101 protein-coding genes and 2 tRNA genes (2 of these 103 cut by a window edge) are annotated in these 114,271 nt (G+C 70.6%); 53 read left to right on the forward strand and 50 right to left on the reverse strand.

What is annotated here, in order from left to right; translation table 11 throughout:
* Both OG417_RS43545 and mtnA read right to left on the reverse strand, forming a co-directional pair.
* Positions 1-433, reverse strand: the start of a protein-coding gene (locus OG417_RS43545; RefSeq protein WP_329242152.1) for a S1C family serine protease. It extends 1,211 nt beyond the left edge of the window; 433 of the gene's 1,644 nt are visible here — the first part of the coding sequence; the start codon lies at positions 431-433; the stop codon falls past the left edge of the window.
* Between the two features lie 179 nt (positions 434-612).
* Entirely contained in the window at positions 613-1,629 is a 1,017-nt protein-coding gene (gene mtnA / locus OG417_RS43550; protein WP_329242155.1) for an S-methyl-5-thioribose-1-phosphate isomerase, read from the reverse strand.
* Positions 1,630-2,192: 563 nt separating this feature from the next.
* Here mtnA and OG417_RS43555 point away from each other — a divergent pair.
* Positions 2,193-3,143, forward strand: a complete 951-nt coding sequence (locus tag OG417_RS43555; RefSeq protein WP_329242158.1) for a DMT family transporter — start codon at positions 2,193-2,195, stop codon at positions 3,141-3,143.
* A gap of 69 nt (positions 3,144-3,212) precedes the next feature.
* Entirely contained in the window at positions 3,213-3,749 is a 537-nt protein-coding gene (locus tag OG417_RS43560; protein ID WP_329242161.1) for a helix-turn-helix domain-containing protein, read from the forward strand.
* Between the two features lie 24 nt (positions 3,750-3,773).
* Here OG417_RS43560 and OG417_RS43565 read toward each other — a convergent pair whose 3' ends face one another.
* The 4 genes from OG417_RS43565 to OG417_RS43580 all read right to left on the reverse strand — a co-directional run bounded on the left by OG417_RS43565 (position 3,774) and on the right by OG417_RS43580 (position 8,582).
* Complete coding sequence (locus OG417_RS43565; protein WP_329242164.1) at positions 3,774-4,265, reverse strand: YbaK/EbsC family protein; 492 nt, start codon at positions 4,263-4,265, stop codon at positions 3,774-3,776.
* Positions 4,266-4,339: 74 nt separating this feature from the next.
* Positions 4,340-6,217: a fluorothreonine transaldolase gene (locus OG417_RS43570; protein ID WP_329242167.1), complete on the reverse strand. Its 1,878-nt coding sequence runs from the start codon at positions 6,215-6,217 to the stop codon at positions 4,340-4,342.
* Between the two features lie 179 nt (positions 6,218-6,396).
* Positions 6,397-7,878, reverse strand: coding sequence for a sensor histidine kinase (locus tag OG417_RS43575; protein ID WP_329242170.1), 1,482 nt, complete (start codon positions 7,876-7,878; stop codon positions 6,397-6,399).
* Positions 7,878-8,582, reverse strand: a complete 705-nt coding sequence (locus OG417_RS43580) for a response regulator transcription factor (RefSeq protein ID WP_329242173.1) — start codon at positions 8,580-8,582, stop codon at positions 7,878-7,880. Before OG417_RS43580 ends, OG417_RS43575 begins: the two co-directional genes overlap by 1 nt.
* A gap of 259 nt (positions 8,583-8,841) precedes the next feature.
* On the opposite strand from OG417_RS43580, the gene OG417_RS43585 reads away from it, so the two are divergent.
* Positions 8,842-9,636 (forward strand): phosphatase PAP2 family protein, encoded by a 795-nt coding sequence (locus OG417_RS43585; RefSeq protein ID WP_329242178.1) that lies wholly within the window; start codon positions 8,842-8,844, stop codon positions 9,634-9,636.
* On the opposite strand, the gene OG417_RS43590 is transcribed toward OG417_RS43585, so the two are convergent.
* Positions 9,587-9,859, reverse strand: coding sequence for a hypothetical protein (locus OG417_RS43590; protein WP_329242181.1), 273 nt, complete (start codon positions 9,857-9,859; stop codon positions 9,587-9,589). The genes OG417_RS43585 and OG417_RS43590 overlap by 50 nt on opposite strands.
* Positions 9,856-10,722 carry a mycothiol conjugate amidase Mca gene (mca, locus tag OG417_RS43595; RefSeq protein ID WP_329263013.1) on the reverse strand — a complete coding sequence of 289 codons (867 nt, stop codon included), beginning with the start codon at positions 10,720-10,722 and terminating at the stop codon, positions 9,856-9,858. Before mca ends, OG417_RS43590 begins: the two co-directional genes overlap by 4 nt.
* A gap of 156 nt (positions 10,723-10,878) precedes the next feature.
* Between mca and OG417_RS43600 the strand changes: the two genes are divergently transcribed.
* Both OG417_RS43600 and greA read left to right on the forward strand, forming a co-directional pair.
* Positions 10,879-11,244, forward strand: coding sequence for a DUF4307 domain-containing protein (locus tag OG417_RS43600; RefSeq protein ID WP_329242186.1), 366 nt, complete (start codon positions 10,879-10,881; stop codon positions 11,242-11,244).
* A 133-nt stretch (positions 11,245-11,377) separates the two neighbouring features.
* Complete coding sequence (gene greA, locus OG417_RS43605) at positions 11,378-11,878, forward strand: transcription elongation factor GreA (RefSeq protein WP_329242189.1); 501 nt, start codon at positions 11,378-11,380, stop codon at positions 11,876-11,878.
* Between the two features lie 40 nt (positions 11,879-11,918).
* Here the strand turns inward: greA and OG417_RS43610 are convergent, their stop codons facing one another.
* The gene (locus OG417_RS43610) at positions 11,919-12,386 is read right to left on the reverse strand and encodes an Lrp/AsnC family transcriptional regulator (RefSeq protein ID WP_329242192.1); all 468 of its coding nucleotides are present in this window, start codon (positions 12,384-12,386) and stop codon (positions 11,919-11,921) included.
* Positions 12,387-12,544: 158 nt separating this feature from the next.
* Between OG417_RS43610 and hppD the strand changes: the two genes are divergently transcribed.
* From hppD to OG417_RS43630, 4 genes are all read left to right on the forward strand, one after another.
* Positions 12,545-13,687, forward strand: coding sequence for a 4-hydroxyphenylpyruvate dioxygenase (hppD, locus tag OG417_RS43615; RefSeq protein ID WP_329242195.1), 1,143 nt, complete (start codon positions 12,545-12,547; stop codon positions 13,685-13,687).
* Positions 13,688-13,811: 124 nt separating this feature from the next.
* Positions 13,812-15,224, forward strand: a complete 1,413-nt coding sequence (locus OG417_RS43620) for a M1 family metallopeptidase (RefSeq protein ID WP_329242198.1) — start codon at positions 13,812-13,814, stop codon at positions 15,222-15,224.
* 103 nt (positions 15,225-15,327) lie between these two features.
* On the forward strand, positions 15,328-16,755 hold the full coding sequence (locus tag OG417_RS43625; RefSeq protein WP_329242201.1) for a M1 family metallopeptidase: 1,428 nt from the start codon (positions 15,328-15,330) through the stop codon (positions 16,753-16,755).
* A gap of 167 nt (positions 16,756-16,922) precedes the next feature.
* On the forward strand, positions 16,923-17,120 hold the full coding sequence (locus OG417_RS43630; protein ID WP_425550869.1) for a hypothetical protein: 198 nt from the start codon (positions 16,923-16,925) through the stop codon (positions 17,118-17,120).
* A gap of 11 nt (positions 17,121-17,131) precedes the next feature.
* Here the strand turns inward: OG417_RS43630 and OG417_RS43635 are convergent, their stop codons facing one another.
* Complete coding sequence (locus tag OG417_RS43635; RefSeq protein WP_329242207.1) at positions 17,132-18,301, reverse strand: MFS transporter; 1,170 nt, start codon at positions 18,299-18,301, stop codon at positions 17,132-17,134.
* Positions 18,302-18,405: 104 nt separating this feature from the next.
* On the opposite strand from OG417_RS43635, the gene OG417_RS43640 reads away from it, so the two are divergent.
* From OG417_RS43640 to OG417_RS43650, 3 genes are all read left to right on the forward strand, one after another.
* Positions 18,406-18,894, forward strand: a complete 489-nt coding sequence (locus OG417_RS43640; RefSeq protein ID WP_329242211.1) for an Lrp/AsnC family transcriptional regulator — start codon at positions 18,406-18,408, stop codon at positions 18,892-18,894.
* 67 nt (positions 18,895-18,961) lie between these two features.
* Positions 18,962-19,771, forward strand: coding sequence for a hypothetical protein (locus tag OG417_RS43645; protein WP_329242214.1), 810 nt, complete (start codon positions 18,962-18,964; stop codon positions 19,769-19,771).
* Positions 19,772-19,918: 147 nt separating this feature from the next.
* Positions 19,919-20,701 (forward strand): DUF899 domain-containing protein, encoded by a 783-nt coding sequence (locus OG417_RS43650; RefSeq protein ID WP_329242217.1) that lies wholly within the window; start codon positions 19,919-19,921, stop codon positions 20,699-20,701.
* 40 nt (positions 20,702-20,741) lie between these two features.
* On the opposite strand, the gene ilvA is transcribed toward OG417_RS43650, so the two are convergent.
* The 4 genes from ilvA to OG417_RS43670 form a co-directional block, all read right to left on the reverse strand.
* On the reverse strand, positions 20,742-21,953 hold the full coding sequence (ilvA, locus tag OG417_RS43655) for a threonine ammonia-lyase (protein ID WP_329242220.1): 1,212 nt from the start codon (positions 21,951-21,953) through the stop codon (positions 20,742-20,744).
* Positions 21,954-22,018: 65 nt separating this feature from the next.
* Complete coding sequence (locus OG417_RS43660; RefSeq protein ID WP_329242223.1) at positions 22,019-23,848, reverse strand: stealth family protein; 1,830 nt, start codon at positions 23,846-23,848, stop codon at positions 22,019-22,021.
* A 186-nt stretch (positions 23,849-24,034) separates the two neighbouring features.
* Positions 24,035-24,982, reverse strand: a complete 948-nt coding sequence (locus OG417_RS43665) for an ROK family protein (RefSeq protein WP_329242225.1) — start codon at positions 24,980-24,982, stop codon at positions 24,035-24,037.
* 75 nt (positions 24,983-25,057) lie between these two features.
* Positions 25,058-26,251, reverse strand: a complete 1,194-nt coding sequence (locus OG417_RS43670) for an FIST signal transduction protein (RefSeq protein ID WP_329263016.1) — start codon at positions 26,249-26,251, stop codon at positions 25,058-25,060.
* 359 nt (positions 26,252-26,610) lie between these two features.
* On the opposite strand from OG417_RS43670, the gene OG417_RS43675 reads away from it, so the two are divergent.
* From OG417_RS43675 to OG417_RS43685, 3 genes are read left to right on the forward strand one after another with little or no spacing between them, the layout of a single operon-like run.
* Complete coding sequence (locus tag OG417_RS43675; protein WP_442875612.1) at positions 26,611-27,933, forward strand: sigma 54-interacting transcriptional regulator; 1,323 nt, start codon at positions 26,611-26,613, stop codon at positions 27,931-27,933.
* Between the two features lie 27 nt (positions 27,934-27,960).
* Positions 27,961-29,928: a hypothetical protein gene (locus tag OG417_RS43680; protein ID WP_329242231.1), complete on the forward strand. Its 1,968-nt coding sequence runs from the start codon at positions 27,961-27,963 to the stop codon at positions 29,926-29,928.
* A gap of 43 nt (positions 29,929-29,971) precedes the next feature.
* Positions 29,972-30,562, forward strand: coding sequence for a TetR/AcrR family transcriptional regulator (locus OG417_RS43685; protein WP_329242234.1), 591 nt, complete (start codon positions 29,972-29,974; stop codon positions 30,560-30,562).
* Between the two features lie 29 nt (positions 30,563-30,591).
* On the opposite strand, the gene OG417_RS43690 is transcribed toward OG417_RS43685, so the two are convergent.
* Positions 30,592-31,644: a YncE family protein gene (locus OG417_RS43690; protein WP_329242237.1), complete on the reverse strand. Its 1,053-nt coding sequence runs from the start codon at positions 31,642-31,644 to the stop codon at positions 30,592-30,594.
* 19 nt (positions 31,645-31,663) lie between these two features.
* Positions 31,664-32,560 (reverse strand): SDR family oxidoreductase, encoded by an 897-nt coding sequence (locus OG417_RS43695; RefSeq protein WP_329242240.1) that lies wholly within the window; start codon positions 32,558-32,560, stop codon positions 31,664-31,666.
* 259 nt (positions 32,561-32,819) lie between these two features.
* Here OG417_RS43695 and OG417_RS43700 point away from each other — a divergent pair, with 259 nt between their 5' ends.
* The 3 genes from OG417_RS43700 (at position 32,820) to OG417_RS43710 (ending at position 35,390) form a co-directional block, all read left to right on the forward strand.
* On the forward strand, positions 32,820-33,989 hold the full coding sequence (locus OG417_RS43700) for a methyltransferase domain-containing protein (RefSeq protein WP_329242243.1): 1,170 nt from the start codon (positions 32,820-32,822) through the stop codon (positions 33,987-33,989).
* A gap of 224 nt (positions 33,990-34,213) precedes the next feature.
* Entirely contained in the window at positions 34,214-34,804 is a 591-nt protein-coding gene (locus OG417_RS43705; protein WP_329242245.1) for a hypothetical protein, read from the forward strand.
* Positions 34,805-34,844: 40 nt separating this feature from the next.
* Complete coding sequence (locus OG417_RS43710) at positions 34,845-35,390, forward strand: AAA family ATPase (RefSeq protein WP_329242248.1); 546 nt, start codon at positions 34,845-34,847, stop codon at positions 35,388-35,390.
* Positions 35,391-35,493: 103 nt separating this feature from the next.
* Here the strand turns inward: OG417_RS43710 and OG417_RS43715 are convergent, their stop codons facing one another.
* Entirely contained in the window at positions 35,494-36,648 is a 1,155-nt protein-coding gene (locus OG417_RS43715) for a cystathionine gamma-synthase (RefSeq protein ID WP_329242251.1), read from the reverse strand.
* A 177-nt stretch (positions 36,649-36,825) separates the two neighbouring features.
* Here OG417_RS43715 and OG417_RS43720 point away from each other — a divergent pair, with 177 nt between their 5' ends.
* On the forward strand, positions 36,826-38,982 hold the full coding sequence (locus OG417_RS43720) for an MMPL family transporter (protein WP_329242253.1): 2,157 nt from the start codon (positions 36,826-36,828) through the stop codon (positions 38,980-38,982).
* A gap of 250 nt (positions 38,983-39,232) precedes the next feature.
* On the opposite strand, the gene OG417_RS43725 is transcribed toward OG417_RS43720, so the two are convergent.
* On the reverse strand, positions 39,233-39,859 hold the full coding sequence (locus OG417_RS43725; protein WP_329242256.1) for a TetR/AcrR family transcriptional regulator: 627 nt from the start codon (positions 39,857-39,859) through the stop codon (positions 39,233-39,235).
* A 124-nt stretch (positions 39,860-39,983) separates the two neighbouring features.
* Here OG417_RS43725 and OG417_RS43730 point away from each other — a divergent pair, with 124 nt between their 5' ends.
* Positions 39,984-40,886 carry an LLM class F420-dependent oxidoreductase gene (locus OG417_RS43730; RefSeq protein WP_329242259.1) on the forward strand — a complete coding sequence of 301 codons (903 nt, stop codon included), beginning with the start codon at positions 39,984-39,986 and terminating at the stop codon, positions 40,884-40,886.
* 9 nt (positions 40,887-40,895) lie between these two features.
* On the opposite strand, the gene OG417_RS43735 is transcribed toward OG417_RS43730, so the two are convergent.
* Entirely contained in the window at positions 40,896-42,266 is a 1,371-nt protein-coding gene (locus OG417_RS43735; protein ID WP_329242262.1) for a cystathionine beta-synthase, read from the reverse strand.
* A 133-nt stretch (positions 42,267-42,399) separates the two neighbouring features.
* Between OG417_RS43735 and OG417_RS43740 the strand changes: the two genes are divergently transcribed.
* From OG417_RS43740 to OG417_RS43755, 4 genes are all read left to right on the forward strand, one after another.
* Complete coding sequence (locus tag OG417_RS43740) at positions 42,400-43,749, forward strand: outer membrane protein assembly factor BamB family protein (protein ID WP_329242265.1); 1,350 nt, start codon at positions 42,400-42,402, stop codon at positions 43,747-43,749.
* Positions 43,750-43,871: 122 nt separating this feature from the next.
* Entirely contained in the window at positions 43,872-45,092 is a 1,221-nt protein-coding gene (locus tag OG417_RS43745; RefSeq protein ID WP_329242268.1) for an acetyl-CoA C-acetyltransferase, read from the forward strand.
* 233 nt (positions 45,093-45,325) lie between these two features.
* Positions 45,326-45,553 carry a DUF4287 domain-containing protein gene (locus OG417_RS43750; protein ID WP_329242271.1) on the forward strand — a complete coding sequence of 76 codons (228 nt, stop codon included), beginning with the start codon at positions 45,326-45,328 and terminating at the stop codon, positions 45,551-45,553.
* 9 nt (positions 45,554-45,562) lie between these two features.
* Positions 45,563-45,973 (forward strand): PPOX class F420-dependent oxidoreductase, encoded by a 411-nt coding sequence (locus OG417_RS43755; protein WP_329242273.1) that lies wholly within the window; start codon positions 45,563-45,565, stop codon positions 45,971-45,973.
* 176 nt (positions 45,974-46,149) lie between these two features.
* On the opposite strand, the gene OG417_RS43760 is transcribed toward OG417_RS43755, so the two are convergent.
* Both OG417_RS43760 and OG417_RS43765 read right to left on the reverse strand, forming a co-directional pair.
* A tRNA-Leu gene (locus OG417_RS43760) sits at positions 46,150-46,224 on the reverse strand.
* A 97-nt stretch (positions 46,225-46,321) separates the two neighbouring features.
* On the reverse strand, positions 46,322-47,650 hold the full coding sequence (locus tag OG417_RS43765; RefSeq protein WP_329242276.1) for an NAD(P)/FAD-dependent oxidoreductase: 1,329 nt from the start codon (positions 47,648-47,650) through the stop codon (positions 46,322-46,324).
* 305 nt (positions 47,651-47,955) lie between these two features.
* Here OG417_RS43765 and OG417_RS43770 point away from each other — a divergent pair, with 305 nt between their 5' ends.
* Complete coding sequence (locus OG417_RS43770) at positions 47,956-48,087, forward strand: hypothetical protein (RefSeq protein ID WP_329242277.1); 132 nt, start codon at positions 47,956-47,958, stop codon at positions 48,085-48,087.
* A gap of 36 nt (positions 48,088-48,123) precedes the next feature.
* On the opposite strand, the gene OG417_RS43775 is transcribed toward OG417_RS43770, so the two are convergent.
* The 5 genes from OG417_RS43775 to eno all read right to left on the reverse strand — a co-directional run bounded on the left by OG417_RS43775 (position 48,124) and on the right by eno (position 52,471).
* A complete protein-coding gene (locus OG417_RS43775) occupies positions 48,124-48,960 on the reverse strand; it encodes a uracil-DNA glycosylase (protein ID WP_329242280.1) in 837 nt (278 codons plus the stop codon).
* A gap of 6 nt (positions 48,961-48,966) precedes the next feature.
* A complete protein-coding gene (locus OG417_RS43780; RefSeq protein WP_329242283.1) occupies positions 48,967-50,016 on the reverse strand; it encodes a Ppx/GppA phosphatase family protein in 1,050 nt (349 codons plus the stop codon).
* The gene (locus OG417_RS43785; protein ID WP_329242286.1) at positions 50,013-50,612 is read right to left on the reverse strand and encodes a DUF501 domain-containing protein; all 600 of its coding nucleotides are present in this window, start codon (positions 50,610-50,612) and stop codon (positions 50,013-50,015) included. Before OG417_RS43785 ends, OG417_RS43780 begins: the two co-directional genes overlap by 4 nt.
* A gap of 140 nt (positions 50,613-50,752) precedes the next feature.
* Complete coding sequence (locus tag OG417_RS43790; protein ID WP_329242289.1) at positions 50,753-51,184, reverse strand: FtsB family cell division protein; 432 nt, start codon at positions 51,182-51,184, stop codon at positions 50,753-50,755.
* A gap of 6 nt (positions 51,185-51,190) precedes the next feature.
* Positions 51,191-52,471 (reverse strand): phosphopyruvate hydratase, encoded by a 1,281-nt coding sequence (gene eno, locus OG417_RS43795; RefSeq protein ID WP_329242292.1) that lies wholly within the window; start codon positions 52,469-52,471, stop codon positions 51,191-51,193.
* 249 nt (positions 52,472-52,720) lie between these two features.
* Here eno and OG417_RS43800 point away from each other — a divergent pair, with 249 nt between their 5' ends.
* The 3 genes from OG417_RS43800 to OG417_RS43810 are packed head-to-tail and all read left to right on the forward strand — an operon-like array spanning position 52,721 to position 55,435.
* Entirely contained in the window at positions 52,721-53,755 is a 1,035-nt protein-coding gene (locus OG417_RS43800; protein ID WP_329242295.1) for an ABC transporter substrate-binding protein, read from the forward strand.
* Complete coding sequence (locus tag OG417_RS43805) at positions 53,752-54,555, forward strand: ABC transporter ATP-binding protein (RefSeq protein WP_329242298.1); 804 nt, start codon at positions 53,752-53,754, stop codon at positions 54,553-54,555. The genes OG417_RS43800 and OG417_RS43805 overlap by 4 nt, the downstream gene beginning before the upstream one ends.
* Positions 54,545-55,435: an ABC transporter permease gene (locus OG417_RS43810; RefSeq protein WP_329242301.1), complete on the forward strand. Its 891-nt coding sequence runs from the start codon at positions 54,545-54,547 to the stop codon at positions 55,433-55,435. Before OG417_RS43805 ends, OG417_RS43810 begins: the two co-directional genes overlap by 11 nt.
* Before the next feature lie 5 nt (positions 55,436-55,440).
* Here the strand turns inward: OG417_RS43810 and OG417_RS43815 are convergent, their stop codons facing one another.
* Complete coding sequence (locus OG417_RS43815; protein ID WP_329242305.1) at positions 55,441-57,849, reverse strand: transglycosylase domain-containing protein; 2,409 nt, start codon at positions 57,847-57,849, stop codon at positions 55,441-55,443.
* A 149-nt stretch (positions 57,850-57,998) separates the two neighbouring features.
* On the reverse strand, positions 57,999-60,209 hold the full coding sequence (locus tag OG417_RS43820; RefSeq protein WP_329242308.1) for a transglycosylase domain-containing protein: 2,211 nt from the start codon (positions 60,207-60,209) through the stop codon (positions 57,999-58,001).
* A 109-nt stretch (positions 60,210-60,318) separates the two neighbouring features.
* Between OG417_RS43820 and OG417_RS43825 the strand changes: the two genes are divergently transcribed.
* Complete coding sequence (locus OG417_RS43825; protein WP_329242310.1) at positions 60,319-60,879, forward strand: GNAT family N-acetyltransferase; 561 nt, start codon at positions 60,319-60,321, stop codon at positions 60,877-60,879.
* Positions 60,880-60,896: 17 nt separating this feature from the next.
* On the opposite strand, the gene OG417_RS43830 is transcribed toward OG417_RS43825, so the two are convergent.
* Genes OG417_RS43830 through mfd form a run of 3 tightly spaced genes read right to left on the reverse strand, consistent with a single transcriptional unit; the run spans position 60,897 to position 66,150 of the window.
* A complete protein-coding gene (locus OG417_RS43830) occupies positions 60,897-61,835 on the reverse strand; it encodes a MazG family protein (protein WP_329242312.1) in 939 nt (312 codons plus the stop codon).
* Complete coding sequence (locus tag OG417_RS43835) at positions 61,823-62,545, reverse strand: hypothetical protein (RefSeq protein ID WP_329242315.1); 723 nt, start codon at positions 62,543-62,545, stop codon at positions 61,823-61,825. Before OG417_RS43835 ends, OG417_RS43830 begins: the two co-directional genes overlap by 13 nt.
* Before the next feature lie 38 nt (positions 62,546-62,583).
* Complete coding sequence (gene mfd, locus OG417_RS43840) at positions 62,584-66,150, reverse strand: transcription-repair coupling factor (protein ID WP_329242317.1); 3,567 nt, start codon at positions 66,148-66,150, stop codon at positions 62,584-62,586.
* A 263-nt stretch (positions 66,151-66,413) separates the two neighbouring features.
* Between mfd and OG417_RS43845 the strand changes: the two genes are divergently transcribed.
* The 4 genes from OG417_RS43845 (at position 66,414) to OG417_RS43860 (ending at position 71,075) form a co-directional block, all read left to right on the forward strand.
* On the forward strand, positions 66,414-67,037 hold the full coding sequence (locus tag OG417_RS43845; RefSeq protein WP_329242320.1) for a class I SAM-dependent methyltransferase: 624 nt from the start codon (positions 66,414-66,416) through the stop codon (positions 67,035-67,037).
* A 61-nt stretch (positions 67,038-67,098) separates the two neighbouring features.
* Entirely contained in the window at positions 67,099-68,619 is a 1,521-nt protein-coding gene (gene cysC, locus OG417_RS43850) for an adenylyl-sulfate kinase (RefSeq protein ID WP_329242323.1), read from the forward strand.
* Between the two features lie 87 nt (positions 68,620-68,706).
* On the forward strand, positions 68,707-69,648 hold the full coding sequence (locus OG417_RS43855; protein WP_329242325.1) for a sulfite exporter TauE/SafE family protein: 942 nt from the start codon (positions 68,707-68,709) through the stop codon (positions 69,646-69,648).
* Positions 69,649-69,815: 167 nt separating this feature from the next.
* Positions 69,816-71,075 (forward strand): hypothetical protein, encoded by a 1,260-nt coding sequence (locus OG417_RS43860; protein WP_329242328.1) that lies wholly within the window; start codon positions 69,816-69,818, stop codon positions 71,073-71,075.
* 77 nt (positions 71,076-71,152) lie between these two features.
* On the opposite strand, the gene OG417_RS43865 is transcribed toward OG417_RS43860, so the two are convergent.
* The 3 genes from OG417_RS43865 to OG417_RS43875 all read right to left on the reverse strand — a co-directional run bounded on the left by OG417_RS43865 (position 71,153) and on the right by OG417_RS43875 (position 75,791).
* On the reverse strand, positions 71,153-72,214 hold the full coding sequence (locus OG417_RS43865; protein ID WP_329242330.1) for a CU044_5270 family protein: 1,062 nt from the start codon (positions 72,212-72,214) through the stop codon (positions 71,153-71,155).
* Positions 72,211-72,789, reverse strand: coding sequence for an RNA polymerase sigma factor (locus OG417_RS43870; RefSeq protein ID WP_329242333.1), 579 nt, complete (start codon positions 72,787-72,789; stop codon positions 72,211-72,213). Before OG417_RS43870 ends, OG417_RS43865 begins: the two co-directional genes overlap by 4 nt.
* Positions 72,790-72,998: 209 nt before the next feature.
* Positions 72,999-75,791, reverse strand: a complete 2,793-nt coding sequence (locus OG417_RS43875) for a PKD domain-containing protein (RefSeq protein ID WP_329242337.1) — start codon at positions 75,789-75,791, stop codon at positions 72,999-73,001.
* Positions 75,792-75,988: 197 nt separating this feature from the next.
* Between OG417_RS43875 and OG417_RS43880 the strand changes: the two genes are divergently transcribed.
* The 6 genes from OG417_RS43880 to OG417_RS43905 all read left to right on the forward strand — a co-directional run bounded on the left by OG417_RS43880 (position 75,989) and on the right by OG417_RS43905 (position 82,854).
* The gene (locus tag OG417_RS43880; RefSeq protein WP_329242341.1) at positions 75,989-77,065 is read left to right on the forward strand and encodes a hypothetical protein; all 1,077 of its coding nucleotides are present in this window, start codon (positions 75,989-75,991) and stop codon (positions 77,063-77,065) included.
* Positions 77,066-77,126: 61 nt separating this feature from the next.
* Entirely contained in the window at positions 77,127-78,470 is a 1,344-nt protein-coding gene (locus OG417_RS43885; protein WP_329242344.1) for a hypothetical protein, read from the forward strand.
* Positions 78,467-79,597 carry a hypothetical protein gene (locus OG417_RS43890; protein WP_329242347.1) on the forward strand — a complete coding sequence of 377 codons (1,131 nt, stop codon included), beginning with the start codon at positions 78,467-78,469 and terminating at the stop codon, positions 79,595-79,597. The genes OG417_RS43885 and OG417_RS43890 overlap by 4 nt, the downstream gene beginning before the upstream one ends.
* Complete coding sequence (locus OG417_RS43895) at positions 79,594-80,436, forward strand: sulfotransferase domain-containing protein (RefSeq protein WP_329242350.1); 843 nt, start codon at positions 79,594-79,596, stop codon at positions 80,434-80,436. The genes OG417_RS43890 and OG417_RS43895 overlap by 4 nt, the downstream gene beginning before the upstream one ends.
* Positions 80,424-81,881 carry a hypothetical protein gene (locus tag OG417_RS43900; protein WP_329242352.1) on the forward strand — a complete coding sequence of 486 codons (1,458 nt, stop codon included), beginning with the start codon at positions 80,424-80,426 and terminating at the stop codon, positions 81,879-81,881. The genes OG417_RS43895 and OG417_RS43900 overlap by 13 nt, the downstream gene beginning before the upstream one ends.
* A gap of 55 nt (positions 81,882-81,936) precedes the next feature.
* Positions 81,937-82,854 (forward strand): glycosyltransferase family 2 protein, encoded by a 918-nt coding sequence (locus tag OG417_RS43905; protein ID WP_329242355.1) that lies wholly within the window; start codon positions 81,937-81,939, stop codon positions 82,852-82,854.
* Positions 82,855-82,870: 16 nt separating this feature from the next.
* On the opposite strand, the gene OG417_RS43910 is transcribed toward OG417_RS43905, so the two are convergent.
* Both OG417_RS43910 and pssD read right to left on the reverse strand, forming a co-directional pair.
* On the reverse strand, positions 82,871-83,374 hold the full coding sequence (locus tag OG417_RS43910) for a glycosyltransferase (RefSeq protein ID WP_329242358.1): 504 nt from the start codon (positions 83,372-83,374) through the stop codon (positions 82,871-82,873).
* A complete protein-coding gene (gene pssD / locus OG417_RS43915; protein WP_329242361.1) occupies positions 83,371-83,844 on the reverse strand; it encodes a PssD/Cps14F family polysaccharide biosynthesis glycosyltransferase in 474 nt (157 codons plus the stop codon). Before pssD ends, OG417_RS43910 begins: the two co-directional genes overlap by 4 nt.
* Positions 83,845-83,996: 152 nt before the next feature.
* On the opposite strand from pssD, the gene OG417_RS43920 reads away from it, so the two are divergent.
* From OG417_RS43920 to OG417_RS43930, 3 genes are all read left to right on the forward strand, one after another.
* Positions 83,997-85,727 carry a hypothetical protein gene (locus OG417_RS43920; protein WP_329242364.1) on the forward strand — a complete coding sequence of 577 codons (1,731 nt, stop codon included), beginning with the start codon at positions 83,997-83,999 and terminating at the stop codon, positions 85,725-85,727.
* Between the two features lie 28 nt (positions 85,728-85,755).
* The gene (locus tag OG417_RS43925; RefSeq protein ID WP_329242367.1) at positions 85,756-87,267 is read left to right on the forward strand and encodes an oligosaccharide flippase family protein; all 1,512 of its coding nucleotides are present in this window, start codon (positions 85,756-85,758) and stop codon (positions 87,265-87,267) included.
* Positions 87,268-87,330: 63 nt separating this feature from the next.
* Positions 87,331-88,452 carry a hypothetical protein gene (locus tag OG417_RS43930; RefSeq protein WP_329242370.1) on the forward strand — a complete coding sequence of 374 codons (1,122 nt, stop codon included), beginning with the start codon at positions 87,331-87,333 and terminating at the stop codon, positions 88,450-88,452.
* On the opposite strand, the gene OG417_RS43935 is transcribed toward OG417_RS43930, so the two are convergent.
* Positions 88,416-89,387 carry a sulfotransferase domain-containing protein gene (locus OG417_RS43935; RefSeq protein ID WP_329242372.1) on the reverse strand — a complete coding sequence of 324 codons (972 nt, stop codon included), beginning with the start codon at positions 89,385-89,387 and terminating at the stop codon, positions 88,416-88,418. The two genes, OG417_RS43930 and OG417_RS43935, sit on opposite strands and share 37 nt — an antisense overlap.
* A 168-nt stretch (positions 89,388-89,555) precedes the next feature.
* On the opposite strand from OG417_RS43935, the gene OG417_RS43940 reads away from it, so the two are divergent.
* Positions 89,556-90,254 (forward strand): hypothetical protein, encoded by a 699-nt coding sequence (locus OG417_RS43940; protein WP_329242375.1) that lies wholly within the window; start codon positions 89,556-89,558, stop codon positions 90,252-90,254.
* A gap of 209 nt (positions 90,255-90,463) precedes the next feature.
* On the forward strand, positions 90,464-91,666 hold the full coding sequence (locus OG417_RS43945; RefSeq protein WP_329242378.1) for an epoxide hydrolase family protein: 1,203 nt from the start codon (positions 90,464-90,466) through the stop codon (positions 91,664-91,666).
* A gap of 26 nt (positions 91,667-91,692) precedes the next feature.
* Here OG417_RS43945 and OG417_RS43950 read toward each other — a convergent pair whose 3' ends face one another.
* The gene (locus tag OG417_RS43950; protein WP_329242381.1) at positions 91,693-92,667 is read right to left on the reverse strand and encodes an ArsR/SmtB family transcription factor; all 975 of its coding nucleotides are present in this window, start codon (positions 92,665-92,667) and stop codon (positions 91,693-91,695) included.
* Between the two features lie 56 nt (positions 92,668-92,723).
* On the opposite strand from OG417_RS43950, the gene OG417_RS43955 reads away from it, so the two are divergent.
* Entirely contained in the window at positions 92,724-94,052 is a 1,329-nt protein-coding gene (locus tag OG417_RS43955; protein ID WP_329242384.1) for an MFS transporter, read from the forward strand.
* Positions 94,027-94,488 (forward strand): PPOX class F420-dependent oxidoreductase, encoded by a 462-nt coding sequence (locus OG417_RS43960; RefSeq protein ID WP_329242387.1) that lies wholly within the window; start codon positions 94,027-94,029, stop codon positions 94,486-94,488. Before OG417_RS43955 ends, OG417_RS43960 begins: the two co-directional genes overlap by 26 nt.
* Before the next feature lie 203 nt (positions 94,489-94,691).
* Here OG417_RS43960 and OG417_RS43965 read toward each other — a convergent pair whose 3' ends face one another.
* From OG417_RS43965 to OG417_RS44005, 9 genes are all read right to left on the reverse strand, one after another.
* The gene (locus OG417_RS43965; protein ID WP_329242390.1) at positions 94,692-95,960 is read right to left on the reverse strand and encodes a sulfate adenylyltransferase subunit 1; all 1,269 of its coding nucleotides are present in this window, start codon (positions 95,958-95,960) and stop codon (positions 94,692-94,694) included.
* Positions 95,961-96,698: 738 nt separating this feature from the next.
* On the reverse strand, positions 96,699-97,628 hold the full coding sequence (gene cysD / locus OG417_RS43970) for a sulfate adenylyltransferase subunit CysD (protein WP_329242393.1): 930 nt from the start codon (positions 97,626-97,628) through the stop codon (positions 96,699-96,701).
* Positions 97,629-97,654: 26 nt separating this feature from the next.
* Positions 97,655-98,422, reverse strand: a complete 768-nt coding sequence (locus OG417_RS43975; RefSeq protein WP_329242395.1) for an inositol monophosphatase family protein — start codon at positions 98,420-98,422, stop codon at positions 97,655-97,657.
* Between the two features lie 15 nt (positions 98,423-98,437).
* Positions 98,438-99,916 carry a sugar transferase gene (locus OG417_RS43980; RefSeq protein WP_329242397.1) on the reverse strand — a complete coding sequence of 493 codons (1,479 nt, stop codon included), beginning with the start codon at positions 99,914-99,916 and terminating at the stop codon, positions 98,438-98,440.
* A 162-nt stretch (positions 99,917-100,078) separates the two neighbouring features.
* Positions 100,079-100,660 (reverse strand): aminoacyl-tRNA hydrolase, encoded by a 582-nt coding sequence (pth, locus tag OG417_RS43985; RefSeq protein ID WP_329242400.1) that lies wholly within the window; start codon positions 100,658-100,660, stop codon positions 100,079-100,081.
* A 69-nt stretch (positions 100,661-100,729) separates the two neighbouring features.
* Positions 100,730-101,371 (reverse strand): 50S ribosomal protein L25/general stress protein Ctc, encoded by a 642-nt coding sequence (locus OG417_RS43990; RefSeq protein WP_329242403.1) that lies wholly within the window; start codon positions 101,369-101,371, stop codon positions 100,730-100,732.
* Between the two features lie 162 nt (positions 101,372-101,533).
* Positions 101,534-102,514, reverse strand: coding sequence for a ribose-phosphate diphosphokinase (locus tag OG417_RS43995; protein ID WP_329242405.1), 981 nt, complete (start codon positions 102,512-102,514; stop codon positions 101,534-101,536).
* Between the two features lie 4 nt (positions 102,515-102,518).
* Positions 102,519-103,964, reverse strand: coding sequence for a bifunctional UDP-N-acetylglucosamine diphosphorylase/glucosamine-1-phosphate N-acetyltransferase GlmU (glmU, locus tag OG417_RS44000; RefSeq protein ID WP_329242407.1), 1,446 nt, complete (start codon positions 103,962-103,964; stop codon positions 102,519-102,521).
* Positions 103,965-104,159: 195 nt separating this feature from the next.
* Positions 104,160-105,302, reverse strand: coding sequence for a hypothetical protein (locus OG417_RS44005; protein ID WP_329242409.1), 1,143 nt, complete (start codon positions 105,300-105,302; stop codon positions 104,160-104,162).
* A gap of 347 nt (positions 105,303-105,649) precedes the next feature.
* On the opposite strand from OG417_RS44005, the gene OG417_RS44010 reads away from it, so the two are divergent.
* Positions 105,650-106,723 (forward strand): radical SAM/SPASM domain-containing protein, encoded by a 1,074-nt coding sequence (locus OG417_RS44010; RefSeq protein WP_329242412.1) that lies wholly within the window; start codon positions 105,650-105,652, stop codon positions 106,721-106,723.
* A 64-nt stretch (positions 106,724-106,787) separates the two neighbouring features.
* On the forward strand, positions 106,788-107,687 hold the full coding sequence (locus OG417_RS44015) for a mevalonate kinase family protein (RefSeq protein ID WP_329242414.1): 900 nt from the start codon (positions 106,788-106,790) through the stop codon (positions 107,685-107,687).
* A 16-nt stretch (positions 107,688-107,703) separates the two neighbouring features.
* Here the strand turns inward: OG417_RS44015 and OG417_RS44020 are convergent.
* A tRNA-Gln gene (locus OG417_RS44020) sits at positions 107,704-107,775 on the reverse strand.
* 242 nt (positions 107,776-108,017) lie between these two features.
* On the opposite strand from OG417_RS44020, the gene OG417_RS44025 reads away from it, so the two are divergent.
* The 3 genes from OG417_RS44025 (at position 108,018) to OG417_RS44035 (ending at position 110,273) form a co-directional block, all read left to right on the forward strand.
* Positions 108,018-108,971, forward strand: coding sequence for an acyl-CoA desaturase (locus OG417_RS44025; protein ID WP_329242419.1), 954 nt, complete (start codon positions 108,018-108,020; stop codon positions 108,969-108,971).
* Between the two features lie 191 nt (positions 108,972-109,162).
* Entirely contained in the window at positions 109,163-109,909 is a 747-nt protein-coding gene (locus tag OG417_RS44030; protein WP_329242421.1) for a TetR/AcrR family transcriptional regulator, read from the forward strand.
* 70 nt (positions 109,910-109,979) lie between these two features.
* Complete coding sequence (locus OG417_RS44035; protein ID WP_329242424.1) at positions 109,980-110,273, forward strand: hypothetical protein; 294 nt, start codon at positions 109,980-109,982, stop codon at positions 110,271-110,273.
* Here OG417_RS44035 and OG417_RS44040 read toward each other — a convergent pair.
* Together OG417_RS44040 and OG417_RS44045 are read right to left on the reverse strand one after the other, a co-directional pair.
* Positions 110,190-110,618, reverse strand: coding sequence for a glyoxalase (locus tag OG417_RS44040; protein WP_329242426.1), 429 nt, complete (start codon positions 110,616-110,618; stop codon positions 110,190-110,192). The two genes, OG417_RS44035 and OG417_RS44040, sit on opposite strands and share 84 nt — an antisense overlap.
* On the reverse strand, positions 110,615-111,457 hold the full coding sequence (locus OG417_RS44045) for a trans-aconitate 2-methyltransferase (protein WP_329242429.1): 843 nt from the start codon (positions 111,455-111,457) through the stop codon (positions 110,615-110,617). Before OG417_RS44045 ends, OG417_RS44040 begins: the two co-directional genes overlap by 4 nt.
* A 57-nt stretch (positions 111,458-111,514) precedes the next feature.
* Here OG417_RS44045 and OG417_RS44050 point away from each other — a divergent pair, with 57 nt between their 5' ends.
* Positions 111,515-112,015 (forward strand): MarR family winged helix-turn-helix transcriptional regulator, encoded by a 501-nt coding sequence (locus OG417_RS44050; protein WP_329242431.1) that lies wholly within the window; start codon positions 111,515-111,517, stop codon positions 112,013-112,015.
* 151 nt (positions 112,016-112,166) lie between these two features.
* Positions 112,167-114,271: the 5' portion of a hypothetical protein gene (locus OG417_RS44055; RefSeq protein ID WP_329242433.1), read on the forward strand. The gene runs 481 nt beyond the window's last position; 2,105 of the gene's 2,586 nt are visible here — the first part of the coding sequence; it begins with the start codon at positions 112,167-112,169; its stop codon lies beyond the right edge, outside the window.

Below are 114,271 nucleotides of genomic sequence, written 5' to 3' on the forward strand. Positions count from 1 at the left end.
CGCCGAACGCCGCCTGACCGTAGGGCCGGTCGTGCGGCCCCGGCACCTGCTGCCCGGGTACCTGCTGTCCCGGCATCTGCTGGCCCGGCATCTGCTGTCCCGGCACCTGCTGTCCGTAGGCCTGCTCGCCGTAGCCCGGCTGACCGTACGCCTGCTGATGACCGTATTCCTGCCGGCCGTACGCCTGCTGACCGGGCTCTTGCCGACCGGGCTCCTGCTGGTCGGAACCGCCGGGCTGCGCCTGCGGCGCGGGCGCCGGTCGGGTCTCATCGTCGGCCGGCGTCCGCGGGGCCGGAGGCGGTGGCCACGCCTGCACGTACGTCGCCTGGTCCGACGCGGCCGGGGAGGTGCCGGTCTCCCGTTCGGACTCCAGTGGCGCCTCATCGCGCGGCTCTTCCTCGTGGCCGCCCGTCGGCTGCTCGTGGGTCTCCATCGCTCACTCCCCAAGATCCCTCATTTGGTGATACTCAGAGAATCGCGCGCCGGGCTGGAGTCACGCTGAGACGCGCCTGAAGGTTGCCGCAATAAAGCCTGTGTTAAGGCGCAGGGATATGCGGCGGCGCGCGGAGCCGAGCAGGGGACGGCGGCCCCCGGACGTGGTCCGGTCGCCGCTCACCGTGTGCCGGTTCCGGCGCTGATCGGCGCATCGGCCGTGATGACGCGCCGTTCGGTGACGATGGCCGTGACCAACCGCGCCGGGGTGACGTCGAAGGCGAGGTTCAGTGCCTGTGTGCCCTCTCTCGCCACCGGTGCACCGGCCAGGTGGGTCACCTCCTGCCCGGAGCGCGACTCGATGGGGATGGCCGCGCCGGTCGGCACCGACACGTCGATGGTCGATTCCGGCGCGGCGACGACGAAGGGCAGCCCGGCCTCGTGCGCCGCGAGGGCGAGACCGTAAGTTCCGACCTTGTTGACCACGTCGCCGTTCGCCGCGATCCGGTCGGCGCCTACGACGACGGCGTCGGCCCAGCCCTGGGCGATCACGAAGGGCCCGGCGCCGTCGCACACGACGCGGTGCTCGATTCCGAGCTCGGCGAGCTCCCAGCAGGTGAGACGGCTGCCTTGGAGCAGTGGCCTCGTCTCGTCCACGATGACGTGGTCCAGACGGCCGCGCTCGTGCAGGGACCGAATGATCCCCAGCCCGGTCCCCCATTCGACACACGCGAGGGCTCCGGTGTTGCAGTGGGTGTGGATCCGCAGCGGCCCGGAACCGGATCCGGATAAGTGGTGCGCACCGCGCTCGCCGATCTCGCGATTGGCCGCGGTGATCCGGCCCACTTCCGCCAACGCGGCCTCTTCGGTGGCGGCCGGTCCGGCGGCGACGAACGGGCGGACCGCGTCGACGCCGCCCGCGAGGTTGACCGCGGTGGGCCGGGCCTCGCGGATGCGGCCGATCTCCTGGTCGAGTCGCTCGGCCGACCAGCCCTCCCGTTCGGCCTGGTACGCCGCGAGTGCCACCCCGAGCGCACCGGCCGCGCCGAGCAGAGGAGCGCCGCGTATGACGAGGCGCCTGATCGCGCTGACCAGCTCGGTGACACTGGTGATGGCGAGGTGTCGGACGTCGAACGGGAGCACCGTCTGGTCGAGAGCGTGGATGCGGTGGGCTCGCCATTCAAGTGGACGGTCCATGATCTTTTCTTCTCCTCTTACCGGGACAAGGCGGAGCTTCGATTTCCGAGCCTGCGGACGAAGGTCCGATCCAGCCGATAACCGGCGATCTCCGATGTGATTCCGGGCAGCAGGATCAACGCCGTTAACGGCTTTTTTCGCTGGTCAGAAAGCGGTTATCGGGTACCGGTCGCTCTTTGGCGCCATTTCTGCCAGCCTTTATTTCTCCGACTCGGGAATTTGCCGACTTCTGCGGTGAAACTAATTAGCGCAGATCACTCCGGGCAATGTCGAATTCGTAGGAAAATGTCACTCTCCGTTAGGTGTAGTGGATCGGACGAAGGTTGTAAGTGCCGCGGCGCCACGGCGTTCGGTCCCGGTGGTCGCCGGACTCGACCGGGCCGCGCCGAACCACCGCGTCGACCTGCGGCCCGGCGGCCATCTCGGCAGGCCACGGGCGAGCACGTCCGCCGGCAGGCCGCGGTGAGCCACCCGGCCGGCACGGCGGAACGGCGGAAGACGACGGCGGGGAGAGGCGGGCGGCACGCTTGTACGGCGGAAGCGCGTTTACTATATTGAACGATGTGATCACTAGAGTAAGCAGCAGGGGCCACCTGGTCGACGACGTCTCGCTACTCTTGGTAGCGATCATCTGGGGGTCGAGTTATGTCGTCATGCAGGTCGTCGGCGAGCACACGCCGGCCGCCGCCTTCCTGATGTTACGTTTCGTGTGCGCACTACCTGCCATTGCACTGCTCGCCTTGAAAACCCTTAGGGAGCTGACCTGGAACGAGGTGCTCACGGGCACCTTCTTCGGCACGCTGCTGTACGGAATTCTCATCCAGGAGACCGTAGGGGTGCGGTACACCTCGGCCGCGAACGCGGGATTCCTCATCACCGTATCGGTCGTTCTGATCCCCGCGCTCGAACGCGTGATCAGCGGGCGAAAACAGCTCCTGATCGTGTACGCGGCGACGGCGAGCGCCCTGATCGGCTGCGGGTTGCTCCTGCTCTCCGACGGGTTTCGCCCGCACTCGGGCGACTTCATCATTCTCGGCGCCGCCATGGTCAGAGCGACGCAGATCACGCTGTTCGGCCGGCAGACGGCGGGCCGGCGGCAGTCGCTGGTCAACCTGACGCTGATCGAGTTCGTCGTGGTGGCGCTCCTCGCGGGTCTCACCGCGGTCGTGAGCGGCGAACCTCTCGTCTCCACGATCACGTCGACGCGCCCCTCGGCCTGGCTGCTGATCGCCTACCTGGGCGTCATGGGCACCTCTTTCGCCTTTTTCGTCCAGCTGAGGTCCGCCCGTGCTTCGAGCTCCACACGGGTCGGTCTGATCCTCAGTACCGAGCCGGTCTTCTCCGCGCTGTTCGCCGTCGCGGTCGCGAAAGACACCCTCACCCCGCTGCAGGTCATCGGCGGCACACTGATCGTCGTCTCCGCTGCGGTAGGCCGGATGTACGAGGGGCGCGAGCGGCCGGCGACGGAATCACCGCAGCCGTCGCGCGAAGCACACGAATCGGCACACGCCTAGCATGTGCGTATGCATTCTCGGTCGCCCGGCCAGCCGTGGACTCCAGTTTCACCGACGTCTCCGGGAGAGATGGGGCGCATGGTCGGCGCCCAGGTCAGGCGACTGCGGCTACTCCGCAAGATGTCGGTCTCGGCGCTGGCCCGCGAATCGGGGGTGAGCAAGGCCACCCTTTCGAACATCGAGGCGGGGCAGGGCAACCCGACCATCGAAACGATCGCCGCGATCGCCGTCGCGCTTCGGCTCCCGTTGGGAGACCTGATCCAGCCGGTGCCCCCGCCGGGGCCGGTCGCACTCCGGGCGACCGAGGTCACGGGGCCCTTCAAACAGGAGCTGTTCCACCGGATCGGCCCTGGCATGAACACAGAGGTGTGGCGGCTGAGGATCGCCGTCGCCGGCTACCGGATCGAGAGTCCCGGCCATATCGCCGGCACGATCGAGCACATCGTGGTCGACCGGGGGCCGATCACGATCAGCGTCGACGGGGAGTCGCTGGACCTCGACTCCGGTGATTTCGTGATCTTTCCGGCCGACTCTCCGCACTTCTATGAGGCCCGCGGCCAGGACGTCAGAGCAGTGGTCGTGATGAGTTACCCGGTCATGCCCTGACGTCCGGACGCTTCGGGCTCGCCGCTACTCCTGAGAGATCGGTTCGAGTGTCGCGTCGGAGATCGCCTTGTAGTCATCGACGTGCAGAGCCATCGAACGATCGAGGCGTGCGGCGTTGAAGAACAGCTCGTCCGTCCCTTCGAACAGTTTCGGGTCGACGATGAGCTCGAGCTCGGAGGTGAAGCTCAGCGGCAGAATCGTGCCCACGACGCTGCCGGCCAGGCGCTCCGCGATCTCCGGGTTGGCGAATGAGACATAGGTGCCATTCTTGAGGCGTTTGATCGCATTAAGGTCGACCTTTCGGTCGCCCGGAACCACGGCCAGCACGTACTTGGTGACTTTCTTCCCCTGCTTCACCATCACGACCATGCATTTGGCCGCCTGCCGCAGCTCATTTCCTCGCATGGGGCTCACGATGTCCGTTCGCCCCTCCGGCGGGTGGTCGATAAGACGATATCTGGCGCCTCTCTCGTCCAGAAGCTTGATGAGCTGGTCGTAGGTCGAGTTGTCGGACATCTACTCCTCCGGGCCAACGCGGTGTTTCGCGAAATGCTATCACCTTGGCTGCGAAATCGTTGGTAATCGCAACGTCAGCCCATACGCGATTTGATCAGATCCAGCTCGCGCACGAAATCGTCGAGCAACGCGCAGCACTCGTCGAAGGTCGTCGCCCAGAAGACCAGGCCATGCCGGCGAACGTAGAATACCTTGTGCTCGGTGGCGGCCTCCACGGCCGCTTCGGCCAGTCGCACACTCCCATATTCTTCGGCTGGGATGCTCGCGATCCCCGACCGCTCGAGCCGGTGATCCGGAATATAGTGATTATGAACGACGAATCGCGCGCCCAACCGCTCGCGCAGCAGGTGATGGAGGTAGACTTCCGTGCTCGGCGGTCCCTCACCACGACACTGGAGAGCCCCGTCGACGAAACCCGAGACCTCGACCAGATCGCGTGGGCTCAGTTTTCTGATATAGGCGCCCGTCGCCGTGACGATGAGCCGCTTTCCGGTGAATACGCTGATGTTGCCCGCCGAGTCCACCTGGTGCTCGAAGACGCCGGCCTTGGCGCCGAGCGTCGAAAACTGCCGGAAGTGCTCATCGGAAACGTCGGCAGCCTCTCGTTCGAGGTTTATCTCCACCCATCTCGGCCGCCTTCCGCGCCCGTCGGTCACGACGCTCCGCTGCCTCGGCGGCGCCTGTCGCTCGGTTCGCTCGCCGGTGAAGTGCACGGTCGGATGCGCGCGCACGAGATCGATGACCTCGGGCTTCACCCGCTCCGGGGGCTCCTTGTCGACGACGACCCTCCTGATGAGTCCGGCGATCCGGGCGAGGTCGTCGTCGTCGTAACCGTGCCGGACGATCTCCTGGACTCCGAAGCGGATCGCGTCCACATTGGAGAAGGGAATCAGACGGTTCGCCGAAATGTTGGCGGCGATCAGCTTGTCGAGAAGGATGAGCCCGGAGCCGAATGGGCGCGCATCCATGAAGAACATGTGGTTGTTGGTGAACCCTCGGTCGCCGCCGAGCACCGGCATTCCCGCGTCGTTGACCGCGGCGGCCAGTGTGCGTGCGGTGTGCAGCACTTTCGCGGCGTAGCGCTCACCCTCCGAATAGAGCTCATGTAAGGCCACGCAGAGCGCCAGCAGGGAAGCGGTGTGCTGGCTGCTGACCAGACCGTTGGAAAGCGTGTATCCGATGCGTTCCATCAGTGCGCGGTTGTTCCCCAGAATGATACCCTTCTGCGGACCGAACAAGGTCTTGTGCGTGTTCGCCTGGATGATGTCCGCACCCTCATCCAACGGATTGGGAAACTGTTTTCCGCCGATCAGCCCGAGCGTATGCGAGGCATCGAAGATGATCGGCGTGTCGCCGACGAGCGCGCGCAGTTTTTGGATCGGCAGCGGGAAAAGGTAGTTCATCGCATCGATGTAGAGCAGGCTCGGCCGCTCCTGCTCGAACGTCTCCCGCGTTCGTTCGAGATCGAGTTCACCGATATCGCGGAAGGCGTACGTGCAGCTTTCCCGGCCGAACGAGCGACAGATCAGCTCGGTGAGGAAATGGCCCCCATCTTGGGTGGACACCCGCATGATCTTGTCGCCCGGCCGGGTCAGCGCGGCGAACGTCGTCTGCATCGCGTGGAGGCCCGACACGCACCGGAACTCGGCATACTCGGCTCCGAACAGCCGGCGGCAGACTTCGGTGGCCGACCGCTCGATCTCGTTCACCGCATCGAGGCCCCGATAGAGCAGGTTGCCGAGCCGGGACGGCGAGTCCTGCCGCATGTCGAGGTGTTCGAGCAGATACCTGTTCGAAAGGGAGCTGCACATCGCACGTTGCGCCAACGGCGAAAGGGCCGTCTCGTTGGCCGTGAGATGGAGGACGTCGCCCGCCAGCTGCTCCTCTAAGTGGATCAGCCGAGATATGTCATCGAGCGATAATATCCCGCCGTCTGTCTCGCGCTCGAACATTTCGTGTCACTCTCCCCAGTGATGGCGACCGAACAGCAAGAGTAGTCCTGCGGTATATCGGCAGCAACGGGGCGAATCGCTTATGTACCCGAAGACACAGGGGTATACGCCATTTGTGACACGGCGCGAGAATCCGACCCTGTCGGACACTCCGTGGACACCGCGCACGAGGACGGGCGCTAAGGGTGCGCCGGCTCGGCCGTGTCGGCCTCGATGGCGTCCGGGTCGAGCGGCAGGACGACGCGGAAGGTCGCGCCCTCGCCGGGCTTGGTCTCCACCGAGACCGAGCCGCCGTGGGCCTCGACCAGCCCGGCGACGATCGCCAGGCCCAGCCCGGTGCCGCCGCGGCTCCGGGCCGGGTCGGCGCGGTAGAACCGCTCGAACACCCGCTCGGCCTGTTCGGGCGGCATGCCCGGACCCTTGTCGACGACCTCCAGCACGGCCGCCGGAGAGTCGCCGAGCAGCCCGGACCGGATGACCACCTCGACGGGCGTGCCGGACGGCGTGTGCCGCAGCGCGTTGCTCACGAGGTTGCCGATCACCTGCCGGAGACGTACCTCGTCGCCGGTCACGATGAAGGCCGAGCCGCTGCGCACCGACAGCGTGATCTCCCGCGATCCGTCCACGACCCGTGCGTCGTGCACGGCGTCGGCGGCCAGCGCGAGAAGGTCGACCGGCTTGCGCGCCAGCGGGCGCTGTTGGTCGAGCCGGGCCAGCAGCAGCAGGTCATCGACCAGGACGCCCATGCGCGCGGCCTCGTCCTCGACCCGGCCGATCAGCCGGTCGAGCTCGTCCGGCGAGACGTCGGAACGCTGCCGGTAGTACTCCGCGAAGCCCCGGATCACCGCGAGCGGCGTCCGCAGCTCATGGCTGGCGTCGGCGATGAAGCGGCGCATCCGCTCCTCCGACTCGCGGGCGGTCGCCTCCGACTTCGCCTGGGCGCGGAACGCCGTCTCGATCTGGGAGAGCATGCCGTTGAGCGCGTTGCCGAGGCGGCCGACCTCCGTACGCGGGTCGGCGTCGGGCACGCGGCGTGACAGGTCTCCCGCCGCGATGGCCTCGGCGGTGTTCTCGATGTGCACCAGCGGGCGCAGGCTGGCGCGGACGATCGCGATGCCGAGGCCCATCACGAGCACCAGCACGATGCTGCCGACGACGATCTCCACGCCGATCAGACGGCCGGTCGTGCGCGCGACATCGCGCAGGTCCGCGGCCACCACCACGTAGCCGCCGGCGATGGGCTCGACGTGGACGCGCCAGTGGGCGTCGCCGGAGACCGCGCCGACGGTGACGGCCTGCTCGGCGTGGGCGGTCAGCCACGCGGCGTCCTGCGGGACCGCGGGGTTCGGCACCGACTCACGCCAGATCGATCCGTTGGAGTTGGCCAGGACCCGGCCGGCCGCATCGCGTACCTGGACGACGAACTGCCCGGTCACCGGCACCTTCGTCTGGGCCGGTCCGGGCTGACTGATCACCCGGGCCGTGACGCGGGCGAACCCGGTGAGCTGCCGGTCGGTCTTGTCCAGCAGGTAACCGCGCATCGCCGAGACGCTCGCCACGCTCACCGCGACCAGCGCCAGGGCGACGAGCGCCAGCGACGCGGCGATGAGCTTGACCCGCAGCGGGGTCCGCGCGGACAGGCGGGTCAGCCAGGGCGGCACTACTGCTCCGGCGGCAGGCGCAGTACGTAGCCGACCCCGCGCAGGGTGTGGATCAGGCGGGGGCCGAGTTTGTCGAGCTTGCGGCGGAGCACCGAGACGTAGGACTCGACGATCCCGGTGTCGCCGCGGAAGTCGTAGTCCCACACGTGGTCGAGGATCTGTGCCTTGGACAGCACACGGTTGGCGTTGGTCATGAAGTAGCGCAGCAGCTTGAACTCGGTCGGCGAGAGCTGGATGGGCTTGCCGGCCCGCCAGACCTCGTGGCTCTCCTCGTCCAGCTCGAGGTCGGCGAAGCTCAGCCGCGGGGGCGCCTCGGCCGGGCCGCCCTGGGCGCGGCGGAGGACGGCGCGGATGCGGGCGATGACCTCTTCGAGGCTGAACGGCTTGGTCACGTAGTCGTCGCCGCCGAGGGTCAGCCCCCGGATCTTGTCCTGGGTGGCGTCTCTCGCGGTGAGGAACAGCACCGGAATGTGCGCCCCGCCGCCGCGCAGCCTGCGGATGACGTCGAAACCGTCCATGTCGGGCAGCATGACGTCGAGCACGATGAGGTCGGGGCGGCGCTGCAGGGCCACCTGCACCGCGTCACTGCCGCCGGTCGCGGTGACGACCTCGAACCCCGCGTAGCGGAGGCTGCCGGACAGGAGTTCCAGGATGTTGGGCTCGTCCTCGACTACGAGCAGGCGCGCTTCACTCACGGTCTCCATCCTGGCCTGCGGAGTTGAGTACTACCTGAACGTGCCCTGACGAAGGACTGGAGGAACACGTCCGGGCTCCTGGGTGTTGACGGGCATCAGGGGCGCACAGGCATCAAGGAGACACGCCGTGCGCCTCCCCGCCACACCGACCTGTTCCGGCCGCTATAGATGTAGTTTGCACATATATACTTTGCGTGGGGATAAGGCCTCCCCCGCCCCGGGGGATCGCCGGCGGAGGGGGCTCCTTGTTGACCAGGGCACGCACGGGATGAGCCGGCTCGCACCGGCCCCACCGGTCTCAGCGCCGGACGCGAAGATCCGCCCCCGTTGGTGGCGTGAGGTCGCCCTGCTCGGCGCGATGTACCTGATGTACGACGGGGTACGCCTGCTCGTCTCGGCCGGCCACGGTGAGGCCTTCACCAACGCCCATCGCGTGCTGCGTCTGGAACACACGCTGCGCATCGCGGACGAGACCGGCATCAACCACACCTTCTCCGCGATCCCGGAGTTCGGCGTGCCGCTGTCCTACGCGTACGCCACGCTGCACTACGTGGTGACGCCGGTGGTGCTGGGGTGGCTGTGGCGCTGCCGGCCCCGCTCCTACCGCGGCGCGCGTACGGCGCTGGTGATCGCGACGCTCATCGGGCTGCTCGGGTTCTGGTTCTTCCCCACCGCCCCACCGCGCATGCTGCCCGGGTTCGTCGACACCCTCGCCCGGTATCACGACTGGGGCTGGTGGGGAAGCGCGGCCAGCGCGCCCCGGGGTCTGGCCGGGCTGACCAATGAGTTCGCGGCGATGCCATCGCTGCACGTCGGCTGGGCCGCCTGGTGCGGCTGGCAGATCGCGCGCCACGCGAACTGGGGCTGGCTGCGGGCGCTCGGCGTCGTCTATCCGGTGTTCATGTTCATCGTCGTGGTCGGCACCGCCAACCACTACATCGCCGACGCCGTCGCCGGTCTGATGGTGATCGCCGTCGGGGCGCTGCTCGCCCGGCTGCGCGAGCGGCGCCGCGTCAGGCGTCCGGTTGATCGCCCTCGGAGCGCGACTCGGCCTTCTTCTTGACGCCGGCGGCCGCCTTGCCGCCCTGGTCACCGGAGTCCCGGTCGGCCTGGCGACGCTCCCACTCGGCCTGGCGCAGGTCGTCCTCGCTCGGGGCCTCGATGCGCGCGATTCGCTTGTTCATCGACCGGATCAGGAAGAAGAGCGTCACGCCCAGCGCCGCGACGATGAGGAACGCGCCAACCCCAGGGGTCACCTGGTCTTCGTTGACCGCGAGAATCATCATGGCAGGCACACCTTTTCCTGGACCTCCTGAACACCGGCGAACAGATCGTCCTCCGGCAGTTCGGTGTCCACTAGCGAACGTGCCAAATGGTAGTCCTCGGTCGGCCATGCCTTGCGCCGGAGGTCGGTCGGGCAGGCGAAGAACGGGCCGTTCGGGTCGATCTGCGTCGCGTGGGCGATCAGCGCCTGGTCGCGTACGTCGAAATAGTCCGCGCACGGCACCTTGGTGGTGATCTCCCACTTCAGCGGCCGGTCCTGCCAGCGCTTGAGCATCTCCTCGTACGGCGACTCGAGGCCGGCGTCGAGCATCGCCTGGTGCTCGGCGAGGTAGCGGTCCTGGTGGAAGGTCATGTGGTAGTAGAGCTTGAGCGGCTGCCACGGCTCCCCGGTGCCGGGGTAGCGGTCGGGGTCGCCCGCCGCGTCGAACGCCTCCACCGAGACCTTGTGGGTCATGATGTGGTCGGGGTGGGGGTAACCGCCGTTCTCGTCGTAGGTCAGCATGACGTGCGGACGGAACTCCCGTACGGCGCGTACGAGCGGCTCACTGGCCACCTCGATCGGCTGCAGGCCGAAGCAGCCCTCCGGCAACGGCGGCAGCGGCTCGCCCTCCGGCAGTCCCGAGTCGACGAAACCGAGCCACTGCTGCTCGACGCCGAGGATCTCACGGGCCTTGGCCATCTCCTCCATCCGCACCGCGGGGAGGTTCTCCTTGATCTCCGGACGGTCCATCGCGGGGTTGAGGATGTCGCCGCGCTCGCCCCCGGTGCAGGTCACCACGAGGACCTGAACGCCTTCGGCGGCATAGCGCGCCATGGTCGCCGCACCCTTACTGGACTCGTCGTCCGGATGGGCGTGCACGGCCATCAGGCGCAGCGGTTCGCGACACGTCGAGGTCTCGGACAACTCAGGCTCCCCGTGAGCGTAAGGTCGTATTCATCCGATGCGGGACCGGACGCCCGGTGACCGCACCGCGAAGCATGATTCTCCCTGAGAACAACACCGCCCCGCACGGAGATTCCCATGAGCCCGACCGGCACCACCACCACGCGCAACCGGGTGGCCTACGCGGTCATCGGGGTGTTCGTCGCGATCTGCGCCGCCGGCTGGGCCATCATCATGGCGCACACGGAGGGCACTCCGGGGATCACGCCGCAGATCGTCTCCTGGCAGGCCGCCGACCGGTCGGTCCGCGTGCACTACCAGATCGCCAAGTCCAAGGGCGACAACGTGCGCTGCGCGCTCATCGCGTACGACACCGACCACGCGGAAGTGGGGCGGATGGAGGTGACCGTCCCGACCGGGACCGGTGACGTCGATCGCCACCAGCAGCTTCCGACGACGTCCAAGGCGAACGCGGTTGACGTTCAGGGGTGCCGCACAGGTTAATACCGGCTCTCCTATGGGGAACAAACAAGAGCGTCATAACGACACAAAGCTCTCTTGCGCTGGCTACTTCACGTTTGAATGCCGGTAGCCTTGAGAGTTCTACGGCCGCACTTCACGTGGATGAGGAGTACCCGTGACCGAGACCCGCGACGCCAACGTCACCTGGCTCACCCAGGAGGCGTACGACCGGCTCAAGCAGGAGCTGGACTACCTCACGGGCGAAGGCCGGATCGAGATCGCCGCAAAGATCGAGGCCGCCCGCGAGGAAGGTGACCTCCGCGAGAACGGCGGTTACCACGCGGCAAAGGAAGAGCAGGGCAAGCAGGAGGGCCGCGTCCTCCAGCTTCAGCAGATCCTGCAGAACGCGCGCGTCGGCGAGGCGCCGCGCGCGGAGGGAGTGGTCGGTCCCGGAATGACGGTGACCGTCCAGTTCGCAGGCGACGACGAGGAGGTCACGTTCCTGCTGGCCTCGCGTGAGGAGAGCGGCGCACCGATCGACGTCTACTCCCCCAAGTCGCCCCTCGGCGCCGCCATCAACGGCAAGAAGGTCGGCGAGAAGGCCAAGTACACGCTGCCCAACGGCAAGAGCATGAGCGTCGAGATCATCGACGCCACGCCCTACGGCGGCTCCTGAGCCTTAGGGCCTGCGGGGACTTCGAGCAGGCCCCTCCGCCTCACTGACGTACGGCCGCGTGCACCAGCGGCAGGGTCCGCTGGTGCACGGGGGTCGCCAACGCGATCACGGTCGACGTCCGCCGCACGCCTTCCACATCGACGATCAGGTCGATGACGCGCTGCAGGTCCTGATTTCCGCGTCCGACGATGCGGCACAGCATGTCGCCCCCGCCGGTGATCGTGTGCACCTCGATCACCTCGGGGATGGCGGCCAGCCGTGCCGCGACGGGGTCGTGCCCGCCCGCCTGCCGGATCTCCAGCGTCACGAACGCCGTGACCTGGTAGCCGAGGGCGGCCGGGTCGACCTCGGGGCCGAACCCCCGGATCACGCCGCGCTCCTGTAGCCGGTCCAGGCGTGCCTGCACGGTGCCCCGCGCGACGCCGAGCCGGCGCGAGCACTCCAGCACGCCGATGCGCGGCTCCGCGGACAGCAGCGCGATCAGTCGCGCGTCGAGTTCGTCGATCATGGTGTCCTTCGCTGTGGGCAGCCTGTACAGATTTTCGGGTGCTCCCGGGTTCAGGGTGTACAGGTTGCTCAAACATTTCAAGTGCTCTTGCGCAACCTGCGGACGGGATCGACATTGTGGGTGTCGAGCTGTCGTTCACCCGTCGCGTGAGGAGCACCATGACGACCGCAGCCAACGAACACGTCGCGACCGACGCGCGCGCGGCGGACACCTTCCCGGTCAAGGGCATGGACGCCGTCGTGTTCGCCGTGGGCAACGCCAAGCAGGCCGCGCACTACTACTCCACCGCGTTCGGCATGCGTTGCGTCGCGTACAAGGGGCCGGAGACGGGCAGCCGGGACGAGACCGCGTACGTCCTCGAGTCGGGCGGCGCGCGGTTCGTGCTCAAGGGCGCCGTGCACGCCGGCACCGACCTGGGCCGCCACGTCGCCGAGCACGGTGACGGAGCGATCGACCTGGCCATCGAGGTGCCGGACGCGACCGCCGCGTACGAGCACGCCGTCGCCCACGGCGCGACCGGCCTGGAGAAGCCGCACGTGCTGGAGGACGAGCACGGCCGGGTCGTGATCGCCGCCATCGCCACGTACGGCGAGACCCGCCACTCCCTGGTCGAGCGCGGCGCCTACTCCGGCCCGTACCTGCCCGGATACGTCGCCGCCGACCCGATCGTCGCCCCCGGTGACCGGCGCTTCTTCCAGGCGATCGACCACTGCGTGGGCAACGTCGAGCTCGGCCGGATGGACGAGTGGGTGGACTTCTACAAGCGCGTCATGGGCTTCACGAACATGAAGGAGTTCATCGGCGACGACATCGCCACGGAGTACTCCGCGCTGATGTCCAAGGTCGTCGCCGACGGCGGCGGCAAGGTCAAGTTCCCGCTCAACGAGCCGGCGGTCGCCAAGAAGAAGTCCCAGATCGATGAGTATCTGGAGTTCTACGGCGGGCCGGGCATGCAGCACATCGCCCTGGCCACGAACGACATCCTCCACTCCGTCGACGCGATGCGCGCCGCCGGCCTGGAGTTCCTCAGCACTCCCGACTCCTACTACGAGGACGAGGAGCTGCGGACGCGCATCGGCGAGGTGCGCGTGCCGATCGAGGAGCTGCAGAAGCGCGGCATCCTGGTCGACCGCGACGAGGACGGCTACCTGCTGCAGATCTTCACCAAGCCGGTGCAGGACCGCCCGACGGTCTTCTTCGAGCTGATCGAGCGGCACGGGTCGCTCGGCTTCGGCAAGGGCAACTTCAAGGCCCTGTTCGAGGCGATCGAACGCGAACAGGAACGCCGCGGCAACCTCTGATCCGTCCCGTCCCAGCGGCCCCTCCCGGCGCGCGATGCCCGCTATGCCAGGTCCGTACGCGCGCCGGGGGCGTTTTTACCCCGCGGATTTGGCGTTTGGGCCTCTGACCAGCCACTCTTGACCGATGAGAGCCCGCCGGATCGTCGCGAGCGTCCTCCTGCCCCTGGCCCTGACGGCCTGCACGGAGGGCAACGCCCGTGTCCCCGCGCAGCAGGTCGCGCACGCGGCGCCCGGCGCCGCGAGCGCCGGCGACTCCGTCGTGCCCGGCAGCGGCAACGGCGGCTACGACGTCCAGCACTACGACCTCGACCTGAAGATCACCCCGCGGGCGCACCCGGCGGTCGCCGGCACCACGACGATCACCGCGACCGCCACCCAGGCGCTGAGCCGGTTCGATCTGGACCTCACCGGACTCGACGTGACCAAGGTCACGGTCGGCGGGGTGTCCGCGGAGCACGGCCGTGCTCCCGGCAAGCTGGTCGTCACTCCCCCGAAGCCGATCGCCAAGGGCGGCTCGTTCACGGTGGCCGTCACCTACTCCGGCAACCCCAAGGCGGTCGACGATCACCTGCTCGGCCGGTACGGCTGGATCCGTACGGGCGACGGTGTCTTCACCGGTGACGAGCCCGACGGGGCGCACAGCTGGTTCCCCGGCAACGACCACCCGGGCGACAAGGCGACGTTCGGGTTCCGCGTCACCGTGCCGCGCGGCCTGACCGCGGTGGCCAACGGCGAGCTCGCCGGCACCACCGAGTCCGGCGACACCGCGACCTACACCTGGCGCGAGCGCGACCCGATGGCGACCTACCTCGCGATGGTCGACGTCGGCCGGTTCAAGATCCGCAGCGGGCGCACGCCGGGCGGGGTGCCGGTCTACGTCGCCGTCGACCCGTCCGTCGACAAGGCCGGCCTGGACGCCCTGTACGCGAACACGGTGAAGGTCACCGACGCCTGGGCCAAGCTCTTCGGCCCATACCCCTTCACCTCGACCGGTGGGGTGGTCGACGACGCTCCGGTGCAGTTCGCCCTGGAGACCCAGACCAGGCCGGAGTACATCGCGGGCATGGCCGCCCTGCCCACCGTGGTCGCGCACGAGCTGTCCCACCAGTGGTTCGGCGACAGCGTCTCGGTGACGCGGTGGAGCGACATGTGGCTCAACGAAGGGTTCGCGACGTACGCCGAGTGGATGTGGGGCGAGCGGGAGAACCCCGCCGACACGGTCCAGCAGCAGTTCGACAGCCGGTACGCCCAGACGCGCAGTTCCGACCTGTGGAACATCCCGCCGGCCGCACCCGGCCGCACCGCGCTGTTCGGCCGTTCGGTCTACGACCGCGGCGCGATGGCGCTGCACGCGTTGCGCAAGAAGGTGGGTGACGAGCGGTTCTTCGCGATCCTGCGCGCCTGGACCGCCGAGCACCGCCACGGCAACGCCACGACCGCGCAGTTCACGGCGCTCGCCCAGCGGGTCTCCGGCATGGATCTGCGCCACCTGTTCCAGGTGTGGCTGTACGACCGAGGGCGGCCCGTGAACTGGTAGCCGGAGACGCCGCACCGAAACGGATCTTGCAGTGGAGCATTCGGCCGAGCATGCTTCCCCTTGCATGTTCAGCTACGCATGCGCTTTGACGACGGGAGTTCGCATGGCGAGGAACACCTCGCGAGCGTTGTCGATCGCCGCCTCAGTGGCGGCGATCGGTCTGCTCGCCCCCACGGCGACCGCGTATGCCGGTCACCGTGCCTTCACGCCGGGTCTGCCCGGCGCCGGCGACCGTTACTTCCCCGACATGGGGAACGGCGGATACGACGCCCAGCACTACTCCCTCGGCCTGAAGTACGACCCGGGTACCAAGGCCATCGACGCCACCGCGAAGATCACCGCGCGGGCCACCCAGAACCTGTCGCGGTTCGACTTCGACTTCCTCGGCCCGCTGAAGATCAGCAAGCTCACGGTCGACGGGCGGAAGGCCTCCTACACCCGCACCGGCGCCCAGGAGCTGGTGATCACCCCGGACCGCGGCGTGCCGCAGGGCCGGGTCTTCACCGTCGACGTCGCGTACTCCGGCGTGCCGAAGTCGATCAACGACCCGGCGCTGGGGCTCTCCGGCTGGATCGCCACCCATGACGGCGCGGTGGCGCTGTCGCAGCCATTCGGGTCGGCGACCTGGTACCCCGTCAACGACACGACGCACGACAAGGCGACGTACGACTTCACCGTCACCGTGCCGAACGGCCTGAAGGTGCTGGCCAACGGCGTACCCGCGGGCGAGCGCACGCAGGGCGCGAACACCACCTTCCGCTGGGTCGACCGGCAGCCCACCGCGAGCGAGCTCGTGCTGATGGCGATCGGCCACTTCGACGTCCGCGACACGCGCACCGCGACCGGCCTGCGCAACATCACGGCCGTCGACCCGGCCTCGGTGCCGGCCGGCGACAAGACGGCGGCCGACGACTTCAACAAGGCGACCGCCGACGTCATCGACTGGGAGCAGAAGCTCTACGGTCGCTTCCCGTTCTCGGCGACCGGCGGCATCAGCGTGCTCGCGCCGGACGTCGGATACTCCCTGGAGACCCAGACCCGCCCGGTGTACGCCCGGCGCACCGCCGGTGCCCTGCCCTCGGCCACACTGCTCTCACACGAGCTCGGCCACCAGTGGTTCGGCGACGAGGTGACGCCGTACGTCTGGCAGCACATCTGGCTGAACGAGGGCTTCGCGACCTACAGCGAGTGGCTCTACAGCGAGCAGCACGGCGGCGAGACGGCCCAGCAGCACTTCGACGAGGCGTACAAGTCCTCCTCCACCGACTGGAGCGGGAAGGTGGCCGACCCGGGCCGCGACCACATCTTCGACGACCTGGTGTACACCCGGGCCGCGATGACGCTGCACCAGCTGCGCCGGGCGATCGGTGACACCGCGTTCTTCGCCCTGGTCAAGGCGTGGCCGGCCCAGCACCGGTACGGCAACGACACGACCGCGGAGTTCACCGCCTTCGCCCAGCGGTACACCCACAAGGACCTGCGCCCGCTGTTCCAGGCGTGGCTGTACACCGCGGGCAAGCCCGCGCTGTAGGCGTCCCCGCCGCACGTCCCCGGGCCTCGCGTGGGCCCGGGGACGTTCGTCTTTCCCGGACGCGACATCAGCGGGCGCGGTCGGGGGAAGACTGAGGGTGACCACCACTGGGGATGGGTTCGGGGGGACTCATGGCCACATGCGAAGTTTGCGGTAACGACTACGGCATGTCGTTCGAGGTGCACGCGCAGGGCGCGGTGCACGTGTTCGACTCGTTCGAGTGCGCGATCCAGCGCATGGCCCCGATCTGCGAGCACTGCCAGTGCCGCATCGTGGGCCACGGCGTCGAGGCGGGCGACCGCTTCTTCTGCTGCGCGCACTGCGCCCGCGAGGCAGGCGTCCGCGAGCTGGTCGACCACGCCTAGTTCGATGCGGGTCACCGCGTCTCGGCGGTGAGCAGGAACGCCGTCGGTGCCAGGGCGCACGCGGCGGCCGCCCAGGCGAGCGCCGCGTATCCGCCCGCCGACAGCACCGGCGTGGACACCAGGCTCGCCAGTGCCGCGACGCCCCACACCGTCGCGTCCACGGCGCCCTCGACTCCGGCTCGCGCCGGTTCGGGCAGGTCGCGGGCGAGCCGGCCGCTTCCGCCGACGAAGCAGAGGTTCCAGCCGTAGCCGAGCAGGAACAGCGCACCGGCCCGCAGCGGAGCGCCGCCTCCGGACGTGGTCGCCGCCAGCGCCGACGCCAGGACCAGGACGCCCAGCCCGCCGGCCATCACCGGCCGCGGGCCGGTCCGGTCGATCAGCCGGCCGGTGACCGGCGAGAGCGCGAACATGCCCAGCGTGTGCGCGGACAACGCCAGGCCGACGGCGTCGAGCCCCTCGCCGTGCATGTGCATCTCCAGCGGGGTGGCCGTCATCACCGCCACCATGACGACCTGCGCGGTGACCATCACCGCCAGTGCCGTGCGCGCCCCGGAGTCCCGGGCCAGCTCCCGGAGCCGCACGGACTCCGCTCCGTACGCCGCGCGGCCTCCCCGGCCGGCCAGGGCCAGGCGGGCGACGCCCGCGGCGATCAGTGTCGCCACGGCGGCGACGGCGTACGGCCCGGTCAGTGCGGTGCGGCCGAGGGATGACGCCAGGGTGTCGGCCGGTCCGATCAGCAGCGGCCCGATCACCGCACCGACCGCGCCGGCCCACACCACCATGCTGATCGCGAAGCCCCGCCGCTCCTGCGGATAGAGTTCGGCCGCCGCGTACCGCGACAGCTGCGCGCCCGCGTTGCCCAGGCCGAGCAGCAGCAGTCCGGCGCTCAGGGCGAGGACGTTCCCGGCCGCCACCGCGCAGGCCGCGATCGCACCCCCGAGCGCCGCGGCCAGGTAACCGAAGGTCAGGCCGGCTCGCCGGCCTCGGCGGCCCATCATCCAGGTGAGGATGAGCGCGCCGGTGCCGGTGCCGACGATGCCCGCGGTGTTCGGGACCGCGCCCCAGCGTGCGCCGAGGTGGTCGCCGGCGACGATCGTGCCGACCGCGCTCGCGATGGCCATCGCGGCGTTCATGAGCGCGGCACCGGAGAAGAGTGCCGCCATGACGCGTGTACGGATCATGCCTTGACGGTAGAAAAGTCGAGCCTCCGGATAAATGGCCGATCAACGGAGAACAGGGTGATACGCCTGTTGTTCGCCAGGAGATTCCGCGCCAGACTTTCCGGATGGACAAACCGCTCGATCAGACCGACTGGCGCATCCTCGGCGAGCTGCAACGCGACGGCCGCCTGTCGTACAACCGGCTCGCAGGTCTCGTGAACCTGTCCGCTCCCGCCGTGGCCGAGCGCGTACGGCGGCTGGAGGAGGCGGGCGTCATCACCGGGTACGGCGCGCGCGTCGACGCGGGCAAGGCCGGGCTGCCGCTGACGGCGTTCGTCCAGATGCGCTGCGCTCTGGGCAGCTGCCTGCTCAAGACGACGACGGCCGAGGAGTTTCCGGAGGTCACCGAGATACACAAGCTGGGTGGCACCGCCTGTTCGATGCTCCGCGTCCGGGTCGCGTCCATGCAGCACCTGGAGGGACTACTCGAGCGCTTGGGCGAACACGGCGAGATGAACTCTCACATCGTCCTGTCGACCCAGTACGAGGGCCGCCCCGTCGAGCCGCCCCCGGCCCAGCCGCGCCCGGTCACCGACAGCGGCTGGAGCGTCTGACCGTACGACGTGCACGAGTCCTCGAACTGGCCGGTGCAGGCGGGGACGATCACGCTACATTCACCGAATGTCCGCCGTTTCTCGTCGTCATGTCCTCATCGCGGGAGCGGCGGCCGTGGCCGCCGCGGGATGTGCCTACCCGCTGGTGCAGTCGGACGTTCTTCCGGGCCGTTATCGGCTGGCGCCCTATCTCGGGAAATGCGGCTCGATGCCTCCGCTGCCCAAGGTGACGCCCGGGCCCGTACGCGAGCTGCGTTTCTCCGCGAGAGGACAGATGACGTCCGCCGTGGTCGGTTTCCCGCCCGGCGCGACGAAGCACCTCCCGGTGGTGGTGATGCTGCACGGCTCGAACGGGAACGCCCGGACGCCCTTCGACGTCTACGGCATCCACTACTACCTCGCCGCGGCCGTCCAGAGCGGGGTCCCTCCGTTCGCCGTCGCCGCGATCGACGACTGGGCCGACGCCGCCGGCGAGCCGTCGTCGGTGATCACCGAGTCGCTGGTGCCCTTTCTGCACGACCAGGGATTCTCCACCGGCCGCATCGGGCTGCTCGGCTGGTCGATCGGCGGCCACGGCGTGCTGAGCCTCGCGTCCGCGCTGGGACCCGATCGCGTCGCCGTGGTGGTGGCGACGTCGCCCGCCATCTCCCGCGACGACGCCGTCGCGTTCTCCAGGTCGGTCGCGCGAATTCCGGTCTCGGTGACCTGCGGCCGGGACGACCCGCTCTCGATCCCGGCCAAAACCCTGCTGGACCGGCTCCGCGCCGCCAGGACCGCCGAGGTCACCGGCGGCATCTACCCCGGATGCCACGACTCGGTGTTCCGCCGCCGCATGTTTCCGGCGCAGATCCCCTTCCTGGGGCACCATCTCGTCTGAGAGCGCGGAGCCGTCGGCGAGACGGTGGTGCCCGTCGAAGAAATCGCCCGTGCCGCGATGAGTTCCGGCCGGGTCGCGAGTCTGTTCCGGTGACCGTCGTAGGAAGTGCTACGGCGCCACCCGGCACGAGACACCACGGAGGACACCATGACGACCACGCCGGACGACCCGACCACCGCGCTGCCCGGCCGCCCGCCCGTGGTCGACCTGGCCACCTGGCAGGCGGCCCGGGACGAGCTTCTGGTCCGCGAGAAGGCCCACACCCGCGAGGGTGACGCCATCGCCGCGGCCCGCCGCCGGCTGCCGATGGTGGAGTTCGACGGGACGGTCGAGATCGTCGGACCCGACGGCCCCGTCCCGTTCCTGGACCTGTTCCAGGGCCGCGACGAGCTCGTGGTCTACAAGCACATGTGGCACGACGGCGCGCCGCACCAGGGGCAGTGCGAGGGTTGCACCAAGATGGCCTGGCACCTCAAGGACGCCGTCTATCTCAACGCCCGCGGCGTCTCGTTCGCCATCGTGACCACGGGCCGGTGGGAGGAGGTGGCCTCCTACGTCGAGTTCATGGGCTACACCCAGCCCTGGTACTCGGTGCGCGGCGTGGACGCGCCGGTCGGCGGAGAAATGGGGTACATCACCTGCTTCCTGCGCGACGGCGACCGCGCGTTCCTCACCTACTCCACGACGGGACGTGGCAACGAGCCGGCCGACGGGTCCTTCGCCCTGCTCGACATGACGCCCTACGGCCGCGGCGAGGCGTGGGAGGACAAGCCCGAGGGCCGGCCCGAGGGGCGCCACGCGTGCTGGTACTGGCGCTCGGACGCGGACGGGAACGCCACCTGGGGCCCGACCAGCCGCCCCGCGCCACAGTGGACCCGTCCCGGCGCGACCCCCGTGGAGACCCTCGGGCGGCACGGCCACCACCACTGACGCGCCTTCGCCGACGGCGTCAGGTGCCTGGAGACCCGGCTCAGTTGAAGCTCAGGGTGTAGCCCTCTTTGCGGAGCCGGCCGAGCACCTCGTCGCAGTGCTCGGGCCCTCGGGTCTCCAGGTGCAACAGCACCTCCGCCTCGTCGACGTTGAGCCGGGCGGCCACCCGCTCGTGGACGACGTCGAGGACGTTGACCTCCATCTCGGCCAGCTCGGACAGCAGGTCCACCAGGGCGCCCGGGTGGTCGCGCAGCCGCGCGCGGAACACCAGGTAGCGTCCGGCCGACGCCAGCCCGTGGCGGAGCACCTTCGACAGCAGCACCGGGTCGATGTTGCCGCCGGACAGCACCGTGACGACCGGGGCCTCGAACTCCTGCGGCCGGTCCAGCAGCGCGGCGACGCCCACGGCGCCGGCCGGCTCGACGACCTGCTTGGACCGTTCGAGGCAGTTGACCATCGCGGCGGACAGCGACTCCTCCGAGACCGTCACCACCGAGTCGACGAGCTTGGAGACCATCTCGAAGGTGAGGTCGCCGGGGCGGCCGACGGAGATGCCGTCGGCCATGGTCGCGGCGGGTTCGACCATGACGGGGCGGCCGGCGGCGAGCGAGGGCGGGAAGGCAGCGGCGCGCTCGGCCTGCACGCCGACCACGCGGACGTCCGGGCGCACCGCCTTGACGGCGGCCGCGATCCCGGCGATCAGCCCGCCGCCCCCGATGCCCACGAGGATGGTGCGGACGTCGGGGCACTGTTCGAGGATCTCCAGGCCGAGCGTGCCCTGACCCGCGACCACATCGGGGTGGTCGAACGGGTGGATGAAGACGGCGCCGGTCTCCTCGGCGTAGGCGTTCGCCGCGGCGAGGCAGGCGTCCACGCCGGGGCGCTCGAACACGACCTCGGCCCCGTACGCGCGGGTGGCCACGACCTTGGGCAGCGGGGCGCCGGCCGGCATGAAGACGACCGCCCTGCTGCCGAGCAGCTTGGCGGCGAGCGCGACGCCCTGCGCGTGGTTGCCGGCGCTCGCCGCGACGACGCCCCGTGACCGTTCTTCGTCGGAGAGACGCGCGATGCGCACGTACGCACCGCGGGACTTGAAGGACCCGGCGCGCTGGAGGTTCTCACACTTCAGGTGGACAGGGCCGCCGATCTTCGCCGACAGTGACCGGGACCCGAGGATCGGCGTGTTGACGGTGACGTCCCGCAGCAGCTCGCGGGCCGCGCGGATGTCATCGATGCCGACGGCGGGACTCATGGTCCAGAGTTAACCACGCCCGCATCACGGATGCTCGCTCGCAGGTCGGCGCGGCCGCGCACAGATCATCGCGGCCCCTTCTCGTACGGGCTCGGCACCGGGAAGTAGGCGTCGAGGAACCAGCTCATGAGCTCCAGCTGCCGTGCCTGTGTCACCGCGTCGGAGTCGGTGTCGTTCAGGCAGAACACGTCGAACCGCCGCAGCGACAGCATCCGGCGCAGCCGGTACGGCGTCTCGCGGGCGGCCAGGTCGGTGTAGGAGTAGTTGATGTGCCCCGGCGCGGCGCGTCCGGTGAGGAACGCGTAGTAGTGGTGCAGCGACGAGGGGATCGCGATGTCGTCGGGGTGGCGGAACTGGTGCCGCGCCGTCTCGGCGGCCTCCTTGGCGAACCGCTGCTCGATCTCGGCGAGCACGCTGCGCCGCAGGGCGTACGGGACGTGCTTCATCTTCTGGGTGAGCACCGGCCCGAAGGCCTCCTCGATCAGCCGCCGGTTGTTCTTGCCCGCGGCCAGCACCGGCAGGTCCGCCACGGACCGGTCGCCGAGTGCCACCTGCGCCTTGGAGGTGAAGAACCGGCTGACGCCGTTGGCCTGGAAGAACTGCGCGGGCCGCACCGGGCGGCCGAGGAAGAAGTCGTCGTTGAAGTACAGGAAGTGCTCGGCCAGCCCGTCGATGTGGTGGAGCTGCGACTCGATCGCGTGCGAGTTGAACGTCGGCAGGACGCCGCGGTCACCGAAGAGGTCGCGGTGGTCGACCACCGTCACCTTCGGGTGGTCCACGTCGAGCCAGGGCGGCACCTGGCCGTCCGTCACGATCCAGATGTGGCGGACCCACGGCGCGTACGCGGCGACGCCGCGCAGGGAGTACCGCAGCTCGTCGCGGCTGATGTAGCGGGCGTCGTTGGCCGCCTGCCGGTTGAGCCGCGCGACGCCGACCGCCTCGAGCGCCGCGTCGCGCCGGGCCCGCCACGCCTCGTCCGCGCCGTCGACCCAGGTGTAGACGACGTCGATGGGGAAGGTCACGTCCTCCACCAGCCGGGCGGTGAACTCGGGTCGCGTGGGGTAGTCGCCGTACGGCTCGCCGTGGGGAGACAGGGTGGTCAGGCACGCCTCGGGTACCCGCACCGTGCGCCCGTCCGCCGGGACGCGCTCGGCGACGCGGTTGGGCCGCGGCGCGACCAGGTCGTCCTCCTCCCGGGTCCAGAACTCCACGGCGCAGCCGTGCTCCTCGCCGACCACGAGCCGCCCGTCCGGCGTGCTGTAGTAACGGACGATCCGCAGGACCGGCGCACCGGCGACGCTACGCCACGCCCGGTCGCCGAACCCGTAGCGGCCGTCGTCGCCCACGTACGCCCCGGCCTCCGCGCAGGCGCGGGCCAGCGCGCGCACCGCGCGCTCGCGGTCGGTGGCCGCCACGCCGACGGCCGACTGGCGGTCGTCGAGCGGGCGCAGGCAGAAGTACGGCACGCCGGCCGCCGTCAGGCTCGCGCACACCAGGTCCAGCGTCTCCCGGCGGACGGACACCGGTGTGAGGCCGGCGCGGATCTCGGCCAGCCGCACCCGGCCGCGGGTGCGGGCCAGCCCCCGCTCGGCCGGGGCCAGCAGCCGCCGGTGGCGCAGGTGGTACCACAGGGTCGTGCGGCGGTCCGCGAGCCGGCGCAGCGGGCCGCCCGCGGAGGCCTTCAGGAGGAACCGGTTGCGCGCCTCCGGCGACACCCGGCGCGCCACCCGCGCGCGCAGCGACCGCGGCATGAGTTTCCGGTAGAGGCGCAGCAGCCAGAACGACTCCGTGCTGGTCGGAGCGAGCACGATCCGGTTCGGCGCCACGGTGTGCCGGTCGGCGTCCGGGTGTTCCCCCACCGGGTCGTCGTACGGTGCCCGTACGGCATCCTGCATGTGTCAGTCCCAACATGAACTGGCGCGCCGGCTTGCGGGGGTTAGCCAGAGTTCGCCATAGATTTTCCGGTTATTAGGGGGACCGTTACCTCAGGTCATCGGTTCACACGCCGACGAAGATCATGGAAATTTCATGCCGCCGGTCAGTCGCCGCCGGTCAGTAGCCGCTGGTCAGTCGCCCGCCGGTCAGTCGCGGGTCCAGTAGCGTTCGCCGCCGAAGACGAACGCCGCCGCGCCGACCAGGCCCGCCATCTGCCCCAGCGCCGCCGGGACCACCCGCACCTCGCGGGCGAAGTCCATGCGGGCGTGGGCGCGGAAGGTGTCCTCCAGCGGGCGGAACAGCAGCGGCCCGGCCTGCGACAGGCCTCCGCCGACCGCGACGACGTCAAGGTCGCACAGGTGGGTGGCCGAGGCGATCGCCACCCCCAGCGCCCAGCCCGCGCGGTTCATCGCGCGGACGGCGACCGGGTGCCCGCGGGCGGCGTCGTGGGCGAGTTCCTTGCCGGTCTCGCCGGTCCAGCCCTGTTCGCGCGCCCAGGCCGACAGCCCGGGGCCGCGGGCGATCGCCTCCAGGCAGCCCCGCCCGCCGCATTCGCAGGGCGGACCGTCCGGGTCGACGATCACGTGCCCGATATGCCCGGCGTTCCCGCTCGCGCCGTCGATGAGCCGGTCGCCCAGGATGAGACCGCCGCCCACGCCGGTGGACACGACCATGCCGAGGACGTTGGGCCGGCCCCGCCCGGCGCCGCGCCAGTGTTCGCCGACGGTGACCGCGACGGCGTCGTTGTGCACCCGGACCGGCAGACCGGGGAAGCGGTCGACGAGCCGCTCGCGCAGCGGGAAGGCCCGCCACGCGGGCATGTTGAGCGGGGAGACCTCGCCCGACGGCCACCACATCGGCCCGCCGCAGCCCACTCCGACGCCGGCGAGCCGCTTGGCCGGGAGCTTATCGATCAGGGCCAGGAGGGTGCGCCAGAGGCCGTCGGCGTCGACGTGGGGTGGCCGGGGCGTGACGATGCGCTCGTAGGCGCCGACCCGGCCGCCGGGTTCGACCAGCGCGGCGGCCATCTTGGTGCCACCGATGTCGATCGCGAGAACCGAGGCGTTCGCCGGTGCACCGCCGCCGTCTTCCATTTTCCGCCGCTCCCCTAACCGAGCCGGTACCGCTCCTTCGAGGTCACGGTCCGGCGGGTGGTCCGGTGGCCCACGTCATCGGGCCCCCTTCCCCGCCTCCGGCCCGAAGGCCAGGATGGAGGCGCTGAACCCGTGCACGTGGTTGTGGCCCGACACCGGCCCGATCTCGCCGGCGGCGAAGAACCCGCCGATCCCCGAGGTGCCGAGCATGCCGCGCACCAGGCGCACGTCGTGGTCGGAGTTGGGGAACATCGCCCGGCCCCGGCCCGTACAGGAGAACAGCAGCGCTCCCTCGACCGGCGCGAGGCCGAGATCGCCGAGCATGAGGGTGAGGTCCTCGTCGGCCGCGCCGGCGTCGCGCACCTGGAAGCGCACCGTACGGCCGACCTCGATCACGTCGCCGGTGGCGAGGGCCCCCGCCTCGGGGTCGGCGCCGATCACCCCGCGGACCAGGAAGTCGCCGCGCTCGTGCTGCTCGGCGTACTCGTCCATCGCGATGCCGATCAGCAGCCCGCCCTCGATCATCGAGCGCTCTTTGTCCGGGAGCTCGGCCACGACCTCCTCGAGCTTGGTCAGCGCGGGGGTGCCCGCCAGCTCGTACAGGACGTTGTCCTCGGCCTGGGTGACGGCCATCGGCGGGCCGACCGGCCGGGCGCCCTGGCTGACCAGCGTCGCGGTCATGACCGAACCGCCGAGCAGCACGCCGACCGCGCCCGTGTCGACGATCTCGCCGTCGGCGAAGAGCCGCGCGGAGCCGCGCCCGCCCTGGCCGGTGGCCAGGCCGCCGACGATCGGCAGGCCCGGCAGGACCTCACCGGACCGCTCGACGAAGGCGTCCACCGGGAAGCTGTAGGGGTCGGCGAGCAGGACGGCGACGACGTCGTCGTCCCTGGTCTGGGGCATGCCGACCACGGCGAGGCGCTGTGCGCCGTCCGACTCTTCGCCGGGGAACTTCAGGGTCTCCAGCCGGAACGGCTCGATGCGCGCCTCGGGCAGCCGCGCCGCCCACGCGCTGACCGCGCTGGAGTCCTCGACGCCGTGGTTGCCGCCGATCACGCCGGGAGCGCCGCAGCCGATCACGTTGGGAGTGCCGGCGACCTCCATCGCCCGCCGCGCGGCCCGCTCGACGGCGTCCGGGGCCTGCGCGCACACGAACACGAAGACCAGATCGGGCGGGCCGTCGAGAGGCAGGCGGGCCTGCGCCACCGCGGAGTCCGCGGCCGCCACAAGGTCGGGTCCGACGGCCAGACCGTCGCCGAACCGCGCCACTGCCTCGCCCCCCATCAACACGTCCGATTCCTTACGGTCTACCACAATGTGTGGAGGTTTCCCGGCCCAGCGGCGGGCCCCTTCCGGGCCGTCCGATTAAGGTCAGCGGGTTCCCCTACCCGGTCTTGACGACTCTCAACCCGCCGTGTCGCCAACGGCTCTGCGGATGCGGATCCGAAAATCCGGGCATAGTGTCGAACGGAGCACGAGCACGCGCGGGAGTACGGCGAGCGAGACCGGGGGCGGCGACACGTGAGCGCGCCCTTGGCCGGCCACCATTGAGATAGCGATAGAGGACAGTGAACACGCGACCGACGACACTTCGTGAGCTCCGCGCCAGTGGTCATGTCCACCGGCCGGTGAAGACCGAGATACGCGACAACCTCCTTGCCCGCCTCCGCACCGGCGAGCCACGTTTTCCGGGCATCGTCGGATTCGACGACACCGTCCTGCCCCACCTCGAACGCGCCCTGATCGCCGGGCACGACCTCGTCCTCCTGGGCGAGCGCGGTCAGGGCAAGTCCCGGCTGATCCGCACGCTCGGCGGCCTCCTGGACGAGTGGACGCCGATCGTCGCGGGCTGCGAGATCAACGATCACCCGTACGCCCCGGTGTGCGTACGCTGCCGCCGGCTGCTCGACGAGCACGGCGACGACCTGGCGATCGACTGGAAGCACCGCGACGACCGGTACGGCGAGAAGCTCGCCACCCCCGACACCAGCGTCGGCGACCTCGTGGGCGACATCGACCCGATCAAGGTCGCCGAGGGCCGTACGCTCGGCGACCCGGAGACCGTCCACTACGGGCTCGTGCCCCGCACCAACCGCGGGATCTTCTGCGTCAACGAGCTGCCCGACCTGGCCGAACGGATCCAGGTGTCGCTGCTCAACGTGCTGGAGGAACGCGACGTGCAGATCCGCGGGTACGCCCTGCGGCTGCCGCTCGACGTCCTGCTCGTGGCCAGCGCCAACCCCGAGGACTACACCAACCGGGGCCGCATCATCACGCCGCTGAAGGACCGCTTCGGCGCCGAGATCCGCACCCACTACCCGCTCGACCTCGACGACGAGCTGGTGCTGATCGGCCAGGAGGCCCAGGTCACCGCCGCCGTACCGGTCCACCTGATGGAGGTCATCGCCCGGTTCACCCGGCTCGTACGCGAGTCGCCGGCCGTGGACACCCGCTCCGGCGTGTCCGCGCGGTTCTCCATCGCGGCCACCGAGACCGTCGCCGCCTCGGCGCTGCGCCGCGGCGCCGTCGCGAACGAGGACCAGCCGGTGGCGCGGGTCTGCGACCTGCCCTCGATCGTGCCGACCCTGCTCGGCAAGGTGGAGTTCGAGGTCAGCGAGGAGGGTCGCGAGGAGGAGGTGCTGGCGCACCTGCTGCGCCGCGCCACCGCCGAGGCCTGGCGGCGCATGCTCGGCTCGGCCGACCTGACCGGCCTGCTCGACCGGTTCGACCGCGGCGCCACCGTCGACGCCGGCGAGCTCGTGCCGGCCGCGGAGCTGCTGCACCGCATCGGCCCGGTCACCGGCCTGTCGCGGATCCTCGACGGCCTCGGCATGGAGGGCGAGTCGCCCGGACACGCGGCGGCGGCGCTGGAGTTCGCCCTCGAAGGGCTCTACCTCATGCGGCGGCTGTCCAAGGACGTCGCGGACGGCACGTCCACGTACCGCACCTGAGTTTCGTCACGAGGAAAGAAGGTCACCGTGTCCGGATTCCGGTACGGGCCCTACCACGACGGACCTGATCCCCTCGCGCCTCCGTACGACATCCGCGAGGCCATCGACGCCATGGGCGACTCCATGCTGGAGGGCACCGGGCCGGCCGAGGCGCTGCGCGAGCTGCTGCGCCGCGGGCTGCCCGGCGAACGGCGGCGGCGCGGCCTGGACGACCTGCTGCGTCAGGTGCGCTCCCGGCGGCGGCAGCTGCGCGGCAGCGGGCGCCTCGACGGCACGCTCGAAGAGGCGCGCGCCCTGCTCGACCGGGCGGTCGGACAGGAGCGCGCCGCGCTGTTCCCCGACCCGAGCGACGACGCGCGGCTGCGCGAGGCCGAGCTCGACACGCTGCCGGAGGACACCGCGCAGGCCGTACGCCGCCTGTCGCCCTATCAGTGGCGTTCGCCGGAGGCGCGCCAGACGTTCGAGGAGCTGAAGGACCTGCTGCGTCGCGACGTGCTGGACGCGCAGTTCCGCGGCATGAAGCAGGCGATGACCAACCCCGACCCGGCCGCCATGGAACGGGTCAAGAACATGATGTCCGCGCTCAACGACATGCTCGAGAAGGACGCGCGCGGCCGGCACACGCAGGAGGACTTCGACGCCTTCATGCGGGAGTACGGGGACTTCTTCCCCGACAATCCCCGCAACCTGGAAGAACTGGTCGACTCCCTGGCCCGGCGCGCCGCCGCGACCGAGCGGCTGCTCGCCTCGCTCACGCCCGAGCAGCGGGAAGAGCTGGCCGGGCTCATGGCCCAGGCGCTGGAGGACGCCGGGCTGGCCGAGGAGATGGCCCGGCTCGGCTCGGCGCTGCGACAGCGGCGGCCCGACCTGGACTGGACCGGTTCGGAGCGGATGAACGGCGATGACCCGATGTCGATGGGCGACGCCACCACCGCGCTGGAAGAGCTCGCCGACCTCGCCGAGCTGGAGGGCGCGCTGCGGCAGGACTACCCGGGCGCGCGGATGGACGACATCGACGAGGAGGCCGTACGCCGGGCACTGGGCCGCCAGGCCGTGGACGACCTGGCCGAGCTGCGGCGCATCGAGGCCGAGCTCGAACGCCAGGGGTATCTCAAGCGCCGTGGAGGGTCTCTGGACCTCACGCCCAAGGCGGTGCGCAGGCTGGGCGAGACGGCGCTGCGGCGGGTGTTCGCCCAGCTCGAAGCCTCGCGCAAGGGCGACCACGACCAGGTCGACGCGGGTCAGGCGGGCGAGCTGACCGGCGCCAGCCGCCCGTGGCGGTCCGGCGACGAGCAGCCCATCGACGTCATCCGCACGCTGTCGAACGCCCTGCGCCGGGGCGGGACGGTGGCGACCTCCGAGCGGCCCCGCGTACGCCTGGAGGTGGACGACTTCGAGGTGCTGGAGACCGAGCGCCGCACGGCGGCGGCGGTGTGCCTGCTGGTCGACCTTTCCTACTCCATGGCGCTGCGGGGCACGTGGGGGTCGGCCAAACAGACCGCCCTCGCCCTGCACACGCTGGTGGCCACCAAGTACCCGCAGGACGCCGTGCAGATCGTCGGCTTCTCCAACTACGCCCGCGAGCTGCACCCGACCGAGCTGGCCGGGCTCGACTGGGACATGGTGCAGGGCACGAACCTCCACCACGCCCTGATGATCGCCGGTCGCCACATCGACAAGCACCCCGAACACGACCCGATCATCCTGGTGATCACCGACGGCGAGCCGACCGCGCACCTGCTCCGCGACGGCCGCTCGTCGTTCGACTGGCCGCCGTCACCGGAGACGCTGGAGCTCACCCTGGCCGAGGTCGACAAGATGACCCGCCGCCGGGCGACGCTCAACATCTTCATGCTGGCCGACGACGAACGCCTGGTCTCCTTCGTCGAGGAGGTCGCCCGGCGCAACGGCGGCCGGGTCTTCGCCCCGACCCCGGAACGCCTGGGCGAGTACGTCGTCCGCGACTACCTCCGCGTACGCCGGGGCGGCCACTGATCTCTCAGGTTACGAGACAGTGTGTCCTTGTATAGTGCCGGACATGAAGGAGCACGGTCGAGGCGGGCGCCCCCGCAGCGAACAAGCCCGCATGGCCGTCCTGCACGCCGCCGACGACCTGCTGCTCGAGGTCGGCTATGCCGGTATGACGATGAAGTCCATCGCCGAGCGGGCGCGCGTTTCCCGGCAGACCGTCTACCGATGGTGGTCCACCAAGGCGGAGATCCTCTTCGAGGCCAGTGCCGGCGACGCGGAGGAGGAGCTCACCCTGCCCCTCTCCGACCACCCGGTCGACGATCTGGTGGCCTACCTGGAGGCGCTCGCCCGCTTCCTCGCGCACTCGCCGGCCGGGGCGGCCTACCGCGCGCTCATCGGCGAGGCGCAGCACGACCCGGCCGTCGCCGGCCTTCTCGCGGCCAAGGACATCCTCGGGGACAGCGCGCGAGCCGTCGTGGAGCGGGTGCTCCGCCCGGACGCCGACTCACGCGCCGTCGACCAGGCCACCGCTCTCCTGGTCGGACCCACGTTCTTCTGGATCCTCAGCGGACGGGATCCCGATCAGCTCGTCGCCCGCGAGCTCGCCGAGGCGTTCCTCCACGAGGTCCGAGCCGGCGAGATCACCGGAACCACCTGAGCGGCGGCGATCCGCCGGGCGCGGGTCGTTCAGGCCGGACCCGGGATATAGGCCAGACCGTGGGCGCCGGTCTCGCCGAACTCGGGTCGGTCCAGCCGGGCCAGGCGCTCCAGCGTCTCCAGGTCGACGATGTCGACGACGGACGAGGCGTAGGAGGCCACGTAAGCGATCCGGCCGTCGGGAGACGAGGTGATGGTCAGCGGGCAGAGTCCCACCTCGAGCCCACCCGACGGCTCGTGGGTGTCGGCGGAGAAGACCGTGAGGCGGCCCGGCGCCATGCGTACGGCTCCCGGCGCAGGCTCCGGCTCGACCGCCACCTCGCCCGCGAGGAGTTTCCCGGTCGAGGTCAGGTGCACGGGCATGACGGGGTTCCGGGTGGGCAGGGTGTCGACGACGGACGCCGTCCGCGTGTCGATGACCTTGATCCCGGGGGCCGGCCGGTCCTCGGCCGCGGCGTACGAGCCGTTGTAGGGCGTGGCGACGAACGCGCGGGCACCGTCGGCGGAGACGGCGAGTCCCTCGCTGCCCGGCACCCCGACCTTCGCGGTGAGGGTCTCCCGTTCGAGGTCGAGCACCGACACGAAGGGCGCCTCTTTGTTGGCGACGTAGCCGGTCCTTCCGGCCGCGTCGATGGCAACCCAGTGCGAGCCGGGCGCGTCCGTGTCGATCCTGCCCACCGGCCGGCGGGTCCGTGTGTCGATGACCACGACACCGCCGGGCCGTTCGCCGGAGCCCTCCACGCTGACGTAGAGGCGACCGCGTGCGGCGTCCAGCGCGAGGCCGTGCGGCGCGTGTTCCGGGGCGAGGTCCACGACCTCGACGATGCGGCGTGTGTCGGGGTCGATCACGGTCAGCTCGGTGCGCCTTCCGCTGTTGGCGTGGTAGAAGCCCGAGCGGTACGTCATCGTGCACCACAGCAGGCGCTGGACCGGGTCGAAGCACAGCTCATGGGGTTCGGCGAGGGTTCGCACCGTACCGACGCACCGGTCGGAGACGACATCGAAGAACTCGACCGCCGGCCCGCTCTGGATGACCACGGCCAGAACGTCGCCGTCTCGGCCGGCGCGGGAGAACTCTGACATAGCGTTTCCTCCACTCGGCTCAGGCGGTGGCGTACGCGCCGGCCTCGATGTCCTCGACCAGCGTCGGCCCGGTCGGGGTCCAGGACAGTGTCGTGCGGGTGATCTCACTCGACGCGGTCATCGTCTTGGCGAAGAAGCTCCCGACGAACCCGAAGTGGGCGTCGGCGTCCTCCGGGTCGATCGAGACGACCGGAACGTCGAGGTACCGGCCGATGGCCTCCGCGATCGCCTTGGTCGTGATGGCCTCCTCGGCGGTCACGTGCAGCCGTGTCCCGGCCGGAGCCTGCTCAAGTCCGAGCCGGATGAGCCGGGCCGCGTCCGAACGGTGCACCGCCGACCAGGCCGCGGAGCCGTCGCCGATGTAGCCGGAGACGCCCTGCTTGCGTGCGGCGCCGACCAGGAAGTTGACGAACCCCCAGTCGCCGGCGCCGTGCACGCTCGGCGCGAACCGGCTGACGATGGTGCGGACGCCTTGGTCGACATGGTCCAGCGCGAGGTTCTCACTGCCGCCCCGGTTCGAGTCCGGGCCCACGGCCGGCGAAACGTCCGACTCCACCGCGGGCCTGCCCTCGACGAGACCGGAGAGGGGCGCCGCGACCACGAACGGACGGTCGGTGCCGACCAGCGCCGTGGCGAGGGTCTCGACCGCGGCCCGCTCGGCGCGGTCCGACTCCGCCGGGTTGCCCCAGTCGTGCTTGTTGGCCATGTGGACGACCGCGTCCGCGTCGGTCGCCCCTCGGCGCAGGGAACCGAGATCGTCCAGATCCCCGCGGAGCACGCCCGCGCCCTTCGCCGCCAGTGACCGCGCGGACCTCTCCGACCGGGCGAGGCCGACGGCCTCATGGCCCGCGGTCATCAACTCGTCGACGATGGCGGATCCGATCCAGCCGCTGGCTCCCGTTACGAACACGCGCATCTGCGCGACCTCCTCTTGCCCTTGCCCGGGCATCAGGACACAACCGAGAGATGATCGGCACCCGAGTTTCGGAGCACCGTGTCCAGAAACGTAGCAGATACGAGACAGCGTGTCCATGTATGGATGGTGGGCATGGGGGGCGACGCGCGTGCCACCGGAGCGTGGCCGGGTGGTTACAGAGACGCCTTGACCCCTTGTCTTAGCCTGCTGTCCACTGCTCCCCTACCTTGTGGGAGGTTCCGATGGGGCAGGCGGGCCGATGAGCCCCGACGATCTCGGTTCCCGGATCGACCGGCTCTGTGATCGGCTGACCGCCGACGGGGATCTGCTGGATCCGGCGTGGCGGGCGGCGTTCCACGCGGCGCCTCGCCACCTGTTCGTGCCCGAGCGGGCGTGGGCCGCGCCGAACGGCCCGGATCAGGGCTTTCTCATCGACCGGGCCGTCGATCCCGGCACCTGGTGGGACGCCGTCTACTCCGACGCGGCGATCATCACGCAGAGAGCCGACGGCACGGCCGACGTCGCGGAGTTCGGTGAGCCGTCGAGTTCCTGCTCGGCGCCGGGTACGGTCGCCGAGTTCCTCAGCCACCTCTCCCCCGAGGACCACAACCGGGTCCTGGAGGTCGGCACCGGTACGGGATGGACGGCGGCGCTCCTGTCGTACCGGGTCGGAGCGGGAAACGTCGCCTCCATCGACATCGATCCGACGGTGTCCGAGATCGCGGCGAAGAACCTCTCCGGCTCGGGCCACGCGCCGCGCCTGTTCGTCGGTGACGGCACGCTGGGGCTGCCGGAGGCCGCGCCGTTCGACCGCGTGCACGTCGCCGCCGGCGTCACCGACATCCCGTACACCTGGGTGGAGCAGACGAGGCCCGGCGGCGTCATCGTGCTGCCGTTCGCGCCGGGCTGGGGGTTCGGGTGGCTCGCCCGGCTGCATGTTCTCGGCGACGGTACGGCGGTCGGGGCGTTCCCCGGCTTCGCGGGCTACATGCCGCTGCGGGGTCAGCGCGTCCCCTGGCGGTCGCTGTCTGACCTGCCGGCGGAGGGCCTGGCCGAGTCGGTGACGCGGCTGGATCCCCGGCGCTTGCGCGCCGACGCGGTGGCCGACCTGTTCCTCGCGGCCGCCGTTCCCGGCGTACGGACCCATCTGTCTTACGGCGAGGCGGACGCGTGCACGCTGTGGCTGGTCGAGTCCGGCGACGACGGCGCGTGGGCGTCGGCCGACCACGTTCCCGGCCAGGAGGAGTTCCTCGTACGCCAGCAGGGCGCGCGGCGGCTGTGGGACGAGGCCGAGCAGGCGTACCTGCGGTGGCTCGGGATGGGACGCCCGGCCTACGACCGGCTCGGCCTGACGGTCACACCGGAGGGCCGGCGGGTCTGGATCGACCGCCCCGAGCACGTGGTGACCCCGGCGACCTCGGGTGGGTGACGCGGTCCGGCTCAGTGGCGGAGGGCGGCACTGTCACCGACCCCGGTGTCGCCGGGGCGCCACCTGGGCCACGGGACTTCACGGTCGTCGGCCCTAGAAGCTGGAGCGTGCTCCAACGCAAGCCGGAGACGCGTGCTCGGCCGGTGAGGGCCGGCCGGTGGTCTCACGCAGCGTGACGTACGGGTGCACTGGCCGCCACCTCGGGCGGGCGCTAGGGTCGTGCCATGTCCAGTGGTGATCGCTTGCTCATGATCCTGCACATCGGCTTCGCGATCTTCGCACTCGGGCCGATAACGGCCGCGACGATGGCCACCCCGCGCCACATCCGGCGCGGTGAGGCGTCGGTCGTACGCAACCTGAACCGCATGACCCGCATCTACGGGCTGCTCACGCTCGGCATCTTCCTGTTCGGCGCGCTGCTGGCGCACGGCAAGTTCGATCAGATGTGGCTGTCCGCGTCGATGACGCTGTTCATCGTGGCGTTCGTGCTGCTGTTCATCGTCGAGCGTGACCAGCGCAAGGCCATCCACAAGATCGAGGTCGCCGCGGCCGAGCACCGCGCGGTGCAGGCGGAGGCCGCTCGGCCCGCCGACACGGCCGCGACCACCGCGCCGACCGACAAGCCCGTGGCCGGCACCGACGTCCCGACCGGCGCGGAGAAGGCCGAAACGCCCGAGCCGAAACCTGAGCCGGCGCCGAAGCCCAAACCCGCCGCCGAGGCCGCCAAGGTCGAGACCGGCCGCATCGCCACCATCTCCGGCGTCGTCGCGCTGATCTGGATCGTCATCCTCGTGCTGATGGTCTGGCACGGCTGACCCGGATGGCCGGAAGCCGAAGGGCCGAGGAGAGCAGGTCGTGACCTCGGCGCCGTCCCAGGCCGTCATTCTCATCACCGGGATCCAGGCGGCCGGGAAATCAACCGTCGCGCAGGTGCTTGCCGAGCGGCTGCCGCGGTCGGTGCACGTCCGAGGAGACGTGTTCCGCCGAATGGTGGTCAACGGACGGGCCGACATGACACCCGACCCCTCCGACGAGGCGGTACGGCAACTACGGCTGCGCCACCGATTGACGGCGGCGGCGTGCGATGAGTACTTCCGGGAAGGGTTCACGGTCATCGCCCAGGACGTCGTCATCGGCGACCACCTCACCGAGATGATCCACATGATCCGGCAGCGACCGCTGCTCGTCGTCGTCCTCGCACCTCGGCCCGAGGCGATCGCCGCCCGGGAAGCCGCCCGAGACAAGAACGCCTACGACCAGTGGACGATCGATCTTCTCGACGACGGGCTCCGCACCCGTACACCGCGCCTCGGCCTCTGGCTGGACACCTCCGCCCAGACGCCGGACGAGACCGCCGAGGAGATCCTCCAGCGAGCGTGGACCGAGGCCGAGATCCCGTGACCTGACCACCACGCCGACGGACCGGCGTCGCCGGCCGCCCGGCACGTCACGATGCCGGGCGGCCGACGTCTGGCTGCCATCGCCCCGGGCGGCGGAGCCGTCTTCAGCCCAGGGCACGTTCCAAATCGGCGAGCAGGTCGTCGGCGTCCTCGATGCCCACCGAGAGGCGTACGAGGTCGGCCGGCACCTCCAGCGGCGACCCGGCCGCCGAGGCGTGCGTCATGCGAGCCGGGTGCTCGATCAGCGACTCGACCCCGCCGAGCGACTCCCCCAGGATGAACAGCCGGGTGTTCTCGCAGACCCGTACGGCGGCCTCCTCGCCCTCGGCGAGTTGGAACGACACCATGCCGCCGAACGCCCGCATCTGCTTGGCCGCCACCTCGTGGCCCGGGTGGTCGGGCAGGCCGGGGTAGCGCACCGACGAGACCTTCGGATGCCGCCGGAGGAACTCGGCGATACGCACGGCGTTGGCGCAGTGCCGGTCCATGCGCACGCCGAGCGTCTTGATGCCGCGCAGGGTCAGCCAGGCGTCGAACGGGCCGCCGACGCTGCCCATGGAGTTCTGGTGGAAGGCCAGTCGCGAGCCCAGTTCGAGGTCGGCCACGACCAGCGCGCCGCCGACCACGTCGGAGTGCCCGCCGAGGTACTTGGTGGTCGAGTGCACGACCACGTCCGCGCCGAGCGCCAGCGGTCGCTGGAGGTACGGCGAGGCGAACGTGTTGTCCACCACCAGGAGGGCGCCGGCCTCGTGAGCGACCTGCGCGAGCGCCGCGATGTCGGCGATGCCGAGCAGCGGGTTCGTGGGCGTCTCCACCCAGATGACCTTGGTGTCGGGCCGCACCGCGGCGCGTACGCCGTCGACGCTCGCCACCGGCACCGGGTCGTACTCCAGCCCCCACGGCTTGAGGACCTTGGAGATCAGCCGGTACGTGCCCCCGTACGCGTCGTTGGGGATGACGACGTGGTCACCGGGCTTACAGACCGTACGCAGGAGCGTGTCCTCGGCGGCCATCCCGGAGGCGAACGCCAGGCCCCGCACCCCGCCCTCCAGCGCGGCGAGGCACTCCTCGAGCGCGGCGCGGGTCGGGTTGGCGGTGCGGCTGTATTCATAGCCGCCGCGCAGACCTCCGATGCCGTCCTGCTTGTAGGTGGATACCTGATATATCGGCGGAACCACCGCTCCCGTGGCGGGATCGGGCTCCTGGCCGGCGTGAATGGCGAGTGTCTCGAAGCCGGTCACGTCGTTGAAACCGTCCATGCAGGTGAGGCTAGTGCCTCGTCCGGCGCAGCCGTACCAAAGGGGAGCCATACCCAGGGATGAGACTTCTCCACCACAGGGACGAGTGCCGAAATCGCCTCAAGAGGGGAGGTGACCGGCGTGAGGCGCCATTACCTTCTTAGGGACAAATAGACACCAGATGAAGGGGAGCCACCCGTGTTCGGATGGCTGGGGCGTACTGTCGTACGGCACCCATGGTGGACGATCGTGGCATGGCTGGTCGCCGCGGCCGTCGCCGTCGTGCTCGCACCGAAGCTCGACACCCACTCTGACCAGCAAGACTTCCTGCCCTCGAAGTACGAGTCGGTCCAGGCCGGAAAGCTGGCCGACCGCGCCTTTCCCAGCGGCAGCCAGAAGGTCAGCAACGAACTCATGGTCGTGAAGCGGAGCGACGGGCAGGCCCTGAGCTCCACCGACCAGCAGAAGATCGGCCAGATCGCGAAGACGCTCCAGGACAAGCACATCCCGGGGATCACCGCGGTCGCGACGAGCAAGCAGTCGCTCTCGGCCAACCACCGCATCCAGGTGGTCATGATCCCGTTGCCGGCCAACTTCAGTGACCAGAAGCTGGAGAAGAAGAACGAAGACGCGATCAAGAAGATCCGCGTCGCCGCGACCCAGGAGTTCAAGGGCACCGGCCTGCACTACGGGATCAGCGGCAACGTCTCCAGCAACATCGACAACGCCGACTCCGACAACAAGACCCTGGCGCTGATCGGCATCGCGACGATCGTCCTGATCGTCACACTGATCATCATCATCTTCCGCGCCCCGATCGCCGCACTGTTGCCGATCATCGTGATCGCCTTCGTCCTGCAGGTCTCGAACGCGGTCTCGTCGATCATCGGCAAGGCGTTCGACCTGAAGTTCGACGCGAGCTTCGAACAGCTCATCCTGATCGTGCTGTACGGCATCGGCACCGACTACATCCTGTTCCTGCTGTTCCGCTACCGCGAGCGGTTGCGCCTCGGCGAGGACAAGAAGACGGCGATGATGGTCACGGTCGAGCGCGTCGGTGAGGCCATCGCCTCGGCCGCGGGCGCGGTCATCATCGCGTTCCTCGTGCTGCTGCTCGCCAAGTTCAAGTCCTTCGGGTCCCTCGGCCCGCAGCTCGCCATCGCGGTCGGCGTCATGCTCATCACCGCGCTCACGGTGGTGCCGGCGGTCGTGTCGCTCCTCGGCCGGGCGGTCTTCTGGCCGTCGAAGTCGTGGAAGAAGGAGCCCAAGGCCAGCGTGTACACGCGCCTGGGCAACGCCGTCGGCCGCCGCCCGCTGGTCACCGCGGTCGCCTCCGGCATCGTCCTGCTCGCCCTCGCCGCGGCGGCGATCGGCTTCAAGGCCGACTACGACTTCAGCTCCGGCCAGCCGCAGAACACCGAGTCGGCCAAGGCCCTGAAGGACCTGCGCAGCAGCCTCCCGCCGGGCCTCACGGACCCGACCCAGGTGTACGTCCAGGGCAGCGGGCCGCTCGACCAGCAGGCGCTGGAGCAGTTCCGGCAAAAGATCAACGCCAGCGGCTACGGCCAGGCCGGGCAGGCAGAGCTCAGCCCGGACAAGACCGTCGCCAAGATCCCTGTCATCCTCAAGCTCAACCCCAACTCCAACGAGGCCATCGACCTGGTGAAGGGGCCTCTGAGGGACACCGTCCACCAGAACGCGCCACCCGGCACGAAGGCGCTGGTCGGCGGCACGACGGCCGTCTTCGCCGACATCAACAAGATCAACACGCGCGACCTGTCGGTGATCCTGCCGGTGGCGGTGGCACTGATCGCGATCATCCTGGCCCTGCTCCTGCGCGCGCTGGTCGCCCCGGTGTACCTGGTGATCGCGGTGCTGCTCGGCTTCACCGCGACGCTCGGCGCGACCGTGGCCCTGTTCCAGGGCGCGGAGGGCAAAGAGGGACTGATGTTCCAGATGCCCATGATCTTGTACTTGTTCGTGCTGGCCATCGGGACCGACTACAACATCCTGATGATCGCGCGACTCCGTGAGGAGGCGCGTGAGGGCCACGAGCCACGGCGCGCGGCGGCGGTGGGCATCCAGCACGCCGGGCCGACCGTGGCGGCCGCCGGGGTCATCCTCGCGGGCACGTTCGCCGTGCTGGTGCTGTCGCCGATGTCGTTCCTGGCCCAGATCGGGTTCGGCGTGGCGATCGGCATCCTGCTGTCGGCGTTCGTCGTCTCGACGTTCTTCGTCCCCGCGGTCACCGCGCTGATCGGGCACGCCGCCTGGTGGCCCGGCCACGCCGACCGGGCCAAGAAGCCCGGCCCGCCGGCGGCGGAGCCGTACGAACTGGCGGGACGGCCCGGCTAACCCGACCGGCCCGGCCGGGCCGGCGTTCAGATAGATAGGGAACGCCCGGTGGCGCGACACGCGCCGCCGGGCGTTTCTCATGTCCGGGGCCTGGCCCACCTGGCCGGCAACCGGAACGTCGCCGACACACGGGTGCTGCTGGAGCCGACCGGGCGTACCGGCCTCGACGCCGAAGCCGTCCTCGCCGGTGACGCCTACGCCCAGCGCGTACGCGACGGGGTCGTCGTACGAAGCCACGTGGCCCCTCGTCTCACTCCGACCGTACGACGCCTTCCTCGGATCTCCGACGCAGGTTGCCGTTGATCAAGATGAGCAACCGGTCCAGGAGGCCGTCGTCTTCCGGCGTCTGTTCGCTGGCCCAGGCGGCGGCGTTGACGAGTTTGAGGAGATCGCCGATGTCGATGCCCCCGGGCGCGCTGCCGGCGCGTTCGGCACGGGTGAGCAGCGCGGACCCGGTGGCGCGAATCGCGTCGTGACACGCGGCCAGGCCCGCGCCGGCCTCCGGCGTGGGCTGACCGGCCATCTGCGTCGCGACCAGTCCGCGCATCGCGGTCGCGTGTACGGCCACGGCCCGCAACCAGGCCTGCAAGGCCTCGTCCGGGGAGGGGTGCGTCAGCAGGTCGCGCCCCTCGGCGCAGAGCGCTTCGACGTCGTCGCTGATGATCGCTACCAGGAGCGCCTCGAACGTCGGGAAGTGCCGGTAGAGCGTCCCGGCCCCCACGCCGGCGCGTTGGGCGATCTTGTTGAGAGACGCCTGCGCGCCGTACTCGGTGAAGACCGCCTTGGCCGTCCGCAGAACGCGTTCGCGGTTGTCCCGGGCGTCGGCGCGCATCCGCCGCCGAGGGGGCTGAGGTCGATCCGTCCTGCCGGTGCTCATCCGTACGCCCCCATGTTGCCAAGTGGAGAAGTTCTCCATATCTTAGCCGGACATAAGCGGAGAACTTCTCCGGTCAGTGCACCGAAGACGACCCGAAGGACGAAGGATGCGGATAGGACTCATCGTGGGCGACACACGGGGCCCCTCGACTCTGGAACACCTCACCGGCCAGGTACGGGCGGCCGCCGACGCCGGCTTCGGCACCGCCTGGGCGGCGCAGGCGTTCGGCTGGGACGCCCTGACCGCTCTCGCCGTGGCGGGCGCCGCGGTGCCCGGGATCGGCCTGGGCACGGCGGTGGTCCCCATCCCCCAGCGCCACCCGCTGGTGCTGGCGGGTCAGGCGCTGAGCGTCCAGGCGGCGACCGGTGGCCGGCTCACCCTCGGCGTCGGCGCGGGCGTCGCCATGATGGTCCAGGGGATGTTCGGCCTGCCCGCCGATCGGCCCGCGCGCCGCATGCGGGAGTACCTGTCGGTGCTGCGCCCGCTGTTGCGCGGCGAGAGCGTGACCCACCGGGGCGAGACGCTGACGGCCGTGGGCTCGGTGACGGTGCCGGGTGCCGAGCCTCCGCCGGTGCTGGTCGCGGCCCTGGGCCCGGCGATGCTGCGCCTCGCCGGGGAGCTCGCCGACGGCACCGTGACCTGGATGACCGGCGCCAGGACCCTCGGCGACCACATCGTTCCCTCGATCACCAAGGCCGCCGAGACCGCCGGCCGCCCCATTCCTCAGGTGGTCGCGGGCCTGATCGTGTGCGTGACGAACGGCGAGGCCGCCGTCCGCGAGCGCATCGCCGAACAGTACGCCCTGGCCGGCCAGGTGCCGGAGTACCGCGCGGTGCTGGACCGCGAAGGCGCGGCCGGCCCCCAGGACGTCGTCATCGTCGGGGACGAGGATGACGTCGCCCGCGACGTGCGGCGGCTCGCCGACGCCGGCGTCACGGAGTTCATCGCCTCACCCTTCGGCAGCGTCGAGGAACAGGACCGCACCATCGGCGTACTCGCCGACCTGACCGGGTCCGGCGCACGATAGCCGTTGGCGTCAGCCGCCCGCGAGGAAGCCGAGGAGGTCCTGGCGAGTGATCATCCCGGCGGGCTTGCCGTCCACGAGGACGACCGCCGCGCCGGCCTTCTCCAGGACGCCCACCGCCTCGCTCACCGGCTCGCCGGAGCCCACCATCGGCAGCGGCGCCGCCATGTGCTCGCTGAGCGGGTCGTCGGCGGTGGCCTGGCCGGTGACCAGGGCCGCCAGCAGGTCGCGCTCACCCACCGAGCCGACGACCTCGGCCGCCATCACCGGCGGCTCCTCCTTCATGACCGGCAGCTGCGACACGTCGTACTCGCGCAGGATCGCGACGGCGGTGCCGACCGACTCGTGCGGATGGACGTGCACGAACTCCGGCAGCCCGGTGCCCTTGCGGGACAGCACGTCCGCGATGCGCGGCTCCTCGGTGTCGGAGCTGAGGAAGCCGTAGTCGGCCATCCAGTCGTCGTTGAAGATCTTGGACAGGTAGCCGCGGCCGCCGTCGGGCAGCAGTACGACGACGACGTCGTCCGGGCCGGCCTCGGCGGCGACACGGAGCGCCGCCACCACCGCGAGGCCGCACGACCCGCCGACCAGCAGCGCCTCCTCGCGGGCGAGCCGCCGCGTCATCGTGAACGAGTCCTTGTCGCTCACCGCGATGACCTGGTCGCAGATGCCCCGGTCGTACGTCTCGGGCCAGATGTCCTCGCCGACGCCCTCGACGAGGTACGGCCGCCCGCTGCCGCCGGAGTAGACCGATCCCTCGGGGTCGGCACCGATGATCTTGACGCGGCCGTTCGAGATCTCCTTGAGGTAGCGGCCCGTGCCGGTGATCGTGCCGCCGGTGCCGATGCCCGCGACGAAGTGCGTGATCCGGCCCTCGGTCTGGTGCCAGATCTCCGGGCCGGTCGTCTCGTAGTGGGACCGCGGGTTGTTCGGGTTGGCGTACTGGTCGGGCTTCCACCCGCCCGGGATCTCCGCGGCGAGGCGGTCGGAGACGGAGTAGTACGACTCCGGGTGCTCGGGCGCGACCGCCGAGGGGCACACGACGACCTCCGCGCCGTACGCCCGCAGCACCGAGATCTTGTCGCCGGCCACCTTGTCGGGGCAGACGAACACGCAGCGGTAGCCCTTCTCCTGGGCGACGATGGCCAGGCCGACACCGGTGTTACCCGAGGTGGGCTCGACGATCGTGCCGCCCGGGCGCAGCGCCCCGGAGGCCTCCGCCGCCTCGATCATGCGGACGGCGATGCGGTCTTTCACCGAGCCGCCCGGATTGAAGTATTCGACCTTGGCGAGCACCTGGGCCCGCGCCCCGGCCGCGACCTTGCCGAGCCGGACCAGAGGGGTGTTTCCCATGAGCTCGGTCAGGGAGTTGTGCACATCCACGAGCGACGTCCTTGTCGTTCCACAACGGTTCTGCTCAGAAGGTACCCCACCCCTTCATCATCACGTTCCGTCTGCGAACCGTCACTCCACGCTGCTAGCCTCGACCGGCGTTCATCCCGAAGGAGGCCCGGCCGTGGCGCGGCATCGACGACTACTCTCCGCACTCATTCCGGCACAGACCGCCGTGGTCCTGCTCGGCGCGGCCGCCTGCGGCGGCTCGTCCGAGACTCAGGCCGCGGCCGACCGGCCGGCCTGGAACGACACCGCGATCGACGCGGTCAGCCGGTCCGTGATCGGCTCGGGGTTCACCGCGGCCACCGCCCTGCGCCCGGACGGACACCTGGAGACCGTCGTCAGCGACGTGCGCAGCGGAAAGCGGTTGTGGGCGCGGCCTGCCGTGATCTCCGGCCGGCCGGCCGCGATGGGCGTCGCTCCCCCGGCCATCGCCGGCACCGCCGGGCACATCGTCGTCGTGAGCGTCGAGACGCAGGGCCGGGGCGCGGCCCTGGTGGGCCGCGACGCGCGCACCGGGGCCCAGCGCTGGACGCGCACGGTCGGCACCACCTTCGGCCCGGCCCGGTGCGGCACGATGCTCTGCGCCTCCGAGGAGACCGCGCGCAAGTCGGCCGCCTTCACCGTCCTGAGCCCCGAGACCGGCAAGCCGGCCTGGCACATGCCGGGCGTGGCCGAGGTCGAGTGGGCGGGCCCGGGACGCGTGGTGCTGTTCCGCATGTCGGCGCACCCGACGGTCGAGGCGCACGACCTCGCCACCGGCAAGGAGATCTGGGCGTTCCCGGTCGAGAACGCCCTCGGCCGCGGGGCGAACCTCTCCGGCGGCTGGGCGTTCGGCGCCGTGGGCGACACGCTCATCGGCTACCTCGCGCCCTACCAGACGCGGGCGAACGGCCCGCTCTCCGCGTTCGGGTTCTTCTCCCTGCGGCTGACCGACGGAAAGCAGCTGTGGGTGCGCAAGCGGCTGCTGCGGGTCTACCCCAGCGCCAACCCCGCGGTCTCGCTGATCACCCGCGAGGTCGACGACCACGACCGCTACGGCGGCTTCACCGCGCTCGACGCCCGCACCGGCCGGTCGGTCACCCGCCTCACCACGTCCGGCACGCCCAAGGCCGACTGGTGGCTCGCCTTCCCCGACGACCTGTCGGCCGTCGGCTTCCTGGCGCACGACCAGCCCAGCCTCATGTACGACCTGCGCACCGGCAAGGCGGTCGGCGGGCACGCGCGCGCCTGGTCGTTCTGCACCACGACACCGGCCCCGCTCAAGATCACCGGGCAGGAGGGCTTCTACCCCATCGCCGCGCTCTGTCCGTACGACCTGAAGAACGGCCACCGGCTCGACGCGGCGAAGGCCGTACCACCGAGCTGGTACACCGGGGCGGTCGACGGCTGGCGCGTGTGGCGCGACGAGCGCGGCGGCCTGCACGGCGTGCACGACGGCAACGGGACGAGCCCCGGAATGTACCAGTAGCTTTGCTACCCCCCAGTAGGAATCGGGTCCTCCACGCAGTAACCTGCGAGTCGGGCGCACACCCACGCACGCCCACGCACGCCCGCGAGGCCGACGCGAGGCCGAGATGAGGGAGACCCGTAATGCCTGAGGCTGTCATCGTCGCGACCGCTCGTTCCCCGATCGGACGGGCGTTCAAGGGCTCGCTGAAGGAGCTACGCCCCGACGATCTCACCGCCCGCATCGTGCGCGCGGCGCTGGACAAGGTGCCCGAGCTGGACCCGGCCGACATCGACGACCTGCTCCTCGGGTGCGGGCTGCCGGGCGGCGAGCAGGGCTACAACATGGCGCGGGTCGTGGCCGTGCTGCTCGGCTACGACCACGTCCCGGGCGCGACGGTCACCCGCTACTGCTCGTCCTCGCTCCAGACCACGCGGATGGCCTTCCACGCGATCAAGTCGGGCGAGGCCGATGTGATCGTCTCGGCCGGCGTCGAGATGGTGAGCCGGTTCGCCAAGGGCAGCAGCGACGGCCTGCCCGACACTCAGAACCCCGTGTTCGCCGAGGCGCAGGCCCGTACGGTCAAGCGCGCGGAGGGCGGCGTGGACGCCTGGCAGGACCCCCGCGAGGACGGCCAGGTCCCCGACGTCTACATCGCGATGGGCCAGACCGCCGAGAACGTCGCCGAGCTGCACGGCATCAGCCGGGCCGAGCAGGACGAGTTCGGCGTCCGCTCGCAGAACAACGCCGAGAAGGCGATCGAGGACGGCTTCTTCGCCCGCGAGATCACCCCGGTCGAGCTGCCCGACGGCACCGTGGTCTCCAAGGACGACGGCCCGCGGCCCGGCACGACCCTGGAGAAGGTCGCGCAGCTCAAGCCCTCGTTCCGGCCGGACGGCACGGTCACCGCCGGCAACTGCTGCCCGCTGAACGACGGTGCCGCCGCCGTGGTCGTGATGAGCGACACCAAGGCGGCCGAGCTGGGCCTGACGCCGATCGCCCGCATCGTCTCCTCGGGCGTCTCCGCGCTGTCGCCGGAGATCATGGGGCTCGGGCCGGTCGAGGCGTCACGCCGGGCCCTGAAGCTCGCCGGCCTCACGATCGACGACATCGACCTCGTGGAGATCAACGAGGCGTTCGCCGCCCAGGTGATCCCCTCCTACCGCCAGCTCGGCGTCGACATCGACAAGCTCAACGTCCACGGTGGCGCCATCGCGGTCGGCCACCCGTTCGGCATGACCGGTGCCCGCATCACCGGCACCCTCCTCAACGGATTGCAAAGTCGCGACAAGACGCTCGGGCTGGAGACCATGTGCGTCGGCGGCGGCCAGGGCATGGCCATGGTGTTCGAGCGCCTCAGCTGAGAGCGTCCGTCCGTACGCCTCGTACGCGGGTCTGCGCCTGCCCTTCCGACGGGCGCAGACCCGCGTCGTTAAGCTTCTCGCAACAGAGGCGTTAGCGGTTTGTAATGAATCATGCACGGTCCGTGACCTATGATCTACGTGCCGTGACAGAAAGGTCGCCCCAGGGGGGTTGTGCGATGGGCATCGCTGTTGCAAAGTCGTCAACAAGATGCACGCCCAGCCAGGAGGTGCCTATGTCCTTGAACCACTCACCGGAGACGCACAAGAATCTCATCGCACGCATCCCGAAAGTCACAGGTCGTGACCTCCCCGAGTGGTTCCAAGCCATAGATGACGGCCCCTCGTTCATCCGATGCGAGGAGAGGGTCAACTGGCTCGCGGACGAGCATGGCCTCTCCCACGGCTATGCCGTCGCCCTCGTGCACGAGCACGAGCTACACCGGCGAGCCGCTCGCTACTAACACCGCTTCGTGGATCCGAGCCGGGCGCGCGACTTCGCCCGTGAACACCATCGGGCGATCATGGTCACGCGCCACGCGGACGGCCGCCCGCAGACGTCACCCGTCCTGTGCGCGGTCGACGACGCCGGACGCCTGATCGTCAGTACCCGCGAAACCGCGGCCAAGACCCGTAACCTGCTCCGCGACCCTTATGTGACGTTCTGCCTGATCAGCGACGCATTCTTCGGTGAGTGGGTCCAGATCGACGGCGAGGCGGAGATCGTACGCCTGCCCGAGGCCATGGAGCCCCTCATCGACTACTACCGGATGATCTCCGGTGAGCATCCGGACTGGAACGACTACCGTGCGGCCATGGAGCGCGAACGCCGCGTGCTGATCCGTGTGGAGATCACGCGCGCCGGCCCCGACGTCCACGGCTGACGACCCGCGATGTGACGCCCCCGCGTGGTGCGCGGGGGCGTTTCGCCGTCCTGGTCCCACGCGGGGTGTTCCCGTCGCCACTTACCGCCGTCCCCGACGTACGGAACATGAAGGCCCTGTCAGGACGAGATGGACGAAATAGGTCGAAGCAGTGCTCAACTCCTGTCAATGACCGGTGCCCCCGGTCGGAGTCGAACCGACACGAACAACTCTTTTAGGGAGTCTGCCTCTGCCTGTTGGGCCACGGGGGCGCCCGCAATCATACCGGGGGAGCGCCAATAGCGGTCCACAGGCTAAATGCAGTCAAGAATTCCTATTATTGCCGCCGTAATTCAGACCGAATACCATTCAGTATTTCTTCGTGGCCAGCTCGAACTCCTCGCGCGGGCGCTGCAGCGTGCCCAGCGAAACGACCTCACGGCTGAAGAACAGAGCGAGCGTCCAGTCCGCGGTGACCCGGGCCTTGCGGTTCAGGGTCGGCAGCCGGGACAGATGGTAGGTCCGGTGCATGAACCAGGCGAGCAGGCCCCTTAGCTTGAGACCGTAGATCTGCGCAACCCCCTTGTGCAGTCCGAGACTGGCCACCGATCCGGCATAGGCGTGTTTGTAGGCCTTTAGTTCTCGACCACGCAGCGCGTTGGCGACGTTCTCCCCCAAAACCTTTGCCTGACGCACCGCATGCTGGGCGTTCGGCGCGCAGAACTGCCCGGGTTTGGTGAGATCGGGCACCGCCGCGATATCACCTGCGGTGAAGGCGCCTTCGACGCCGTCCACGGTCAGTTCGGCCGTGGCCTTGACCCGGTCCTTGTCATCCAGCGGCAGATCCGTCTTCTTGACAAGTGGGTTCGGCTTGACGCCGGCGGTCCATACCAGAGTGCCCGCGCCGAACTTCTCGCCGTCACTGAGGACGATCTCGCGATTCTCGGCGGACTTGAGCAGCGTTCGGAGCCGCACCTCGATTCCTCTGCGGCGCAGGGCGTCGACGGTCCATTTGCCCATGTCCTCGCCGACCTCGGGCAGGATCTTGTCGCTGGCCTCGACCAGCACCCAGCGCATGGAGTCGGCATCGAGGTCGGAGTAGTACTGGCAGGCGTCCCGCGCCATGTCCTCCAGCTCGGCGAGCGCCTCCACACCGGCGTATCCCCCACCGACGAAGACGAAGGTGAGCGCCTGCCGGCGCGACTCGGGATGCGTCGAGGAGGCGGCGATGTCGAGCTGCCGCAGCACGTGGTTGCGCAGATAGATCGCCTCGGCCACGGTCTTGAAGCCGATGCCGCACTCGGCCAGGCCCGGAATGGGCAGGGTCCGCGAGATCGACCCCGGGCAGAACACCAGGGTGTCGTAGTCGATCGTACGGATTTCGTACGGCTCGGCATCGGCACGCTCCACGACCTCGACGGTCGCCCTGCGGCCGGCGTGGTCGATCTGGGTCACGCGGCCGTTGAGGATCGTCACGCCGGGCAGCACGCGCCGCAGGGACACCACCACGTGACGGGGTTCGAGGTTGCCGGCCGCCGCCTCGGGCAGGAACGGCTGGTAGGTCATGTAGGACTGCGGCGCGACCATGGTGATCTTGAGCTCGCCGCTCTTGAGCTGCCGGCGCATCTTCTTCCGCAGGCGCAGCGCGGTGTACATGCCGACGTAGCCGCCGCCGACGATGAGCACGTGTTTGGACATATTCGATCCGGTACCCATGGCCCTTCCCGAAATTCGACCGTTAGCTTGTGAAAACTTTCACGATCTCTGTCTTCACGGTACTCCGCGGAAGGGCCGCTGGGCAGCGGGGCCCCTGTGAAACCAGTCACCCCCGAACCACACCGCCCGCGGCTGCGTCATAGAAGGAGGAAGAGATCAACGAGCGACGGGCAGGGCGGGCGTCCAGGGGAAGCGGGGGCTTTCCTGGCCGCCGCCCTGCCGTTCGCGTACGAGCCGCGGACACCGGAGGAAGCCGTGCCGCCGCCGCCCTCGGGCTCCGGGTCATCATGGTCGCGGACGCGAACGCGGCACGACGCGTCCAGGACCACAACGCCACGCTGTACACCGTCTACCGATCCTTCGGCGACGTGCGCCCGACGTCCGACCTCCTCGACATGATCCAGGCGCGCACCCCCTAGCCCTCCCGCGGCCGCCTTGATCGTGGAGGCTGCGGCTCAGGCCCCCTCGGGGCCCGGCAGGCCGGCGTACGTGCGGGCGCGGGTCAGGACCGTGTCCAGCATCGCTTCGGTGACGCGGCCCGTGAAGGTGTTCTGCTGGCTCGGGTGGTAGCAGCCGATCAGCAGGGTCGTTCCGCCGGCCGGGGACGCGAGCTCGACCTCGGCCCCGTGGCCGAACGCCGGGCGCCGGGCGGGCGTGTCATAGCCCGCCTCCTTCAGCGCCGGCCACAGCGCCTGCCAGCCGTATCCGCCCAGCACGACGATCGCCCGGACGTCGCCCGCGACGAAGCTCAGCTCCCTCACCAGCCACGGAGCGCACGTGGCGCGCTCGGCCGGTGTCGGCTTGTTGGCCGGGGGCGCACAGCGCACCGGTGCGACGACGCGGGCGCCGAGGAGCCGCTGACCGTCGTCGGCGCGCGTGCTCGTCGCCTGGCTCGCCAGGCCGACGCGATGCAGGGAGGCGAACAGCCAGTCGCCGCTCCGGTCGCCGGTGAAGATCCGGCCCGTCCGGTTTCCGCCGTGGGCGGCGGGGGCCAGGCCGACGATCATGACGCGTGGGGACGGGTCGCCCCAGCCCGGGACGGGCCGGCCCCAGTACTCCTCGTCCGCGTACGCGCGGCGGCGTTCGACCGCGACCTGTTCGCGCCACGCGACGAGGCGTGGGCACGCCCGGCAGACCGACTGCCGGGCCACCAGCTCGTCCAGGGACGGCGCCTCCGCGGCGAGCGAGCGTACGGACGCGGCGTCGGTGGCCACCGGGGTGTCCGCCCGCGCCGGGTCGCCCGGCCACCCGGTCCCCGGCGGCACGAACGGCGCGTTGACCCGGTCACCCATGCCGGCTCAGACCAGCGACCAGGCGATGCCGTCGAGGATGTCGTGTTCGCTCACGACCACGTCGTTGAAGCCGTACTCCCGCATGATCCGGTCGAGGATCAGCGCCCCCGCGCCGATGACGTCGACCCGGCCCGGATGCATGACGCCGATCGTGGCGCGCTCGTCGCGGGTCGAGTGCAGCAGCATGCGGGTCACGTCGTGGACCTGGCGCGCCTTCACGCGCGACAGGTGGATCCGCTCGGAGTCGTACGCCGGGAGGTCCAGGGCGATGCCGGCGACGGTCGTCACCGAACCCGCCAGCCCGACGAGCGTCCGGGCGCGGTCGACCGGGACCGGTGGGACGAGCGGCGGCGCCGGCGGGGGCGGAGGCAGCGGCATGCCACCGCCCGCGTCCACGAGGTCGGCCTCCGCGGGGGCCGCCTCGCCGGCCAGGGCGGCGGCCTCGTCGCGGGTGCTCTCCCCCGTGCGTACGGCGGCGAGGGCCGCGTCGATGTCGGCGACGGCCGCCGCGAGTTGTTCGGGCGACGGCGGATCGGAGCACAGGTGGCGCTCGGTCATGCGGACGCAGCCGATGTCGACCGAACGCGAGGCCTCCACCTCGGTGGTGCCGAGAACGAACTCGGTCGAGCCGCCGCCGATGTCCACGACGAGGTACGGGCGCATGGGGCGCAGGGCCGCCAGGTCCTTGGTGGCGCCCGTGAAGGAGAGCTGCGCCTCCTCCTCGCCGCTGATCACCTCGGGCTCGACACCGAAGATCTCGACAACGCCTCGGACGAAGTCGTCGCGGTTGGCGGCGTCGCGGGTGGCGCTGGTGGCCACGACGCGTACGCGCTCGGCGCCGTGCCCGGCGATGAGCTTGGCGTAGCCGCGCATCGCGGTGAAGGTGCGCTCGAGCGCCTCCGGCGCGAGCCGCCCGGTGCTGTCGACGCCCTGACCGAGCCGGACGATCTCCATCCGGCGTTCGATCTCCACCAGCGCATCGGAGATGTCGGCGATGAGAAGGCGGACGGAGTTGGTGCCGCAGTCGATGGCGGCGACGCGTGTGGCGGCGCTCATTCGCTCGGCTCCTCGGGGGGCGTCCTGTCTTCGGTGCTCGTCGCACCAGCGATCATGACGGCTTCCTGACTCGGTTGACAGGTGGTCTGTGAAGTCTGTTCGACATTGACACAACTCCCGGCTCGCCACCAGTCCGGGAGCTCACGCAGCGCCTCGGCGCCGAAGGGGTTCGCCCCCGGCACCGCGAGCTCGTGCGCCACCAGCGCGTGCAGGCACTTGACCCGGGTCGGCATTCCGCCGGCGCTCTGCGTTCCCGCTGGTAGTGGCTCTATTTCCTCGGCGCTCGCGGCGGCGTCGCGGCGCGTCAGGTAGTCGTCGTGGGCGGCGGCGTAGGCGGCGGCCAGCTCCGGATCGGAGGCCAGCCGGTCCGTCATCTCCCTCATCATCCCGCTCGCCTCGAGCGTGCCGATGGCCGAGGCCGCTTTCGGACAGGTGAGGTAGTAGAGCGTGGGGAACGGCGTGCCGTCGGGCAGGCGCGGCGCGGTCTCCACCACGTCGGGCAACCCGCAGGGACAGCGATGCGCCACCGCGCGCAGCCCGCGCGGCTCGCGGCCGAGCTGAGCCGCGACGGCCGCCGCGTCGCGTTCGTCGATCACCGATTTCCCTTCGAGCCTCGCCTGACGTCCTCCCCGCCGAGCCGCGTGGCCACGATCACACCATCTGGTCCATGGCCGACGAGGCCGATCAGGCCCGCGATAGATGCCTGGTTTCGCCGATGTTGTGCCAGGTTATCGGGTCAGCGGTGCTGGTCGGCCGCGTCCACCGAACGCCACAGCGTCACATACCACGGCGGCGTCGGCTCCGGTGACTTCTTCGCGGCGCTCTGCCCACCGCCGTCGTCGCCGCCGACGACCACGTAGCACTTGGCGCCGGGATCGCACATGTGCAGGCGGCGCCGGGCCTCACGCCGTACGTAGGACTCGTCGCCGAGCCGCTTCTTCTGCGCCGCGAGCTGTTCGACCTGCTGCTGCGCCTGCCGCTGCTGCACGCGGAGCTGAGCGATCTCGCGGCGCTGCGCGATGTACTCCCGGACCGGGTAGGCCAGGCTGAGTGCGATCGCGCAGGCCACCACGGCCAGGATCGCGGCGCGCCCCGTGAGGTGGGCGCGCCGCAGCTCCCTGGCGTCGACCGCGTCGGAGTCCGGCGGCCTGCGCTTCGCCTCGGCCACCGTCGCCTACGACCAGCGGAACCGCGGGAAGGCGGCGGCGCCGGCGTAACGGGCCGCGTCGTCGAGCAGCTCCTCGATGCGGAGCAGCTGGTTGTACTTGGCCACCCGGTCGCTGCGCGCGGGCGCGCCGGTCTTGATCTGCCCGCAGTTGGTCGCGACGGCCAGGTCGGCGATCGTGGTGTCCTCGGTCTCGCCCGAACGGTGGCTCATCATGCAGCGGAAACCGTTGTTGTGGGCCAGCGACACGGCGTCGAGCGTCTCGGTGAGCGTGCCGATCTGGTTCACCTTGACCAGCAGCGCGTTGGCCGAGCCGGCGTCGATGCCGCGCTGGAGCCGCTCGGGGTTGGTGACGAACAGGTCGTCGCCCACGATCTGCACCTTGTCGCCCACGGCGTCGGTGAGGGCCTTCCAGCCCGCCCAGTCCTCCTCCGACAGCGGGTCCTCGATGGAGACCAGCGGGTACGCCTCGAGCAGCTCGCCGTAGTAGGCGGCCATCTCCTCGGCCGAACGCTTGGCGCCCTCGAAGTCGTAGACGCCGTCGGTGTGGAACTCGGTCGCGGCCACGTCGAGCGCGAGCGCGATGTCGGCACCCGGGCGGAAGCCGGCGCTCTTGATCGCCTCCAGGATGAGGTCGAGGGCGTCGCGGTTGCTCGGCAGCTCGGGGGCGAAGCCGCCCTCGTCGCCGAGGCCGGTGGCCAGGCCGCGGCCCTTGAGCACCGACTTGAGCGCGTGGTAGGTCTCCGCACCCCAGCGGACGGCGTCGCTGAAGGTCGGCGCGCCGATCGGGGCGATCATGAACTCCTGGATGTCGACGTTGGTGTCCGCGTGGGCACCGCCGTTGAGGATGTTCATCATCGGCACGGGCAGCAGGTGGGCGTTCGGGCCGCCGACGTAGCGGAACAGCGGCAGGTCGGCCGTCCTGGCCGCCGCCTTGGCCACCGCGAGACTCACGCCGAGAATGGCGTTGGCCCCCAGCCGGGACTTGTCCGGCGTGCCGTCGAGATCGATCAGCTTCTGGTCGATGATGCGCTGGTCGTCGGCGTCGTAGCCGAGGAGCTCCGGCGCGATCTCGTCCTTCACGCCGAGAACGGCCCTCTCCACGCCCTTGCCGTTGTAGCGCTCACCGCCGTCGCGCAGCTCGACGGCCTCGAACTGGCCGGTCGAAGCTCCGCTCGGCACCGCGGCGCGAGCATCGCAGCCGTCGTCGAGCAGAACCTCGACCTCGACGGTGGGGTTACCACGGGAGTCGAGGATCTCCCGAGCCTGGACGACGTCGATCGACGACACTTGATCTCCTTGTGATCACTACGAGACGTTTCGCCCCCCGAGCCTAGCCGTCCCGGGTAGGGCGACGATGCAACGCCACCCCCGTTTCGGAATCACCGCCGCCGAGTACCGGAACGCGTCGCCTCACGGCCCGCCGTCTTCGGTGGTCAGCCGGTTACATCACGCTCTCACGGACTTGACGGAGACTTCCGGATCCTTGTCTACTTAGGCGACCATTCATAAATGTTCAATAGGTAATAGGGAGTTGCGATGAAATCGCGGTTCGCCGCCCTCGGCCTCGCCGTCCTCGCCGGTACCGGGCTGCTCGCTGCGTGTGGCGGCTCCGGCAAGTCCTCCGGCGGCGACGACACCCAGGTGCGGCTCGGGTTCTTCCCGAACATCACCCACGCCACCGCGCTCGTCGGCGTGCAGAAGGGCTTCTACACCAAGTACCTGGGAAAGGCGCCCAAGACGCTGACGTTCAACGCGGGACCGGCGGCCACCGAGGCCGTCTTCTCCGGCGCCGTCGACGCCACGTACGTCGGGCCGAACCCGGCCATCAACGCCTATGCCAAGTCACACGGCCAGGCCATCAAGGTCATCGCCGGCGCGGCCAGCGGCGGCGCCTCCCTCATCGTCAAGCCGGGCATCAAGTCGGCCGCCGACCTGCGCGGCAAGAAGATCGCCACGCCCCAGCTCGGCAACACCCAGGACGTCGCGCTGCGCTACTGGCTCAAGCAGCAGGGGCTCAGGACGGACAAGAACGGCGGCGGCGACGTCCACATCATGCCGCAGGACAACTCCCAGACCCTCCAGTCCTTCGAGCAGAACCAGATCGACGGTGCGTGGGTGCCCGAGCCGTACGCCTCCCGGCTGATCCTGGAGGGCAAGGGCAAGAAGCTCGTCGACGAGACCTCGCTCTGGCCGGGCGGCAAGTTCGTGGTCACCCTGCTGATCGTGCGGACCGAGTTCCAGAAGGAGCACCCCGACCTGGTCAAGAAGCTGCTGCAGGCCCAGGTCGAGTCCACCGACTACATCAACTCCAACAAGCCCGACGCCGAGAAGGCGGCCAACACCGAGTTGCAGGCCCTCACCGGCAAGCCGCTCAAGCAGGAGGTCCTGGACTCCACGTTCAAGAACGTCACCTTCACCGACGACCCGATCGCGTCGTCGCTGAACGGCAGTGCGCAGCACGCCGAGCAGGTCGGCCTGCTCGACCACGTCGATCTGAAGGGCATCTTCGACCTCGGCCCGCTGAACGAGGTGCTGAAGGCCAAGGGAGAACCGGCGGTGAGCAGTTCATGAGTGTGATCGAAGCGGGGAGCACGACCGTTCCGGCGGTCACGATCGAGCAGGTCTCCAAGGCGTACGGCACGGGCCGGGGCGCGCTGCTCGCGCTCGACAAGGTCTCGCTGACCGTGGCGCGCGGGGAGTTCGTCTCCATCCTCGGCGCCTCCGGCTGCGGCAAGAGCACTCTCCTGTCGATCATCGCGAACCTGGACCGGCCGACGCTCGGCTCGGTGGACGTCGGCGGCGCCCGGGTCGGACTGATGTTCCAGGAGCCCGCGCTGTTCCCGTGGCTGACCGTGAACGGCAACATCGAGCTGGCCCTCCGTACACGGGGTCGTGCCGGAGGCGCGCCCAGGAATCAACGCAGTGCGAAGGCCGAGCGCCGGGCGCGGACCGCCGAGCTGCTGGAGGTCGTGCACCTCGGCGGCTTCGGCGGGAAGCGGCCGCACGAGCTGTCCGGAGGGATGCGCCAGCGCGTGGCGATCGCGCGGGCGCTCGCGCAGGAGAGCGACGTGCTGCTCATGGACGAGCCGTTCGCCGCGCTCGACGCGATGACCCGCGACCTGCTCCACGACGAGCTGGAGCGGATCTGGTCCGAGCGCTCGCTGACGGTCCTGTTCGTGACGCACAACGTACGGGAGGCGGTGCGTCTCGGCGACCGGGTCGTGCTGCTGTCCAGCCGGCCCGGCAGGGTCGTCGAGGAGTTCCCGGTGCCGCTCGACCGGCCCCGGCGCACCGACTCCGGCGAGGTCGCCTCCCTCGCCGCCAAGATCACCGACCGGCTGCGCGAGGAGGTCGGACGCCATGGCGCGTGACACCGATGTGATCGGCACCCCCGATCCGGCCGCGAGCGGCCTCGAACGCCAGATCGCCGGGCTGGACGCCCTGGAGATGGCGGCCAGGTCCCGGCACGGCGTGGTGCGCCGCGCGTGGGCGTCGACCTGGCCGGTCCTGGCCGCGGTCGCCATCGCGATCGTCATCTGGGAGATCGTCGTGCTGAGCGGCTGGAAGCCGACGTACGTGCTGCCCGGTCCGGGCGACGTCTTCCCCCAGCTCGGGAAGGACCTGAGCGAGGGCGCGTTCTGGTCCGGGCTCGGGCTGACCATGCGCCGCGCCGTGATGGGTTTCGCACTGGCGATCCTCGTCGGCGCGGTCCTCGGCGCCGTCGTCTCGCGCGTGCGGTTCCTGCGGGTGGCGTTCGGCTCGCTGATCACCGGGCTGCAGACCATGCCGTCGATCGCGTGGTTCCCGCTCGCCATCCTGCTGTTCCAGCTCAGCGAGAGCGCCATCCTGTTCGTCATCGTGATCGGTGCCGCGCCGTCGATCGCCAACGGCCTGATCGCCGGGGTGGACTACACACCGCCGATCCTGCTGCGGGCGGGCAAGATCCTCGGGCTGCGCGGCGTCGCGCTGTACCGGCACCTGATCCTGCCCGCGTCGCTGCCGGCGTTCGTGACCGGTCTCAAGCAGGGCTGGGCGTTCGCCTGGCGCAGCCTGATGGCCGGTGAGCTGCTGGTCATCATCGGCCACCACGCGTCGCTCGGCGTACGGCTGGAGTACGCGCGGGAGAACATCGACGCGCCCGACATGATCGCCACCATGATCATCATCCTGGTGATCGGCATCGTGATCGACCGGCTCTTCTCCGCGGCCGACCGCACCCTGCGCGCGCGGCGCGGCCTCGAGCCGAGCTGAGCCGGTTACCGGGCGTCGCGGACCACGAGCCCACGCGGCGCCATGTCGCCGATCGGCGGGAACGTCGGCGGCGGGATGGTCGGCGGGCCGCCCGTGGGCGGGCCGCCGGGCGGGTTGCCGGGCGGGTGCGGGACGCTCGGCGCACCCCGGCTGAGGTGGATGACGACCGTCGTACCCGGTTCGACGCGGGCGCCGCCGCCCGGGCTCTGGCTCGCCACGGTGCCCCGCGAGTACCCCGACGACACGCTGGAGCCCGTCACCACGCCGAAGCCGGCCGCCGCCAGCCTCGCCCGTGCCGCCGAGGCGCTCATGCCGACCACGCTCGGCACCGAGACGAAGTCCTCGCCCGAGCCCTCCCGGTAGTACTCGCTCGGCGGGCTGTGGAAGTTGTGCGCGGGCACGCCCTTGAGCGCGCCCAGCATCGTCTGCCGCCAGATCGGGGCCGGGATGTCGGAGCCGAACACCTCGCCGTAGCAGCGTCCGGCCAGGCACACGTTGCGCAGCGGGTGGGCGTAGCCTCCGCGCGGGTCGCCGACCCAGACGGCGCTCGCCAGGTCCGGTGTGTAGCCGGCGAACCAGGCCGAGGAGTAGTCGTCGACCGTGCCGGTCTTGCCGGCGGCCGGGCGGCCGATGCCCATGCCGGCCGCGGTGCCCTGCGTGAGCACGCCGCGCAGGATGTGGTTGACCCCGTCGGCGACGCCCTTGCGGATGGCCTGGCGGCACTTGGCGTCCGGGACCTTCAGCTCGTGGCCGTTCCGGTCAGTGATCTTGGACAGCACGACCGGCTCGCAGTAGCGGCCGCGGGCGGCGAACGCCGCGTACGCCGCCGCGAGCCGCAGCGGAGAGACCGTGTTGGCGCCGAGGGTGAAGGAGGCGACCTGCTCGAGTGGCTTGCCGTCGGCGCGACGCATGCCGAGCCGTTCGGCCATCTTCACCGTGTCGCAGAGCCCGACCTGCTTCTCCAGGTTGAGGAAGAAGGTGTTGACCGAGTTCCACGTGCCCGTGACCAGGCTGAACGAGCGGCCGCCCTCGCCGTCGGCGGCGTTGCTCAGCGCCGTGCTCGACCCGGCGTACTTGCCGTCGCAGTCGCGCAGGCCGGTGGGCGCGTAGCGCTCGGGGGCGTACAGCCGGTGGCCGAAGGCCATGCCCTGGTCGAGGGCGGCGGCGAGCGTGAACACCTTGAACGTCGACCCCGCCTGCATGCCCAGGCTCGTGCCGTGGTCGCCGTCGGCGGCGAAGTTGACCCAGGTCTTGCCGACCTTCTCCGACGGGCCGAGGGCGCGGTCGACGGCCATCGCCTTGACCGCGCCGGTGCCGGGCTCGACCAGGACCTCCGCGGACGCCTTGTGGCTGGAGTTCTTCTGCGGCACGTAGTGGTCCACCGCGCGCTGGGCGGCCCGCTGCATCTTCCAGTCCAGAGTGGTGTGGATCGTCAGGCCGCCGCGCTGCAGGAGCAGCTTCCGCGCGTCGGCGGTCGCCCCGAAGATCGGGTTGGTGAGGATCTCCCGCTGGACGTAGTCGCAGAAGAAGGGCGCCGAGCTCTCCACACAGCCGTTCGGCGTCGAGGTGACGTCGAGGTTCAGCGGCGTGCTCTCGGCGGCCGACACGTCCGCCTTGCTCGCCCAGTGGAGCTGGGCCATCCGCGCCAGCACCGTGTCACGGCGCTCGACGGCCGTCTTGGGGTGCACCGTCGGGTCGTAGGCGTACGGGTAGCGCACGACGCCGGCCAGCAGCGCCGCCTGCGACAGGGTGAGCGTCGCGGCGGACCGGCCGAAGTAGTGCCGGGCGGCGGCCTCGATGCCGTACGCACCGTCGCCGAAGTAGGCGATGTTGAGGTACCGCTCCAGGATCTGGTCCTTGGTGTAGCGCTTCTCCATCGCGACCGCGAGGCGCAGCTCCCGCAGCTTGCGCGCGGGGGTCGTGGCGCGGGCCTCGTTCCGCTGCTCTTCACTGGTCGCCGTCTCGACCAGGAGGTTCTTGACGTACTGCTGGGTGATGCCCGAGCCGCCCTGGGTGACCTCGCCGGCGGCGACGTTGCTGACCAGGGCGCGGAGCGTGCCCTTGACGTCGAGGCCACCGTGTTCGTAGAAGCGGTTGTCCTCGATGGCCAGGATCGCCTTGCGCATGACCGGCGCGACCTTGTCCAGCGGGACGTCGACGCGGTTCTCGTAGTAGAAGGTGGCGATCTTCGAGCCGTCCGCGGCGAGGATGACCGACCGCTGCGGCACCGGCGGGGTGCGGATGTCGGCGGGCACGGACTGGAACCAGTCCGCGCCGTCGCGGGCGCTCACACCGAGCATGCCGAGCGTGGAGAACGCGATCAGCGCCGCCAGCACACCGGCGACCACCCCCGTGCCTGCGAGGCGGCAGACGATGCGGAGGGTGCGGTGCTGCGGGGCCACCCCTGACGACACCCGGACAGAGTACGTCGAAAGTTGTCTTCGTAGATCTCGCTGGCCTAACAAAAAATCCCATCAACCGCAGCGGGCCACCTCAAAGCACGCCTAACAGCAGTTTCGCCGGGAAATCCACAAGAATCGCTAAGCGGCTTAGGCCCGAACTCTTACGGTCGCCAGGCCTGGAGGAGCCAGTCGAGGAACGGCGACCCCTCGTCGCGATCGTCTCCGTGCCCCGGTTCGTCGCCGTGCCCCGGTTTGTCGCCGGCCTTCGCGTCACCCTTCTCCTTGTCCTTTTTATCCTTTTCTTCCTCCTCTTCGCCGCTCCCCTTGCGGAAGAAGCCGCCGCTCGGCGGGCTGAAGCCGTGCTCGGGCACGTCCCGCAGCGCCTCGGTCATCGTGTCGCGCCAGATCGGCGCCGGGACGTCCGCACCGTACACCTGCGCGAAGCAGCCCTCGCCGAGGCAGACGTCGCGCAGCGGGTGTTTGTAGCCGCCACGCGGGTCGCCGACCCACACCGCGCTCGCCATGTCGGGGGTGTACCCGGCGAACCAGGCCGAGGAGAAGTTGTCCACCGTGCCGGTCTTGCCCGCCGCCGGCCGGCCGATCTCGTTGCCCTTGGCGGTGCCCTTGGTCAGCACTCCGCTGAGCACGTGGTTGACCGCGTCGGCGACGTCCCTGTCGATCGCCTGGTGACACTTCGCGCTCGGGACCTTCACCGGTCCCTTCGGCGAGGTGATGCCGGTGATGGCGATCGGCGAGCAGTACCGGCCGCGCGCGCCGAACGCCGCGTACGCCGCCGCCAGCCGCACCGGCGAGACGGTGTTGAAGCCGAGGGTGAAGGACGGGTACTGCTCGAGCTTGCCGCCGGTGGCCTTGCGCATGCCGAGCCGCGTGGCCATCTTGTACGTCTCGCACAGGCCGACCTTGCGTTCGAGTTCGAGGAAGAAGGTGTTCACCGAGTGCCAGGTGCCGGTGACGAGCGTGAAGTCACGGCCGCCCTCGCCGTCTCCGGCGTTGCCGAGCGCGGTCGAGTCGCCGACGCGGTGGCCGGCGCAGTTGCGGAAGCCGGTCGGCACGAACTCCTTGGGGGCGAACAGCTTGTCGCCGAACGCCATGTCCTGCCGGAACGCCTCGGCCAGCGTGAACACCTTGAACGTCGAGCCCGCCTGCATGCCGAGACTGGAGCCGTGGTCGGAGTCGGCCGCGAGGTTGACCCACATCATGCCGCGCTTGCTGCTGTCGCCGAGCTTGCGGTCGATCGCCATCGCGGTGATCTCGCCCGTGCCGGGCCGGACGAGGACCTCGGCGGCGGCCTTTCCGGAGGAGTTCTTCGGCGGCACGTGCCGGTCCACGGCGTGCTGGGCGGCCTTTTGCATCGTGGGGTCGAGCGTGGTGTGGATCTCCAGGCCGCCGCGCTGCAGCAGCGCCTTGCGCTGCCGCAGCGTCTTGCCGAAGACCGGGTTGCCGAGGATCTCCCGCTGCACGTAGTCGCAGAAGAACGGCGCCGAACTGGTCACGCAGCCGTTCGGCGTCTTGGTGATCTTGAGCTTGACCGGCCGGGCGCGGGCGGTCGCGGCCTCCGCCGGCGTGATCACCTTGAGCTGGAGCATGCGGTTCAGCACGAGGTCGCGCCGTTGCCGGCCGTGCTTGGGATGCAGGTGGGGGTTGTAGACCGTGGGCGAGCGCACGATCCCGGCGAGCATCGCGGCCTGGTCGAGCGTGAGGTCCGCCGCGTGCTCGCCGAAGTAGTGCCGGGCCGCCGCCTCGACCCCGTACGCGCCGTCGCCGAAGTAGGCGATGTTGAGGTACTTCTCCAGGATCTGGTCCTTGGTGAACCTCTTCTCCAGCCCGACCGCGTAGCGCAGCTCGCGCAGCTTGCGGCCGGCGGTCGGCTCCAGCGCGCTCCGGCGCTCCTGCGCGTTGTCGGCCATCTCGGCGAGGGCGTTCTTGATGTACTGCTGGCTGAGCGTCGACCCGCCTTGGATGACCTCACCGGCCCGCAGGTTGGCGATGACCGCGCGCAGGGTGCCCTTGACGTCGAGCGCGCCGTGCTCGTAGAAGCGGCTGTCCTCGATCGCCACGATCGCCTTGCGCATGACCGGGGCGATCTGGGCGAGCGGCACCTCGACGCGGTTCTCGTAGTAGAACGTGGCGAGCTTGCTGCCGTCGGCCGCGAGGATCACCGAGCTCTGCGGCAGCGCCGGCGTCACCAGGTCGGCGGGCAGCCCCTGGAACCCGCGGTTGGCCGCGCGCACGCTCAGCCCGCTCATCAGGGCGTACGGGAGCAGCAACGCCGCCGTCAGCATGCCCGCGATGAAGCCGACGGTCGCCAGATCGCGGAGCCTGGCGAGCGTATCTCCCGTTTTCGCCCCCACAATCCGCGGTCATCCCCACACGTGCGGTAACCGGAAACCTTGGACGGCGTTTCGTCGGTTACCGGCGCTCTGAGAGGCTCCTGGCGTTCCGCGCCGATACGCTGCTCGGATGGCCCAGAACGATCACCGGGTGACCCTGCGCCCGCTCACCGCCGGCGACGAGAGCGAGTTCCTCGCCCTGGTGGCCGCCAGTACGGACCTGCACCGGCCGTGGATGTCCCTGCCCGCCGCTCCCCCGGCGTTCCACACCTACGTCACGCGCTACGAAGGGCCGGACGAGGAGTCGCTGCTCGTCTGCCGGCGTGACACCGGGGCCATCGCGGGCCTGATCAACATCAACAGCATCATCCGCGGGCGCTTCCAGTCCGCGTCGCTCGGCTACGCGGCGTTCGCCCCGTCCGCCGGCCGGGGGTACATGTCCGAAGGGCTCGACCTGGTGATACGTCACGCCTTCGAACAACTGCGGCTGCACCGGCTGGAGGCCCAGATCCAGCCGGAGAACCACGCCTCGATCCGGCTGGTCCGCCGGGCCGGTTTCCGCAACGAGGGCTACTCACCCGAGCTGCTGTTCATCGACGGCGCCTGGCGGGACCACGAACGCTGGGCCATCACGAACGCGATGGCCGGTATGGTCCCCGCCGAGCCGCATCCCACCCAGCCCGAGCGCTGACGGCGGGGGTCGCCGCGCTACGCCTCGTCGTCCGCGTCCTCCCAGTCGCGGACGCGGTCGTGGAAGCGCCTCGCGGCGGCGCGAAGCTCGGCCTCCGGGTCGCGGCCCTCCTTGCGCAACCGGTTGACCAGGGCGAACAGCTCGGCGCCGGTCCCCTCGTCGGAGAACAGCTCCTCCGGGGCGCCCGCCTTGGCGGCGCGCCGCTGGAGCTTGGCCGCGAGCGACAGCGCGGGCTGGCCCATCGGCACGCCGTGGAAGATCGACGCGTCCTCTCCGCGCTCGGCCGACTTGATCTTGTCCCAGTTGGCGTTGACCTCGTCGGCGTCGGCGACCGTGACGTCCCCGAACACGTGCGGATGGCGGCGGACCAGCTTGTCCACGATGCCCTCGGCCACGTCGTCGACGGTGAAGTCCTCGGACACCTCCGCGTGGAAGGCGACCTGCATGAGCACGTCGCCGAGCTCCTCGCGGAGCGCCTCGAGGTCGCCGCTCTCGATCGTGTCGACGACCTCGTACGCCTCTTCGAGCAGGTACGGCGCGAGGGAGGCGTGCGTCTGCTCGCGGTCCCACGGGCACTCGCGGCGCAGCGTCGCCATCACCGTGATCAGGTCGAGGAAGCGCGCGCCCGGCAGGTCGTACGCGCCGTGCACGACCTCGACCTCGGGCGGGTCGTCCATGCCGATCAGCGCCGTGCCGACGGCGCGCATCAGGGCCTCGTCGCCGTCTTCGGCGGCCAGCCACACGACCGCGGCGTCCGACGCCGCGCGCACGAGGGACCTGGCGTCCGGGTCGGTCACCTCGATCTCGATCCCGGCCGCGGCGATGTACGGCAGCTGCGGGTGCTCGGCCGAGCCGGTCAGGACCCGGTCGGCCGTACGCAGCGTGTGCCAGGCCGGCCAGGTCAGCTGCCCCGGCGCGACGCGCGGCGAGGAGGCGAGGAAGGTCAGAGCCGGCACTTGACCTCACCGGCGGCCGCACTGTCGGGGGTGCCGGAGTCCGGGCTGGACAGGCGGGGGCAGACCTGGCCGAGCGACATGGTCTTGTCGTCGAACTCGCCGAAGCGCGGGTTCACCGTGATGGCGAGGTGCCGCTTGGCGTTCGTGTAGTCGTCCATGATCCGCTGCAGCACCTGCTGTCCCTGCTGCTGGTCGACGGGCTGGTCGGGGTTGATCCCGTAACGCTGCATCATCGTCCGCTGGATCAGCAGGCTCCGCCCGTAGTCCAGGTCGTAGGAGGTCGGCAGCCCCTGGGCCACGACGAACGCGTCGAGGCTCGACCGGCCGCCCTTGGACGCGATGAAGGCGTCCACCTGACCCGGTGAGACGGACATGTGCTGTTCGCGGGCGACCTGGTCCCACGCGCGGATCTCGATGAGCTGGTACAGCGCGCTGCGCTGCGGCGAGGACGGATCGTAGGGGCCCTGCTGCGCCGCCTGCTGCTCCGGCTGCTGTTTCTGCGCCTCCCGGGCCTGCGCGACGATCTGCCCCACCTGGGGGTAGTTCGGCAGCTCCTTGGTCCACTGGTCCGCGGTGGACTCGACCTTGGAGACGGTGATGCGGTCATGGCCGATGATGGCGGCGGCACCTGGCTGTACGGGGCCGCACGCGGCCAGGGCGGTACCGGCGGCCAGTACGCAGACGGCGGCCTTCAGCGACTTACGGAACACAGTGTCCTTCTCGTTTCGTGGCTCACGGAGAACCTGTCTCACTGTGCCACCGGCTCGGGGAGGAACAGTGCCTCGACGAGGTCGGTGGCCCATTTCAGCAGCTCCTGGTCGCGCAGCGGACGGCCGCCCAGCGGAGCCGTCTTGGGGGTCGGCACCAGCAGCGTATTGGTCGCGGCCTTGACGATGCTCTTGGGGTAGAGCCGTTGCAGCCGGACGCGGCGCGAGTCGGGCAGCTGCACGGGCGAGAACCGGATGTGGTTGCCCTGCAGGGTGACGTCCGTCAGCCCGGCCCTGCGCGCGAGGGCGCGGAACCGCGCGACCTCCAGGAGGTTCAGCACCGGCACCGGCAGCGGGCCGAAGCGGTCGGCGAGCTCCTCGCGGACGGGCTCGATCTCCGAGCCGTCCTGGATGCCCGCGATGCGCCGGTACGCCTCCAGGCGCAACCGCTCCCCCGGGACGTACTCGTGCGGGATGTGCGCGTCGACCGGCAGCTCGACCTTGACCTCGGGCGTCTCGGCCGGACCGTCCTCGCGCAACTCGCGCACGGCCTCGCCGACCATCCGGACGTACAGGTCGAAGCCCACGCCGGCGATGTGGCCGGACTGCTCGGCGCCGAGCACGTTGCCCGAACCCCGGATCTCCAGGTCCTTCATGGCCACGAACATGCCTGCGCCCATCTCGGTGTGCTGGGCGATCGTGGCCAGCCGCTCGTGCGCGGTCTCGGTGAGCGGCGCCTCGGGCGGGTACAGGAAGTAGGCGTACGCGCGCTCGCGCCCGCGCCCGACCCGGCCGCGCAGCTGGTGGAGCTGCGACAGGCCGTACATGTCGGCCCGGTCGACGATCAGCGTGTTGGCGTTCGGGATGTCCAGCCCGCTCTCCACGATCGTCGTGGCGACCAGGACGTCGTACTCCTTCTCCCAGAAGTCGACCATGATCTTCTCGAGCTGGTGCTCGTTCATCTGGCCGTGCGCGACGCCGACCCGCGCCTCGGGCACCAGCTCGGCGAGGTTCTTGGCCACCTTGTCGATCGAGCGCACGCGGTTGTGGACGAAGAAGACCTGGCCCTCGCGGAGCAGCTCGCGGCGGATCGCGGCGGCGATCTGCTTGTCGTCGTACGGGCCGACGAACGTCAGGACCGGGTGCCGCTCCTCGGGCGGGGTGAGGATCGTCGACATCTCACGGATGCCGGACAGTCCCATCTCCAGGCTGCGCGGGATCGGCGTGGCCGACATGGCCAGGACGTCGACCTGGGTGCGCATCTCCTTGAGGCGTTCTTTGTGCTCGACGCCGAACCGCTGCTCCTCGTCGATGATGACCAGGCCCAGCTCCTTGAACCGGGTCTCGGGCGACAGCAGCCGGTGCGTGCCGATGACCAGGTCGACGGTGCCGTCGGCGAGACCGCGCAGCGTCTCGGCGACCTCCCCGGCGGTCTGGAACCGGCTGATCGGCTTGATGTTCACCGGGAACGCCGCGAAGCGCTCGGAGAACGTCGACAGGTGCTGCTGCACCAGCAGCGTCGTCGGCACCAGGACCGCGACCTGCCGGCCGTCCTGGATCGCCTTGAACGCCGCGCGCACCGCGATCTCGGTCTTGCCGTAGCCGACGTCGCCGCAGATCAGCCGGTCCATCGGCACCGGCTTTTCCATGTCGGACTTGACCTCGTCGATCGCGCCGAGCTGGTCGGGCGTCTCGACGTACGGGAAGGCGTCCTCCAGCTCGCGCTGCCACGGCGTGTCGGCCGCGAACGCGTGCCCCGGCGAGGCCTGCCGGGCGGAGTAGAGCCGGATCAGCTCGCCCGCGATCTGGCGCACCGCCTTGCGGGCGCGGCCCTTCTGCTTCTGCCAGTCGGCGCCGCCGAGCCGGTGCAGGCTGGGCGCCTCGCCGCCGACGTAGCGGGTGACCTCCTCGAGCTGGTCGGTCGGCACGAACAGCCGGTCGCCCTTGGCGTACTCGATGATGAGGTACTCGCGCGTGGCGCCCTGGACCGTACGGCTCGCCATCTCGACGTAGCGGCCGACGCCGTGCTGCTCGTGCACGATGTAGTCGCCGGGAGTGAGCCTCAGCGGGTCGATGCCGCCGCGGCGGCGCGACGGCATGCGGCGCATGTCCTTGGTGGAGGACTTCTGCCCGGACAGGTCGGTCTCGGTGAGCACCGCGAGGCGCACGGCGTCCCAGACGAAGCCGTGGTCGAGGCGGCCGCAGGCGACGTTCACGAGCGCGGGCTCCGGCGGGCCGTCCAGGTCGGCGACCCTGGCGCCGAGGCCCTCCTCGCGCACGACCTCGGCGAGGCGCTCGGCCGGGCCGTGGCCCTCGGTGACGAGCACGACGCGCCAGCCGTCGTGGATCCAGCCCTTCACGTCGGCCATCACGCGCTGGGTGTCGCCGCGGTAGGACTCGGCGGCGCGCGCGCCGACGCGCAGCGCGTCGGTGTCGGGCTCGCCGCTCACCTCGGTGACCTCGGTCAGCTCTCCCGTGGCATCGGAGTACTCCCGCCGGGTGGTCGTGTCGACACTCGCGAACGGCGTGATGGTCCGCCACGGAAGGCCCAGCTCGGCGGCGTGCCCGTGGACCTCCTCCAGCGTGCGGTAGGCGGCCTCGCCGAGGTCGATCGGCGCCTCGCCGCCCGCGGCGGCGTTGACCCACGACGCCTCGAGGAACTCCTGGCCGGTGCTGACCAGCTCCGCGGCCCGCGTGCGGATGCGCTCGGGGTCGCAGACGACCACCCAGGAGGCGTCCGGCAGCACGTCGAGCAGCAGCTCCATGTGGTCGGCGAGCACGGGCGCGAACGCCTCCATGCCCTCGACCGCCGAGCCGTCGGCGATCTGGTCGAGCACGTCGGCCAGCGCCGGGTGCTCGCGCGCCAGGTCCTTGGCACGCTCGCGCACGGACTCGGTCAACGGCAGCTCACGGCACGGCGGCGCCCACAGGCCGTCCCGCGACACCTCCAGCGAGCGCTGGTCGGCGGCCTTGAAGTAGCGGATCTCCTCGACCTGGTCGCCCCAGAACTCCACGCGCAGCGGGTGTTCTTCGGTGGGCGGGAAGACGTCGAGGATGCCGCCGCGCACCGCGATCTCGCCGCGCTTCTCCACCAGGTCGACCCGGTTGTAGCCGGCCTGGACCAGGCGGCGCACGATGTCGTCGAGCTCCACCTCGTCCTGGGCGCGCAGGCGTACGGGCTCCAGGTCGCCGAGGCCGGAGACGATCGGCTGCAGCACGGCACGGACCGGGGCGACCACGACGCGCAGCGGACCCGCCGCGGGGTCGTCCGGGTCGCCGTGCGCCAGCCGCCGCAGCACGGCGAGGCGCTGGCCGACGGTGTCCGAGCGCGGCGACAGGCGCTCGTGCGGCAGCGTCTCCCACGCGGGGAACGCCGCGACGTCGGCGGGGTCGAGCAGGCTCGTCAGCGCGGCGGTGAGGTCCTCGGCCTCGCGCTCGGTGGCGGTGACCATCAGCACGGTACGGCCGGGTTCGCGGGCGAACGCGGCGCCGAGAAGCGGCCGCAGCGCGGGCGGCGCGACGAGATCGAGCCGCGGGTCACGGCCGGAGGCCGCCGCCACGAGGGCAGGGTCGGCCGAGGCGACGTCGAGCAGTCCGGAAAGGGTCATGAGCTCACAGAGGAAGGCAGCGCGAAACACCCGGAGCCATTGCCGCCCCCGGGGTTCCCAGCCTACGCGCCCCCGGATACCACAGTGGAGCCTCCCCGGGAGGAGCGGTAAGACGAAACGCACCACACGGACAAAGTCGATTGCGAGCACGACACGGATGCGGGCGACTACTCTCCGGAGTTGTGACCGACCTGCGAACACCGCCGATTCACGACGGTGGCCTGTTCCCAGCACGAGTCCGGGAGTATGCCCACGAGAGGCCCATGCAGCGGCTCGCGATCCTCGACGCCGGCTGCGGATGGGCGCACGAGATCGAGCTCGCCGCCCATGAGTGCGTGATCACCGGCGTGGACGACGACCTGCCGCCGCTGCGGGCGCACACCGAGGCGCGGCGCGACCTCGACAGCTGGCAGCTGGGCGACCTGCGCACCGTCCCGATGCCGCCGCGCGTGTACGACGTGGTCCGCGCGTCTCACCTGATCGAGCGGATCGCGCACGCGGAGCTGGTGCTCGACCGCTTCGTCGCCGCGCTGAAGCCGGGCGGGCTGATGGTCGTGCGGTTCCGCGACCGCCGCGGCGCCTTCGGCTACCTCGACCGGCGGCTGCCGCACTGGCTGCGGCACCTGATGTGGCACCAGGAGCAGCCGCCGCCGGCCGTGTACGACCGGGTCGCCTCGCTGGAGGGCATGCGCTGGTACTGCATGATGCGCGGGCTGGTCATCGCCGAGGAGATCACCTCGCGCGACACCGTCACCGGATTCGGACGCCTGATGGGCATTGTGTTCCGTGTCGTGGCGTTGCTCGGCCGCGGCCGGCTGACCTCGGCCTACAGTGAGGTGACCATGGTGATCCGCAAACCGGAAAACCGCTTCGCCCGCATCATCTGAGGTGTCTCGTGCAGCGCGTACAGTGCAATGGCAAGGGGTCTAGACACGATCGGAGTCCGCGTTGACCACCGAAACCGGCGAGCTGCGCGATCTGCCGACTCTCACACCGGGTCCGGCCGAGCTGGCCGACCTCGAGCTCCTGCTGAACGGCGCGTTCCGGCCGCTCACCGGATTCCTGGGCGCGGTCGACGCGGCGACCGTCGCGGCGGCCGGGCGGCTGTCGGACGGCACGCGCTGGCCGGTGCCGGTGACGCTGACCGTTCCCGAGGACCTGGTGAAGGAAGAACGCCTGATCCTCACCGATCCCGAAGGCGTACCGCTCGCGGTCCTGACCGCGGCCGAGGCGTGGAAGGACCCGGCGCCCGCGCCGGACGGCCTCGCCGACGCCGACCCGCCGCGCGACCCCGCCTTCTCGGGGTGGCGCATGGCCGGGCCCGTCACGCCGCTGCGCACGCCCGAGCACGGCCCGTTCCGCGGGCTCCGCATGCCACCGGACGAGGTGCGCCTGGAGCTGGCGGGCGCCCCGACCCTGGCCATCGCGACCCGCACGCCGCTGCACCGGCGCCAGCTCGGGCAGCTGCGCCAGCTCGCCGAGAAGCTCGGCGCGCGGGTCCTCGTCCTGCCGCTCCTGGGCGAGGGCGGCAACGACGCGCTCGTGCGCGCGGTGCTGAGCGTGCGCCGCGAACTGCCGGGCGACACGCTGGTCGTGCCCGTGCCGCTGGCCGAACGACGCGGACGCGACCTGCTGCTCACCGCGCACGTCGCCGCCGCGTACGGCGCGACGCACCTGTTCGCGCCGTCGTTCACCGCCGCGGACGAGGAGGCGGCGCCGCTGACGCTCGCCGCGCCGGAGCCGTGGGCGTTCGACGAGAGCCTGGAGGTGTGGCGGCCGACCGCCAAGATCGAGCCCGACCACGTACGCGACGAGCCGACCGAGGAGGAGCTCGCCGACCTGCTCGACCGCGGCGAGGAGATCCCCGAGTGGTTCACCACGCCCGCCGTGGCCGAGGAGCTGCGGCGCGCCCACCCGCCGCGGCACCGGCGCGGCGTCACGGTGTTCTTCACGGGCCTGTCCGGCTCGGGCAAGTCGACGCTCGCACGCGGCCTGTCCGACATGCTGGTCGAGCGCGGCGGCCGTACGGTGACGCTGCTCGACGGCGACATCGTCCGCCGGCTGCTGTCGGCCGGCCTGACGTTCTCCCGCGAGGACCGCGACCTGAACATCCGGCGCATCGGCTACGTCGCGGCCGAGATCACCCGCCACGGCGGCGTGGCCGTCTGCGCCCCGATCGCCCCGTACGCCGCCACCCGCGCGGAGGTGCGCCGCATGGTCGAGGCGGCCGGCGACTTCGTCCTCGTCCACGTGTCCACGCCGCTGGCCGAGTGCGAGCGTCGTGACCGCAAGGGCCTGTACGCCAAGGCGCGGGCCGGCGTCATCCCGGAGTTCACCGGCATCTCCGACCCGTACGAAGCGCCCGATGACGCGGATCTGACGATCGACACGTCCGAGCTGTCCCCGCACGACGCCGTGACGCGTGTCTTCGACCACCTCGTCGCCGAAGGCTGGGTCCGCACCGGCTGACCAGGTGCATTTACCACCACTCTGGTGGTTTATGTCCATTGGAAGGTACGCTGGGCGAGTTGCCTAGTTTGCCGGTAGGACATACAGATGCACTTCGACTTCACGATGGCGGCGGGGGCGCTGCTCGTGTCGGTCATCGTCGGCCTGACCGGCATGGGCGGCGGTGCCCTGATGACGCCGATGCTCACCGTGCTCTTCGGCGTTCCGCCGCTCACCGCGGTCTCCAGCGACCTCGTCGCCGCGGCGATCATGAAGCCGGTGGGCAGCCTGGTGCACCTGCGTCACGGCACCGTCAACCTCCGTCTCGTCGGCTGGCTCTGCGCGGGCTCGGTGCCCTCCGCCTTCTGCGGCGTGCTCATCGCCCGCGCCCTCGGCGACGGCAGCGGGGTGCAGGACGTGATCGGCAAGGCGATGGGCGCGGCCCTTCTCATGGCCGCCGCCGGCCTCGCCATCCGCGGGTACCTCGCGATGAAGGACCGGGCCTCCAACCGCGCCGACCGCCGTACGGCCGCTCCCGGCTCACCGGCCTCGGAGCCGCCGCCCGTCATCGCCGTACGGCCGGTGCCCACGGTGATCGTCGGGGTCGTCGGCGGCCTGAGCGTGGGCATGACCTCGGTCGGCTCCGGCTCGCTCATCATCGTGACGCTGCTCGCGCTCTACCCCACGCTGAAGGCCAACCACCTCGTCGGCACCGACCTGCTGCAGGCGGTACCGCTGGTGTGGGCCGCCGCGCTCGGGCACATCCTGTTCGGCGACTTCCACCTGGCGGTCACCGTCGCACTGCTGGCCGGGTCGATCCCCGGGGTGATCATCGGTTCGCTGATCTCCGCACGCGCGCCGGGCGGGCTGATCCGGCGTGTCCTGGCCTTCGTGCTGCTGGCGTCGGCACTGAAGATGTTCGGCGTCGGCAACGCGGCGATGCTGTGGATCCTCCTCGCCGTGCTGGTCGGCGCGGCGGTCGTGTGGATGCTGCTGCGGGCCGCCCACGGCCTGCGCCCGATCGAGATATTCGACCGCCAGCGCGGCTGATTTCAGCCGGGCATCCGCCCCATCGCGGGCTATTTCCCGTACTTCCCGGCAAGAGTGGCGATCAACGGCAACAATGGTGTCTCGATCATCACCGAGCCACAGATCCCCGCCAGAGGCCTGTGATAGACAAGCTCGGTTCACGGGTGAAGAAAAATGGGAGCAAAACCATGCGCCGACGCGTGCTCAGTGTGGCGATAGCCACTGCAGCCGTCACCGCAGGGGCCGCCGTTCCCGCGGCCCAGGCCGATATCGCGCAGAGCGCGGTTGTGTCGCAGAACCCGGTCAACACGACGCCGAACGTCACCGACGGCACGGTGCGCGCCATCGCCGTCGTGGGCTCGAAGGTCGTCGTCGCGGGCAACTTCGACCACGTCAAGAACGCCGGGTCGAGCACGACCATCGCGCGGCACAACATCTTCGCCTTCGACGCAAAGACCGGAAAGGTCGACACGAAGTTCGTGCCGAAGGTCGACGGCACCGTCTACGCCCTGCAGCCGGGCGCGTCGAGCACCGTGTACGTCGGCGGATCGTTCACCAACACCAACGGTGTCGGTCTCGGCTCGCTGACCCGGCTGAGCGTCACCACCGGCAAGGCCGTCTCGGGCTTCAACGCGCGCATCGGCCACGGGCTCGTGTTCACGATGGTCCGCCGCGGCAGCCACGTCTACATCGGCGGTGAGTTCACCAAGGTCGGCGGCAAGGCCCACGCGCCCCTGGCCCGCGTGGACGCCACGACCGGCAAGGACACCGGCCTCAACCTGTCCGTCACGACGCCGCGCTCGGGCGCGCTGAAAGTCTACCGGCTGGCGGTCGACCCGGCCGACAAGCACCTGGTCATCGACGGCACCTTCACCCAGGTCGCCGGCAAGCGCCGCTACCAGATCGCGATGATCAACACCTCGGGCACGCCGACGCTGTCCTCCTGGGCGACGGAGCGCTACGCCACGCCGTGCAGCTCCTCGTTCGACACCTACATGCGGGGCATCGACTTCGCTCCCGACGGCTCCTACTTCGTGGTCGTCACCACCGGCGCGCCGCACGGCACCACCCAGCTGTGCGACTCGGCGGCCCGCTGGGAGACCAACAAGACCGGCGCGGGCCAGAACCCGACCTGGGTGAACTGGACCGGCGGCGACACGCTCCTGTCCGTCTCGGTGACCGGCAAGGCGGTCTACGTCGGCGGCCACCAGCGCTGGATGGACAACCCGCAGGGTCACGACAGCGCCGGCCCCGGCGCCGTGTCCCGTCCGGGCATCGCGGCGCTGAACCCGAGCGGCGGCAAGGCTCTGTCCTGGAACCCGACCCGCACCCGCGGCCACGGCGTCGAGACCCTCGTCGCCACCTCCAGCGGCCTGTACGTCGGCAGCGACACCGACGAGCTGGGCCACGAGTACCACGGCCGCATCGGGGAGTTCCCGCTGTCGTAACGCTCCGTCCGAAACACCGACGACGCCGCCGGACCCTGTCATCGGGTCCGGCGGCGTCGTCGCGTTGCCGGGCGGTTTCAGGACTTCGGGAGTACGCCGGCGCGGTCCACGATCCCCGCGGCCAGTTGAATGGTCTCGCTGTACTCCTGCCGCGCACGGGCGCTCGTGGGCGACACGAGCACCGACGGAGCGGTCCGCCCGGCACCGGGCGGGGCCTCGTTCGGGTTCACCGTCCAGACCAGCCGTTCGCCCCGGTACTCATACGTGCGCGGGTCGAGGAGGATCTGCTCGCTCTGGAAGTCCCGGGGATAGGCCTCGGCCACCGAGAGGACGTGCCGTCCGGCCAGGTCGACCACGTCACGCCGGACGACGACGTGCGGAAGCCTCGCCAGCACCCGGTAGAACGCGGCCTGCAGCCTCGGCGGTAGCGCCACGTTGCGCAGCAGCTTGTCGGCGTTCGTGAAGACGCACCCGGTGTGGTCCGCGGCGGGCGGGTCGTGCGGGCAGAGCCTCTTCACCAGCTTGCCGGGATCGGTGGGCAGGGCGGCGAGCCGCTCGTAGTCCTCGATCGGTGTCGTCTCGTCCGCGTCGTGATCGAGGTTCGCCAGGTGCAGCCGGTGGCGGTCGTCGTCGACCATGTTGTCGCCCCGGTACGCCTCGCGGGTGCCATCGAAGCGAGTCCAGACCTCCGTGACCATCGCCCTGCCGCCACCCGCGATCGGCACGCTGCCTGCCCCGATGCGGTCCATGCTGGAGTAGCTCATCCTCTTGACGTAGGCCCACTGCCGGGGGCTCGGGTGAACCGCCGCCCGCGTCTCGACGGTGTCCGCCGCGAGAGACAGCACCTGAGCGGCGTTGACGGGCGCGGCCGGTCCGGGCCGCGGCGCGGGACCCGTCCCGTCGTGCGTGACGGCCTGCCGGACGACGGCGGCCGCGACGACCGCGACGACCAGGCCGGCCGCGACGCCCGCCAGACCCCACGGCCGCCGGATGGCGGGCACCGCCCGGCGCCGGGGGCCCGGATCGGCGGCGGCGATCAGCGCGGCGCGAGCCTTCTCCCGCGCCGCGTCCGGATACGACGGCACGTCGGGGCGTGCCGTGCGCAGCAGTTCGAGTTCGTCCATGTCCTCGCCCCTCATGCCGGTGACTCCTCAGTGACCGTCAGCGGATCGGTGCCGCCGAGAGCCGTGCGCGCCTTCCGCCGGGCGCGGTGCAACCGTGAGCGCACGGTGCCGACCGGCACGCCCAGCGCCTCGGCCGCCTCCTCGTACGTCAGGTCCGCCCAGGCGATCAGCAGCAGCAGGTCACGTTCGCCGGCGGACAGCCGGCCGAGCATCCCGGCCAGTCGCCCGCCGAGCCGCTGGGCGCTCACCCTGCCGGCCGCCAGCTCCTCGAACGGCTCGGTCGCGGTCGTGGTGTCGAGGCGCCCGAACGCCCGCCGGCGCCGCGCCTCGGCCCGGCGGTCGTCGATGGTCCTCGTCGCGATGCCGTACAGCCACGGCCGCGCGTCGTCGCGTTCGGCGGAGAACCGGTCGCGTTTGCGGAACGCCGTGAGGAACGTCTCCGCCGTCGCGTCCTCGGCGACGTCCGGCCCCAGCCGGCGTGCCAGATAGCGGAAGATCTCCGCGCAGTGCCGGTCGAACAGCGCGGCGAAACACTCGGGTTCGCCGAGTGACCGTTCGATGAGCGCGCGGTCGGAAAGTGGCTCGGTCACGACATCACCCGGCGACGGGCTGGGCGGGGGGACGAGCGTCCGTCCATGGGGTTCCTCTCGGCGCGGGGTACGGTCACTCCTACTCGGCCGATCCCCCGCGGGCGGTTCCCGGATCCGGTGGATCGTTCTCGCGGCCGTCACCCGGACATGCGGCGGGGCCGGGCGGTGGAGGTGCTCCACCGCCCGGCCCCGCCGGTCGAACTAGCCGATCACTGGCCGGGCGCCAGGACGATCGTCCAGGTGACCGCCTTGCTGGCCGCGTCCGTCGTCGCGGTCAGGCCGCCGTACGTGCCCGTCGGCACCGTTCCGCCGCTGTCGGCGGTCAGCGACGTCACCCTGCCGCTGCCGGAGCCGATGGAGTCGCCGCGGCTCGTCACGCCGTTCGGCGCCGTCCACGCCGTCGTCGCCGACGACTTGTCCGACCAGTACGTCACCGCCCAGCTTCCCGCCGCCGAGACGGTCGCCGTCGGCGAGGTGTGCGACGTCGTGGTCGCCGAGTCGACGGCGTTGGCCGCGGCCGCCACCGGGGCGGTCGTGTTCGTGCCCCGGTAGGCGAGGACGCGCAGGGTGGCCTTCGCGTAGTCGCTCAGGCCGACCGACACCGTCTTCCCGGCGTCGCTCGCCGTGGCGACCTTCTGCCAGATCGTCGAGACGGCCGTGCCGACGGTCTGGGTGCCGACCTGCTGCCAGCCGGACGGCGGCGTGACGGTCTTGGTCGCGTCGTTGTCGGTGAAGGCGAGCAGCAGCCCGTCTCCGGCCTGCACCGACGACGGGATCGTCACCGTCGCGTTCGTCGTGTTGGCGTTGTAGGCGTCCGTGCCGACGTAGTCGATGCTCGCGGCGTTCGTCTGCACCTGCTGCGACGCCGTGTCCGTGCCGCCGCGGTCGTCGGTGACGGTCAGCTTGACCGTGTAGGTGCCCGCCGCGGCGTACGTGTGCTGCGGCGTCGCGCCCGTGCCGGTGGAGCCGTCGCCGAAGTCCCAGGCGTACGACGCGACGGAACCGTCCGGGTCCGAGGATCCCGAGCCGTCGAAGGAGCAGGCGAGGTGGTCGCAGTCGGAGGTGAACGTCGCGGCCGGCGGGCTGTTGGGCTTGCCCGCGTACAGGAAGACGCCCTGTCCGCGCCAGTCGCCGCCGTCCACGACCGTGGGAGTGCCGGAGGGCACCCCTCCGGTGAAGTCCAGGCTCCGCAGCTTCCCGTCCGTGGTGCTGACGTAGTAGAGCTTGCCTCCGGCGGTGAACATGCCGCCGACGGTGCTCCAGTCGACGCCGGACAGGTTGCCGCTCGCGGTGATCTCCATGGCCGAGACGGCGTCGCTCTCGGGGTTGAAGCCGCGGTAGTACAGCGCCGACGTGCCCCGCGTGTAGTAGATCCGGCCGTTCGCGAAGAACATGCCCTTGATCGACTTCACCGCGGTGTGCCAGGCGGTGTCGGCGACGATCTGGTCGGACAGGTCGATGGTGTGGGCGGAGCCGAACGCCGAGCCGTCGTACGTGCGCCGGGTGACCGTACCGTCCGAGAAGCCCGTGTAGAGGTTGTCGTTGATCATGAAGGCGCCGCGTACGGTGCGCCAGTCGATCCCGCCGGTGCCATCGCTCGTGACGGCGCCCGCGGTGGTGCCGTCGAAGGAGCGGTGCTGCAGGAAGTTCTGGCTTGACGACCCGCCCGAGTAGATCTCGCCCGGCAGCGTGCCGGTGCTCAGCACCGGCAGTTTCTCGCCGCCCGCGGTCGGGAACAGCGCCAGCTTCTGGTGGGTCTCCCCGCCGGTCTCGTCGGTGTCGCTGGCCATCCACAGGCCCTGTGAGGTCGCCAGCAGGTCGAACACGCCGACCCCGCGGGTACGGCCGGGGTTCCACTGGAACGGCATGCCGCTCGCCGGATCGAGCGCGGTGATGCCCTCGCGCGCGATCGCGCCCGGGCCGGCCGAGTCGCTGCCGAACGGGTTGTTGGTCCACCGTCCGTGACCGCCGTAGTACACCGCGGACTCGGTGACCTCAACCGCGTACGTCGTATCGCCGCCCGTCCAGTTCGTCCAGGTGGGCAGGAGGTTCGTGCCGGTGGCCGCGGTCTCCCAGCGGGCCTGCGTGTCGCACATCGTGGACGTGCCGTGCGCCGCCCCGGTGGTGGAGACGACGAAGAATCTCCCGTCCGGGGAGACGTCGATGTCACGCATGTAGGTGTCGAACGACGACGAGCACGCCGCGGCGTACTTGCTCGTCTGCCAGTCGGCCAGCCGTGCCGTGGAGCCGGTCAGGTCGAGCATGACGATCTGCGGCCGCGACTGGCCGCCGACGGAGGTGAAGTTGCCCACCGCGACCAGCTTGGAGCCGTCCGGGGTGACGTCCATCTTCATGACGTTCGTGGTGCCGCCGGCCTGCGTGCCGGCGAACGCCAGGCTCTGGTAGGTGTCGCGGCGGCCCGTGTCGGGGTTCAACGTGGCGAGCGCGAGCTGCGTGGCGCCGTCGACGAGGTCGAAGTTGCCGGCCACCCACAGCCGCCCGCCGGCCAGCCGCAGGTCCTTGACCCGTGCGTCGAGGTTCGGGGTGAAGCCGGTGTCGACCTGGCCGGTGTTCACGTCGAGGCGCGCCAGCGACTTGTGCGCGACGCCGTCGATGGTGTTGAACAGGCCGCCCAGATAGATCGACCGACCGTCGGCGGAGGGCAGGAGCACACTCACCTCGCCGTCGACGGACGGCTTGAAGTCCGGGTCGACCTTTCCGGTGGTCGCGTCGAAGGCGAGCACCCGGCTGCGGTCGATCACCGTCGACGAGCCGGCCTCCTCCACCTGGGTGAAGTTGCCGCCGATGAAGATGCGGTCGCCGATCTGGACGACCGACTTGACGTCACCGTCGAGGAGGTTCGGGGTGAAGTCGGCCGGGTCGGCACTGACGATCTCGGCGGGCTGGCCGTCCGCTCGTGCGGGCGGCCCACCTGTCGTGGCGACCAGGCCGGCGGCCAGTAGCAGGCCGGCCCCGCTTGCGATGAGACTGCGAAGGCGCACGTGGCTCTCTCCTGTTCCGCGCGCCCCTCACACGGCCGAGCGGGGGATGGCCGAGTTCGGGAGTTGTTCTCGTGCTCAAGCAGAGTAATGGGGAAAACACCGGTCAATCCCCGGCGCTAAGGTCACCGTCCCGTCTCGGATATCCGTTACGCACCCTTTCCCACGCTTCGTGGCCACGCTGGTTATAGTGCGCTGCCATGGACAGACGTAGGACCGCGAGCTCCGCCGGTCGCGCCTTTCTGGCCTTGCTCACGGCGGCGTCGCTCACGGCGTGCGCGGCCGGCGCCGACGACGAGGCCCCACCGCTGTCGGAGCGGAGCGGCAGCACGTCCGCCAAGCCGAAGAAGTGCACCGTGTCGGCCGACCTCGTTCCCTCCTGCGGCGCCTGGTGGGGCGTCACCCCGGAGGTCGGCGCACGGCAGGACCCGACCCCCGTGGTGCACCAGTTCGAGCAGCAGATCGGCCGGTCCGTGGACATCTACCACGGTTACCACTCCGGCTCCCAGCTCTTCCCCACCGCGCAGGAGATCGCGCTGACCCGCGAGAAGGGCGCGCGACGCATGCTCGTCCTCAACTGGAAGCCCGACACGGGCAAGACGTGGCGGCAGGTGGCGAACGGCGCGGCCGACGCGCAGATCGCCCGTGAGGCGTCCTACCTCAAGGCCAACTTCAGGAAGAAGTTCTGGCTGGTCATCCACCACGAGCCGGAGGAAGAGGTCAAGACCCAGCCGAACTCCGGCTACACCGCGGCCGACTACCGCGCGATGTTCCAGCACGTCGTCAAGAAGTTCCGGGCCGACGGGACGCGCAACGCCCTCTTCACCGTCGTGTTCATGGGCTACACCGGCTACATGGCCAAGCCCTGGTTCAAGGACCTGTACCCGGGCGACTCCTACGTCGACTGGATCGGCTACGACCCGTTCGCCAAGACGAACATCGAGGACTTCTCCCACCTGGTGAACAAGGTCGCCCCGACGCAGGAGGAACTCGGCTTCCCGGGCTTTTACGACTACGCCGAGCGGTACCTGCCCGGCAAACCCCTGATGTTGTCGGAGTGGGCCGTGCTGGGCGATCCGGCGCGCAAGGCCGCGTTCTACCAGACCGTCGGGCAGCAGTTCGCGAAGTATCCCCGGATCAAGGCCCTGTCCTACTACGACACCAGGCACGCGGTGAACATGCCGAACGGCGGTGACACCAGCATCGACGCCTCGACGTCGGCCCTGCGCGCCTTCAAGAAGCTCGGCAAGCGACCGGAGTTCAACGTACGGCGCTGAGCACGGGCCGCCGCGGGTTAGTCTCTGACTTCCGCAGGCGACATGAGAACAGGGTTCCAGGGTGGGCACAACGAGGGTCGTTCCGGCACGGGTGACGGCGCGGCCGGCCGTGTTGCGGACCCGGCCCGGCTGGCCACTGGCCGTGATCTTCCTCGGTTTCCCGGTCTGGTGGCTGCTCGGCCTGGGCATGCTGATCTTCCTGATCATGAGCGTGCCCATGGGCGTCTACCTCTACAAGAGGCGTTCTCGCCTGCTGGTCCCGCGCGGGTTCGGCGCCTGGCTGCTCTTCCTCGTCTGGGTGGTGATCGGCGTCGGTGTGCTGTGGGCCGACGCCCCCGGCGCGGTGCCGGGCGGGAGCATGGGCCGCCTGCTCGCCTTCGCCTGGCGCATCGCCTGGTACGTCGCCGCGACGATCGTCCTGCTGTACGTCGCCAACCTCAGCGACGACGAACTCCCCGCCGACCGGGTCGGGCGGCTGCTCGGCTACATGTTCATCGTCACGACCGCGGGCGGCCTGCTCGGCACGTTCGCGCCGCACCTGCAGCTCACCTCTCCGCTGGAGATGGTGCTGCACACCAAGAACACCTTCCTGCTCGACGCGATCCATCCGAAGACCGCCGAGGTCGACACCATCCTCGGGTACGAGCAGGCGCGGCCGATGGCGCCCTTCGCCTACGCCAACACCTGGGGCGCCGCGTACGCCTTCTTCCTGCCGTTCTTCGTCATCACCTGGGTCTGGCGGGCCGGCACGAAGCGCCGGATCGCCGGCATCGTCATCCTCCTCGCCTCCCTGTGGCCGGTGGTCTACTCCCTCGACCGCGGCCTGTGGATCTCGCTCGGCGTCATCGCCTGCTTCTCCGGGCTGAAGATGGTCGCCCGGGGCGGCCGGCGGGCGCTGCGGCTCGCGGTGGCCGGCCTCGTCGTCGGCGGCCTGGTGTTCGCGGTCTCGCCGCTGCCGGGCATGATCGAGGCACGGATCCACAACCCGCACAGCAACAACCGCCGCACCCTCCTGGCCGAACAGAGTGTCCGCAGCGCGCTGACCGGCTCGCCGATCGTCGGCTTCGGCACGACGCGCCAGGTCCAGGGCAACCTCAGCTCCCTCACCGGCGGCGACCGGCCGGGCTGCAAGGCCTGCGGCGCGCCCCCGCTCGGCACCCAGGGCCACCTTTGGCTGCTGCTGTTCGCCAACGGCGTCGTCGGCACGGTGGCGTTCGGCGCCTTCTTCCTCACCCGCTTCGCCCGGCACTGGCGCGAGCGGTCGGCGTACGGCGTCGCCGGCTGCTGCGTGCTGCTGGCGTTCGGGCTGTTCCTGTTCATCTACGACCTGGTGGAGGTCCCGCTGTACACGGTGATGATCGCGGTCGCGCTGATGTGGCGTGCCCGGCGCGAGGCGGACGCGTGACGGCCTGGACGGACGCGGTCGCCGCGCTGTGGCCGGACGCCGAGGTCCGCTCCGGAGGCGGCACGCCGGCGCTCCGCGAGTTCGCCTTCCTGCCCAGTGCCGAACGGCCCCGGCTGCTCCTGCCCGCCGGGCTGCCCGCCGCCGCCGCGAGCGCGCTGCGGCGCTACAGCCACGACCTCGGCGCGCCGCAGCGGGTCGTCCGCGCCCTGACCGCCACGGGGGTGCGCGCCGGGCTCGCCGACCGCGCGCTGCGGCACCGGCTGCACGTCACCGGAGCCGGAGAGTCGATCGAGGACCGGCTCAGCGAGTTGCTGTCGCGGCGCGTGGTGGTCAGCGTCGGGCTCGGCTCCGCCCGCGCCAACCGCAAGCCGATCCTGCACGCGATCACGCCGGACGGCGAGCCGGTGGCGTTCGTCAAGGTCGGCGACACCGCGACCGCACGCGAGCTGGTCGCGGCCGAGGCCGCCGCCCTCGCCCGGCTCGCCGAGCGGTCGTTCTCCGGTCTGCGGGTCCCGCGGGTGCTGTACCACGGCGACTGGCGCGGCCTGCGGCTGCTGGTGCTGAGCCCGCTGCCCACCGGCGCGGTGTCGTTCCGGTCGCGGCGCCGGGCGCCGGTCGCGGCGATGCGCGAGCTGACCGGCGCGACCCGCCGCGTGCCCCTGGCATCCACCGCGTTCTGGCGCCGTTTCGGCGACCTGCCGCTCGAAGACACGCGCCAGCGCGAACGGCTGGCCGAGGTGGTCGAACGCATCGGCGCGGCGTACGGCGCGGACGAACTGGAGTTCGGCGCCTGGCACGGCGACTGGGCTCCGTGGAACATGGCCTGGCACCGCGGCCGGGTCCAGCTGTGGGACTGGGAGCGCTACGACCCGGACGTGCCGGCCGGGCTCGACTACGCGCACTACCGGCTCCAGACGGGCGGCGGGTACGACACCTGGCCGGACTCGGAGCTCCTCGCGCCGTACGGCATGCGCGGACGGGCCGCCGCGATCACCGTCGAGCTGTACCTTCTGGAGCTCGCCCGCCGCTACCTTGGTGACGCGCAGGGCGCGCTGGGCGAGCCGCTGCGGCCCCGAGCGGCCAAGCTCCTCGACCTGCTCCACTCCAACGCCGGGAGGACCGCTTGATCTCGCGACGCGACGCCCCGCAGTGGGTGAAGGAGAGCGGCCGCGCGGTCACCCGCACCGCGGGCCGGCTCAGCGCGGGCGCGCGCATGCTCCCCGACTTCCTCCTCGTCGGCACGCAGCGCGGCGGCACCACCTCGCTGTTCCGCGCGCTCGCCGCGCACCCGGGCGTCGCGCAGCCCAACTTCCACAAGGGTGTGCACTTCTTCGACGTGCACTACGCACGCGGACTGCCCTGGTATCGCGGGCACTTCCCGCTGCGCCGCGGCGACCGGCTCGCGTTCGAGTCGGCCGGCTACTACATGCACCACCCGCTGGCGCCCGAGCGCATCGCCGCGGACCTGCCCGGCGTGAAACTGCTCGTGCTGCTGCGCGACCCGGTCGAGCGCGCCTACTCCGCGCACAAGCACGAGCTGGCGCGCGGGTTCGAGACCGAGCCCTCGTTCGAGCGGGCGCTCGCGCTCGAGGAGGAGCGCCTGGCCGGCGAGGTGGAGCGGATCCGGTCCGAGCCGCACTACCTGAGCCACAGCCACCGGCACCACTCCTACCTCGACCGAGGCCGCTACGCCGACCAGCTCGAGGTGCTGTACGGCCTGTTCGGGCGCGACCGGGTCCACGTGACCTTCGCCGAGGACTTCTTCGCCGAGCCCGAACCCCACTACGACGCGGTGGTCGACTTTCTGGGCCTTCCGCGCTGGCGGCCGGACGCCTTCGAGCGCCACAACGCCCGTCCCGGCTCACCGCTGCCCGACGCGCTGCGCACCCGCCTCACCGACCACTTCGCGCCGCACGACGAAAGGCTGGCGGCCCTGCTGGGCGAGGTCCCGCCGTGGCGTCGCTGACCACGCCGTCGCCAAGCGCGTCGAAGAGGCCGCCGATCGGCGAGTACGACCCGGCGGCCATCGCCCCGCCCGACGAGACCCCGCCGGACGAGGTACGGCTGGGCCGTTACTGGGGCTTCCTGCGCCGGCAGTGGCCGGTGCTGCTCGCCACCGTCGCCCTCGGCGGCGTTCTCGGCACGGTGCGGTCCGCCACCGTGCAGCACACCTACACCTCGACGGTGGAGGTGCTGTGCCCGCCGATCGCGGTGGAGTCCGGCCTGCCGCCGCTGGCCGCCGGGCCGTTCGCGACCGTCGACCAGGCACCCACCCTGGAGACGATGGACACCGAGGCGCAGCTCGCGACCTCCGGAACGGTGCTGGAGCAGCTCAGGCACGTCTCCGGCTTCAAGATCCCGACCGATCGGCTCGCCGAGCGCGTGACCGTCTCCGCCGCGCCGTACTCCCGCGTCCTCGTCATCGGCGTCCGCGCGAACCGGCCCGGCAACGCGCGGCAGGGCGCCCGGGTGGTCGGCCGGACCTTCGTCAAGGTGCGGAACCGCGTCATCGGCCAGTACCAGACCCGCAACCGGCAGGAGGTCAACCGGCGCGTCGCCCTCCTGAAGGCCGAGTTGAAGGTGCTGCCCCAGGATCCGACCGCGCTGACCCGCATCACGGTCCGCACGCGCCGCCAGGCCATGCAGCGCCAGATCCTGGACGCACAGAAACAACTGGCCTTCGACGACGTGTTCGCCCAGGTGGTCCGGGCGGCCGACAAGCCGTCCCGGCCCGACGACCCCGGCTCGGACGTCAACCGCACCTCGGGCATGGGCACCGGACTGCTCGCCGGGCTCGCCATCGGGCTGGTCCGCGACCGGCGGCCCCGCCGGCTGCGGTACGCCCGCGACGTACGACGGCGTATCCCGGTGCCGGTGCTGAGCGACACCGGCCGGGAGGACCTCGCCGACTCCGGGCGGCGGTTGCGCAATCTGGCCTTCGCCGAAGACGCCCGCACCGTGCTGGTCACCGGCATGCCCGGCGGCACCGCCGACGCCGTCGCGGTCAGCGTCGCCGCAGCGTTCGCGCACGGCGGCGCGCCCACCACCCTGCTGCGGGTCGCGGACGGGCAGCCGCCGATCTACCCCGCCCACGAGCCGCCGCCGGCCGAACCCGACGACGGCCTGGGGTCGTTCCGCGTCGTGGCGCTGGCGATCAACGATGGTGACCGCGGCCTGGCCCAGGCGGTCGAGCGCGCCCACCACGGCAAGGGAGTGGTCGTCATCTCCGGGCCTCCGCTCGACACCGCCGAGGCGGTCACCCTGGCCGCGCTCTCGGACCTCACGCTCGTGACCGTCGCCCTGAAGCTGGTCACCGACCGGCCGCTCATCGCGGCCATCTCTCACCTGGTCAGCGCCGGCGCCCCACCGCGCGGCATCGTGATCACTCAGCAGAAGGAGTCGTCGTCGTGAGCGAGCGCCTCAAACAACACGCGCGCCCGGCCACGTCACCGACGAAGGAGGACTTGTGACCGCCGAGTACCCGTCCGTTTCCGTGATCATCGCCACGCATGACCGGCCGCAGCTGCTCGCCAAGGCGATCGAGGCGGTACGCGTACAGGACTACCCGGGACCGGTCGAGTGCGTCGTCGTCTTCGACCAGGCCGAACCGGACACCGCGCTCGCGCGGGAGGATCCGCACCGCCCGGTCGTGGTGGTCCGCAACGACCGCACCCCGGGTCTCGCCGGGGCGCGCAACGCCGGTGCGGCGGCGTCCTCGGGAGAGCTGCTGGCCTTCTGCGACGACGATGACGCGTGGCTGCCGGCCAAGCTGCGGCTTCAGGCGGAGCGGCTGACCGCGACCGGTGCCGACGTCGTGGTGTCGGGCATCCACGTCAGCTACGGCGACAAGACCATCACGAGGGTGCCGCGCCCGGAGGACGTCACGTACGCCGAGCTGCTGCGCCGCCGCGTGATGGAGGCGCACCCGTCCACCGTGGTCGTCCGCCGCGCGGCGTTCCTCGGCGAGATCGGCCTCGTGGACGAGGACATCCCCGGCAGCTACGGCGAGGACTACGACTGGATGCTGCGGGCCGCGGCGGCCGGGCCCATCGCCGTCGTGGCCGAGCCGCTCGTCACCGTCCTGTGGGGCCGGACGTCGCACTTCAACCGCAAGTGGCGCACGATCAGCGACGCGTTGCAGTACCTGCTGCGCAAGCACCCGGCCTTCGCCGACGACCCGCGCGGCCTCGCCCGGGTGCAGGGCCAGATCGCCTTCGCGCACGCCGCGCTGGGCGAGCGGTCCGAAGCGCGTACGTGGGCGCTGCGCACGCTGCGGGGCTCCTGGCGGGAGCGCCGGGCCTACCTCGCGCTGGCGGTCTCGCTGCGCGTGCTCAGCGCCGACCGGGTGCTGCGGCTCGCGCACGCCACCGGCCGTGGCATCTGAGCCTCGGCGCTGAGCGTCAGCGCCGTCCGGCGAGCAGGTCGGCGACGAGGCCGCCGAACCGCGCGACCGACTCGGCGACGTCGCCGCCGTCGGCCACCACCGCGTAGTCGTCCGGCGCGGCGAGCGCGTGATCGACGAGCCCGCGGAAGGCGTCCTCGTCGGCCGCCGTGCTGATGAGACCCTTGGCCGCCATGCGCGCGCAGAAGCGCTGCTGATGGTCGTCCACGTGCTCGCCCAGGGCCGGGTCGCGGGGAACGACGATGGGGCGGCGGCCGTGGCGGCGGCTCTCGGTGATGGTGGTCGGACCGCCGTGGCAGACGACCACGGCCGCCTCGTCCAGCAGCGAGGTGAGCGCGGCGTGGTCGAGGTAGGCGACGCCCTCGGCGCGCCGGGGCGGAGCCGAGGTGCCGTGCTGCACGACGCACTGCACACCCTCGGGCAGCCAGGCGTCCACCCAGTGGATGAGCCGGTCGAAGGGATGGTGGTCGGTGCCGACGGAGACGAAGACCAGCGAACTCACAAAAGGCTCCCGATGACCTGCGCACGGGGGTAGAAGCGGGTCTGTTCTTCCCATTGCACGCAGAACAGGTCGGTGATGGGACGGCAGAGCCTACCGGTGAGCGTCGGAGAGTCGAGCCGGTCGTACACCTCGATGTAGACCGTCGGCACGCGCATCACCTTGGCCACCAGGAAGAACGGGAACGCGACGGCCGCCCCGGTGGAGACGACGACGTGCGGCCTCTCGCGGCGCATGACGCGGACGGCGAGGGCGAAGTTGCGCACCAGGTTGCGGACGTTGCGGGTCGTCGGGTGGTACGCCCACACCGCGTTCTCGCCGTCCAGCTGCGACCGGGCGTCCTCGGTGCCGAACGTGACCCACGTGCGCTCACGCTCGTGCCACCATGGGCGAAGAGCCAACAACTGGGCAAGGTGACCACCGCTGGAGGCCACGAGAAGGGCGTGCTCCCGGTGCTCCTGATCTCCCGACATGCCGATCAATGTAAATGGAACCTCAAGAGCTGACGACCGATTTGGGAACTGAGGATAGTGTCGTGGCGAGCGCATGACCCTGGGCAGGGGCGTACTTCGAGGGAGACCGGCGGATGGCGGCTGATCAGGATGCACAAGGCCGATTGACGGGGGTGGCGCGTCGCCACCTCCGGCTCATCTGTTCACTGGCGGCAGCCACCACCGTGGTCGGAGTGGCGGGCGGCCTGCTGCTGCCGGCCAGCGCCCAGGCGACCGCGACCGTCCTCGTCAGCCCGCTCGACGGCAACCCCTACTCCACCAACGGCCGGGGCGACGACCTGACGAACCTCCAGTCGGAGGCCGCGCTGGTCCAGGCGGACGCGGTCGAGAAGGTGGTGCGGCAGAAGTTCCGCGCCGCCGACCGCTCGAAGGTGGCGGTGACCGTCCCGCCGAACACCCAGGTCCTGCAGATCACCTACACCGCCTCCAGCGCCACCGCCGCGCGCGACGGCGCCCAGGCGTTCGCCAACGGCTACCTCACCTACCGCTCCCAGCGGGCGCAGAGCCTGCTGAACGACAAGTCCGCCAAGCTCCGCGAGCAGGAGAAGAAGGTCCAGCAGGAGCTCTCCGCGACCACCAAGCGGCTGTCCACCGCGCCCGCGTCCCAGAAGAACTACCTCCAGCAGCGGATCAACGCGTACAACAACCAGCTCGCCGTCATCGACGAGCAGAACAACGACATCGCCGCGACGCCGGTCAACGCGGGTTCGGTCATCACACCGGCCCAGCCGCCGACCGGCTCCCTCACCACGCGCGCCGCGACGTTCGGCGGTGCCGGGCTCGCCGTCGGCCTGTTCGCCGGCCTGCTCATCGCGCTCGCCCTCGAGCGTTCCGACCGGCGGCTGCGCGACGTCCGTACCGTGCAGCGCCTCGGCGTGCCGGTGCTCAGCACGGTCTCCTCCGCGGGCGGCCTCGTCCTCGTCACCGCGCCGAAGAGCCGGGCCGGTGAGGCGTACCGCCGCCTCCGCGCCGCCGTCGTCGCATCCGTCCAGGACCGCCCGGTCACCCTGCTGGTCACCAGCGCGACCCCGGCGGCCTCGGCGACGCTGACCAGCTCCAACCTGGCCGTCGCGCTCGCGCACGCCGGATCGGCGACCATCATGGTCGACGCGAGCTTCTCCGAGACCAGCCCGTCGGCGCTGTTCGGGCTCGGCCAGTCCAAGGGCCTGTCCGACGTGCTGATGCGCGGCACCGATCCGACGCAGCTCCTCGTGCACGCCGACTCCCAGCTGCGGCTCCTGCCGCGCGGGCCGGGCGCCGGCGCCGCCGCCGAACGCTTCAGCGGCCCGCGCATGCGCGAGACCGTACGCCTCCTGCGCGACAAGGCCGAGTACATCCTGATCAACGCGCCGAGCGTGCACGACGCGAACGCACAGGCGCTGTGCACGCTGGCCGACGCCGTCCTCATCGTCGTCACGCTCGGCCAGACCACGCGCGCCGACATCGAGCAGGCCTACACCGAGGCCGAGCGTGCGGGCGCCGTCGTGATCGGCACCGTGGTCGAAGACTCCCGCGCCCGCCGCGCCGTCACGGGAGACCGCCCGTCCCGGCCGCCGTCCTCGCACCGCGCCGACGGCCCGGGCACCGCGGTCACCAGGCGTGAGCCCGAATTTCGCCCCGGCGCCCCCGGCACCCCCGTCGGTCCGGGCGCCCCGGTCGGCCCCGGCACGCCGGTCGGCCCACGCGAGCCCGACCGCAGGCCGGGCGTGCCGACGGCCGGCAACACGAGCACCACCTCAACCTCACCGGACTGGTCGCGGTTCTCCGGCTCCGAGCCGCCCCAGGAGCCGGCCGACTCCTCCGACTCCACCGAGACCGCCGTGCACAAGGCCATCGAGGCATGACGACGCGTTCTGGTACGCGGCTGCCCCGATGACCGCCGAACCCCACCTGTCCCGTCTCGCCCGGGGCGGCGCGCTCAACCTGGCCGGTGCGGTGTCCGCCGGCGTCATGGGCTTCGCGCTGGTCTTCGCGGTCGCGCACGCCTACCCGCAGAAGATCGCCGGTACGTTCTTCGCGGCCAACTCGCTGTTCATCATCCTGAACGCCGTCGCCGGGCTGGGCAGCGACGTCGGCCTGCTGCGCTGGGTGCCGCGGCAGATCGCGCTCGACGACCACGGCTCGGCGCGGCGCACGGTGCCCGTCGCGCTCGTGCCCGTCGTGGCCGTGGCCTGTGTGGCGAGTCTCGCGCTGATCCTGTCCGCTCCGGCACTGGCCGACGCGCTCGGCGGCGGCCGGATCGTGCCGATGCTGCGCGTCCTGGCGGTCTTCCTGCCGGTCGCCGCCGCGCACGACGCCGTGCTCGCCGCGACCCGCGCCCACGGCACGATGCGGCCCACCGTGGCGATCGAGAAGATCTTCCGCCAGGTGGCGCAGGTCGGCGGGGTGCTGGTCGCGTCCCTGTTCACCACCGACCCGGTCGGCCTCGCGCTCGCCTGGGCGCTCCCGTACCTGGTCGGGCTGGTCGTCGCCGTGGTCTGGTACCGGCGCATCGCGGCCCGCCTGCGGCGCGGTCCGGCCGACACCCGGGCGCTGGCGCGGCAGTTCTGGCGCTACACCGCTCCGCGGGCGGTCGCGCAGATCTGCCAGACGGCGCTGCAACGTGCGGACATCGTGCTCATCGCCGCGCTCGCCTCCCCGCGCGACGCCGCGATCTACACCGCGGCCACCCGGTTCATGGTGATCGGGCAGCTCGGCACCCAGGCCGTGCAGCAGGCCATGCAGCCCACGGTCAGCCGGCTGATCGCCCTGGAGGACCGGGAGGCCACGGCCCGGGTCTTCGCCGGCTGCACGACGTGGACGGTCGCGCTCACCTGGCCGGTCCACCTCTCGGTGGCGGCCGCGGCCCCGATCTACCTGTCGCTGTTCGGGTCGGGTTACTCCGGCGCCGGGCAGTCCGCGACGGTCATCCTCGCGCTGGCCATGCTGCTGGCCACGGCGACCGGCCCGGTCGACGTCCTGCTGCTGATGGCCGGGCGCAGCGGACTGAGCCTCGTCAACAGCGCCGCCGCCCTCGTCGTCGATCTGGCGCTGAACGCCCTGCTCATCCCCTGGCTCGGCATCACCGGTGCCGCGATCGCCTGGGCCGCCGCGCTGGCGGTCCGCAACCTCCTGATGCTGGCGCAGGTGTCCCGGCTCTTCGGGATGACTCCGGCGGGGGCCGGCCTCGGCCTGGCGGTCTCGTCCGCGCTGGTCTGTTTCGGCGTGCTCCCGATGTCGGTCCGGCTGGCGTTCGGCACGCCCGCCACGCTGGTGGGCCTGGTCCTGGGAGCCGGCTGCTACGCCGGGCTACTGTGGGCGCAGCGCGACCGTCTCGCGCTCACCGCGTTCGCCGCACTCATACCGGGACGCCGGCGTCATCAGGGGGTAGCCGACAATGCCTGATCCAAGCTGTTCGCGGCCACGCCGCCGGCACACCGCACCGCGCCCGCCCGCTCCCGTGCGGGCATGAGGTCGGCGGTCGCCCTGGTGGTGCTCGCCGGCCACATGGTCGCCACACCTCCGGCCGGTGGCCACCGCCTCATCCTGGGCACCGTCGCGCAGACGCGGCAGGAGGTCCAGCAGCGGGAGAAGGAGGCGGGCCATCACCTGACGGGCATGCGCGTGTTCCGGCGCTGGGGCGAGCCGCTCTTCACCGCCGACCAGCAGTGGGCCAAGAAGACCGGCCATGTCGTGTTCCTGTCGATCAAGTCGCGGCGTACGAACGGCGCGCTGATCAGCTGGCGCGACATCGCCTCCGCGCGGCGGGGCAGCCCGCTGCAGAAGGACATGCTCCGGCAGGCGGCCCAGATCAAGCGGTTCCGCGCGGTCGTCTACGTGGTGTTCAACCACGAGCCCGACGCCAAGACCTCCCGCCCGATGGGCACGCCGGCCGACTTCATCGCGGCCTGGCGTCATCTCGTCGGCACCTATCGCGCCGCCGGAGTGCGCAACGCCCGCTACGTGTGGACGCTGACCGGCCCGGCCTTCGGCGCGAGCGCGGGCAACGGCCTGACCCGCGCGGACACCTACTACCCGGGTGACGCCTACGTCGACGACATCGGCGCCGACACCTACAACTGGAACACCTGCCACTCATCGTCCGGCGCGTGGCAGGGCCCCGCGGAGCTGCTCGAACCCCAGCGGAGGTTCGGCCTCCGGCACCCGGGCAAGGGCCTCATGCTGCTCGAATGGGGCACGGTGGAGGACCGGGCCCGGCCGGACCACAAGGGCGAGTGGATGCAGAACCTGACCCGCCTGCTCGCCACCCCCGCCTACCGGCAGTACCGCGCGGTCCTGCACTGGGACGATCGGTTCACCAAGCTGATGGCCGGCACGACGTGCGACTTCGACAACCGCACGTCGGCGGGGGCCCAGTCCGCCTGGCGGGCGATGGCGGCGGCCCCGGTGTTCTCCGCGCGGTCGGCCTGCGACATCGGCGACTGCCCGGCCCGGCGCCGGCGCTCACGGTCGGCGTACGTGCTGGCCGCGGTCGCGGCGGCGACCGTCCTGGCCGGCCTGGTCACCGTCGGGCTCCGCAGGCGGTCGGTGCGTCACATGCGGGCGCGGCCGGCGCCGCCGGTGAAGTAGCCGTAGCGGGCGAGCAGGGGCAGGGTCAGACCGGTCACCAGCCGCCGCCGGGTGCCGTTCAGCCGCGTCCGCCACGCCTCGTCCGCGCGCAGCTCGACCCGGCCGGTGCGGAACCTCATGGGGTTGCCGGCCACCTGGTGGTTGGGGCTGAGGCGCACGGCCGCATCCCCGTCGAAGGGCAGCGGGACCGTCGGCTCCAGCCCGGCGAAGACCGCGATCTCGCGCACGGTCTCGGCGGGCGCACGCATGAAGTCCTCATAGCGCACGCGGAGTGTCGGAACGCCCCGCCGGGCGAGCGCCCCGAACCCGAGGTTCTGCGCGTCCCAGTGCAGAGCGGTCTTCCCGGCGGACCAGCGGGCCATGTACGCGCCCTCGGCGGAGCCCTCGACCGCCTCGGGCCGGGCGACGGTCTTGGACCATGAGTACGCGACCGCGCGCGCGTCGCGTACGACGTGCAGGACACGCAGATCGATCGCCTCGGACCAGCGCAGGCAGGAGGCGAGGGAGACGTGCTTGCTCGAGTCCACCACGACGTCACACCCGCTCACGTCCTGGACGGCCTCGTACAGGCGCCGGTACACGTCGTCGTGGTCGGCGACCCGCCGCCGCAGTCCGGCGCCGAGAGCCGGCCCGGCCAGCAGGGGAACGAAACGGGTGCGGTCGACCGAGTCCTTGAGCGCCTGGAACGCCGCGATGTCCATCTTCGGCCAGCCGCCGAAGGCGACGTCCCCGACACGTCGCCAGAACTCACACCGGGAGAACGGCGCGCCGCAGCCGCATCGCTCGTCGTCGACCAGCCCGCGCTGCCACAGATGGACGATCTCCCCGATCCCGCAGACGCCCGGCAGCTCGCACAGGATCCGTTCGAGGAGCGTGGAGCCGCTGCGCCCCAGCCCGCCGATGAACAGGACGCGAGGACCGGTTCTGCCCGCCATTGAGAAGTCTCCAAGGATCGTCATGCTGATCGCCCCGCCCGCGGCGCGGCGCCGGGGTCCGCTCAGCGTATCCGTGCGGCGGCGGGTTTCCGCTCCTCACGTCCTTACGGGCCCGAGCATCGCTAAGCTCATTCTCTGCCGCAGAATCGACCAGGAGTTGACCCCCCTATGGACATCCGCGTACGCCGCGCCCTGTTGCCCGCCGTGCTGGCGGCCGCCCTTCTGCTCCTCGCGGGCTGGCACGCCGTACCCGCCCACGCGGTGAGCATCGATCCCGAGCTCGTCGCGGAGTCCGTCTCCGAGGACGGCTACTACGTCGACTCCAGCGCGTCCTATCTCAAGTCCGACGCCGACCTCGACAAGCTGCGCGCCGCCATCGAGAGCGCGGGCCGCGCGGGCGTCGTCGTCCTGCCCGCCGGCACCTCCACCGCGCCGGTGATCAGCCGGCTGCGGCAGGAGCCGAACCGCACCTACCTCATCCTCACCGGCACGCGCCTGCAGGCCTTCTCCAACTCCCTGCCGAGCTCGAAGGTCAACGGCCTGCTCACCCGCGCCAGGAAAGCGGGCAACCCCAAGTCCGAGGTGCTGACCTTCCTGGACCTCATGAGCGGCAAGCACCCGACCGTCAACCCGCGCAAGAAGGCCGTCGCGCAGCCCAGCACGGACGCGTCGGCCGGTGGCGCGACCGACCAGCCCAGCACCACGCCGGTCGCCGCGGCCAAGAAGGACTCCGGCGGCAACGGCGCGCTCTACGGCATCGTCGGCGTCGTCGTCGTGCTCGTCCTGGCCATCGGCGGGTTCCTCCTGTGGCGCCGCAAGCAGGGTTCCTCCGGCGGTCCGGGCCCGGACGCCCCCGCGGCGATCTGACCGGCCGGCACAGGCCTCGGGGCCGCGGACCGATCGCCGGTTCGCGGCCCATCACGGGTTCGTGGCATGATGTGGCGCGTCAGCCCGCGCTGAGGAGAGGAGGTGGCCCGATGCTCGCCGTTCGTGACATCCGGGCGTTCCTCCTCGTCGCCTCCACCCGCTGACGACCGCCGGGGAGACGCCCTCCGATCCTGAGGATTCGAGGACTCATGTCCGTCTCCCCCTTCCGCGTCGACGTCTCCGATGACGTGCTCGCGGATCTGCGTGACCGCATTCGCCGCACGCGCTTCACTCCCGCGTCCAGCCCCGAGCCGTGGGCCGCGGGCACCGACCCGGACTACCTGCGATCGCTGCTGGAGCACTGGGCCGACGGCTTCGACTGGCGCAAGGCCGAGGAGAAGCTCAACCGCCTGCCGCACCACCGGGCCGACCTCGGCGGGCAGCGCATCCACTTCGTGCACGTACGCGCGGCGGGAGGGCGGCCCGCGCTGCCGCTGATCCTGACGCACGGCTGGCCGAGCAGCTTCGTGGAGATGCTGCCGCTCGTGCCGCTGCTGACCGACCCGGCACGCTTCGGCGGCGACCCGGCCGACGCGTTCGACGTGGTCATCCCCTCACTGCCCGGCTTCCTGTTCTCCGACCTGCCGCCAGGGCGTCCCATGACCGAGCGGAGCGAGGGAATCAAAAGACACGCCTCTGTGGTCACTCCCCCCGACAAAGGAGGGCTCATGACTCGTCAGACGACGGCGGAGACCTGGCACCGGCTGATGACCGAGGAACTCGGGTACGCCCGCTACGGCGCCTTCGGCGGCGACATCGGCGGCGGGGTGACGACCTGGCTCGGAGCCCTGTATCCGGAGAGCGTCGCCGGGATTCACCTCACCTTTCCGGGTGTACCGGCGGAGCCGGCCGACCTCACCGACGCCGAACGCGCGTGGCTGGCGGCGGTCGACGCCTTCGACGAGAAGGACGGCGGCTACAGCGAGATCATGCTCACTCGCCCGGACACCATCGCGGCGGCGCTGCAGGACTCCCCCGCCGGGCTGGCCGCCTGGATCGTGGACAAGTACCGTGCCTGGAGCGACTGCGGCGGCGACCTGGAGAGCCGCTTGGACCGCGACGACATCCTGACGGTCCTCACGCTGTACTGGGCGACCGGCACGATCGGCTCGTCGTTCCGCCAGTACTACGACTGGCCGCTGAGCCCTCCCCGGCCCGTCGTCCCGGTGCCCGCAGGGGTCACGCTGAGCGCCGAGCCGGTGTTGCGTGACATTCCGCGCTCGCTCGCCGAACGCGGTTTCACCGACCTGCGGCAGTGGCGGGGCCCGACCGTAGGCGGCCACTTCATGCCGATGGAGGAGCCCGCGCTCCTCGCCGGGGACCTGCGCACGCTCTTCCGCTCGCTGCGCTGATCTGCATGACCGCCCGGTGGCGATCGTTACCGGGCGGTCAGCCGGTCACCGAGTTCGCTGCGGCGATACAGGACCTGCCGTCCGTCACGGGCCCGGGTGACCAGTCCCGTGGCGTACAGCACGCGCAGGTGCTGGGACACGGCGCTCGGGGTGACACGGAGGCGACGGGCGATCTCCACCGTCGGCAGCGGTTCTTCGAGCAGCCCGAGCAGCCGCGCCCTCGGCCTGCCGATGAGCGAGGCGAGAGCCGTCGCGTCGGCGGGAGGGGGCATGGCCCACAGCGTCGCCACCCCGCGGCTGGGATAGGCCAGCATCGGGGGTTCCTCCGGGCTCACCGGCGGCGCGGGCTTGTGGGAGAAGACGGACGGCACCAGCAACAGTCCCCGTCCCGCGGCCGTGACCCGGTGCCGGCTGATCATCTTGTCGATGTGCAGCACTCCGTCGTCCCAGCGCAGGTTCGGGTGCATGTCGGCGAACAGCAGGCGCGCGCCGCCGAGGGCCAGTCGCCGCGCGCGGTAGGTCATGTCGGCCTCCAGCACGAGCCGCATCCGCGGCCAGGCGGGCTCGACGGCGAGTTCCCAGTACCGCTGGACGAGGTCGCAGATGGCGTCGCGGAGCCCGGCGACGCGCTCCTCACCGGCCGTGGCCTCGCGCAGGGCGGCGGGGACCGGATCCGGCGCGTGTGCGGCGAGCAGGTCGCGGCGGACCAGGTCAGGGTCGGTCCGGCGGACGACGGCCAGTTCGTCCTCGAACGCCGCGGCGAAGGCGACCGGTCGCGGAGTGAGGAAGTCGGGCAGGGTACGGCGCGGGCCGACCAGGGACATCAGGAGTTCCGTGTCGAGCGCGCCGATCCGGCCGAGGACGGACCGCCGCCAGGGCAGGTGCAGCGCGGACAGGCTCGGATCGCGGAGCACCCGGAGGCTGAGCACGGCCTCGTGCAGGGGCGAGAGGGCGAACCGGGTGTCGGCGAGGTCCTCGACACCCAGCACAAAGCTGATCATTAAGTCATACGCTACATCGATTGGCGGCGGGACGCCGGTGCCGTGGACTTCGCTCCATGACCGTTACCGATCGACGTCCGGCGGCCGTGCCGGACGAGGACCTCGCGCGGGAACGGCTGAGCCGCCGCATGATCCTGCTCCTGGCCCTCACCTGCGGAGTGGCCGTCGGCAACATCTACTTCCCCCAGGCGATCAGCCCGTCGGTCGCCGCCGGCCTGCACATCGGCGCCGGCTCGGCCGCTCTGGTCGTGACCGCGACGCAGTTCGGCTACGCGGCCGGGATCTTCCTGCTCGTCCCGCTCGGCGACCGGCTCCCCCACCGCGGCCTGGTCGTCGCCCTGCTCGGTCTCACCGGGACGGGACTGCTCGGCGCGAGCGCCGCGCCCGCCCTTCCCCCACTCGCCGGCGCGAGTGCGCTCATCGGCCTCGCGACGGTGGTGGCCCCGATCATCGGCCCGATGGCCGCCGGACTGGTGCCCGAGGACCGTCGCGGAGTGGTCAGCGGCACCCTCCTGAGCGGTTCCATCGGCGGCATGCTGCTCTCCCGCACCATGGGCGGGGCGCTGGGCGAGTGGCTGGGCTGGCGGGCCCCGTACCTGCTGGCCGCCGCGCTCTCCCTGATTCTCGCGGCGGTCCTCGCCCGGACGCTGCCGCGGACGTCCCCGCCGTCCGGGCAGCGGTACCCGGCGCTCCTGTCCGCGTCGCTGCGCCTGCTGCGCGCCGAGCCGGAGCTCCGCCGGTCCTGCTTCTACCAGGCCACGATCTTCGCCGGGTTCTCGGCCGTCTGGACCGGCGTCGCACTCCTGCTGACCGGCCCGGCGTACGGCCTGAGCATCCGGGCGGTCGGAGCGCTCGCCCTGGTCAACGCCGGGACGATGGTCTGCACGCCGATCGCGGGACGCCTGGCCGACCGCCACGGGCCCGACGCGGTCAACCTCGTCTGCATGGCCGGCGTCATCGTCTCGGCTCTCGTCCTCGCGGGCGGCGCCCGGGGCGGGACGGCCGGCCTCACGGCACTCGTGCCGGGCTCACTGCTGCTCGACGTCGCCATGCAGTCCGGGATGGTCGCCAACCAGGTACGGAACTACGCCCTGCGGCCCGAGGCCAGGAGCAGGGTCAACACGGCGTACATGACCTGCGCCTACCTCGGCGGCAGCGTGGGCTCCTGGCTCGGCGCCCGCGCGTACGGCCGGTTCGGGTGGTGGGGCGTCTGCGGGCTCGTCGCGCTGCTCGCCGTACTCGCCCTGGTCCGTCACCTCGCGGCGCTGCGCACCCGCGAATCCGGGCGCGGCGACGGCGTGGAAGGATCGAGACGTCCCACGATGTCGACCGCCGGTCACCCGGCGGAGGTGAGGTTCGATGTCCCCGAAGATCGCGACCGCTGACCGGGTCGACCGCGACGCGCTGCTCGACTTCCTCCGCCCGCGCCACCACGGACTGCTCGCCACGACCCGCTCCAGCGGGCGCCCGCAGCTGTCCCCGGTGTCCTGCGGGATCGACGGTGAGGGCCGCATCCTCGTCTCCACGTACCCCGAGCGCGCCAAGGCCCGCAACGCCCGCCGCGACGAGCGGGTCTCCATCTGCGTGCTGTCCGACGACTGGAACGGTCCGTACGTCCAGGTCGACGGCCGTGCCGAGGTGCTCGACATGCCCGAGGCCGAGGACGACTTCGTCGAGTACTACCGGTGCATCGCCGGCGAACACCCCGACTGGGACGAATACCGCCAGGCGATGCACCGCCAGAACAAGTCGCTGATCCGCATCACCATCGAGTCATGGGGCCCGATCGCCACCGGAGGCTTCCCGCCCGGCCGCGTGTAGACGTCCGCGGCGGACCAGGCCGAGCGGTCTCCGGGGACGCGTGTTCCCGCTACGCTCGCCCGCGTCGCGCGGGGACGGCGACGTCGGCGCTCGCCGGAAAGCGCTCGGCCCGGACCTGGCCGATGGCGGAATCGAGGCGGCCGCGTTTCAGCGTGCCGCCTGGTCATGGCAGGTCCGGGCCTGATCGACCGCTCAGCGCGCGGTCAGCGGCTCTCCATGATCATGCCGGCGGCGACGGTCGCGTTCGTCGCCTCGTCGATCAAGATGAAACCGCCGGTGTCGCGGTTGCGGCCGTACGCGTCGGCGAACAGCGGCTGGGTGACCCGCAGCGTCACCCGGCCGATCTCGTTGAGCTCCAGGCGCTCGGCGTCCTCGTGCCGGTGCAGGGTGTTCACGTCGAGCCGGTAGTGCAGGTCGCGGACCATCACCCGGGCCGTACGGGTCGTGTGCTTGATGACGAGCTTGCTCCGCGGCGTCAGGGTCCACTCGTCGGACATCCAGCAGATCATCGCGTCGACATCCTGCGTGACCTGGGGCTTGTTGTGCGGCCGGCAGATCATGTCGCCGCGGGAGATGTCGATGTCGTCCTCGAGCAGCAGCGTCACCGACATCGGCGGGTAGGCCTCGTCGATCGGGCCGCCCGCGGTGTCGATCCGCTTGATCCGCGTGGTCAGTCCCGACGGCAGGTGCATGACCTCGTCGCCCGGCTTGAGCACGCCGCCCGCGACCTGCCCGGCGTACCCGCGGTAGTCGTGCAGCTCGGGGTCGGTGGAGGCCTGGGGGCGGATGACGTACTGCACCGGGAACCGCACGTCGATCAGGTTGCGGTCGGAGGCGATGTGGAGGTTCTCCAGGTGGTGCAGCAGCGAGGGCCCGTCGTACCAGGGGGTGTTCGCCGACCGCTCGACCACGTTGTCTCCGTGCAGCGCGGAGATCGGGATGAACGTCAGGTCGCCGACCGACAACTTGGCCGCGAACGAGGTGAACTCGTCCTTGATCCGCTCGAAGGTCTCCTGGTCGTAGTCGATCAGGTCCATCTTGTTGACCGCGAGCACCAGGTGCGGGACGCGCAGCAGCGTGGTGAGGAACGCGTGGCGCCGCGACTGCTCCAGCAGGCCCTTCCGCGCGTCGATCAGGATGATCGCCAGGTCGGCCGTTGACGCGCCGGTCACCATGTTCCGGGTGTACTGGATGTGCCCCGGAGTGTCGGCGATGATGAACTTCCGCCGCGGCGTGGCGAAGTAGCGGTACGCCACGTCGATCGTGATGCCCTGCTCGCGCTCGGCGCGCAGGCCGTCGGTGAGCAGCGCGAGGTTGGTGTACTCCTCGCCGCGGTCGCGGCTGCTGCGCTCGACCGCCTCGATCTGGTCCTCGAAGATCGACTTGGAGTCGTACAGCAACCGCCCGATGAGCGTCGACTTGCCGTCGTCCACCGACCCCGCGGTGGCGAGCCGAAGAATGTCCATGCTCATTGGTCCCTCAACCGCTCCTCACTCGCTCCGCGTCCGGCTTGCTCCGCGGCGCCGCACACTGCGCTCGCTCGTCGGGATCGGTCCATGCTCATTGGTCCCTCAACCGCTCCTCACTCGCTCCGCGTCCGGCTTGCTCCGCGGCGCCGCACACTGCGCTCGCTCGTCGGGATCGGTCCATGCTCATTGGTCCCTCAACCGCTCCTCACTCGCTCCGCGTCCGGCTTGCTCCGCGGCGCCGCACACTGCGCTCGCTCGTCGGGATCGGTCCATGCTCATTGGTCCCTCAACCGCTCCTCACTCGCTCCGCGTCCGGCTTGCTCCGCGGCGCCGCACACTGCGCTCGCTCGTCGGGATCGGTCCATGCTCATTGGTCCCTCAACCGCTCCTCACTCGCTCCGCGTCCGGCTTGCTCCGCGGCGCCGCACACTGCGCTCGCTCGTCGGGATCGGTCCATGCTCATTGGTCCCTCAACCGCTCCTCACTCGCTCCGCGTCCGGCTTGCTCCGCGGCGCCGCACACTGCGCTCGCTCGTCGGGATCGGTCCATGCTCATTGGTCCCTCAACCGCTCCTCACTCGCTCCGCGTCCGGCTTGCTCCGCGGCGCCGCACACTGCGCTCGCTCGTCGGGATCGGTCCATGCTCATTGGTCCCTCAACCGCTCCTCACTCGCTCCGCGTCCGGCTTGCTCCGCGGCGCCGCACACTGCGCTCGCTCGTCGGGATCGGTCCATGCTCATGGTTAGAAGTACCCCTCGCGCTTGCGGTCCTCCATGGCGGCCTCGCTCGTGCGGTCGTCGGCGCGGGTCTGGCCGCGCTCGGTGATCCGCGTCGCGGCGATCTCAGTGATCACCTCGTCGAGGCCGGTCGCGGTCGACTCGACGGCACCGGTGCAGCTCATGTCGCCGACCGTGCGGTAGCGGACCATGGCCTCGAAGGGCGGCTCGTCGTCGCCGCGATTGGAGTACGGGCTGTCGGCGAGGAGCATGCCGTCGCGTTCGAACACCGTGCGGGTGTGGGCGAAGTAGATGGAGGGGATCTCCAGCTCCTCGCGCTTGATGTAGTCCCAGATGTCCAGCTCGGTCCAGTTGGACAGCGGGAACACCCGGATGTGCTCGCCCTGGCGGATGCGGGTGTTGTAGAGGCTCCACAGCTCGGGCCGCTGGTTCTTGGGGTCCCACTGGCCGAAGTCGTCGCGGAAGGAGAAGACGCGTTCTTTGGCGCGGGCCTTCTCCTCGTCGCGCCGCGCGCCGCCGAACGCGGCGTCGAAGCGGTGCTCCTCGATGGCGTCCAGCAGTGTCGTGGTCTGCAGGCGGTTGCGGCTCGCCCGGCGTCCGGTCTCCTCCACGACGCGGCCCTTGTCGATCGACTCCTGCACCGAGGCGATGACGATGCGGATGCCGAGCTCACTCACCCGGCGGTCGCGGAACTCGATGACCTCGGGGAAGTTGTGGCCGGTGTCGACGTGCATCAGCGGGAAGGGGATGCGGGCCGGCCAGAAGGCCTTCTCGGCGAGGCGCAGCATGACGACGCTGTCCTTGCCTCCGGAGAAGAGCAGGACGGGTCGTTCGAACTCGGCCGCGACCTCGCGGAAGATGTGGATCGACTCCGATTCGAGTACGTCGAGCTGGGACGTCCGATAGTCACGGGCGTCAGCTGTGCTGCGCTGCATCGCGTTAACACTCCCGGGTCGGTTCGTTACAGGACCGCCCGGATGCCGGCGAGCAGCGTTGGCGCCAGTTCCGGGTGGCAGACCAGAATATCTGGCAGGTTGGTGTCCTCTTGGTTGTAGGTCAGCGGCGACCCGTCGATCCGCGAGGCGTGGGCGCCGACCGCGTGGGCGACGGCGACCGGGGCGGCGGAGTCCCATTCGTACTGTCCGCCGGCGTGGACGTAGGCGTCGACGTCGCCGAGCAGCACCGCCGCGACCTTCGCTCCGGCCGATCCGAGCGGCACCAGCTCGACCTCGGCGTCGAGGTGCTCGGCGAGGCGCGTGGTGAACTCCGGGGGCCGGCTGCGGCTCACCGCGACCCGGATGTGCCCGGTGTCGACGCTCGGAAGCTCGAAGGGCTCGGCGGTCGAGAGCGTACGGCCCTGTGAGGGAAGTGCGACCGCGCCCGCCGCGAGCCCGCCGGCCGCGCCCTCGTCACGCTGCCAGAGCGCGACGTGGACCGCCCAGTCTCCGCGCCCCTCCTCGGCGTACTCGCGCGTGCCGTCGAGCGGGTCGACGATCCACACCCTTTCCGCGTCGAGGCGCGAGAGCTCGTCCTTGCCCTCCTCGCTGAGCACGGAGTCGCCGGGGCGCTGCCGCGCGAGCGCTTCGGTCAGGTAGACGTGGGACTCGCGGTCACCGGCGTCGCGCAGGGCCTTGAGGTCACCGAAACCGCGGTCGGCGCGCAGCCGGAGCAGCAGCGCACCCGCCTCGGTCGCGAGATCACGGGCGAGGGCATGATCGTCGTGCGTCACGTACTTCTCTCTACGTCAGTAGGCGCCGGAGCCTCGGGCCACCGCGGACCAGGTCTTCCACAGGATCTGCAAGTCGAGGGTGAGGGACCAGTTCTCGACATAACGCAGGTCCAGGCGGACCGATTCCTCCCACGATAGATCAGAGCGCCCGCTCACCTGCCACAGACCGGTCATGCCCGGGCGTACGACGAGCCGGCGGCGTACGTCGTCACCATACTGGGCGACCTCTTCGGGCAGCGGAGGGCGGGGGCCCACGAGCGACATGTCGCCGCGCAGCACGTTGATCAGCTGGGGCAGCTCGTCGAGGGAGTAGCGGCGCAGCCAGCCGCCCGTACGGGTGATCCGCGGGTCGTTTCTGATCTTGAAAAGGACGCCGTCGTGGTCGTTGTACTGCACCAGGGCGGCCTTGCGCCGCTCGGCGTCCGGAACCATCGTGCGGAACTTCAACACCGTGAACTCGCGGCCGTCACGGCCGACCCGCACCTGGCGGAACAGCGCCGGGCCCTTGCTGTCAAGGCGGATCGCGACCGCGATGCAGGCCAGCACGGGCCACAGGAAGATGAGCGCGAGACCCGCGCCGACGCGGTCGAAGGCGCTCTTGGCCAGGCGGCGCCCGCCGGACAGCTCGGGGTGCTCCACGTGCAGGAGCGGCAGGCCCGCCACCGGGCGGATCGAGGTGCGGGGGCCGGCGACCTCCATCAGCGCGGGTGCCACGACGAGGTCGACGGCGTCCTTCTCGAGCTGCCAGGCGAGCCTGCGCAGCGCCACGCCGTCGAGCTCGGGGCAGGCCAGCACGGCGACCGTGCAGGCGTGGATGCGCTCGACCACGGCCGCGACCTGGGTGAAGTCACCGGCGACCGGCACGCCCTCGACCTCGGTGACGGCGTCATCGCCCGTGGTGAGCATCGCCGGCAGGCACGCGGCGGCGATCTCCATGCCGTGGAAGGGCTCGCGCCGGAGCTGGCGGATCAGGTCGGCGACGGCGGCCCGGTGGCCGACGACCACGACGCGCCGCATGTACTCGCCGGCCTTGCGCCGCCGGTGCAGCCGCTTGCGCAGCTGGTAGCGGCCGTACAGGTCGAAGCCGGTGGTGAGGGGCAGCGCCGCGATCACGTAGCCGCGCGCCACCTCGGTCTTCGTGGCGTACGCGAGGATGGCGACGCTCGCGGTCAGGGCGAAGCCGGACTGCAGGATCCGGCGGAACTCCTCCGGCCCCACGCCGAACATCGGCTGTTCGTAGCCCCGGGCCAGGGCGACCGCGCCGGTCCACAGGAACGGAAGGGCGAAGCTGAGTTCGATGTAGGGAGTGCTCCACGGGTCGCCGAAGGAGGAGAAGCGGAACCGGATCATGAAGGCGATCAAGCCTCCGAGCAGCGCGGCGACGAAGTCGAGGCCGAAGGCCTGGCGCGCATAGCGCGATGTCCAAGCCGCGACCTGTTCCCTGCTACCGCCCACGGGCCGAGCCCTTGGCCGCGCCTCTTCGACGACCGCCATTTCACCCCTCGCCGAACGTCACTTTCACCTGATACTGATGCATGACGCTCGTTAGCCACCTGAGGTTCACGAGTTCGTTCTCGGTGTGGCACATATCCTAGAGTTCGCCACTGCCGCTGGAGTGGACATCGCCACCTTCGGTCACCGCAGTCCCGTCGGACCTCAGGGTTCGCCGTGGAAGGTGTTCTGTGCCCGCTCCAGGCCCTGCGTGATGAGCGCCTCGACGGCATCCGCGGCTCGCTCGGTGTTGAGGTCCAGCTCCTTGCGCTCGGCGGCGGAAAAGTCGCGCAGGACGAACGCCGCGGCGTCCATCCGGCCCGGAGGCCGTCCGATGCCGAACCGCACGCGCAGATAGTCGCGCCCGCCCATGCTCTTGGTGATCGAGCGCAGGCCGTTGTGGCCGTTGTCGCCACCGCCCCGCTTCAGGCGCAGCGTCCCGTACGGGATGTCGAGTTCGTCGTGGACGATGACGAGCCGCTCAAGCGGGATCTTGTAGAAGTCGCAGAGGGCCTTGACCGGTCCGCCCGACTCGTTCATGTACGACCGTGGCTTGGCGAGCACCACCCGGTGGCCGGCGAGCCGTCCTTCGACGACGTCGGCACGCGCGCGGTGGGACTTGAACCGGCCGCCGGCCGTGTCGGCCAGGACGTCGAGCACCATGAAGCCGGCGTTGTGCCGGTTACCGGCGTAGCCGGGGCCGGGGTTGCCCAGCCCGACCACGAGCCACGGCTGGTCCGAGGCCATCGTTCCTCCCCCACGCAGGTGAAAACGCGAAAGGCGCCCCCGGAGGGGCGCCCGTCGCACTCGCGAGCCTTACTCCTCGCCGCCCTCGGGCGTGGCCTCGGCAGCGCCCTCACCCTCGGCGCCGCCCTCGGCCGCCTCGCCCTCACCGAGCTCGGCCTCCCGCTGCGCGGCGGTCGGCGCGGCGATGATGTGGAGGACGAGCGTGTCCTCCTCGGCGTCGAGCGTCGCGCCGCTCGGGAGCGGGAGGTCCTTGGCGAGCAGCTGGTCGCCGACGGCCATGCCTTCGACGTTGACCTCGATCACCTGCGGGATGTGGGTGGCCTCGGCCTCGAGCGACACCTGGACGAGCTGCTGGTCGAGCATGCCGTCCGGCACGACGTCACCGGTCACCTGGACCGGCACCTCGACGGTGACCTTCTCGCCGCGCTTGACGACGAGCAGGTCGACGTGCTCCAGGAAGCCCTTCAGAGGGTCACGCTGGACGTCCTTGGGCAGAGCCAGCTCGTCGCCGCCGTCGAGCCCCTGGAGGCGCAGCAGCGCGTTCGGGGTCTTCAGCGCGAGCATCAGCTCGTGGCCCGGCAGCGTGATGTGACGGGGGTCGGTGCCGTGGCCGTACAAGACGGCGGGCACCTTGCCGGCCCTGCGAGTGCGCCGCGCGGGGCCCTTGCCGAACTCGGTGCGGGGCTCGGCGGCGATGCGTACCTCGGACACGGCAAAACTCCTCGTTGGATCAAGCTAGCTAGTGCGCGATTAAGAGGTGCTCCGAGCGGCAGCGGACCGGGTCTGGTCGGCCGCGCGACACAGCGTCGGACGCACACGGTCAACCAAGTCTAGCCGATCGTCCTTCCCATTCGTGCCGGGAGGCGATCGTTGTCAGCTGTGGCCGCCGAAGAGGCTGGTCACGGACCCGTCGCTGAACACCTCGTTGATCGCTCGGGCGATCAGCGGGGCGATCGAGAGCACCGTGAGCTTGTCGAACCGCTTGTTGTCCGGGATCGGCAGTGTGTTGGTGAGGACCACCTCGGAGATCCGGGAGTTCTTCAGCTTGTCCACCGCCGGGCCGGACAGCACGCCGTGCGTGGCGGCGACGACCACGCGGGCCGCGCCCTCCTCGAACAGCGCCTCGGACGCCTTCACGATCGTGCCGCCGGTGTCGATCATGTCGTCGACGACCACGCACGTACGGCCCTCGACCTCGCCGACGACGTCGAAGACCTTGACCTCGTTGGCCACGTCGGGGTCGCGGCGCTTGTGGATGATCGCCATCGGACAGCCGCCGAGCTCATCGCTCCAGCGCTCGGCCACGCGCACCCGCCCGGCGTCGGGCGCCACGACGGACACCCCGTCGGTGTCGAGCTTCTCCTTGATGTAGGCGGTGAGCAGCGGCAGCGCGAACAGGTGGTCCACCGGGCCGTCGAAGAAGCCCTGGATCTGCGCGGTGTGCAGGTCGACCGCCATCAGCCGGTCGGCGCCCGCGGTCTTGAACAGGTCCGCCATCAGCCGCGCGGAGATCGGCTCACGGCCGCGGTGCTTCTTGTCCTGCCGGGCGTAGCCGAAGAACGGGGCGACCACGGTGATCCGCTTGGCCGACGCGCGCTTCAGCGCGTCCACCATGATCAGCTGTTCCATGATCCACTGGTTGATCGGCGCGGTGTGGCTCTGCAGGACGAACGCGTCGGACCCGCGGACCGACTCGTTGAAGCGCACGAACGTCTCGCCGTTCGCGAAGTCGTACGCCGACGTGGGGGTCGGCTCGACACCGAGCGCCTCGGCCACCTCCTCGGCCAGCTCGGGGTAGGCGCGGCCGGAGAAGAGCATCAGCTTCTTCTCACCCGTCGTTTTGATGCCGGTCACGGGGTCAGTCTCCTTGCTCTGCTCGTTCTTGCGCGCGTCTCGCGGCCTCCGCGGCCGGAGTACCCGGCCGCTTGCGCTCGACCCACCCCTCGACGTTGCGCTGGCGGGCCCGGGCGACCGCCATCGCGCCGGGGGGAACGTCACCGGTGATCACCGAACCGGCGGCGGTGTAGGCGCCGTCGCCGATGCGCACCGGCGCGACGAGCATGTTGTCGCTGCCCACCTTCACGTGGTCGCCGACGACGCTCTTGCGCTTCTCGACGCCGTCGTAGTTGACGAAGACGCAGGCCGCGCCGATGTTGGAGCCCGCGCCGATCTCGGCGTCGCCGACGTACGTCAGGTGCGGCACCTTCGTGCCCTCACCCACCACGGCGTTCTTCATCTCGACGTACGTGCCCGCCTTGGCGCCGCGGGCGAGCTTCGTGCCGGGCCGCAGGTACGCGAACGGTCCGACGCTGACCTCCGGGCCGATCTCGGCGCGTTCGCAGACGGCGTTCGCGACGACGGCGTCCTCGCCGACCGTGGTGTCGGTGAGGGTGCAGCCGGGACCCACCCGCGCCCCCGCCGCGACATGCGTGGCGCCGCGCAGCTGGGTGCCCGGCTCGATCACCGCGTCCGGCTCGATCGTCACCTGGACGTCGACCCAGGTGGACAGCGGGTCGACGACCGTGACGCCCTGGCGCATGTGCGCCTCCAGGACGCGGTCGTTGAGCAGCCTCCGGGCCTCGGCGAGCTGTACCCGGTCGTTGACCCCGAGGGGGCCGAGCCAGTGACGGTCCAGCGCGCCGCCGACACGGTGACCCGAGTCGCGGAGGATGGTGACGACGTCGGTGAGGTACTCCTCGCCCTTCGCGTTGTCGGTGGTCACCTGCTTGAGCGCGGTGCCGAGCAGGGCGCCGTCGAAGGCGTACATGCCGACGTTGATCTCGGTGATGGCCCGCTGGCCGGCGTCGGCGTCCTTCTCCTCGACGATCGCGCTCACCGAGCCGTCATCGGCGCGGATCATGCGCCCGTAGCCGGTCGGATCGGGCATGTCGGCGGTCAGGATCGTCGCGGCGTTGCCTTCACCCTCGTGCACCGCCAGCAGCTCGTCGAGCACGGACCCGCGCAGGAGGGGGGCGTCGCCGTTGAGCACGAGCACCGTGCCGTCGATCGATCCGACGGCCTCCAGCGCCACGCGCACGGCGTGGCCGGTGCCGTTCTGCTGCTCCTGGACCACCGGCCGGGCGTCGGGCCAGTCCGCCTCCAGGTGCGCGATCACCTTCTCCCGGTCATGGCCGACGACGACCAGAAGCCGTTCCGGCCGAAGCTCGGCCGATGCCGCCAGGACGTGGCCCACCATGGTGCGACCGCCTAGCTCATGCAGGACCTTCGGCACCTTGCGGGACTTCATTCTCGTGCCCTCGCCTGCGGCCATGACGATGACAGCAGCCGGACGGATCGCGCTCACGTATGGAGGCCCTTCGGCATCGCGGACGGGTACGCGTCGAGGCAGAGAGCCGGTCCCCGTCAGAGCCGTTCCGCGGGGTCAGGCGACCCACGGACGGCAGCGAGGTAGCTCCGCCGTCACCTGCCCGACATCCGAAGAATACCGCCGGGACGATGACCGACACGCAGGTTGGGGGTCCGGGCGCCACCCTCCCGGTCACGAAGAACCGGGCGGCGGCGCCTGACCCGTGACCGGCGCGGAAGTCGCCTCCGGCTCTGGAATCCCCGGCGCCACACCGGCTGCGGAGGCATCGAGCGCACCGTGGGCGGTCAGCCACTCACGCGCGCAGGCGAAGACGAAGGCGCTCGTCGGATATGTTCCCTCGGACTCGATGACCCGGGTCATCTCCTCGGAGGCGACATCGACCAGCCGCACGCCCGTCGCCTCCCAGTTGCGGTTCATCTTCCGCAGCTCGTGCTCGGCGAAGCTCTGATCGGTGACCACGGCGATCGCGGCGAAGTGCAGCTCCGCGGTCAGGGCGTCGAAGCCGAAGCCCAGCACCTCGAACAGGAACCGGCCCTCGCCCTTCAACTGGATGATCTTCTGGATGGAGTCCAGCTCGTAGAACCAGTCGGGGTGCAGGCGTTCGGGATTCTCCTGGTGCCGATCCGAGTAGAGCTCCTCAGAGATCTCCCGCAGGAAGTCACGGAACGGATCGAAGTAGCCGGCCTCACGGTCGAGGATCGGTTCGATGACGTATGCCGGTATCACCGCTTGCAGACCGCCGGCGACCCCCGCCTCGTGGGCACGCTGCTGCACGAGGATCTTCCATCCGGTGGGCGTCGCGAAGACCATGGCGACGCCGAACCCGAGCAGTTGCGCCCGCGCCAGGCCGCTTTGCGTACGCGCGAGCGTGCTCACCAGCCGGTCCCGGTGCTTGGGCTGATGACGCGGCGACCGCGCGCACTTCAGCGCCTCGTGGTACAGCAACCCGGACAACGTCAGATACTGGAAGTAACCCCCCAGCCGCACCCTCAGGCGAACGAAGTTCGCGCCTTCCCCGATGCCGGTGTCCAGAAAATAGACGTCGCCGTTCCAGATTTTCTGCCCGAGCCGACGCCGGCGCGCGATCTCTTTTCGGTCCAGTGGGGCGTCGGACCGGTCGTGGTTGAGCATGAAGTTCAGCGTCCGGCCGTTGAGTTCCGGAAAACGCCACGACGGTCTGCTCAGGTAAGCGATCCGTCGTCCACTGGGCAGCTGGAACAGGAATTCTTCGTCGCCGTGATCGCGATAGTATTGGATCGTCCAGTCGAGTGCCACGGAGCGCTTGTCCTCGAACAGGCGCCGGCGACGCGCCACGGTGCCCCGCGCCCACAGCGTGCGGACGAACTGCAGCAGGTCACGCCCGTACCATCCGGCGGCCAGCGAGACGATCGCCGAAATCGCGTTGACCATGAATCGACCCCATTCTCGCTGATCACGGAACCGGGAGAATAAGGCCCCCGACCCGAGCAGACGGCGGACAATCCTAGCTCCGATCGAACCCGGCCGTAATCCTCGAATGCCACAGAAGGCGATGCCGATTTCGGATCCTTGACGCGTTCCGCAAGGTCAGCCATATTTGCCCCAAACACTCGATTCATAGGCGGATCGCGATGTCTCGCCGAACGCAGCCAGCCAGGTCACCGGTGACGCCCCGGGACGAATTGGCTCTGGCTCACAAGCTGACCCAGCCCGAGGTACGCCGCCGCGCCGCCCCCCTGACACGTGGGGAGAGGACCTCCGCGCCGATCGCGGTCGACCTCGACCCGACCAGCTTCTGTGATCTCGCCTGCCCGGGATGCATCAGCGGAGACCTGCTGGGCCAGGCACGGTTCACCACCGACCGCCTCGAACGGCTGGCGGACGAGCTGGTGGCCATGGACGTCCGCGCGGTGGTGCTCATCGGCGGCGGAGAGCCCCTGATGCACCCGGCCACCGCCGCGGTCGCCGAACGCCTGTCGCGCGCCAGCGTGGCCGTCGGGCTCGTCACGAACGGCACGCTCCTGGACCGCCATCTCGATGTCCTGCGCGGATCGCTGTCCTGGCTGCGCGTCTCCCTCGACGCCGCGACCCCCGAGACGTACGGCGCCGTCCGGCCCGGCCACCGGGGCGTCAACAAGTTCGCCAAGGTCCTGGCGAACATTCGCCTGGTGACCGGCCATCACACGCTCAAGGTCGGCATCTCCTACGTCGTCTTCACGCCTCGGCCGGGATCCCCCCTGTCGAACGTCGAGGAGATCCCCGGCGCCGCGTCGCTCGCGGTGGACCTGGGCTGTGACTACGTCGAGTTCAAGGCGGAACTCGCCGACGATCACTCGATCGCGGAGGTCGACGCCGGCACGGTGGACCTGATCGACCGGCGGCTGCGACACGCCGAGGAACGGACCGCGGGAACCCCCGTGCGCGTCCTCCGGTCGTCGAGCCTGACCGCGCTGCTGGCCGGCCGCCCCGACCAGGACAAGGGCTATTCCACGTGCCCCACGACACAGCTCCGCACGACGATCACTCCGAGCGGCGTGTTCGCCTGCGCCTACCACCGCGGAAAGCCCGGCTTCCGGCTCGGCGACGTGCAGTCCGCGCCCCTGCGCGACGTGTGGGACGCCGCGGACTTCACGGCCGTGGACCCGCGACGCGCCTGTCGCTTCCACTGTGCCCGCCATGACGCGAACCGCCTGGTCCTCGACGGGATCCCCGTGGCCGCCGAGAGCCCCGGCGGAGCGGCCGACTGGTTCATCTGACGCGATTCAGGACGGTGTCACACTGGAGGTTCCGCTGCTCAGCGACGACCCATCACGCTCACCCGTGCGCGTCTGCCTGTGCGGGGAGGATCTGGACTGGCTGGGGTACCGGTGCATCGCGGCCGCCATCGATCAACGCGTCTCCGTGGCGCTCACGGAGACCGCGGGCGCGGAGTTCTTCGACGAGCGCATCCTCGACCATGTGTGGTCGCTCGTCGGCGGTGATCCGGACGCCCCGCGCCCCCGCGTACGGGTGGCTCAGGACGCTCCACTGGCGGCCGGGCTCGGCTCGTCGTCGGCGGTCGCGCTGTGCGCCGCCCGTCTGTACCACGCCCGTCTCCACGGCCCGGCCCTCTCCGACGAACGTGCCGTCGAGGTGGCCTACGAGGCCGAACGGCGGGTCACGCGGGGCGGCGGCATGGACCAGGTCGCGATCGCGCGCCGGGGCATCGTCCGGCTCCAGGGGACGCGCGAGCGCCGGCCGCCCGCCGTCGTCGGGCACATCACCGACGCCGCGCAGGTCGCCGGCCTCGGGATGGCCGTCTTCGACTCACGGTCCCGCAAGGACAGCGGTAAGCACCTCGCGCGCGTACGGGAGCGGGACCTCGCGCGCGATCCCCGGCAGGCGCGTTACTGCGAGATCGTCGATCAGCTGACCGAGGGCGCCTGGACCGCCATCCGGTCACGCGACTGGCCGGGACTCGGGACGATCATGAACCAGGCTCACGCGGCAATGCGCGACCTGCAGGACATGTCGACTCCGGCGATCGAGGCGATCCGTGACATCGCCCTCTCGGCAGGCTTCGACGGCGTCAAGATCACCGGGTCCGGAAGCGGTGGCTGCCTGGTGGGCGTCGTGTCGCGTGTCTCGTTGGGTGAGGCGGTGCGCCGCGTCGGCGAACTCGCCTCGACACGGCGGATCAGGCTCGATTGCCTCCCCGTACGGGTCGACATGGGGGCCTGACAGACATCACCATCAGCTCCGGCGCCTGGACTCGAACCAGGAACAAAGGGACCAAAACCCTCCGTGTTGCCGATTACACCACGCCGGACCGTCCGGGGCACTCCGACGTCCGAGGCCCCACGGTCGATCGTCCACGATACCGGCCATCGGCCCCACCCAGGACGGATTAAGGCGGCGCCACGTCCGATAAAGACGATCTTGCCACCCGGTAACCGCTGTGTGACCAAGGCGACAGGTTTGACCTAATTCCTCGGGGCATCTTGCTTAACCTACGCCCCCGTAGGTTACGGTTGCGTAGCCGTAAGTTCTCAGCTGGCAGGAGGAACCCGCATGACCATAGCCCCGGTAGGAACACCGTCCGCCACCGTTAGGCCGCAGGCCAGACCCGAAATCGAACCCGACCCCAAGGGCACCTTTGAGAAGGTCCTGATGGGCGTCTTCATCGCGGTCCCGCTTCTCGCCGTGGTGGCGGCCGTGCCGTTCGCGTGGGGCTGGGGGCTCGGCTGGACCGATCTGGCGATCATGTTCGTGATGTACGGCGTCTCCGGCCTCGGAGTCACCGTCGGCTACCACCGGCACTTCACGCACGGTTCGTTCAAGGCGAAGCGCCCGCTGCGCATCGCCATGGCCATCGCCGGTGGCCTGTCCATCGAGATGAGCGTGATCGACTGGGTAGCCGTGCACCGGCGCCACCACAAGTACTCCGACCAGGAGAACGACCCGCACTCGCCGTGGCGCTTCGGCAACGACTGGCGCGCCCTCACCAAGGGCCTGATCTGGGCCCACATGGGCTGGCTGTTCGACAGCCGCCGTACGTCGCCGAACAAGTTCTGCCCCGACCTGGTGGCCGACAAGGACATGCGGCGGATCAGCCGTTTCTTCCCCGGTCTGGTGGCCATCTCGCTGCTGCTGCCCGCCGCGCTCGGCGGCCTGCTGACCATGTCCTGGTGGGGCGCCCTGACCGGCTTCTTCTGGGGCGCGCTCGTACGGGTCTGCCTTCTCCACCACGTCACGTGGTCGATCAACTCCATCTGCCACGCCATGGGCGAAGAGGAGTTCGAGGCGCGCGACAAGTCCCGCAACGTCTGGTGGCTGGCCATCCCGTCGTTCGGTGAGTCGTGGCACAACCTGCACCACGCCGACCCGACCTGTGCCCGGCACGGGGTGCTTCCCGGCCAGCTCGACAGCAGCGCCCGTACGATCTGGCTCTTCGAGAAGCTCGGCTGGGTCTGGGACGTGCGGTGGCCGAACCCGGAACGGCTCGCCAACAAGCGGATATCGTAAGCAGCCAACCAACCAGCCCGACTCCGCGGCGGGCGGCCGGTTGCGGCCGCCCGGCGCACGCGTAAGGTGCTCCGGCATCCGTGTGAGCAGGGCACTCCTTGTAAATCCCCCAGACTGTACGGCACCGCCGGCGGTTCTCCCGCCCCCGAGCCGCCAGGCCAGGAGAAAGCGTGACCGTCACAATTGATGATGTGAGTGAACCCCCCAAGTCCCGTCGCAAACGCATGACGGGCAAAGAGCGACGGGAGCAACTGCTCGACATAGGCCGGACCCTCTTCGCCGAGCGCGGCTTCGACGGCACCTCCATCGAAGAGATCGCCACCGTGGCCGGAGTCTCCAAGCCCGTCGTGTACGAGCACTTCGGCGGCAAGGAGGGTCTGTACGCCGTCGTGGTCGACCGCGAGATGGAACACCTTCTCGACACGGTCACCAAGGCACTCGTCGGAGGGCACCCCCGGCAGAAGATCGAGCGCGCCGCGCTGGCCCTGCTGGAGTACATCGAAGACAGCAGCCAGGGCTTCCGCATCCTCGTCCGCGACTCGCACGCGGCGTCGGCGACGGGCACGTTCGCCAGCCTGCTGAGCGACATCGCGAACCAGGTCGAGCACATTCTCGGCGACGAGTTCAAGGACAAGGGCTACGACCCGAAGGCCGCGCCCCTGTACGCCCAGGCCCTCATCGGCATGGTCGCCATGACCGGGACGTACTGGCTGGACGTGCGCAAGCCCAAGCGCGACGAGGTCGCCGCCCACCTGGTCAACCTCGCGTGGAACGGCCTGTCCGGGCTGGAGCCCAAGCCGTACCTGACCACCGATCACAAGGCCCGCCAGAAGGACCTCAAGGCCAAGGCCAAGGAGGCGGCGAAAGAAGCGGCGAAGGAGGCCAAGGAGTCGGCCCGCGCCGCCCGCCGGGCGAGCCCCGAGCCGGGCACCGCCTGACTCAGCGTAGCCGTACTGTCACACCCTCCCCCTATCGTGCGACGCATGAATTCCAGGGAGAGGACGGCACATGTGGCACGGCGACCCCGGTCCCGGTCGGCGACCCCTCGGCTGGGCGGAGATGGACCGTTTCGTCGATGGGCAGCGGGCCCGTCAGGCACCCGACGACGCGGCGGACTCCCGCGCGAAACGGTTCACCGAGAGCCTCGAGGACGCGGTCCTCGACATCGACGCCGGCGCCTTCGAGCGCGCCCGCCGCAAGACCGACCACGTCGAGGAGTTACGTCGCGTGCTCGGCCTTCTCCTCGACGTGCTGGCCGACTGGGAGATGCTCGCCGCCCGGGCCGGTGATCGGCTGAAGTAGCTCCAGCCGGTTGCCGACCGGGTCGTCGACGTAGAAGCGCCGGTAACCGGGCAGCAGGTCGTCGGGCCGCACCTCGCGGCCTGCCGCCCGGAGCCGGCCGGCCATGACGTCGAGGTCCCGTACGAGGATGCCGGGGTGGGCCTTGCGGGCCGGCCGGAAGTCCTCCTCGACGCCGATGTGGATCTCGATGCCGGGCGCCCCGAACCACACGCCGCCCCGGGCGGCCAGCGCGGGCGGCTTGGGCAGTTCGGCGAGCCCGAGCACTCCGGCGTAGAACTCCCGCATGGCCGGCTCGGTTCCCGGCGGCGCGGCGAGCTGCACGTGGTGGAGGCCGAGCAGGGTCATCGGGCCGGTTCTTCGTGTGCCGGGGGCACGGACGCGACGACGAAGATCCGGCGGAAGGGGAAGATCGTGCCGTGCGGGCCGGGCGGGTACGCCTTACGCAGCAGGGCCGACAGTTCGGCGACGAACTCCTCGCGCTCCTCCTCGCGCGACAGCACGTCGAACGCCGGCCGCAGGGCCGTGCCCTTCATCCATTCGAGCACCGGATCGTCCCCGTGCAGGATCTGAAGGTAGGTCGTCTCCCACGCGTCGACCTCGCACCCGAGGTCGCTGAGCAGCCGGAAGTACTCCGCGGGCTCGCTGACGATGTTGTGCCGGTTGACCTTGGCCAGCCGGCTGCGCCAGCGCGGCGTCTCGCACAGCTCCCGCAGGATGCGGTGGCTGTCCTGGTCGAAGTTCCCGGGCATGCTGAACGCCAGCCGCCCGCCGGGCGCCAGCGCCGCGACCCAGCGCGGGAGCATGTCCTGGTGTCCGGGCACCCACTGGAAGGCCGCGTTGGAGAAGATCACGTCGACCGGCCGCGACGGCGCCCATGCGGCGATGTCCCCGACCGAGAACGCCAGCGACCCCCCGGGCGCCTCGCCGCCGGGCGGCGGCTGGAGGTGGTCGAGCGGCAGGCGCCGGGCCTCGGCGATCATCTGCTCGGAGCTGTCGACGCCCTCGACGACGGCGTCCGGCCATCGGGCGGCCAGCTCGGCCGTACGCTCGCCGGGGCCACAGCCCAGGTCCACCACGTACGCCGGGTTGTCGATGTCCACCCGGGCGAGCAACTCGTAGAAGGGCCGGGCCCGGTGAGAGGAGTAGGCCCGATACTGCTGAGGGTTCCAAATATCTCTTGACATCGAGATAAAGCATGGCGGCTAGATATCTCGATGTCAAGACAGGTAAGCTGATCGACCATGGAGGACGAGGTCGATCGCCTGGTCGCGGCCTGGCGCACGGAACGGCCAGACCTCGACACCGAGCCCCTGCACGTCCTCAGCCGGGTGTCGCGGCTCGCCCGCCACCTCGACCGTGCGCGCCGGGCCGTGTTCGCCGCGCATGACATGGAATCGTGGGAGTTCGACGTCCTGACCGCCCTGCGTCGCGCCGGCCCACCGTACGAACTGAGCCCCGGCCGCCTCCTGCGCGCCACGCTCGTCACCTCGGGCACGATGACCAACCGGATCGACCGGCTGCAGAGCGCCGGGCTGGTCAGCCGCAACCCCGATCCCCAGGACAAACGCGGCGTTCTCGTACGACTGACCGACGCCGGCCGCACCCGCGTCGACGCCGCCTTCGCCGACCTGATCGACCGCGAACGCGACCTGCTCGGCTCCCTCACCGCCGACGACCGCCGCACACTCGCCGACCTGCTGCGTTCACTCCTCGTCCCCTTCGACACCGACCCCACGGGTTAGCAGCCGGCGGACCCCTTTCGGCCACCACCGCATACCCGCCGACCTGCCGCGCTCCGCTTCGACACCGTCCCTGGAAGTCGGGGGGGTCGCCCTTCGCGCGGCCGGGAGCGGCGGCATCGGCATGGTGCCGCGGTGTCCTACGCTGACCGCTGTGTCAGATGTGATCGATTACGGACGGTTCGCCGAGCGGTTGCGGCAGGTCATGCCCCGGTGGGCGGACCGCGACCGCATGTCGCCCGAGGAGTTCGCCGCGCATCTGGCGGACACCGGCCCGCGCTGGGAGTTGCTCCGCGCGTTCCAGGAGGAATGGGGATACGAGCCGCCCGGCGGAGAGCCCCGCTGGCCGCGCTGGTCGGAGGACGAGCACCGGGCGTACGTCCGCCGTCTCAAGGAGGAGGCGACCGGCGAGGAAGAGGAAACCTTCGCCGATGTCGACCTGACCCTCCCGATTCCGGCGGCCCTGGACGAGTGGTGGGACCTGCCGTTCAACTCCTTCACTTACCGGCCGCGGCTGTACTGGACGAATCCCGTGTGGCCGCCGACCGTACGGCCGGATCCGACGGGCTACGGCGTCTCGGACGGGCTTCCGCCGGACAATCCGTTCGTCGGACCGGACGCCGATCACCGGGTGTGCGTGTTCAAGGCGGAGTACGAGTACTGCAACGAGTGGGGTTATCTCGCCGCCGAGGCCGGTCAGGCCGACCCGAGAGTCATGGTCAGCACCGGGGAAGGCTGGGTGCCGCAGTCCGGGTCGGTCTCGGAGTTCTTCCTTCAGCTGGCGTTGATGCGGCTGCCCTCGTACTACGGCTGGACGGTGCGCCTGTACGAGGCTGAGCCCGACGTCGAACGGCGGGTCCAGCAGAACTTCCCGGCCATGGGCCTGCTGCCCTGGCGCGAGCTGGGCAACCGGACGGTCGTCTACGGAGCGCCCGACGCGATCGTCTATCTGGACGGGGAAGGCTACGCCGACTTCGGGTTCGTCGTGCACGCCCGGAGCCGTGCGGCCCTGGAGGGGGTCGCCCGTACGCTCGGCGTGGACTGGAGCGAGGAGATCGAGTCACCTCGGGCCGCTCCCCCGCCGCTGTCCTTGAAGGCCGACACCACCGACCGCGACGGACGGTGGACCGTCGAAAGCGTCTCCGACACGCCCTACCCGCCCGCCGAGGCCGCCGCCGTACCTCCCGCCGAGATTCTCGGCACGAATCGACCGGACGGTCTCACAGTGTGGGCCGAGGAGCCCGGCGCGGGCGTGGTCGCCGGCGACCAGGCCGGCGGCGTGCACCTGTGGCCGACCTCTCGCCCCGAGGACACCGGCGAACGCGGGCTCACCGCTGCCGCCGACGACACCGCCCCAGCCGATGCGGCCGCTGGAGCCGAGAGCGCGGCCGGGACCGCCGAGAACGCGGCGGGAACCGGCGACACCACGGCAACTGAGAACAGCGCCGATGCCGACGGCACCACCGAGGCCGAGGACACCGCCGGCACCGGGAACACCACCGATGGCGTCTCCACGGACGGAGATGCTTCGGCAGAGGGTCACGAGGCGGGTCGGCTCAGCCGCGCGGCGCACGACGCGCCCGTGACCGCCATCACCACCCGGCGTTTCGAGGGCCTCGGCCTCACCGTGGCGAGCGGCGACTCCGGTGGACTCGTCAACCTCTGGCTGCCCGACGACGGCTGGGGCCCGGCCGCGCTCGGCCGCCACGGCGGAGAGGTGGTCGGGGTCAGCGCCGAGCGTCTGGCGACCGGCCCGGCGATCGCCGCGGCCTGGAGCACCGGCAGCGTACGGCTGTGGGACGTCGGTTCGGGCATCGAGGCGACCCTGGAGCTGGGGGCCGGCATCGCGGCGCTGAGCCTGGACCCGGAGGGGACGATGACCGTCGGCGGTCCGACCGGCAGCGCCGTCCTGCGTCTCGGCATCGATCGCCTGTGGCCGCGGCGGGACCTGACCGCGGCCGTCCACCGGTTCGACTGGGACGAGCTCGAATGCGCGACGGGCCCGGCCGGCGCCGTTCCCGACCTGCTCCTCGCGGTCGTCGAAGCGGACGACGACGCGTCCGCGGAGGCCGTTCTCGCCGACCTGCGGGCGGTGCTGTACGGGGAAGGCCGAGTCTTCTCGGCGACCGTCGCCGCCGTTCCGTGCCTTCTGATGCTGGTCGGTGAGGAGGACAACCCCGTCCGGTGGCCGTTGCTGAACCTGATGGGAGAGTTCACACGGATCGCCCTTGGACCGGCCGGCGCGGACGAAGAGTCCCG

Origin of the sequence: Actinoallomurus sp. NBC_01490, from assembly GCF_036227085.1 — a bacterium.
Taxonomy (GTDB): domain Bacteria; phylum Actinomycetota; class Actinomycetes; order Streptosporangiales; family Streptosporangiaceae; genus Actinoallomurus; species Actinoallomurus oryzae.

Bases quoted from the DNA above. Each gene is read 5' to 3' on its own strand.
- OG417_RS43610 (WP_329242192.1), bottom strand. From the start codon at position 12,386: ATGATCGACGAACTCGACGCGCGACTGATCGCGCTGCTGTCCGCGGAG.
- OG417_RS43695 (WP_329242240.1), bottom strand. From the start codon at position 32,560: ATGCGCGTGTTCGTAACGGGAGCCAGCGGCTGGATCGGATCCGCCATC.
- OG417_RS43955 (WP_329242384.1), top strand. From the start codon at position 92,724: ATGACCGTTACCGATCGACGTCCGGCGGCCGTGCCGGACGAGGACCTC.
- OG417_RS43580 (WP_329242173.1), bottom strand. From the start codon at position 8,582: ATGGAGACCGTGAGTGAAGCGCGCCTGCTCGTAGTCGAGGACGAGCCC.
- OG417_RS43775 (WP_329242280.1), bottom strand. From the start codon at position 48,960: ATGGGTGACCGGGTCAACGCGCCGTTCGTGCCGCCGGGGACCGGGTGG.
- OG417_RS43930 (WP_329242370.1), top strand. From the start codon at position 87,331: ATGAGGTCGGCGGTCGCCCTGGTGGTGCTCGCCGGCCACATGGTCGCC.
- OG417_RS43630 (WP_425550869.1), top strand. From the start codon at position 16,923: ATGTCGTTCGAGGTGCACGCGCAGGGCGCGGTGCACGTGTTCGACTCG.
- cysD (WP_329242393.1), bottom strand. From the start codon at position 97,628: ATGCAGCGCAGCACAGCTGACGCCCGTGACTATCGGACGTCCCAGCTC.
- ilvA (WP_329242220.1), bottom strand. From the start codon at position 21,953: ATGAGTCCCGCCGTCGGCATCGATGACATCCGCGCGGCCCGCGAGCTG.
- OG417_RS43950 (WP_329242381.1), bottom strand. From the start codon at position 92,667: ATGATCAGCTTTGTGCTGGGTGTCGAGGACCTCGCCGACACCCGGTTC.
- OG417_RS43805 (WP_329242298.1), top strand. From the start codon at position 53,752: ATGAGTGTGATCGAAGCGGGGAGCACGACCGTTCCGGCGGTCACGATC.
- OG417_RS43940 (WP_329242375.1), top strand. From the start codon at position 89,556: ATGGACATCCGCGTACGCCGCGCCCTGTTGCCCGCCGTGCTGGCGGCC.
- OG417_RS43980 (WP_329242397.1), bottom strand. From the start codon at position 99,916: ATGGCGGTCGTCGAAGAGGCGCGGCCAAGGGCTCGGCCCGTGGGCGGT.
- OG417_RS44045 (WP_329242429.1), bottom strand. From the start codon at position 111,457: ATGTCAAGAGATATTTGGAACCCTCAGCAGTATCGGGCCTACTCCTCT.
- OG417_RS43585 (WP_329242178.1), top strand. From the start codon at position 8,842: ATGAGCCGGCTCGCACCGGCCCCACCGGTCTCAGCGCCGGACGCGAAG.
- OG417_RS43925 (WP_329242367.1), top strand. From the start codon at position 85,756: ATGACCGCCGAACCCCACCTGTCCCGTCTCGCCCGGGGCGGCGCGCTC.
- OG417_RS44025 (WP_329242419.1), top strand. From the start codon at position 108,018: ATGACCATAGCCCCGGTAGGAACACCGTCCGCCACCGTTAGGCCGCAG.
- OG417_RS43565 (WP_329242164.1), bottom strand. From the start codon at position 4,265: ATGTCCGACAACTCGACCTACGACCAGCTCATCAAGCTTCTGGACGAG.
- OG417_RS43650 (WP_329242217.1), top strand. From the start codon at position 19,919: ATGACGACCACGCCGGACGACCCGACCACCGCGCTGCCCGGCCGCCCG.
- OG417_RS43880 (WP_329242341.1), top strand. From the start codon at position 75,989: ATGGACAGACGTAGGACCGCGAGCTCCGCCGGTCGCGCCTTTCTGGCC.
- hppD (WP_329242195.1), top strand. From the start codon at position 12,545: ATGACGACCGCAGCCAACGAACACGTCGCGACCGACGCGCGCGCGGCG.
- OG417_RS43745 (WP_329242268.1), top strand. From the start codon at position 43,872: ATGCCTGAGGCTGTCATCGTCGCGACCGCTCGTTCCCCGATCGGACGG.
- OG417_RS43570 (WP_329242167.1), bottom strand. From the start codon at position 6,217: ATGTTCGAGCGCGAGACAGACGGCGGGATATTATCGCTCGATGACATA.
- OG417_RS43945 (WP_329242378.1), top strand. From the start codon at position 90,464: ATGTCCGTCTCCCCCTTCCGCGTCGACGTCTCCGATGACGTGCTCGCG.
- OG417_RS43590 (WP_329242181.1), bottom strand. From the start codon at position 9,859: ATGATGATTCTCGCGGTCAACGAAGACCAGGTGACCCCTGGGGTTGGC.
- OG417_RS43660 (WP_329242223.1), bottom strand. From the start codon at position 23,848: ATGCAGGATGCCGTACGGGCACCGTACGACGACCCGGTGGGGGAACAC.
- OG417_RS44035 (WP_329242424.1), top strand. From the start codon at position 109,980: ATGTGGCACGGCGACCCCGGTCCCGGTCGGCGACCCCTCGGCTGGGCG.
- OG417_RS43860 (WP_329242328.1), top strand. From the start codon at position 69,816: ATGCGCCGACGCGTGCTCAGTGTGGCGATAGCCACTGCAGCCGTCACC.
- pssD (WP_329242361.1), bottom strand. From the start codon at position 83,844: ATGTCGGGAGATCAGGAGCACCGGGAGCACGCCCTTCTCGTGGCCTCC.
- OG417_RS43960 (WP_329242387.1), top strand. From the start codon at position 94,027: ATGTCCCCGAAGATCGCGACCGCTGACCGGGTCGACCGCGACGCGCTG.
- OG417_RS43865 (WP_329242330.1), bottom strand. From the start codon at position 72,214: ATGAGGGGCGAGGACATGGACGAACTCGAACTGCTGCGCACGGCACGC.
- OG417_RS43725 (WP_329242256.1), bottom strand. From the start codon at position 39,859: ATGAGCACCGGCAGGACGGATCGACCTCAGCCCCCTCGGCGGCGGATG.
- OG417_RS44040 (WP_329242426.1), bottom strand. From the start codon at position 110,618: ATGACCCTGCTCGGCCTCCACCACGTGCAGCTCGCCGCGCCGCCGGGA.
- OG417_RS43965 (WP_329242390.1), bottom strand. From the start codon at position 95,960: ATGAGCATGGACATTCTTCGGCTCGCCACCGCGGGGTCGGTGGACGAC.
- OG417_RS43825 (WP_329242310.1), top strand. From the start codon at position 60,319: ATGGCCCAGAACGATCACCGGGTGACCCTGCGCCCGCTCACCGCCGGC.
- OG417_RS43645 (WP_329242214.1), top strand. From the start codon at position 18,962: ATGTCCGCCGTTTCTCGTCGTCATGTCCTCATCGCGGGAGCGGCGGCC.
- OG417_RS43635 (WP_329242207.1), bottom strand. From the start codon at position 18,301: ATGATCCGTACACGCGTCATGGCGGCACTCTTCTCCGGTGCCGCGCTC.
- OG417_RS43780 (WP_329242283.1), bottom strand. From the start codon at position 50,016: ATGAGCGCCGCCACACGCGTCGCCGCCATCGACTGCGGCACCAACTCC.
- mca (WP_329263013.1), bottom strand. From the start codon at position 10,722: ATGGCCGTGCACGCCCATCCGGACGACGAGTCCAGTAAGGGTGCGGCG.
- OG417_RS43715 (WP_329242251.1), bottom strand. From the start codon at position 36,648: ATGGACGGTTTCAACGACGTGACCGGCTTCGAGACACTCGCCATTCAC.
- mfd (WP_329242317.1), bottom strand. From the start codon at position 66,150: ATGACCCTTTCCGGACTGCTCGACGTCGCCTCGGCCGACCCTGCCCTC.
- OG417_RS43705 (WP_329242245.1), top strand. From the start codon at position 34,214: ATGTCCAGTGGTGATCGCTTGCTCATGATCCTGCACATCGGCTTCGCG.
- OG417_RS44050 (WP_329242431.1), top strand. From the start codon at position 111,515: ATGGAGGACGAGGTCGATCGCCTGGTCGCGGCCTGGCGCACGGAACGG.
- OG417_RS43765 (WP_329242276.1), bottom strand. From the start codon at position 47,650: ATGTCCAAACACGTGCTCATCGTCGGCGGCGGCTACGTCGGCATGTAC.
- OG417_RS43855 (WP_329242325.1), top strand. From the start codon at position 68,707: ATGCACTTCGACTTCACGATGGCGGCGGGGGCGCTGCTCGTGTCGGTC.
- OG417_RS43620 (WP_329242198.1), top strand. From the start codon at position 13,812: ATGAGAGCCCGCCGGATCGTCGCGAGCGTCCTCCTGCCCCTGGCCCTG.
- OG417_RS43690 (WP_329242237.1), bottom strand. From the start codon at position 31,644: ATGTCAGAGTTCTCCCGCGCCGGCCGAGACGGCGACGTTCTGGCCGTG.
- mtnA (WP_329242155.1), bottom strand. From the start codon at position 1,629: ATGGACCGTCCACTTGAATGGCGAGCCCACCGCATCCACGCTCTCGAC.
- OG417_RS43700 (WP_329242243.1), top strand. From the start codon at position 32,820: ATGAGCCCCGACGATCTCGGTTCCCGGATCGACCGGCTCTGTGATCGG.
- OG417_RS43685 (WP_329242234.1), top strand. From the start codon at position 29,972: ATGAAGGAGCACGGTCGAGGCGGGCGCCCCCGCAGCGAACAAGCCCGC.
- OG417_RS43625 (WP_329242201.1), top strand. From the start codon at position 15,328: ATGGCGAGGAACACCTCGCGAGCGTTGTCGATCGCCGCCTCAGTGGCG.
- OG417_RS43935 (WP_329242372.1), bottom strand. From the start codon at position 89,387: ATGGCGGGCAGAACCGGTCCTCGCGTCCTGTTCATCGGCGGGCTGGGG.
- OG417_RS43640 (WP_329242211.1), top strand. From the start codon at position 18,406: ATGGACAAACCGCTCGATCAGACCGACTGGCGCATCCTCGGCGAGCTG.
- OG417_RS43600 (WP_329242186.1), top strand. From the start codon at position 10,879: ATGAGCCCGACCGGCACCACCACCACGCGCAACCGGGTGGCCTACGCG.
- OG417_RS43800 (WP_329242295.1), top strand. From the start codon at position 52,721: ATGAAATCGCGGTTCGCCGCCCTCGGCCTCGCCGTCCTCGCCGGTACC.
- OG417_RS43810 (WP_329242301.1), top strand. From the start codon at position 54,545: ATGGCGCGTGACACCGATGTGATCGGCACCCCCGATCCGGCCGCGAGC.
- OG417_RS43750 (WP_329242271.1), top strand. From the start codon at position 45,326: ATGTCCTTGAACCACTCACCGGAGACGCACAAGAATCTCATCGCACGC.
- OG417_RS43665 (WP_329242225.1), bottom strand. From the start codon at position 24,982: ATGGAAGACGGCGGCGGTGCACCGGCGAACGCCTCGGTTCTCGCGATC.
- pth (WP_329242400.1), bottom strand. From the start codon at position 100,660: ATGGCCTCGGACCAGCCGTGGCTCGTGGTCGGGCTGGGCAACCCCGGC.
- OG417_RS43560 (WP_329242161.1), top strand. From the start codon at position 3,213: ATGGGGCGCATGGTCGGCGCCCAGGTCAGGCGACTGCGGCTACTCCGC.
- OG417_RS43845 (WP_329242320.1), top strand. From the start codon at position 66,414: ATGCAGCGGCTCGCGATCCTCGACGCCGGCTGCGGATGGGCGCACGAG.
- OG417_RS43770 (WP_329242277.1), top strand. From the start codon at position 47,956: ATGGTCGCGGACGCGAACGCGGCACGACGCGTCCAGGACCACAACGCC.